This window comes from Rubellimicrobium thermophilum DSM 16684, from assembly GCF_000442315.1.
In the GTDB taxonomy this organism is placed as follows: Bacteria; Pseudomonadota; Alphaproteobacteria; order Rhodobacterales; family Rhodobacteraceae; genus Rubellimicrobium; species Rubellimicrobium thermophilum.
Window position 1 is genome coordinate 1 of the sequence record NZ_KE557324.1, and the last position, 92,500, is coordinate 92,500.

Consider the following 92,500-nt stretch of genomic DNA (forward strand, 5'->3'; position numbering starts at 1 on the left):
CCGGGGCCCCCGGAGCCGCTGCCGCCCGCCGTGGTGGCGGCGCTGCCGCCGGGTGTTCCGGCTTCGGTGGTGCTGCAGAATACCGATGGCTGTTACCTCTATTCGGTCGAGGTGACGGATCCGCCTTCGGGCTATCCGCTTCGCGACGCTTCGGGGGCGCCGATCTGCGAAGGGGATGCAGCGGCCGTTGTGGGGGCTGCGCCGCCGGGCTGAGGGGAACAGGAAGAAGGGGGAAGCTCATGCCGAGCACCGTCATCAGGGGGGGCACCGTCGTCACCCACGACCTCACCTATCGGGCCGATATCCGCATCGAGAACGGGCGCATCGCGGAGATTGGGCCGGATCTGAAGGGCGAGGAGACGCTCGACGCCACGGGCTGCTATGTGATGCCCGGCGGCATCGATCCGCATACCCATCTCGAGATGCCCTTCATGGGCACCTATTCCTCGGACGACTTCGAATCGGGCACGCGCGCTGCGCTGGCCGGCGGCACCACGATGGTGGTGGACTTCGTCCTGCCGGGGCAGGAGCAGGGATTGCTCGATGCCATGAAGGTCTGGCACAACAAGTCGGGCCGGGCGCATTGCGACTACTCCTACCATATGGCGGTGACATGGTGGGGGGAGCGGGTCTGGGACGAGATGCCCCTCGTGATCGGGGAGGGGATCACCACCTTCAAGCATTTCATGGCCTACAAGGGCGCCCTGATGGTGAATGACGACGAGATGTTCGCGTCCTTCACTCGTCTGGGCGAGCTTGGCGCCACAGCCCTTGTCCATGCCGAGAACGGCGACGTGGTGGCAGAGCTGCAGCGCAAGCTGCTTGCCGAAGGCAATACGGGGCCCGAGGCCCATGCCTATTCGCGCCCGCCCCAGGTGGAGGGCGAGGCCACCAACCGCGCCATCATGATTGCCGACATGGCAGGGGTGCCGCTCTATGTGGTCCATGTCAGCTGCGAGGAGGCCCATGAGGCGATCCGGCGCGCCCGCGCACAGGGCAAGCGTGTCTGGGGCGAGCCGCTGATCCAGCATCTGATCCTCGACGAATCCGAATACCGCCACCCCGACTGGGACCATGCCGCCCGCCGCGTCATGTCCCCCCCTTTCCGGGACAAGCGCCATCAGGATTCGCTCTGGGCGGGCTTGCAGTCCGGTTCGCTCTCGGTCGTGGCGACCGATCATTGCGCCTTCACGACCGAGCAGAAGCGCTTTGGCCGCGGCGATTTCACCAAGATCCCGAACGGCACGGGGGGACTGGAGGACCGGATGCCGCTGCTCTGGACGCATGGGGTGAATACCGGCCGCCTCACGCCCAACGAATTCGTCGCCGTCACCTCTGCCAATGTCGCCAAGATCCTCGGCTGCTATCCGCGCAAGGGGGCGATCGCGGTGGGGGCGGATGCCGACCTGGTGGTGTGGGATCCCGAACGCCGCAAGACGATCAGCGCCGCCACTCAGCAGAGCGCCATCGACTACAACGTCTTCGAGGGGCAGGAGGTCACAGGCCTGCCGCGCTTCGTGCTGACGCGGGGGCGCCTCGCCGTCCGGGAGGGCGAGATGCGCCCGCAGGAAGGCTGGGGCGAGTTCGTGCGGCGCGAGGCACGGGGGCCGGTCTCGCGGGCCCTGACCCGGTGGAAGGACCTGACGGCGCCGCGGCCGGTGGAGCGCTCGGGGATCCCGGCGAGCGGGGTGTGAGGATGGGCCCCTCGGCCTCGGCGGAGGAGTCGGGATCATGACAACGCGTGTGGCCCTCCTCACGGCCGCCGGGTCCGGCATCGGGGCCGCTGCCGCGCGGGAGCTGGCCGCGCGGGGATGGCGTGTGGCCCTGCTCTCTCCCTCGGGCCGGGCCGAGAGGCTGGCGGCGGAACTGGGCGGGATCGGCATCACCGGTTCCTACGAATCGGGCGAGGATGTCGTCCGCCTGCGCGATGCCGCCCTCTCCGGCTGGGGGCGGATCGATGCTCTGGTCTGTTCGGCCGGGCATGGGCCGCGTGGCGGGGTGCTGGATCTGCCGGATGCGGACTGGCACCGGGCCCTGGAGGTCTATTTCCTGTCCGCGATGCGGCCCATCCGCCTTGTGGCGCCGCAGATGGGCGAAGGCGGCAGCATCGTCGCGGTGACCAGCTATGCCGCGCAGCAGCCCGCTGCCCTTTATCCGACATCCTCGGCCATGCGGGCGGGGCTCCATGCGGCGCTGAAGCTGGTGGCAGACGAACTCGGCCCCCGGGGCATCCGCGTCAATGCGGTGCTGCCCGGTTTCATCGATTCGATCCCTCAGCCGCCCGAGCGCTATGCCGGGGCGGCACTGGGGCGCCAGGGGCGGGTGGAGGAGGCGGCAAGGGCGATCGCCTTCCTCTGTTCGGAGGATGCGTCCTATGTCACCGGGACCACGCTGCGCGTGGACGGCGGTCTGGCGAGGATGCCATGAGACCGCGTTCAGCCCCGCCCCGCCGTGACCCGGAGCGCGAAGGTCAGATGGCCCGTCGCCGGATCCCAGTCATGGGCGACGCGGCCCCGGCCCCCAGGGCGGGGATCTCCTGCCACAGCCGTTCGGCAGGCGCGCGGGGCGCCAGAAGCCGTTCGGCGAGATGGCGGGCGGTTTCGCCCGAGAGACGGACCAGGACAGGCCCATCGCGATGGGTGTTCGGCATGGTTTCCCCCCGGATCGGCGCCGCCCTCCGGATCGGGTGCGGCCGGATCGGACACGGATGGCCGTCCGCGCCGAATCGATCATGGCAGGAAAGGATGACGATTCGGTTAATGCCGGATCAGGATATCAGCGATTCGAGATCGGGCAGGAGGACGACGCTTTCCTGTTCGTGAGGGTCGATCCGGGCGATGACCGCGATGCAGGGTTCGGGGCCGGGATTCCAGGGCAGATGCGGCATGTCGGCGGGGAGGTGGAGCATCTCGCCCGCCGTGACCTCCATGCGATGTTCCAGCCGTTCGCCCCAGGCCATCACGGCGCTGCCCGACAGGACATCAATCGCTGTCCCATGGGCGAGATGCTTGTGCGCGCGGGCGCGCCCGCCGGGCGGAATCGTCAGCAGATGCATGCAGATCGCGCGGGCACCCACGCTCTCGCGAGAGAGGCCTTCGAGACAGGACAGGCCCTGCCGGCGGGGATATCCGGTCGCGCCGGGGGCGGATCTTCTGGCAGGACGGGGTTGAAGTCATGGACATGTCTCCCGGAGGGGGCGCGATGAGGGCCACAGCTACCACCCTGCCAGAGAGGGACAGCCCCGTCATCGCGGCGAAGGATGTCAGCCTTGTGTTCGGGACGGCGGACGGGCCGGTGCAGGCGCTGCGGGATGTCACGCTGTCGGTGGGGGCCGGAGAATTCGTGAGTTTCATCGGCCCTTCGGGCTGCGGCAAGACGACCTTCCTGCGCTGCGTAGCGGCCCTCGAGACGCCGACATCCGGCACCCTGACGGTCAACGGCATGGACCCGGATGCCGCCCGCCGGGCCCGCGCCTATGGCTATGTCTTCCAGGCGGCAGGCCTCTATCCCTGGCGCACCATCGAAGGCAATGTGCGATTGCCGCTCGAGATCATGAACTATCCCAAGGCCGAGCAGGCCGAGCGCGTGGCGCGTGTGCTCGAGATGGTGGAGCTGTCCGGCTTTGCGCGCAAATATCCCTGGCAGCTCTCGGGGGGGATGCAGCAGCGTGCCTCCATCGCCCGGGCACTGGCCTTCGATGCGCCCATCCTCCTGATGGACGAGCCTTTCGGCGCCCTCGATGAGATCGTGCGCGACAGGCTCAACGAGGAGCTGCTGCGGCTCTGGGCGCGGACGGGAAAGACGACGCTGTTCGTGACGCATTCCATCCCCGAGGCGGTCTATCTCTCCACCCGGATCGTCGTGATGTCGCCGCGGCCGGGGCGCATCACCGACATCATCGAAAGCCCCCTGCCGCGCGAACGCCCGCTGGAGATCCGCGACACGCCCGAGTTCCTCGCCATTGCCCATCGCGTGCGCGAAGGGCTTCGCGCCGGCCATGTGGAGGTCTGACGCGATGACCCTGACCTCGCTTCTGTGGCTGACGGGGGCGATGGCGGTCTTCGTTCTCGCCAATGCCGGCCTGCGCGTCTATGTGGCCAGCCCGCATCTGCCGGTGCTGGTGGGGGCGCTGCTGCTCTTCACCTGCGGCAACCTGATGATGGTGAGGATCATGCGAGAGCAGGGGCTGGCCCTTGCCATTGCGGTCTCCTCGGTGCTCCAGCTCCTGCTGATCACGGCCGTCGCCGTGCTGTGGTTCGGCGAGAGACCAGGGGGAACGCAGCTTCTCGGCCTGATCTTCGGGCTCGTCGCGGTGATCCTGATCGCCTGGCCGCAGGGGGGACGCGCATGAGGGAGAAGGTCCTGCCGGTTCTGACGGTGGTGCTGGGGATCCTGGCCTTGTGGTATCTGGCTGCGATCCCGATGAATGTGCGCGAGGCGCTGACAGCGGCCGAACGGGCCGGCGCCGTGGTGGAGGGCGGCAGCGCGACCGAGCGGCAGCAGCTTCCGGCGCTGCGGCTCGTGCTCCTGAACCCGGCCCTTGCCCTGGAGGGCGCCTGGACGCAGGACCGTCCGCGCCTGCCTGCGCCCCATCAGGTCGCGGCCGAGCTGTGGTCCTCGGTCGCGGGCCAGCCTCCCGGATCGAACCGCTCGCTCCTGCGTCATGCGGGGATCACCCTGGGGGCGACGCTGGCCGGTTTTGCCATCGGTTCGCTGGCCGGGATCCTGCTGGCGGTGGGGATCGTCCACAACCGGGCCATGGACCTGTCGGTGATGCCCTGGGCGATCATCAGCCAGACCATCCCCATCGTCGCACTGGCCCCGATGATCGTGGTGGTCCTGAACTCGGTGGGGGTGCAGGGGCTGCTGCCCAAGGCGGTGATCTCGGCCTATCTGTCCTTCTTTCCGGTGGCCGTCGGCATGGTGAAAGGGCTGCGCACGCCGGATCCGATGCAGATCGACCTCATGCGGACCTGGAATGCCAGCCGGGCGCAGATCTTCTGGCTGCTGCGGCTGCCTGCCTCGGTGCCCTATCTCTTTGCCTCGCTCAAGGTGGCGGTGGCAGCCGCGCTGGTGGGCACCATCGTGGGCGAGCTGCCGATCCAGCGCGGCGGCCTGGGGGCGCGGATGCTGGCGGGAAGCTATTACGGCCAGACCACGCAGATCTGGGCCGCGCTGGTGATGGCGGCGGTGCTGGCGGCGGCCCTCGTGTGGTTTATGGGATTTCTCGAACGGCGGACCTTGCGGGCGATGGGGGTGCCGGCATGACCCTCGTCATCCTGGCGCTCGTTCTGTGGCTGGCGGCCTGGGGCCTCAATGGCTGGCTCACGCGGGGGGGGAGGGACCGGTCCTCCCTGGTGCGCGCTCTCGTGCCGCTGATCTTCGGCACAACCGTTCTCGCCGTCTGGGAACTGCTGGTGCGCGGCCTTGCCGTGCCGCCCGCGATCCTGCCCGCCCCGTCCCGCATCGCCCAGACCTTTGTCGCCTCGACAGGGCTGCTCTGGGGGGATTTCGTGCAGACGATCCTCAAGGGGGCGCTGTCGGGCCTGGCCATCGGCGTGGCTGCAGCGCTCATCGCGGCGATCCTCGTGGACCGTTTCGACTTCCTGCGCCGCGGGCTCCTGCCGGTGGGACACTTCATGGCGGCATTGCCCATCGTCGGCATCGCGCCGATCATGGTCATGTGGTTCGGCTTCGGCTGGCAGTCCAAGGCAGCGGTGGTCGTCCTGATGGTCTTCTTCCCGATGCTGGTGAACGCGGTCGCGGGGCTTCAGGACACGACGGCCCAGCAGCGCGACCTGATGCGCACCTATGGGGCGAGCTACTGGCAGACGCTGCGGATGCTGCGGGTTCCGGCCGCCCTGCCCTTTCTCTTCAACGGGCTCAAGATCGCATCCACGCTTGCCATGATCGGCGCCATCGTTGCCGAATTCTTCGGCAGCCCGACACAGGGCGTCGGCTTTCGCATCGCATCGGCCAATGGCGCGCTCCGGCTCGACATGGTCTGGTCGGCGATCCTTGTCGGCGCTCTTGCAGGCAGCACGGTTTACGGGATCATCACGCTGGCGGAGCGCGCGGTGACCTTCTGGCATCCGTCGCAGCGAACCTGAAGGACCAACAAGGGAGACCAAGCATGAAACGCTATCTGTTCGCTTCCGTCCTTGCGGTGGCCGCGCCCGCAGCCTGGGCGCAGGATGCGGTGACGCTCCAGCTCAAATGGGTCACGCAGGCCCAGTTCGCGGGCTACTATGTCGCGCTCGACCAGGGCTTCTACGCGGAAGAGGGCCTCGATGTCACGATCCTGCCCGGCGGGCCGGACATCGCGCCGACGCAGGTCATCGCGGGGGGCGGGGCCGATGTCATCGTCGAGTGGATGCCGGCCGCCCTGGCCGCGCGCGAACAGGGGGTGCCTCTCGTCAACATCGCCCAGCCCTTCGAGAATTCGGGCATGCAGCTGACCTGCTGGGCGGATACCGGTATCCAGACGCCCCAGGACCTGGCCAACCGCACGCTGGGCGTCTGGTTCTCGGGCAATGAATATCCGTTCCTGAGCTGGATGAGCCAGCTTGGCCTCTCGACCGACGGCAAGTCGGAAACGGGGGTGGAGGTGCTGAAGCAGGGCTTCAATGTCGATCCCCTTCTGCAGCGGCAGGCCGACTGCATCTCGACGATGACCTACAACGAATACTGGCAGGTCATCGATGCCGGCGTGACCCCCGAGGAACTGGTCAATTTCCGCTATGAGGATCAGGGCGTTGCCACGCTCGAGGACGGGCTCTATGTCCTTGAGCAGAACCTGCAGGATCCGGCCTTCGTGGACAGGATGGCCCGCTTCGTGCGCGCCTCGATGCGCGGCTGGGACTGGGCGCAGGAGAACCCGGAACAGGCGGCCGAGATCGTCCTCGAATATGATGAGACGGGGGCGCAGACCCTCGAGCATCAGGTGCGGATGATGGGCGAGATCGCCAAGCTGATCGGCGATTCGACCGGGGTGCTCGACGAGGCGGCGGCCCAGCGCACGGTGGATACGCTGCTGGCCGGCGGTTCGGATCCGGTCATCACGAAGGCGCCCGAAGGGTATTTCACCCATGTCGTGACCGACGCGGCCTTCGCCCAGCAGTGATACGCTGACAACCGGGAACGGGCGCCGGGGTCGGCGCCCGTTCGCATGCAGGGAGCCCTCCCATGGCCATCCTCCTCGGCGTCGATACCGGGGGCACCTACACCGATGCCGTGCTTCTTGACGAGGCGGCTGGCTGCGTCCTGGCCAAGGCCAAGGCGCTCACGACGCGGCCGGATCCGGCAGGCGGGGTGAGCGCCGCCATCGATGCGGTGCTGGCGGCGGGGCGGATCGATCCGGCGGCCGTCGCCATGGTCTCGCTCTCCACGACGCTTGCGACCAATGCCCTGGTCGAGGGGCAGGGGGGACGCGCGGGGCTGATCGCGATCGGCTTCGAAGAGACGGACCTGTCCCGCGACGGGCTGCCGGCCGCTCTGGGACGCGATCCGCTGATCCGCATCGCAGGCGGGCATGATCATGCCGGGCAGGCGGTCGCGCCCCTCGACGAGGAGGGCCTGGGCAAGGCCCTGTCGGACCTGCCCGAGGGGCTGACCGGCTTGGCCGTTGCCGCCCGCTTTGCCACGCGCAACCCGGCCCATGAGATCCGCGCCCGCGAGATCGCCCGCGCCGTCACCGGCTTGCCTGTCACCTGTTCGCATGAGCTGTCCGCCTCGCTCGGGGGGCCGCGTCGCGCCCTCACCGCCTTGCTCAATGCCCGGCTGATCGGGCTGATCGAGCGGCTGCTGCGCGCCTGCGAGGCGCATATGATCCGGGCCGGCATCCGGGCCCCTCTCATGGTCGTGCGGGGGGATGGCGCGCTGATGGCCGCCGCCATGGCTCATGAGAAGCCGATCGAGACGATCCTGTCGGGGCCAGCGGCCTCGGCGGCGGGGGCGGCCTGGCTTGCCCGCAAGCGTTTCGCCCTGGTCTCCGATATCGGGGGGACGACGACCGATATCTGTCTGCTGCGCGATGGCCGGCCGGCCCTTGATCCCGATGGCGCGCGGGTGGGCCCCTGGCGGACGATGGTGGAGGCCGTGGCCATGCGCACCCATGGTCTGGGGGGCGATTCGGAAATCCATGTGCGACCGGATCTGCGGGAGGGGCTGCGGCTCGGGCCGCGGCGCGTCATGCCCGTTGCGCTGCTGGCGCAGGCCCATCCGGGCCTGGTCCATCGCGCGCTCGATGCCGCGCTGTCGCAGCCCGCAGCAGGGGAGGGCAGCGGCCGCTTCGTCCTGCCGCTCTGGAGCGGGGCGTTGCCGGCGGGGCTCGATCCGCGGGAGGCCGCGGTGGCGGAGCGGCTCACCGGCGGGCCGGTGACCCTTGCCGAGGCCGTGCGCGCCCGGACCGAGGCGCCAGCCCTGGCCCGGCTCGTGGCGCGGGGCCTGGCCCTCGAGGCGGGGGCAACCCCGACCGATGCGGCCCATGTCCTCGGCCTTCAGGCCGATTTCGACAGGGAGGCCGCGCACAAGGCCCTTGCCCTGCTGGCCCGGCGACGCGACGGGGCTGGCGAGCCCCTGGCCGACGGAGCCGAAGGCATGGCCCGGCGGATCCTGGACCGGCTTACGGCGCAGAGCGTCGAGGCGCTGCTGGAGGCTGCCTTTGCCGAAGACGGATGGGAAGACCCCGCGATGTTGGCCCGCCATCCCCTGGTGGCGGCAGGGCTGCGCCGGGACGTCTCCGGCCGCGCCCTGGTGCGGACTGCGCTGTCGCTCGATGTGCCGGTCGTGGCGCTCGGGGCTTCGGCCGCGACGCATTACCCCGCGATCGGGGCCCGTCTCGGCACCTGCGCGATCGTGCCTGAGCACGCAGAGGTGGCCAATGCGGTGGGCGCGGTGGTGGGGCGGGTGGCCGCCCATGCCGAAGGCACGGTGACCAGCCCGGCGCCGGGCCTCTTCCTCGCCCATCTGCCAGGCGGCCCGGCCCGCTTCGGCGAGGTTGCAGAGGCGATCGGAGCCCTCCGCAGGGCCTTGGGAGAGGAAGCGGAGGCCCGCGCAAGGGCCGCGGGGGCAGAGACCGTGGAGCTGCGCGAGGAGATGGAGAGGCGTGAGGCGGTCGTCGAGGGGCAGGCCATGCTGGTGGAGGCGCGCCTGCGCGTCACGGCGCAGGGCCGGCCGCGTCTGGCCGCGGGCTGAAGGGCGAGGGATGCGCAGCGGGGACCGCGATGTCCCGGCGAGGGGGGGAGGACGGGCATGCGGGTCGTGGTCACGGGTGGGGCAGGCTATATCGGCAGCCATACCCTGGTGGAGCTTCTGGAGCAGGGCCATGACGCCCTGGTCGTTGACGATTTCCGCAATGCCAGCCCCCGCGCGCTCGACCGGGTTCGGGAACTGACCGGCCGTCCCTTCGCTGTCGAGACTCTCGATGTCCGCGACACGGCCCGTCTGGCCACAGCCCTGTGCCGGTGGCGGCCGGAGGCCGCGATCCATTTCGCCGGGCTCAAGTCGGTCGGTCAGGGAGAGCGCCAGCCCCTCGATTACTGGGATGTGAATGTGGGCGGCACGGTGGCGCTGCTGCATGCGCTCGATGCGGCGGGGGGCATGCGCGTCGTCTTCTCGTCCTCGGCCACCGTCTATGGAGAGCCGCGCTATCTGCCCTTCGACGAGGCGCATCCCCTTGCGCCTGCGAATGTCTACGGGCGCACCAAGGCCGCGGCCGAGCGGGTGCTCGCGGACTGGGGTCGGGGCGGGGGCGGGGCGTGCGGCGATCGCGCTGCGCTATTTCAACCCCGTGGGCGCCCATGCCTCGGCCCGGTTGGGCGAGGATCCGCGTGGCGTGCCGGAGAACCTGATGCCCTTCATGGCGCAGGTGGCAACGGGTCGGCGACCCGTCCTGCGGATCTTCGGCGACGACTGGCCGACACCCGACGGAACCGGAATCCGCGACTACATTCATGTTGCCGATCTGGCCCGGGCCCATGTGGCGGCTCTTGACCGTCTCGGGGTCATGACGGGGTTCGAGGTCTACAATATCGGCACCGGCCGGGGCGTCTCGGTGCGTCAGATGCTGGCCGCCTTCGAACGCGCCGCGGGGCGCCCGATCCCGCACGAGATCGCGCCGCGCCGCCCCGGCGACATTGCCGAATCGCGGGCCGACTGCACCCTGGCGGAACGCGTCCTCGGCTGGCGCGCGCGGCATGGGCTCGAGGAGATGGTGCAGAGCCTCTGGGCCTGGCAGAGCGCGAACCCGCAGGGCTATGACGGGGACTAGTCCGCGATGTCCTCTGCCGGCGGGGGGCGACGGGCGGCCTTGACCGCCCCGCGCCGGGCCTTCTCGGCCAGACGTCGCTTCACGCTGCCGGCCGTGGGCCGGGTGGGCAGGCGGGGCCTTGGCGCGACAAGGGCACGACGGATCAGATCAGCCAGTCTCTCCCGGGCGATCTCGCGGTTGCGGGCCTGACTGCGCGTATCCTCGACACGGATCAGCACCGCACCCGATCCTGCCTCGCCGACCCAGCGGCTCCCGGCAAGACGGCGCAGCCGGGCCTTGGCCTGGACAGGCAGCGAGGGGGAACGCTCCGCTTCGAAGCGCAGCTCGACGGCGCTGCTGACCTTGTTGACATTCTGCCCCGCCCGGCCCCTGGGAGCGGGTGAACTGCTCGGTCAGCTCCCAGTCGCGGATCGTGACCGTCTCGCTGATCCTGAGCATGCCGTCCTCGCCTTGACTCCGTCCTCTGCCCCGCCCCATCTGGCCGCAGGATGATCGCCCCGTCCAGACGATATGGCATGCTGTGCGCCGCCGTCCTGTCCGGCCTCGGCTGGCTGGCGGGGCAGGCGCCGGGCTTCGGTCTCCTGCCGGCGCTGATCCTCCTGCCGCTGGTCGCCTGGCCCTGCTGGCTTGGCCTCGCCTATCGCGCGGCGGTGCGCAGGGTGCTGGCGCGGGCCGTGCTGAGGGAGGACCGCTCGCCCTGGTGGGCGCCGCTCCTCGGCGGGGCGCTCTGGCGGCAGATCCTGGCCGTGCCGGTGGCGCTGCTGGCGGCCTGGACTGTCGCCTGGACGCTGATCGTCGGAGGCTGGCAGGGCTGGGCAGGGATCGCCGTCACGGCGATGCTCCTCTGGCCCGTGGCCTGGCTGATCCGGTCCCAGATGGGGGCGCTGCGGCCGCATGCCCGGCTGCGGGCCGTCCTGGCCGTTGCCCCTGTGGCGGTGGCCGGGGTCATGACGATGGCGGGCCTGGCCATGACAGCGCTGCCGGCACCGGGGCGCCTGGCCGATCAGGTGGCTACCCAGGGCCGCTATGAAGGGCCATCCGCGCTGCTGGCCTGGGCAACGGATGCGACAGCCCTGCTCCAGGGGGCGCGGCTCTGGGGCCTCGGCCTTGTCGCAGAGCAGGCCTGGCCGGTTGCGATGCTGTGGCAGGGGGCATGACCTTCGGACAGGCCTGGCTGGTTGCCACGGTCTTTGCGGGGTTGCTTCTGCCGGCGGGCGAGGCCCGGCGCATCCTGCGCCCCAGCGATGCCCCTGTCGTGCCGCCCGTTGCGTCGGGCCGTGCGGCGCTGGCGGCAGCCGTGCTCACGGTGATGGGCCTGGCCTTCGTCTCCGCCCTGGCGCAGGCCGAGTCCTGGGCCGCGGCCCGGTCCGGGCCGCCCCCGGCACAGGCTCCCGAGGGGCCCGCAGCCCCCGGAATCGGGGGGGTGGGGCCGTATCCGGCCATGCTGCAGGCTCCTCCGACCCCGTCCCGCCAGGCCCCCGGCCTGCCCGACCCCAGCAGCCTGCGGCGAAGCGTCGAGGCCGAGCAGATCGGCGCGCTGCTCTGTCCCGAGGGCACGATGCACGCACTGGCGAGCCTCGACCGCGAGGCCGCCGCCCTGCAGCAGGCCCGCCGGCATGCGGCCGAAAGGGCCGTGCGGGAAGCCTTTGCCGCCATGCGGGCGCGGGTTCCTGCCTTTCTCGATGCCTATTACAGCCTGTCGGCCGAATATCTGCGCACCTTGAACTGGCTTGCCGGAGATGCGCAGCGCTATCTCGAACGGCAGATGTCCGAGGCTCTGGCCATGGAGGACAGCGCGGCCTCGATCGCTCCGGCGCTGACGAGGCTGGCCGAAGGCGTGCCGCGCGATCTGCTCCGGCAGAGGGAGCGTCTGCTGGACCGCTGCCGGATCCTGCCTTCGGATGGCGAGGCCGCGCAGGTGGTGGCCATGGCGCCTGCCGCCCTTCTCGATGTCCCCGAAGCCCTTGCCGGCATCCCGCTCGAGACGCGTCTGGGCGCGGCGGGTCTGGGGACGATGGCGGGAGGCATCGCAGGGGCCCTGGCCGGCAAGCTGGTGGCCAAGATCGCCGCCAAGGAGGTCTTCGCGCTGGCCACGGAGGCGCTGGCCAAGCTCGCCCTCGGCAAGGCGGCGGGGGGGCTGGGCGGTGCGGCGGCCGGCGCGGCGGCCGGGGCGGCTGTCGGCAGCATCGTGCCGGGCTTTGGCACCACGATCGGGGCCATCGCCGGTGGCATTGCAGGGGGGCTTGCGATCGGCGTGGCGACGGACTGGGCCCTTCTTCGCCTTGACGAGATGATCTCGCGCGAGGCCTTCGAGGCCGAGATCCTGAGCGCCATCGACGAGGCCGAGCGCGAGCTGCTGGCCGCCATCGGCGTGCTGCCTGACGCGGCCCCGCGGCCGCAGAACCCCTGATGCAAAAGGGCCGACCCGTTTCCGGATCGGCCCTCCGAAAGTTCAGGAGGTGGGGCCGGTTAGACCGGTAAAGTCCACTCGGCGGCCCGTTCGGCCAAGGGCTGCCTCAGCCGCGGGTCCCCCGCGCTGTCCCGACACCTCTCTCCAGCACCTTTCTCGACACTGGATCACCTCCTTTCCGAATGGCTGCGCCTGTCCGTCAGGATGGTCCGTCGGGCGCACAAGTCAAACGAAATGTGGTTCGGCTTTTCATGACCGGGCCGAGCGGGGCGTCAGGGCCATGACGAGCGCCCGGTAGGGCAGCAGGGCCAGCAGCGCGAGCGTCACCTTCACCCCCCAGTCGGCCACAGCGAGCGAGGCCCAGAGCGGCAGCGCGGGCCCGAGGCCGAGGAAGGGGACAGCCTCCTGCGCCCAGGCGACGACGGCATTCGCCCCGCCGGGGAAGAGCAGCCCGGCCGAGGCCGAGAAGGCGATTCCGAAGAACAGCAGGGTATCGAGCACCGAGGCCGTCAGCGAGGACAGGAGCGGCGCATGCCACCAGCGGCCGGTTCCGCGCAACCGCTGGAAGATCGCGACATCGAGGAGCTGCGCCGCCAGGAAGGCCGCGCCGGAGGCGACCGCCACCCGCAGCGGCACCGCCGGCCCCGTCTCGAGCATCACCTGGCTGCCGATGAGCGAGCACAGGACCCCTGTCGCAAAACCCCACAGAACGACCCTTCGCGCGGCAGCCGCACCGAGCAGGCGATTGGCCAGATCGGTGACGAGGAAGGCAAAGGGATAGGTGAAGGCACCCCAGGTCAGGAACCCTCCTGCGATGACGAACTGCACGAGGATGTTGGAGGCCAGCACGACGCCGGCCATGGCAAGGATGAAGGGAAGCAGGGGCATCGGTCTTGATCCGTTTTGGCAAGGTGCGGCACTTGGCCCCCGCGCGAATCGCGGCGGCGCGCCCGCCTACGCCTGCGCGCCTGTGGCGTCAATCCGGAAGGCGGTAGTCCACGAATTCGGTGCGCTGGAAGAAGCGCTGATTGTCGTCGGAGATCAGCGTGGCGCGCAGCCCCCCGCCCCAGCGGCCGGCCGTGTCCTGCCAGACCGCGATCCCTTCGAGATTGTCATGCGTCCCGGTCGCGGTGGTCAGCAGCACCTCCTCGCCCGAGCCATCCAGATCCACCCGGCGGATGCGTGAACGGAAGCCGTAGAGACGGAAGCTCCGCTCGAGGATGTAGAGCCGTCCGTCGGGGCCGATATCCGCACCGGCGGCATCGAAGCCGTCGCGCACGGAAAGATGGAAGGCGATGTCCCAGGCCTTGCCATCGAAGCGATAGACGGGAAGGCGATCCGATCCGTCGAAAGGTGTCTCGGGCAGGGTCCAGAGATGCCCCCCGGCATCCACGGCCAGCGCCTCGAGCGCGGCATTGGGCCCCATCTTCGCAAAGTCCGGATGGGCAGGGAGGAGTTCGGGCGGGGCGCCGTCGCGTCCTTCGCGGCGGACGCGGGCCCGGCCCTCGAAGCTGATCCACATGGTCCCGTCCGGGGCGATGGCCAGTCCCTCGCTGTCGGCGCGCAGGCCGCGCAGGGGCTGGCCATGGATGTCGAGCAGCGGCTCGGGCGAAGCGGCCTCCACCCCCGCGACCGCGCCGGCCGCATCGCGCCAAAGCCTGCCGCGCACGAGCATGATCCGGTCGCTCAGCGCCGTGAAGCCCAGGCCGTCCGGGTCGATCTCGAGCGCCGAGAAGCCGCCGAAGCCGGGCCAGTCCTCCTGCCAGAGGAAGCGGCCGAGATAGTCGGCCGCGCCTGTGGAGCCCTGTGCCCCGAAGGGCCGGCCGAGGCCGAGCCCGAGCGTGGCAGCGCCGAGCGCTGCAAGGACCGTGCGGCGGCGCATCTTCTCAGGGGGCCTGCAGCACGTGGGCGCACTGTCCGGGCAGATCGGCCATGGTCAGATCGCGGCGCGGTTCGGGGGGCGGGGCCGTCGGGTCGGCAGGCGGCGGGTTGAGGATGTTGCGCTGCCATTCCAGGGCCTCGGCACAGCCGTCGCCGGGCGGGACGGGGGCCTGTGCCTCGCAGCCGGAGGCACCCGGCGGGCAGCGCAGACGGATGTGGAAATGGGTGTTGTGCCCCCAGTAGGGGCGCACCTTGGCCAGCCAGGACCGGTCGCCCGTCGCGTTCTCGCACATAGCCACCTTGGCCCCGGCGAAGATGAAGATGCGTTCCACCCGCGGATCCATCGCCGCGGCGCGGATCAGAGCTTCATGCGCGGGGGTCCAGCGGTCGTTGACATAGGCCCCGCCGGCGCGCTGCATGTCGATGGAGGAGATCGTCTCGCGCTCCTGCACCGAGAGATCCAGCCGGTCGGCGGGGCGCAGCCAGACATCGATGTCCAGACCCGTCTGATGGCTGGCATGGCCCGATGTCATGGGGCCTCCGCGCGGCTGGCTCATGTCGCCGACATAGAGGCCGCGCCAGCCCGGCAGCGTGGCCGCGAAGCGCGACAGGTCCTGGATGAAGGCCACGGTGTCGGGCTGGGCCCAGTTGCGGTTCCGCGACAGGCGCATGGCCTGCCATGTCGGGCCCGTCTCGGGGAGCTGGACAGCCCCTGCCTGGCAGCCGCGCGAATAGAAGCCGATCGGTTGGGCCGCACCGGCCGAGGCGGTGGCCGCTGCACCGAACAGATGCTTGGCCACGCGTCTGTCGGCGGGATCGCCCGGTTCCTGCTGCGCCGAGAGACGGGTCAGCGGGGTGGCCGCGCAGGCCGCAAGCAGCAGGGTCAGGGCCAGGGCCAGGCGTCTCATGGGGCGCGGTCTCCCTCCGGTCGGGTGAAGCCTAGCAGCCACAGGGCGGCGAGGAAAAGGAGGATGACCGGAAAGAACCCCCATTGTACCGAACCCGTGAACGCGGTCGCTGCGGCGATCAGCGCCGGGGCCAGGAAGGCCGTGGCCCGGCCTGTCAGGGCGAACAGGCCGAAGGCCTCGCCTGCCCGCTCGGGCTCCGAATGCCGGGCCATCAGCGTGCGCGAGGCGGCATACATCGCCCCGCCCGCCCCGCCGATCAGCCCGCCGCAGACGAAGAAAGCGATGTCGGGCAGGCGCGAGCCCGGCGGCAGAGGCCATCCGTAGAAGGACTCGCGCGAGACGCCAATGACCACGGTGCAGACGAGGATGAGCGCCCAGCAGGCTGCCACGATCACGGGCTTGGGGCCCCAGCGCTGATCGGCCAGCCCCCCGGCCCAGGTGATGACCGCCGCGGCGATGGCCGCCGTGACGCCGAAGGCGCCAACGAGCGTGATCCCCCATCCCAGGACCAGCGTCGCATAGATCGCCCCGAAGCTGTAGAGAGCGCCCAGCCCATCGCGGTAGAGCATCGACGACAGCAGGAAGCTTGCCAGCGACGGCCGGCGCAGCACATCGCGCAGTGTTCCGCCCAGGGAGCGCAACACGGCGCCCGGGCGGGGGGCGCGGCCAGGCGGGGGGGACGGATCGCGGACCCACAGGAAGAACGGAATCGCGGCGAGCACGAACCACAGGGCGATGAAGGGGCCGGTGGCGCGCGTCCCCTCGCGCGCGGTGGCATCCAGAAGGCCGAAGCCCGGCGGAAGGCCTGCAAGGGTCAGCCCGTCGGGTCGCTCCACGAGGAAGACGAGGGCCAGTGCCAGCGCGATGACGCCCCCCCAGTAGCCCATGGCCGCCCCGCCCCCCGAGATCCGTCCGAGCCGCCCTGGCGGGGCGAGTGCGGGAAGCTGGGCATTGTTGAGGTTGAGAGCCGATTCGCCGGCGACAAAGCCGATCCAGAACAGCGTCAGCACCGCGAGCAGATGCGTTCCGTCCGGCCGCAGGAACCACAGCCCCCAGGCACAGAGCACGAAGGGCACCGAGAAGGCCGCGATCCAGCGCTGCCGGCGGCCCGAGGCATCGGCAAAGGCGCCCAGAAACGGGGCTGACAGCGCGATGACGATCCCCGCAAGGGTGTTGGCGGTGCCCCACAGCGTCTGGGCCCTGGCCCCTGCCTCGGCCGCCGTGGCGCCCTGCGCGGCGAAGACGCCCCGGGCGGTTTCGATGAAATAGGGGTTGAAGACGAAGGTCAGGCCCAGCGTCGCATAGGGCTGCTGGGCCAGGTCGAAGGCCATCCAGCCCCAGATCCGCCGCCGTTCGGAGGCGGTGGCGGTGGGGGGGGGATGATGCGGACAGGGCGGGGGGGGTGGCCGGGCGGCTGCGGATCATGCGGGCGCCCTCAGTCCGGGGCCAGCCGATAGCCCGCCCCCCGCACCGTCTGGAGATAGCGCGGCTGGCGGGGGTCGGGTTCGATCTTGCGCCGCAGGCGGGTGATCTGGACGTCGATGGCGCGCTCCTGGGCGGGAGAGGGGGAGACATCCTCGATCAGGCGGGCGCGGCTGACCGTGGCGCCGGGCACGGCGGCGAGGCGGCGCAGAAGCTGGGCCTCGGTCTGGGTCAGGCGCGGCGCCTCTCCGCCTTCGCGCAGGAGCATGCCACGCGCCATGTCGAAGGTGATGTCGCCCAGGCGCAGCAGGCGCGGCGCCGCGGTCGGGGGGCGGGCCGGCTCGCCGGTCGGCGAGCGGCGCAGGATGGCCCCGACCCGCAGCAGCAGCTCGCGCGGTTCGAAGGGTTTGGGCAGATAGTCGTCCGCTCCGGCCTCCAGCCCGAGGATGCGGTCCCCCGTCTCTCCCCGTGCGGTGAGCAGGAGCACCGGCATACCCGATCCCGCGCGGATGGCGCGGCAGAGCGAAAAGCCGTCCTCGCCCGGCATCATCACGTCGAGGATGACGAGATCGAAGGCGAGGCCGGCCATCAGGCGCCGCGCCTGGGCGGCGTCACGCGCCGCGGTGACAAGATACCCCGCCTTGCGCAGGAAACGGGCAAGCAGCAGGCGGATGCGTTCGTCATCATCCACCACGAGCAGATGGGCAGGGCTGTCTGCGGGCATCTCAGCGTCTCTTGCGGCCATCGGACTCATCCCCGCCCTCGAACAACTGGCGCAGTTCGGGATCCATCATCGCCTCGAGCACCTGGCGGAAGCCCTGGACGGCCTGGGGACCGGCGGCGCGATAGGCGGCGCGCATCCGTTCGCGCTGGGCATCCGACAGGGCCCGTTCGAGCGCCCGGCCCGACTCGGTCAGGTGCAGATGGCGTTCGCGCCGGTCCTCTCGCCCGACCCGCACCTCCACGAGGCCGTCCTCCGTCAGGCGGCGCAGCACGCGGTTGAGCGACTGCTTGGTGACGCCGAGCAGCGTCAGGAGCCGGCCCACGGTTGTCCCCGGGGCGCGACCGATGAAATGCAGCGCGCGATGATGTGCCCGCCCCATGCCCCGTTCCGCCAGGATCCGATCCGGATCGGCGGTGAAACCGCGATAGGCGAAGAACATCGCCTCGATCCCGCGGCGGAGCTGTTCGTCGGTGAGATGGAGCAGGGCCTGCCCGCCCTGCGCGGCCGCCATCCTGCCCTCTCCGCGATGCGCCCGTTCGGCCATGGACCCTCCACCCGGTTGTCCCGCGGCAGGATATGTCAGTGACGTTGACATTCCAAGGGACGGCTGATAGCCGGGGCCAGGGCGTGCAAGATCATGGCGCGCAGGCCGCGCCGGGCGCAATGCCGGCGGGATGCACGGGACGCAGGAGGGCAGGACATGGCCGGCAGCTACGAGGACCGGGACGGCTGGATCTGGATGGACGGCCGGCTGGTGCCCTGGCGTGAGGCGACCGTGCATCTTCTCACCCATGCGATGCATTATGCCTCTTCCGTCTTCGAGGGAGAGCGCTGCTATGGCGGCCGCATCTTCAAGGGGCATGAACACAGTCTGCGCCTGATCCGCTCGGCCCAGCTTCTCGACATGGAGATCCCCTACAGCGCCGAGGAGATCGACGCGGCCAAGGACGCCATGCTCAAGGCCAATGGCTGGAGCGATGCCTATGTGCGGGCCATCGCCTGGCGCGGGGCCGGGCCGGACATGGGCGTGAGCGCGCGGCGCAACCCCGTGCGTCTGGCCGTCGCCGGCTGGGAATGGGGCAACTACTACGGCGATGCCAAGATGAAGGGGGCCAGGCTCGACATCGCGAAATGGAAGCGCCCCAGCCCCGAGACCATCCCGAGCGAGGCCAAGGCCGCCGGCCTCTACATGATCTGCACCATGAGCAAGCATGCCGCGGAGGCGAAGGGCTGCTCGGACGCGATGATGCTCGACTATCGCGGCTATGTCGCCGAGGCGACCGGGGCCAACATCTTCTTCGTCAAGGACGGAGAGGTGCATACCCCCAAGCCCGACTGCTTCCTGAACGGCATCACGCGCCAGACCGTCATCGGCCTGCTGCAGGAACGCCAGATCCGCGTCCATGAACGCCATATCGAGCCGGCCGAGCTCGAGGGCTTCGAGCAGTGCTGGCTGACGGGCACCGCGGCGGAGGTCACCCCGGTGGGGCAGATCGGCGACTGGCGGTTCGAGGTCGGCCCCCTCGTGCGCGGGATCGCCGAGGCCTACGAAAGGCTGGTGCGGAGCTGAGGGGCACGGGGCAAAGGGCATGAGCGGGTCCTGGGGCGGGGGTCTGATCGGCCCCAACCTGCCAGCAAAAGGTTAACGATTTCCTGCCGCAACGCGCGTTCCGGGGGCGATTCGCGCAACACCCCGAAAGGGGAAGGGCAGTTCGCGGCAAGGGGCGAATCAGCCCTCTCCCGCCTTGGCGGCGCGTTCCCGCGCACGTTCGAGGCCCAGCCGGCGCTCGCGCCAGATGATCAGGATGCCCGCCGCGATCACCAGCGCCGCCCCCAGAAGCGTCTGTCGCGTAGGCAGTTCGGCGAAGGCGAACCAGCCGATCGCCACCGCAAGCAGCATCGAGGCATAGTCGAAGGGGGCGACCAGACCCGCCTCGGCATGGCGATAGGCGGAGGTGAGGAAGATCTGCCCCAGCCCGCCGAGAAGACCCGCCGCCACGAGAAAGGCCGCATCGCGCGGACCGGGCAGAACCCAGCCGAAGGGCAGCGTCAGCAGCGCGAAGAGCGAGGCGATCACCGAGAACCACCAGACGATCGCGGCCGTCTCCTCGGTCAGGGTCAGGCGGCGCACGAAGACCTGGGCCAGCGCGGCGAAGACCGCCCCGCCCAGGGTGACCACGGCGCCCAGCGTCTCACCCGGGGTGGTGGCGCCGCTCCCGACCGTCAGGCGCGGCGCCAGCACGATCAGCACGCCCGCCAGGCCGAGGGCCACAGCCATCAGACGGAAGACGCGAATCCGCTCGCCCAGGAACATCGCCCCGAAGATCACGACAAGGATGGGCGCAGCATAGTTGAGCGCTGTCACCTCGGGAAAGGGCAGGAGGCCCAGCCCCCAGAAGCCCAGCGTCATCGACAGGACGCCCGCAAAGCCCCGCCAGACATGGCCGAGCGGATCCCGAGTGGCCAGCGCGGCGGGAAAATCCCCCCGCCAGAGGAGCCAGACCAGGATCACGGGAATGGCAAAGAAGGAGCGGAAGAACACGGCCTCGCCCGGGGGGACCTGCGGGGCTGTTGCCTTGATGAGGGAGGCCATGGCCGTGAAGAGCGCGACCGAGCCGAGCTTGAACGCGATCCCCCGGAGGGGGCGGCCTTCGGGCGGTCAGGCAAAGGGGGATGGGCGGGGGACGTCATGACGCCCCCTGCATCGCCTGCCGCGCGGGGCGACGCAAGAAGCCCCCGGTTGCAGGGGCCGGAGGAGGGCAGGGCGGCGGGGGCGGCGCCGGGGGAGAAGGCCCGATCGGCCCCCGATCAGGGGCCGATCAGGGATCAGGCCCCGATCAGGCCTCGTGGCCGCGGAGGATGCGCAGCACCGGCTTCAGGCGCGTCTCGGCCGGAGGCGAGGGCCGGCGCGCATGCAGCGCCCGCGCGATGGGATGCGGCAACCGTTCGCGTTCGAGGCGCAGGAAATGCCGCAGGCGGAGGGAGGCATCTTCGGGGCTTGGATGATCAGCGAGGTGACGCATGGCACTCTCTCCCTTCTGCTGGACCCTTCGAACCGATCCTATCCTGATCGGACGTTGGGATCACTCCTTTTTCCTGTTGTCTTTCCTGTTGTCCCGTGATGGGGCGCCCTCCGCCCCGGCCTCCGGCCCCTGGATGTCCGCAAGGGACATCCGCCGGAGAGCGAGGGGAGCGCTCTCCGGCGGGGAAAGGCCGCGTCAGGGAAACCGCGGCCGGGGAGGAACGGCCCCGCCGTCCGGGACAGGAATGGCGTCTGGCGCCGTTCCGATGCGGGAACGCAGGCACGGCTGACGGGTTCCATCCCGCCGGGGATTTTCCGGATGCCGTCCGGGCCCCGACCCGAACTGCCCGGAACCGGGATTTCCGCGGCATCCTGCCGCGCCTGGCAGGGAGCCGGATCCGCCGGCGGGCGCTGGACAGGCCGATGGGCGCGTCTATGCTTCGCCTGCCGTTCCGGGGGGCGACTGCGCCCGCCCGGCCATCCGCAAGCAAGGATGCCCAGCATGTCTGCCAGGACAAGGATCTCAGGGATGAAGCCCCGCCTCTTTGCCACGGCCATCGTCGCGTCGCTGCTGCCGGGGGCTCTGATGTCCCAGGATGCATCGGCGCCCGAGGCCGGCGGCGCCCCCGTGGACCTTGCCGCCTTCAGCGGCGATGCCGCCGCCGGCGAGCAGCAGTTCGCCCGCCAGTGCGTCTCCTGCCATGTCGTGCAGAACGAGGCGGGCGAGGTTCTGGCCGGGCGCAATGCGCGGACGGGCCCCAATCTGTGGCAGGCGGTCGGCAACCGTCCCGCGCATGTCGAAGGCTTCGCCTATTCGCCTGCGATGAAGGCTTATGGCGAAAGCGGGGTGCTCTGGGCGGAGGACAATCTTGTCCATTATCTGCTCGATCCGACCACCCATCTGCGCGAGGCGCTGGGCGACTCCTCGGCCCGCAGCAAGATGGCCTACAAGGTCCGCGACGAAGGGCAGGCGCGGGACATCGCGGCCTATCTGGCCACCTTCGGTCTGCCGGCCGGCGAACAGCCCGGCACGGGCGGCTGAGCCCCGGCCATCAGATCACCGTCAGATCAGGGGCGGGGGGGCAGGCCGGCCTCCTCCTGTGCCGCAGGTCCCGGACCGTCAGGCATCGGCTTGGCTTCGCCGGCCTCGAGCGCGGCGTTGAGACAGCCGCCCAGAAGCACCACGAAGGCCGAGAGGTAGAACCACATCAGCAGGGCCACGGCCGCCCCCAGCGAGCCGTAGACCTCGTTGTAATGGGCGAAGTTGGCCACATAGATCGAGAAGGCGATCGAGACCAGCATCCACAGCACGGTCGCCATGATCGAACCGGGGGTGATCCAGCCGGGCCGGTTGCCGCGGCGATTGGGGCCGTAGCGGTAGACGACCCCCAGCGTCAGCATGATCGCCGCCACGGCCACGATCCAGCGCCCCAGCTCGGCGATCAGGGTGGCCGCCGGGCCGAGCGGCAGCAGGCGGATCAGCACCGGCGCCACCACCGCGGCGGCGATGGTGACGAAGGCCAGCCCGCACAGCGCAAGCGTCACCCCGATATCGGCCATGTAGCGACGCAGAATGCTGGGGCGGTGGCCGATGTCGTAGGCGGCATTGAGCCCGCGCACCAGCGCCGAGACCCCGGCCCGGGCCGACCACAGTGCCACCAGCAGCGAAAGCAGCGTCGCCCAGCCCAGAGAGGGCCGCGAGCCTGCATTCATGACGCCGGTGAGCTGGGTGCCGATGGTGTCGTGCACTTCCGGCGGGACGATTTCTTCGGCCAGCTCGAGCAATGTGCCGATCTGACCGGGATCGGCGAACCAGCTCCACAGCAGCACGATGACGGCCAGCGCGGGGAACAGCGACAGCATCGCGAAGAAGCCCACCCCGGCCGCGATCAGGCTGAGATTGAGCCGGTCCATCACGTCCCAGATGTACCAGAAGGCCGAGAGCGCCCGTTTCATGACGCCCTCCGTCCGGTCCGGCTTGGCCCTCCGGCGGTCAGGGGGCGTGACGGATGCTGCGCGGACCCGCGGCCAGCCAGGCCAGGAAGCCGAGGATCGGCAGGATCACGATGGCCAGCACCCAGCCGACCTTGGCGCCGGTCGAGGCGTTCGAGCCCACCACCGAGATGATGGCCCAGAGATCGAGAATCAGGATGACGAGCCCGAACAGCCCGCCGTAACCGGTGAAGTTCATGATGCCTCCGCAGATGGGGGGGGCGGATGGCGCCGCCCCTTGCCCCGCCAACGCGGGCAGGCCGGAGGGGTTCCGCCGTCATGGTCTCTCCTCCCCCCCGGGCAGGGGAAGGGAAGCCCCGTCCATGCCTCGGCGCGGGGGCACGAAGACCGTCCGCGTGGTGGCCGCGATCTCGATGCCGCGGGCGTCCATCTCTGTCTTCAGCAATTCCGAATAGCGCCGCCCGATCTCCCAGTGGCGGCCTGCCCGCGTGCGGATGCGCGCGCGCAGGACCATGCCGGTCTCGCGCAGTTCCACCACGCCCTGCAGGTCGAGCGGGCCGTCGATGTCCCGGTCCATGACGGGATCGGCGCGCAGGCGGGCAAAGGCTTCGGTCATCGCCTCCTTCACCGCTTCGACCGATTCGTCATAGCCCACGGTGATTTCGGCGACGTGATAGCCGAAGTCGCGCGTCAGGTTCGTCACCGTGTCCACGGCCGAGAAGGGGATGACATGCGTCGCCCCGTCGAGGGTGCGCAGACGCACCGAACGGATGGTGAGACGCTCCACCGCGCCGGTGATGCCGGCCACCCCCACCACATCGCCCACATCCATCGCATTCTCGAGCTGGATGAAGATGCCGTTGATGATGTCCTGCACGAGCTTCTGCGAGCCGAAGCCCACGGCGAGGCCCACGACCCCCGCCCCGGCCAGGAGCGGTGCGATGTCGATCCCCATCTGCGACAGCGAGACCATCACCGCGATCACCGCGACGGCGATCCCGAAGGCGTTGCGGAACAGGGCCAGAAGCGTGCGCGTGCGCGCCGGGCGCCCCTCCGGATCCGCCGAGAGGCGGGCATCGATCCAGGAGGCGACGATGGCCCAGACAATCGCAGAAAGCAGCAGCACCAGCAGCGCCGAGACCAGCCGCCACAGGGCGGTCTGGAGCCATCCCGGGCCAGCAGCGCTCCGGTGTCGAGCCAGCCCCAGCCCGGCCGCAAGCAGCAGCGCCCCGATCAGCGCGCCGACCGCGCCCACGGCGACGATGGCGCGCAGGATGCGGGTCATCCGTCCGGGCAGCGTCGGCATCTGGCGGGCGATGTGGTCGGGCAGCGGCGCCTGCAGGGTGGGAACCCGGCGCAACAGGCTCAGCGCCCCGAGCAGCACCGCCAGAGCCACCGCCGTCAGGGCCGTGCCGCCCAGGACAATCTCCTCCATCATGGCCGGGCGCGTCACCGCCACCCACCAGGCATAGAGCACATAGAGGACCGCGAGCGGCGGCCAGATCCGGCGCCAGGCCGTTCCCAGCCCGCGGGCCAGCATCGGGGCGGAGGATTCGGCAGGCAGGGGAGACGCCGGATCGGCCCCATCCGCGGCCAGGGCACGGGGAGGCATGGACGGCAGGACGGATCCCGTCGCCGTTCCGGGCGCGGCGTCCGATGCGCCGGTCGGCGAGGCCGCGCGGTCGAGGGCGCGGAGCATGGCGCGGATCGCCCAGAGCGCCGTCAGGGCGGCGAGCGTGGCCACGAGCGTGCGTGCCGGCCGGGCCAGCGCGAAGCCCCCCCAGAGCTGCACCAGCGGCACGACGAAGAGAAAGCCCTGCACCACCACACCGGCCACGGCGCGCAGGGGCCGGAACAGGGCAGCCTGGGTGTGGGGATCGAGCAGGGAGAAGGCCGGTTCGCGGCCGGCCTCCGGGTTGGCGAAGGCACGCAGCAGCAGACGCAGGAGTCCGAAGACGGCAAAGGCATTGAGGTAGAGCGCCTGCGCCTGCGAAGGCCAGCCGTCCGGCGCAAAGGCGGCGGCCAGCAGCCAGCCGCCCCCCCAGGCGAGGGCCAGTCCCCCCAGCCGGACAAGGAGGGCGAGCCCGGCCCGCCAGATCCGCAGGAGGGTTCCCGCATCGCCGGGGGGCAGCAGATGGCGATTGAGGCGTCCCGCCGCGGCCTTCATCAGCAGCGCGACGGCAATCGTGCACAGGATCGTGGCCAGAAGCGGAAGGATCTCTGCCCGATGGCTGTCCAGGGCTTCGCCGGTCAGCGCTGTCAGGCGGCCGATGCGCTGGAGCTCGGCCCCGGCCTGCCTCAGGGCGGCCAGCGCCTCGCCCGCTGCCGCCAGCGTGGCATCGGCAAGATCGCGGGCCAGATTCGGCGGCTCGGCGGTCTGCCCGGCCGGGGCTTCGTCCGCAGCGCCGCCGGATGCGGCCTGGGACGCGGCGGCGGGCGCGGGCCTCGAGCGCCTCCAGAAGGGCGTTGCGCGCGGTCTCATCGCGCAGCACCTCGATCAGGCGTGCGAGGGCCGCTTCGCCCGTCAACGCGGTGGTCAGAGCAGCCGTCTCCTCCGGGGATCCGGCCGGAGCGGCCTGCTGCGCCGTGGCGCTGCCGGTCCACAGAAGAAGAAGCGTCAGCAGGGCCGCCACGGCCTGCTGCATGCGGCAGAGGATTGCCATCATCCCTGTCGATCATTCCCTTCTGTCAGCATCAGGCCGACCCTGCCAGCAGAGAAGGCCTGCGTCCAGCCGCCGGGCCTCTGACAGGGCGACAGGGGCGCGGGCGGCGACAGGGGGGCGTCACGGATGTCGCAAGGGGCATCCCGGGGGATGGTCCCGTCATGACAGGGGGGCCGCGATGCGACCCCCCTTCCATCCGGCGGGATGGTGCCTACTGGACGGCTTCGTAGCGTTCCATGGCGTCGAGTTCCTCGCGCGTCTGGGGCAGATAGACGCGCAGCTCGTCTCCGCCATCGGCGCGCAGGATGGCGACCTGCGACAGGTCGAGCGCAACGGGCTTGGCCCCGATCCCCAGGAAACCGCCCACATCCACGACGACATGAGTGACCTGGCCGCTGTCATCGAGGATGAGATCGGCGACGGTCCCCACCCGTTCGTCATTGATGTCATAGGCCGTCACCCCCGTCAGCCGTTCGGAGGTCAGATCCTCGGACATGGCGGGCACGAAGCCGTCGCGTTCGAAGGCCATGGGAGCGGGCGCCCCGGCGGGATCGGTCGTCATGCTGTCCGCGCCGGCGGCCTCGGCGGATTCCTCGGCGGCATCCATGGCCTGATCCTGCGCCTCGGCCATGTTCTCCTGATGATCGGTCATGCCGAGCTGGTTGACCTCCTCGGCCACTTCCTCGCCGGCATCCTGCAGCGTGTCGGCCATCTCGGCGCCGGCCGCGGCAACGCTGGTCGCGGCGGTTTCGGCGCCCTGCGCGATCGCCTCGCCCGTGGCGGCGGCCGCGGCTTCGGCGCTCATGCCGGCATCATAATCCGGCGCCCCTTCCAGCGCCTCGCGCGTGGTGTTCACGACCAGGAAGAAGTCGTCGAGATCCTCGGCCGTCGCGCTGTCGGCGACAAAGCGGAGCTGATCCATGTTGATGGCGACCCGGCGCTCTCCGATGCCGAGGAAGCCGCCGATGTCCACCAGAACGGCCTGCACGGTTCCATCGCGCGACAGGATCACATCGGCGACCTCGCCGATGTCATCCCAGCCCTCCTGGATGCCGGGGAATTCGTCCGCATCGAGAGCCGCCTCGCTGGCATAGACCCGCATGCCCATGAATTCGGAGGCCCGGATCTCCATCGGGTCCATCTGGGTGCGGAACAGGGTCTGGGCGAGGGCCGGCATCGCCAGCGCGCCGAACAGGGCAGTCGAGAGCAGAAGCCTCTTCACGGGTGATCTCCTTATCCGGATTGTGCGGAACGGGGGACGGTGGGTCCGCGGCCCGTTTCCGCATTCGGAGCTTCAACGCCGTTCTGCCGGGCCGGTTCCCGAAGATGGTTCGCGCAAGAGGCTGCCCCCCGTGGATCGGCGGTCGGCCGCCGACGGGTCAGCCGCCGATGGGAATCCCGCCATTCACATGGCCATTCCCATTCACATGGCCATTCACATGGATTGTCTGGCCGGTGACATAGGCTCCGTCCTCGGAGGCGAGGAAGAGATAGGCAGGTGCCACCGCGTTCACGCGGGTGCCCCTTTCGGCGAGCTGGGCGGCAAGGCTGCGCAGCAGCGCCAGTTCCGCCCCCTTGCCCATCGCATAGTCCACGAGCGTCGGGTTGCCGCGATAGGCCACGACCGAGGAGGTGCCGATGATCGCGCCCCCCTCGCCCATCGCGGGCAGCGCGGCCTGGATCGTCCAGAGATAGCCCAGCGCATTGACGAACAGGGTCTTGCTCGCCTTCTCCTCGGGGATCGCCAGCACATCGGACTGCTCGAGCTGCATCGAGGCGTTGCAGACCAGCACGTCGAGCCGCCCGCCGAGCCACTCGATCGCCTTGCGCGTGGCGGCCTTGTTGGAGGCGGCGTCGCCTGCGTCCATCTGCACCCTGAAGCCGTCCTGCCCGGAGAGATCGCGCATCCGGGCCAGCGTCTCCTCGGCATCGTCGGGATCGGAATGACAGGCGATGGCGACCCTTGCCCCTTCGCGCGCGAAGAGCAGCGCCACCGCCCGCCCGATTCCCGAGGAGGCCCCCGTGATGAAGGCGGTCCGTCCCTTCAGCTTGTCCGAGCCGCGGCCGCGGGGGGCCTCGTCGAAGGGTTTCGAGAGCTCCGGCATGGCATCCTCCTGCATGCTGCATCGCTGCATCGGCATCCGGTCTGTCCAACGCACCGGCAGGGGATTTGTTCGCAAGGTTCGCATCCGCGGCGGAACCGCGCCCGCTTCCCACCGTTCGCTGGGTGACACCCGAGAGGATCAGATGCGATGCCCGAGATCAGCCGATCCGACGCCCGTTCTCCGGCCCCCCTGGCCCGGCGCCCGCGCCGATGGGGCGCCGATCCGGCCGGCGGGGGATGCTGGCGCTTTGCCCTCTGGGCGCCCGGAGCGGAGTCGGTCGCGCTCGATCTGGGGGGCCTCCGCCATGGCCTCGAACGGGACGAGGACGGCTTCTGGTGGGGCGAGGCGGCCGCGCAGGCGGGCGACCCTTACGCCTTTGTCGTGGACGGTCGGCGCCTGCCGGACCCGATGGCCCGCGCGCAGGCGGGCCCGGACCCGATGGGCCCCTCGCGTCTCGTGGATCCGGCGGCCTACGCCTGGCGCCGCTCCTGGCCGGGCCGCCCCTGGGAGGACGCCGTCCTCTACGAGCTGCATATCGGCACCTTCACGCCCGAAGGCACCTTCGCCGCTGCCCGGCGGCGGCTGCCGAGGCTGGCCGATCTGGGCATCACCGCTCTCGAACTCATGCCGGTGGCGCATTTCCCTGGCCGGCGCGGCTGGGGCTATGACGGCACGCTCCTCTTCGCCCCCCATCCCGCCTATGGCCGCCCCGACGACCTGCGTGCCTTCGTCGAGGCCGCGCAGGAGCAGGGGATCATGGTGATCCTCGATGTCGTGCTCAATCATTTCGGGCCCGAAGGATCGGCCATGCAGCACATCGCCCCCGCCTTCTTCGACCCCGAGGAGCATTCCCCCTGGGGCGCGGCCATCGCCTTCGGAGAGCCGGCGGTGCGCGCCTTTGCGCTCGATCTCTGCCTCGGGCTCATCGGCGAATACCGCCTCGACGGGCTGCGCCTCGATGCCGTGCACGAGATCCGCGACCCCCGTTCGCAGACCCCTGTCCTGGCCGAACTGGGTCGCGCCGTCGCCGCCGAGGACTGGGGCCGGCCCATCCACCTGATCTACGAGGACGCGCGCAACAACCCCGTGGAAATCCGCGACGGCCAGGCCCGCGCGCAATGGGCCGACGACTTCCACCACGCCCTGCATCCGATCCTGACGGGCGAGAACCGGGGCTGGCTTGCCCCCTTCGCCGAGAACCCCCATGAGAAGCTGCGCCGCGTCCTGGGCGAAGGCTTTGCCGAACCCGGCAAGGGGGCGCCCGAGCCGCAGGAGGGTCTGCCCCCCTACGGGCTGCCCTGGACGGCCTTCGTCTGCCACAACCAGAACCATGACCAGGTCGGCAACCGGCCCGACGGGGCGCGGCTGATCACGCTTGCAGGCGACGACCGGGCCGTCGAGGTGGTCCATGCGCTCCTGCTGTGCTCGCCCTTCGTGCCGATGCTCTGGATGGGCGAGGAGGTGGGCGAGCGCGGGCCCTTCCACTACTTCTGCGATGTCTCCGAGGCGCTGGCCGAAGCCATCCGCAAGGGGCGCCGTGAGGCCTTCGGCGCGATGTTCCCCGAGGCGGGCGACTTTCCGGACCCCAACGACCCCGCGACCTTCGAAGCGTCGCGCCCCTTCGGGGCCGAGGACGGGGAGGAGGCGCGCCACTGGCGCGCGCTGACGCAGCGGCTGCTGGCGTTGCGGCATCGGCGGATCGTGCCGCTGCTGAAGTCGGGACGCACAGGGCCGGCACGGGTGGAACGGCAGGGGCCGGGGGGAATCGATGCCCTCTGGCCCTTCCGGAAGGGCAGGCTGCGCCTGTGGGTCAATCTCGGCGGCGGGCGCGAGACCCTGCCGCCGGAGGGGCCGAAAGACCTTGTCCTGGGCGATCTTGCCCATGACCGCTTTGCGATCGCCGTTTCCGTGGAGGCCGCATGAGTGCCTGGCGCGCGACCTATCGTCTGCAACTGCGCGAGGGGATGACCTTCGACCGGGCCGCCGCCCTGCTGCCACGGCTGAAGGCGCTCGGTATCAGCCATCTCTATCTCTCGCCCATCTTCACTGCCGTGACCGGGTCCACGCATGGCTATGACGTGACCGACCCCACCGCGATCGACCCGGCCCTGGGCGGGCGCGAGGGGCTGGAGCGGCTGGCCGCGGCGGCGCGCGCGCAGGGCATCGGTCTGCTGCTCGACATCGTGCCGAACCACATGGCCTTTCATCTCGACAATCCGTGGCTGCGCGACGTGCTGCGCCATGGCGAGCGATCCCGCTGGGCCCGGCATTTCGACATCGACTGGACGAAGGGCCGCCTTGTCCTGCCCTTCCTGCCCGATCCCTTCGAGACGATGCTCGAGGCCGGCGCGATCCGGGCGGCGGACGGGGAAGACGGGCCGGAGCTGCGGGCCGGCGATCTCGCCGTGCCGCTGACGCCCCATCCCCTGACCGAGGCGGAGCGCGCGGGCGATCCGGAGGCGATCCGCGCCCTGCATGCCCGTCAGCCCTGGCGCCTCGCGCATTGGGAGCTGGAGCGCGACGGCATCACCCATCGGCGCTTCTTCAACATCACCGGCCTGATCGGGATGCGCGTGGAGGAGGAGCAGGTCTTCGAGGATACCCATGCGCTGATCCTCGATCTCGTGGAGAAGGGGATCGTGCAGGGGCTGCGCGTGGACCATGTGGACGGGCTGGCCGATCCCGGTGCCTATCTGGCCCGGCTTGCCCGGCGCGCGCCGGGCTGTCCGGTCTGGGTCGAGAAGATCCTCGTGGGCGATGAGGCCCTGCCGCCCTGGCCCGTGGAGGGGACCACCGGCTACGAGGCGGGGGCGGCCATCGTCCGCGCGCTGACCGACGGCCCCGGCCTCGCGCGGCTCGACGCGCTCTGGCGCGACGCCACGGGCGAGGACCGCCCCTGGGAGGCGGTTCTGGCCGAGGCCAAGGGGCAGGTCATCCGGCAGGTCCTGTCGGCCGAGCTGGCGCAGCTCAAGGATCTCGCGCTCGCCGCCGCCGCCGCCTCGGGCGAGGTCGAGGCGGGCGAGGAAGCCCTGCGCGAGGCGGTTCTGGCCCTCCTGATCGAGATTCCGCGCTACCGGACCTATCTGGAGGCGCCCGAGGGGCCCCGCCGGGCGGAGGACCGGGCGTTGCTGGAGGCCGCCGCCGAGCGTGCGGCCGAAGGGCTCGTCTCCGACCGCGCGCTGCGCTGGCTGGTGCGGGCGATGATCGAGGTCGGGACGGAGGCGGCGCGCGCGCTGGCGATCCGGTTCCAGCAGGTCTCGGGTGCGCTGATGGCCAAGTCGCAGGAGGACACGGCCTTCTACCGCTTCACCCGCTGTCTTGCCCATTGCGAGGTGGGCGCCGAACCGTCCGACTGTGCCTGGACGCCGGCACGGCTGGCGGAATGGGCCGCCTCGCGCACGGGCCGCGACCTCCTGCTGACCTCCTCGCATGATACCAAGCGCGCCGAGGATGCGCGGATGCGCCTGGTGGCGATGACCCATCTGCCGGAGGTCTTTGCCGCCCTCTGGGAGGCGGCCTCGGATCTGCCGGGGGCCGGGGAGGTGGACCCTGCCCAGCGATGGTATGTCCTGCAATCCTGGCTGGCCATCCACGAGGACGGGCGCGGGGACATCGGCGATCGCCTTGCCGCCCATATGGAGAAGGCCCTGCGCGAGGCCAGGGAGGTGACGAGCTGGACCCACCCGCGCGAGGCGGCCGAACAGCCCGCGCAGGCCTTTGCCCGCACCCTTGCCGCGGCCTGGCACGAGCCGCCCGACACGGCCCGCACCCTGATCGAACGGGGCGATCAGCTTTCGCTGGCGCAGCTTGCGCTCAAGATCCTGCTGCCCGGCATCCCCGATTTCTATCAGGGTGCCGAAGGGCCCCTGCACCATCTGACGGATCCCGACAACCGCCTGCCCGTGGACTTCGAGGCCCTCGACGCCCCCCCTGAAGGAGGGCTCGCGGCGGCCAAGCTCAGGCTCACCCGCGCGCTGCTGCGCCTGCGGTCCGAGGCGCCGGGCCTGTTCGGGGCGCCGCTGCGCATCGAGGCGATGCCGGGCGGCTGGCGCGCCCTGCGCGAGGGGCCGGAGGGGCGTCTGATGCTCACCCTCTCCTGGGAGGGCGGCGGCACGGCGGGATCGCTCTGGCCGCCCGAGGGCAAGGGGCCGGTCGCGATCGACTGGCAGGCGGCCTGAGGCGCGGGTCGGAACCGGGGGGCCTTGCGCGCGTTGGGGGCGCCGAGGGGAACATCCTGTCGCCGGGGGGCGCCCCGGCCATCCGCAGGGAACCGCGTCATGCCCGAGTCGATCTCGTCTCCCGCCCCGGCGGCCGTCCTGCTTGCGCAGGGGGGCAGCGAAGGTTTGCAGGACCTGGCCGGAGGCGAACCCCCCGCCGCGCTCCCCTTCGCCGGGCGCCGCCTGTGCGACCTGGCCATCGCCTGCGCGCAGCGCGCGGGGATCCGGCGTCTCGTCGTCGTGACGGACGGCCATGACCGGATATTGCGGCGCCACATCCCCGAACGCTGGGGCGGGGCGATGGAGATCGCCTTTGCCTCGGCCCTGCCCAGCGGCCCGCTCCTGCTGCTCTCGGGCCGGCATGCCCTGTCGCTCGACCTCTCCTCGCTCCTCGCCGCACCCCGCCGCGGGGGTGCGGCGGTGGCCGTGGGCGCGGACGGAGAGCCCGCCGGTGCGGTCCTGCTCGAGGCCGGGGCGGCAGCGACCCCGGATCCGTCTGGACCCGCGCCCTGGCCGAGGGAACGGCCTGCCCGTTCCCGGCTGGTCGCGCTGCCTGGACACCCTCGACGCCTTCCGCATGGCCTGGCTCGAGGCCGAACGCGGGGCGGTGGACGCCCTGCCCCCGACCGATCCGGTGCTGCGGCCAGCGGGGGATACCCGCCTGCTGACCTTCGAGGCCGGGGGGCTTCACCTCTCGGCTCCGCGCTTTGCCGCCCACCGTCCCGAACGCTGGACCGTGATCGAGGACAGCGTGCTGATGCCCGGTGCCCGCGTGGCCCCCGGTGCGCGTCTGTCGCGGGCCATCATCGGCCCTGGTGCCGTGGTCCCGGCGGGGCTCTGCCTGGGTCGTGATCCCGAAGAGGATGCCCGCTGGTTTCGCGTGACGCCCGGCGGCACCACCCTTGTGACGGCTGCCATGCTGGCCCGCCGCGCCGTCGCGCGGATGCCCCCTCACCTGTCCCCTCATCCCATGGGAAGCCGCTGACATGTCCAGACGCCCCGGCGATGCCGGTTCCGGCCGCCTTGCCTTCGACCCGGCTTCGGCCCGATCCGACAATCTTGGCGCCGAATTCGACGGGGAAGGAACGAATTTCGCCCTCTTCTCCGAAAACGCCACGCGCGTGGAACTCTGCCTCTTCGACGAGGAGGGCCGTGCGGAGATCCATCGCCTCGAGCTGCCCGAGATGGAGGGCGGCATCTGGCACGGTTATCTGCCCGGCATCGGGCCGGGACAGGTCTATGGCTACCGCGTCCACGGCCCCTATGCGCCGGCCGAGGGGCACCGCTTCAATCCGAACAAGCTCCTGCTCGATCCCTATGCGCGCGAGCTGCGGGGGCAGATCGCATGGGACAATGCCCTGCACGGCTATGTCCTGGAGGAGGGCGATGACGATACGCCCGATCCGCGCGACAGCGCCCCCTTCATGCCCAAGGCCGTCGTCGCCGATCCCGACTTCGACTGGGAAGCCGACCGCGCGATCCGTCGCCGCTGGCAGGAGACGGTGATCTACGAAGCCCATGTGAAGGGCCTGACCATCCGCCATCCCGGCGTGCCCGAGGAGGACCGCGGCACGTTCCGGGGCCTCGCCGCGCCGGCCGTCATCGACCATCTGAAGACCCTCGGCATCACCGCCGTGGAGCTGCTGCCCATCCACGCCTTTGCCAATGACCGCTTCCTGGTCGAGAAGGGGTTGTCGAACTACTGGGGCTACAACACGCTGTCCTTCTTCGCCCCCCACGCCCCCTACCTGCGCACGGGCCGCATCCGCGAGGTCAAGGAGGCGATCCGGCGGCTGCACAAGGCGGGGATCGAGGTGATCCTTGATGTCGTCTACAACCATACCTGCGAAGGCAACGAGAAGGGCCCGACGCTGAGCTTCCGCGGCATCGACAATGCCGCCTACTACCTGCTCTCGCCCGACAATCCGCGCCACAGTTTCGATACCACGGGCACGGGCAACACGCTCAACATCGCCCATCCCATGGTGCTGCGCATGGTGCTCGATTCCCTGCGCTACTGGGTCCAGACGATGCATGTGGACGGGTTCCGCTTCGATCTGGCCTCCACGCTCGGCCGCGAGAGCACGGGCTTCGAGCGCGAAGGCGCCTTCTTCGCGGCGATCCGGCAGGATCCGGTCCTGTCCACCGTCAAGCTGATCGCCGAGCCCTGGGATGTGGGCGAGGGCGGCTATCAGGTCGGCGGCTTTCCTTGGCCCTTCCGCGAATGGAACGACAAGTTCCGCGACGATACCCGCGCCTTCTGGCGCAAGGACGGGGGCCTTCGTGGGGCCGATGAGCGAGCGGCTCCTGGGCAGTCCCGTGCAGTTCAACCACTCGCGCCGCCCCGCGACATCGAGCGTCAACTTCCTGGCTGCCCATGACGGCTTCACGCTGTGGGACACGCTGTCCTACAACGACAAGCACAACGAGGCCAATGGCGAGGACAACCGCGACGGCCACAGCCACAACCTTTCGGACAACATGGGGGTGGAGGGGCCGACCGACGATCCCGCCGTGAACGCCGCGCGCGAAAGGCGGGCACGGGCGATGCTGGCCACGCTGTTCCTCAGTCAGGGGGTGCCGATGCTGCTGGCCGGCGACGAGATGGGCCAGACGCAGGGCGGCAACAACAACGCCTACTGCCAGGACAACGAGATCGCCTGGATCGACTGGTCTGCCCCGCGCGAATCGCTCCTGGCCTGCGTCCGCGCGCTCACGGCTTTGCGGGCGGAGACAGGGCTTGCCCAGCTGCGTTTCGCCCGGGGGGAGGAGGGCGATCCCCGCGCGCCCGTCGCGCGCTGGCTCCATCCCGCGGGGCGGGCGATGGAGGAGGGCGACTGGGCCGACGAGGGGCTGCGCCTGTTCGCGCTCGACCTCGCCCTGCCCGACGGGCCACGCCTCCTGATCCTGCTCAATGCCGGGGACGAGGCGGGCTTCACCCTGCCCGAGGGGGCCTGGCGCCTCCGCCTCGATACCGCGCGCGAGCAGCCGGCCTGCGACGAGGAGGCCTCAGGCGAGATCGCGATCGGCTGGCAGAGTGTGCAGCTCTATCATCTGAGCTGAGGCTCAGCCCCCCGGAACGGGCGGGGGCGGATGGGCCAGGGGACCGGCAGAGGCTCCCTGCCTGGCCGCCGATGCGGATGCGGCAGGCAGGGTCACCTCCTCGCAGGTGACCGCGAAATGCGACAGGGTGGAGGCCCCGAAGGTCGTCAGGAAGGGCACATCCGCCGCATCCCGTCCCCGCGCCATGACGATGCGGCCGATGCGCGGCGCGTTGTAGCGCGCATCGAAGGGATACCAGCGCCCGCCCAGATAGAGTTCCGTCCAGGCGCAGAAATCGCCGGGCCCCTGATCGGGCCAGTCGATGTCGCCAAGCCAGCCGGTGACATAGCGCGCGGGAATCGTCAGGGCGCGCGCATAGGCCAGCACGAGATGGGCATAGTCCCGGCAGACTCCGGCCCCCTTCCGCGGGAGCTGGCCGCGCTGCGCCCCGGCGAGGCGGCCTTGTAGTCGAAGCGGATGGCCTGGTGGACATGGTCGCAGATCGCCTGCGCCCGGGCCCAGCCGCCCCGGACGGCCCCGAACCGCTCCCAGGCTTCCGCAGCCAGAAGATCGCTTTCGCAGTAGCGCGAGGGCATCAGATAGGGCAGCACCTCGTCCGGGAGATCCTCGACAGGGTGCTGGACCGCATCGGGGACGACCGGGTCGGGCTGGCGGTCGTCCGTGGCAAGGCCTTCCCAGCGCAGGCGCGTCTCGCCCTCCGGAAAGACCAGACGGCCCCGGATATTGCCATGCAGATCGCGGTGCAGCGCGATCGGCACGGCCGGATCGGCACGGAGGGCGGGGCCGGCGATGCGGTGTGCCTCGTCCGGATGGGGCCAGAGGGCGAGCAGGCCGGGCACGGGGCCCTGCACCGTGACGGCGATGTCGAAACCGATGCGGATCTGCATGGGGGTGTCCTGTGACGGCGGATCGAGGGCAGGATGATCTGGGGAGCAACTGGGACGGATGAGGCGGGAGGGACGGGGCCGGGGGGACGAGGATCCGGACGGCGGTCCGTCCTTCTGCGGTCCTCCTGCGGGCGGCGGTCCCGTGGCAGGCAACGCTGACCGGGGGAAAGGGTTCCCCGGCAACCGGCGGAACCGGGCGTGGAACGGGGAGAAGCGCGGGGACGCCGCGTGTGGAACCGGGCAGGTCCAGATGCGTTAGGCCCCCGTCACGACCCCGCCGATGCCTCTGAGGGCAGGTCTGCTGCCGCCGGCGCAGGCGGGGGCGTCGCCGCCCCCCCGCGGCCCCCTTCAGGAGACCGATGCATGACCCAGGACGACATGACCGCCGGCGGCTCTGCCGCCGGAAGCTCCTCCTTGGCCGAAACCGGCCGGGAGACCTATGAGGAGGTGAAGACGAAGGCCAGCCACATGGCTGCGCGCACCCTCGAGGCCGCCAGGGACGAGGCCCTGTCGCGCAGCGAGGCGGCCAAGGACAGCCTCGCGGAGGTTGCGACGCGGCTGGCCGATGCGCTGCGCGGGGCCGCCGAGGACGGCCCCCATGCGGGCGTGCAGGCACGGCTGATGACGGCTGCGGCCGATGCGATCGAGGATCTTTCGGAATCCGTTCGCGGCCGGCCGCTGGGCGAGCTTCTGGGCGAGGCCGATGCCTTTGCCCGCCGCAATCCGGGGGCCTTTGTCGCCGCCGCCGCCTTGGCCGGATTCGCCATCGCCCGCTTCGCCCGCGCCTCGGCCCCGGACGAGGGCGCCGCCGTCCGGTCTGCCGGATCCTTCGCCGGCCGAAAGTCCGGACAGACAGGTCATCAGGCCATGTCCGAAGGCGCTTCGTCCCGCGGCGGCCCGTCGCGCGGTGGGGCCCGCACGACTGGACTGAACACCCATGACGACGAGGATGGGGCCCGGCCATGAGCCAGGACGACGATCCCCGCCCGATGGGCGCCCTGCTTGGCGATGCCATCAATCAGGTCACCCGCCTTGTCAGGGGAGAGATCGCCCTCGCCCGGGCCGAGCTGGCCCAGAATGTCCGGCAGGCCGGCATGGGGGTGGCGATGCTCGCCATCGCGGGTCTTCTCGCCCTGGTGGCCCTGCATGTCCTGGCGGCCGCCCTGGTGGCGGCCCTGGCCCCCGCCATGGGGCCGGGCTGGGCTGCGCTCCTTGTGGGGGGCGCAACCCTCGTTCTGGCCGGCCTGCTGCTGCTGCGCGGGCTGGCCATCCTCAGACCCGAGAACCTGACGCCGACCCGCACGATCCGCAACGTGCAGGCCGATGCCCAGACGATCAAGGAGACCGTCGCCCATGACCATCACCAGCACTGACCCCCGCAAGATCGAGGCCGATCTGGAGCGCGAACGCGCGCGCCTGGCCTCGACCCTGGACGCCCTTTCGGAGCGTGTCTCGGTGGACCATCTGGCACGCGAGGCACTCGGCTATATCCGCGAAGGCGCCGGCACGGCGACCCAGGCCGTGGATCGCGCGATCCGCGCCAATCCGCTGGGCATCGCCCTCATCGGCGCGGGCGTGGCCTGGATGCTGATCGGGCCCCGTCTGCGCGGCCCTGCCGCATCCCGCGACAACGGGCGGTCCGACTGGTCGCGCTCGCCCGCACCGGTTCATGTTCATGGGGTTCATGGGGCCAGCGGCGCGACCTCCCGCAACCCCGCCGGCCCCGCCCCGGACAGCGCCCCGGACAGCGCCCCGGACAGCGCTCCGGACAGCGCTCCGGGCGGTGCCCGCGGCGCCTTTGGAACCTATCCCGCACCGACAGCCGCCCTGGCATCCACGGCGACGGCCGATACCGGATCCTGGGGTGAGGATCACGCCTGGGCGAAAGAGGCCCACGGCCTGCGCGAACGGGCGGCCGCGGCGCTGCACCGGCTGGAGGAGGAGGCCCGGTCCCATCTCGGCGAGGCCCGCGACTTTGCCGCCGAACGCGCTGCCGTCATCGCTCAGTTTGCCTCCGATCTGAAGGAGCGGCTGGCCTCCGGGCTCGAGGATCTGTCGGAGGAGGCACGCGAACGGATCATCGCCGCGCGGGAACGCGCCTATGGCGCCATGCTGAAGGCCGAACGGATGGGCGCGCAGGCCATCCGCCATCCCGGCCGGGTTCTGGAAGATCATCCCTTTGTCGTCGGCGCGGCGGCCTTTGCGGCCGGGGCGGCGCTCGGGGCGCTGCTGCCGCGCACGGAAGCGGAGAACCGGGCCTTCGGTGCCGAGCGGGACCGACTTCTCGATGAGGCGTCGCAGCTGTTCCGGGCCGAGAAAGCCCGTGTGACCCGGGTTGCCGGTTCTCTGGCCGGAGAGATCCGGGAGACCGCCGCCGAAGCGGTCGGTGACATCAGGACCAGGGCCGGCGAGGCGGTCAGCGACGCCGTCCATGACGTCGCCGATACGGCCGCCCGGAAGGCCGAGGAGGCGGTGCGGCGGATTGCCGGGCGTGCCGAAGAGGCCGCGGAGCGCAGCGCGAATGCCAGGGCCGGGGAGACCGATACCGATTCGGCTTCTGCGGGCTCGGGCGGCGGCGGTCCGGTCGTCGGCTGATCGCCCCCGCCCGGATCCCGCCCCCCCGGATCCCTGCCGCGGTGGACAGCCTGCGGGCTGTCCACCGCCTGTTGCAGGGCGTGCGTGTTTCCCCGCCCCCCGGCAGCGGCCTTCGGCGAAGACTCAGGCCGCCCGATCAGGGGCGCTGCGCGCATCCCGTCGCTGGCGCTCCCGTACGGGCAGCAGCGCGAAACGCACTCTCAGGGTATGCCGATCCGGCCCGGCCTCCTCGGCGACCGTGCCGCCGAGTTGCGCCGCGAAGGCCGCGATCAGCTGCCGCCCGAGACCGGGAACCTCGGCATCCGGGGCGGTTTCTTCGGTTCCGGCCGCGGCGCTGTTGGCGATTTCCAGCTCGGCCTCGCCGCTGCCGCCGCCCTCCCGAAAGACGAGCCGGAGCCAGGGGGTGCCCCCGGCATCCGGCGCAGCATGCTTGATGGCATTCGTCATCGCCTCTGTATGCAGCAGGGCGAGCGGCACCGCCTGTTCCGGCACCAGATGGACAGGCGCGAACTCCGTCTCCACGCGGAAACTGCGTCCCGGTCCCGCGGCCATGGCCAGGATCTGGCGCGTGATGTCGCCCAGAAGCTCGTCGGCGCGCACATCGGTCTGTCCGGAGGTCTGGTAGAGCTCCTTGTGCACCGTGGCGAGGCTCATCACCCGTTCCTGCAGGCCCTGCATCAGGATCCGGGTCTCGGGGCTGCGGGCGCGGCGCATCTGCATGTTCATGATCGAGGCGATGAGCTGCAGGTTGTTCTTCACCCGATGATGGACCTCGCGCAGCAGGACTTCCTTCTGATGCAGCGTGTTCTCGAGCTCGGCCTCGTCGTGCAGGATCGTGTCGGTCATCCGCCGGAAGGCGCGGGCCACCTCCACGATCTCGCGCGGGGCGCCCTCCATCTCGAGGGGGGCGACCGAGCGATGGCCCGAGGCGAATTCCCCGATCGCGCGGACGAGCGTCCGCATGTGGCGTGTCACCAGCCGTTCGGCGGCCCACCAGGCCACCACCAGGCTGCCGGCCCACATCAGCGCCGCCAGGACCCAGGGGGGCACTGACCGTCAGCAACCCCCCGAAGGAGAGGGCCGCCTGCGTCGGGACCGAGCCCAGCGCATAGAGCTCTCCCGGCAGGAGGGGGGCCACGGCATAGAGCCGCTCCTCGCCCGAAGCGGTGCGCCCCGAAAAGGTCGTTCCCGGGCCGCGATCCACGATGGCGCCCAGATCGATCCCCACGGGCAGCAGATCGGCCGCCCGCGCCTCCCCTGTCAGCACCTCTCCGGCGCGGTTGAAGGTCAGCAGATCCGGGCGCAGCGCCTGGGGCGCCGTGGCAGGGGGAATGCTGACCACGGCATCATGCGGCAATGCGAGCGCGACATAGCCGCGATAGATCGCCTCCGAGCCGGGACCGGGAAGGAAGACGGGATGGACCACAAGCAGGATCGAGGTGCCGGAGAGCGGGGCATCGGCCACGACATGGATGGCCGGGCAGCGGATCGGCAGCAATCTTCTCCACGAGAGGGCTGCCGCTGTAATCGTAGCTGGCCCCGCCGGCGGCGCAGGTCATCCGGCCATCGGCCGCGACGAAGCCCACGACAGAATACTGGGGCGACTGGGCCGCGATCCGCGACAGGGCCGCATCGCAGGCGGCCTCATTCGCGGTCAGGGGCGCAACGGCAAGCGCGAGCGCCTGGGCCGCGCCCTGGGCCTCGCGCAGGAGGCCGACCTCGGTCGCGGCGGCGCGCAGCGTCGCCCCCTCGAGCAGGGCGGCGCGGCTCGCGCGGGCGGCCTCGAGCCAGGCATCGGCCTGCAGCAGGGAGACGACGCCAAGCGGCAGCAGCGCCACGGCGATCAGCGAAGCCAGCCGCAGCCCGAGAGGCCCGGCCCGTTTCCGCCCCGATCCCCCGGCCGGAGAGCCCGGCCCGATCCCCGGCGGTGTGCCGGAAGCGCCCGGAGCGGGCGCGCCCCTCATGCTGCGCGCACCCCCGAGCGACCCAGCACGGCCAGGGTTGCGGCATCCGCACTGCTGAGCAGTTCCTCGCCCTCCTCGAGGCCGAGCATCTCGGCCAGGCGGGCCCGGGCACGGTTGGCCCGGCTCTTCACGGTTCCCACGGCGACCCCCATCATCTCGGCCGCCTCTTCATAGGCAAAGCCCGACGCGCCGACCAGAATGAGCACCTCGCGGTGTTCGGGGGACAGCTGGTCGAAGGCACGGCGGAAATCGGCAAGGGCGAGACGCCCGTCATGGGAGGGTTTCTCGCACAGCGTGGCGGCATGGACACCTTCGGGATCGGCCACCTCGCGGCGCATCTTGCGCCTGTCGGAATAGAAGGTGTTGCGCAGGATCGTGAAGAGCCAGGCCCGCAGGTTGGAGCCGGGCTGGAACTTGTCGATATGGGTCCAGGCCTTGACGATGGTGTCCTGCACCAGGTCATCGGCTGCCGAGACATTGCGCGTGAGCGAGATGGCAAAGGCGCGCAGGGCCCCCAGATGATCGGCGATCTCCTCGCGCGGGTCCCGGGGCGTCGTCGGGATTTCGGCCCCCGTGGCCGGGGCCATGGTCACGAACGCTTCTCCCTTTCGGTTTCACGGGCCTTGAGCTGGGCGATGAGATCCCTGAAGCGATCGGGGACCTCCTCGTTCAGCAGATCCTCGTAGACCCGTCGGAGATTCTCGTCGATCTGCTGGTGAAGCCGACTCTTTCCCTTTGCGTCGCTCATGTCCATATACATGCCCAGACCTGTCCCCCAGGTATTTCCCTTCGGAACCGAACGCGCAACGGCGGCGTTCGGTTCCGCTGAACGGCTCATGTCATGCAACAACACGGGAAGGGGACATCCACCATGCCGCAGACCTTTGCCGACGCGGTCGCCGCGAGCCTGCCGCATCTGCGCCGTTATGCAAGGGCACTCACCGGCGAGCAAAGGACCGGCGATGCCATCGCGGCACGGACCCTTGAGGGGCTCATCGCCGATCCGTCCGTGCTGGAAAGGGATCTCGAGCCGCGGCTGATGCTGTTTCGTGCCTTTCACCGCACCTGGCGGCGCGAGGGGGCCCCGGTGGGCGAGGCCGACAGCCACCTCGCGCAGCGGGCGCAATCCCATCTGGCCCGCCTGACACCCAACACGCGCGAGGCCCTGCTGCTCCATGCCATCGAGGGCTTCACGGCGCAGGAGATCGGTGCGGTGATGGAGGTCCCGCCCGAGACGGCCGCCGACTTCATCGACACCGCCCTGCGCGAGATGGCGGAATCCGTCGCCGGCCGCGTCATGATCATCGAGGACGAAGCCATCATCGCCATGGACATCGCCGCCATCGTCCGCGAGATGGGACACCGCGTCACCGGCATCGCCCGTACCCGGTTCGAGGCCGTCAGGCTTGCCCGCGAGGAACGGCCGGATCTCATCCTCGCCGATATCCAGCTGGCGGACAATTCGTCCGGCATCGATGCCGTCAACGAGATCCTGGCCGAGTTCGCCGACCTGCCGGTGATCTTCATCACGGCTTTCCCCGAACGGCTGCTGACCGGGGAGAGGCCCGAGCCGGCCTTCCTGATCACCAAGCCCTACCGGGAGGAGCAGGTGCGCTCGGCCGTCAGCCAGGCGATGTTCTTCGCCTCGACCGAGACCCTTGCCGCCTGAGGCCGGAAAGAGGGAAGGCCTAGGTGCGGCGCAGACGGGCCAGCAGCGCATGCACGTCTCGGGTGCGGAAGGGACGGGCCAGAACGGGAAAACCTTCGGGCGCCTGTTCGGCCTGCTCTCCCATCAGCACCGCCCGACCGTCGCGCGCCGCGATCATCGCCTCGAGGGCCGAGCCGCGGAAGGCCGCCGGTGCGGCGGCGACAAAGGCCACCGCAAGGCGCGAAACCCCCCCCGATCCGGGCCAGGGCCTCCTGCGCATCGCGGGCCAGAAGGATCCGTCCGCCCAGCGCCGCGGCCGGATCCCATTCGGCGATGGCCTGCGCGATGTCCTGTGCCACAAGAACATGATGCAGCACGACAAGATAGGCAGGCTGCGGCGGAGGGCTCATGGCAGGGGTCTCCCGGTCGGTCGGCCGCCCCCCTATGGAACCGGATCGCCTCTTCCGCATTAAACTGCGACATAGGCAAGCCCTCATGCTGACCATTCCCTGCCGTCTCTGTCCGCTGCGACGCCATGCCCTCTTCGTCCCCTTCACCGACGAGGAACTGGCCTTCATGGAACGCTTCAAGCAGGGCGAGCTGGTCGCCGCTGCCGGCAGCACGATCCTTCTCGAGGGGTCCTCCTCTCCCCAGCTCTTCACCGTCCTGAGCGGGCAGGGCGTGCGTTCCAAGACATTGCCGGACGGGCGGCGGCAGGTGCTCAACTTCCTCTTTCCGGGGGATTTCGTCGGCCTTCAGGCTGGGCTTCTGGGAGAGATGAAGCATTCGGTCGAGGCGCGCACGCCGATGATGCTCTGCGTCTTCGACCGCTCTTCGCTGTGGCGCCTCTTCCGGGCCTCGCCGGCGCGGGCCTATGATCTCACCTGGATTGCTGCGGTCGAAGAGCATTTCCTGGGAGAGACCGTGGCCAGCCTCGGCCAGCGCGATGCGACCGAACGCGTGGCCTGGGCGCTGCTGCGGATCTGGACAAGGCTGCGGGCCATCGGCCTGTCCGAGGATGGCGGTGCGGTGCCCTTTCCCTTCCGGCAGCAGGACCTGGCGGATGCGCTCGGCCTGTCGCTGGTGCATACCAACAAGACGCTGGCGCGTCTGCGCGCGCTCGGACTTGTCCGGTGGTCCGAGGGGCGTCTGCATGTCTCTGATCCCCGGCGCCTGGCCGAGATGGGCCACACCGATCTCGAAAGACCCGAGCGGCGCCCCCTGATGTAGCCCCCCGCCGCAAGGGGAGGAAGAAGGGGGCGTCCGGCTGGCCCGGTCCTGCCCCGGTCTGTCCGGTTTCTCAGCCGGGAGTCACCCGCAGGATGCCGCCCCGGGGGTCGTCGATCAGCAGAAGCAGCGCGCCATCCTCCAGCACCTCCACATCGCGCAGGCGGCCGATCTCGCCCAGAAGCCGTTCCTCGCCCGTGATCCGTCCGTCCTCGCCCTGACGCAGACGCACAAGGCCGCCGGGGTTGAGCGAGCCGATGAGGAGATCGCCCGACCATCCGTCGAACATGCTGCCCTCGTAGAAGGCCAGACCCGAAGGTGCGATCACGGGATCCCAGTAATAGACCGGCTCCTCGAACCCTTCGCCGCGCGGCTCTCCCGATCCGATGGGGGCGCCGGAATACTCCACGCCATAGCTGACCACGGGCCAGCCGTAATTGGCCCCCCGCCGGATGAGGTTCAGCTCGTCGCCGCCGCGCGCCCCATGTTCGACGATCCAGAGCTGTCCCCGGGCATCGAGCGCCGCCCCCTGTGGATTGCGATGGCCGAGGGTCCAGACCGCGGGATGACCGGCCCTGTCCTCTGCATGGGGGTTGTCCGGGGGGATCGAGCCATCGGGATTGATGCGGATCACCTTGCCCCAGGTGGCCTGCGGATCCTGAGCCCGCTCCCGCTCGGGGGCCCGGGAATGCTCTCCCGTGGTGATGGCGAGGGTGCCATCGGGCAAGAAGAGGATGCGGGAGCCGTAATGCATCGGACTGTCCGAGGGCGGCTCCTGCACGAAGATGTCCTGCACCTCGGACAGGCTGCGGCCATCCTCTGCCAGCACCCCCGGGCTGCGGCGGTGGCGGTCAGGCCCCCGCCCAAGGGCTTGCTGTAGGTCCAGAAGATCGTGCGGTCCGTGGCGAAATCCGGGGAGATCGTGACATCCAGCAGCCCGCCCTGCCGCCGGGCATCGACCTCGGGCAGGCCCTCGACGGGCTCCGACAGGGTGCCGTCCGCCGCCACGATCCGCAGCCGCCCCGGCCGCTCGGTGACGAGGAAGCGGCCGTCCGGCAGCGGCGCGATGCCCCAGGGATGCTCGAGCGGGCCGGCAAAGGGTTCGGCCCGGACAGGCGTGGGATCGAGCGCCGGGGCGCGGGTCTGGCCGTCCCAGGCCGGTTCGAAGGCGGCGTTGGGGGGGGCCTGTTCGACCTGGGCCCGGGCGGGTGCAGCGGCAAGGGCAAGGCAGGCCGTCAGGCCAAGACAGGCGCCGGACGACATCATGGGGCGGTCCTCCTTCTGTGGCATGCGCCTCAGCTAGCGCGCGTCCTGCCGGCGTCTTCTCACATGGCCTTGTGCAGGCGGGAGAGTGCCCAGGCCGCTGCATCCGCCACGACCGGATCGGCCGCATCCCGATGCGCGGCGGCCGCCGGGATCAGGGCGGGATCGCCGGAATTGCCGATGGCATAAAGGACATTGCGCAAGAAGCGGGCATGGCCGATCCGCTTCACCGGCGTGCCGGCAAAGCGGGCGCGGAAGCCGGCCTCGTCCAGGGCCGCCAGCTCGGCAAGCGGGGGCGCGGGTGCATCGGGCCGATAGCGCAGTTCGCGCGCGGCCACGGCGAACTTGTTCCACGGGCAGACGGCCAGACAGTCATCGCAACCGAAGATGCGGTTGCCGGTCGCCAGGCGGAATTCCTCGGGCCAGGCGCCGCGATGTTCGATGGTCAGATAGCTGAGGCAGCGCCGGGCATCGAGCCGGAAGGGCGCCGGGAAGGCCCGGGTCGGGCAGGAGTCGAGGCAGCGCGTGCAGGAGCCGCAATGGTCCCGCTCCGGCCTGTCGGGGGGGAGCTCCAGCGTGGTCATGATGGCGCCGAGGAAGACCCAGTTGCCGAAGCCCCGGCCCAGAAGATTCGTGTGCTTGCCCTGCCAGCCAAGGCCCGCCGCCTGCGCCAGCGGCTTTTCCATTACCGGGGCGGTGTCCACGAAGACCTTCCCCTCGGCCCCCGGCGCCTGCGCCAGCAGCCAGCGCAGGAGGCGCTTGAGCCGCGGCTTGACGCTGTCGTGATAATCGCGCCCCTTGGCATAGACGCTGATGGCCGCATGGTCCCGGCGGGCCAGCACGGCCAGCGGATCGGTGCGGGGGGCATAGCTGTCGGCCAGCATCACCACCGAGCGCGCCGCCGGCCAGAGCGCGGCGGGGCTGGCGCGCCAGGACGCCCGATCGGCCATCCACCCCATCGTCCCGTGCATCCCGGCCTCGAGAAAGACCCGGAGCCTTTCGCCCGCCTGGGGGATCGCATCGGGCCGACAGACCCCCATCGCGGCAAAGCCGGCGGCTTCGGCCTCGGCCCGCAGTCCGGCCTTCAGGGCCTCGGCCTCAGAAGTCGAGATCCGCATAATGCCGCGCCGGCCGGAAGCCCGGCACCTGATCGGCCAGGATGGAGCGGAAGGCGGGGCGCGACTTGACCTTGGCATACCAGTCCTTGACCGTCTCGAACTGGTGCCAGGGCACGTCCGAGACATAGTCGAGCACCGAAAGCTGAGCGGCGGCCGCGAAATCGGCCAGCGTCAGATCGTTCCCCGCGAGCCAGCGCCGGATCTCCAGAAGCTGGGTCATGTAGGCGAGATGGGTCTTGATGTCGCGCGCGCCGGCCTTGACGGCGGCCGAATCCGGCGGGGCCCCGCCGCCCATCAGCTTCTTGAAGACCCGCTCGCCCATCAGCTTGCGGGTGACCTCGGCATGGAACTTGCCGTCGAACCAGGCACAGAGGCGCCGCACCTCGTAGCGGGCATCCGGATCCCGCGGCATCAGGGGAGGCTGGGGAAACACCTCGTCCAGATACTCGCAGATCGCCTGGCTGTCGGCGAGCATCCGCCCGCCGATGCGCAGGACCGGCACCTGTCCCGCCGGATTGCGGCGCAGGAATTCCGGATCCTTCTCCCAGTAGCGTTCCTCGACCAGTTCCACCTCGATGCGCTTCTCGCCCAGCGTGAGGCGCACCTTCCGGCAGAAGGGCGACAGGGGATAATGATAGAGGCGCGTTGCAGCCGAAGCGGGGGGAACGGACGGCGTCATCAGGCAGGCGGCTCCCTCTCGGTGGGTTCAGGGCCATGCCGCAACAGCCTTGCGGCTGCAAGGGGGGAACCGGTCTGTCCATCGCTGCACGGTCCCCTGATCCCGGCAGGATGCCCCCTGCGAGGGCGCCCTTCCGGACAGGCGAAGGCCGATGCGTCATTTGCTTGTGTCGGGGTGGCCGACCAGCTGCTGATCCGTGACGGCACGTGATGACAATGTCGTGACGGCCGTCTTCGGCGGTCGGGCACGGATCAGAGGGCCGCAGGGTCACGGGCGAGCGGCGGACGTGCCGAGGGGGCGGCCCCGTGATCGGCGCCGGCAAAGGTCGCCCAGTCATGTCCGGTGCCGCTGGGCGGCGGATCCCCGGTCCGGGGGGGAGGCGGGGATCGGGATCCCGGGCGGCACGTCTGCGGTGCAGATAGGCCTTGGCAATCAGATTCGCCGAGATGGGCGCGGTCAGGAACAGGAACAGCGTGATGAGCAGTTCGTGCCCCGACCAGTCCCCGCGCGAGGTCGGCGCCTGGATCATCGAGGCGATCAGCATGCCTCCCACGCCCAGTGTCGTGGCCTTGGTCGGGCCATGCAGCCGCGTCATCAGCGAGGGCAGCCGCACCAGCCCCCAGGAGCCGATCAGGGCGAAGAGCCCGCCGGCCACGATGAAGAGGCTCATGAGGATTTCGAGGGCGAGGGGCATGGTGCTCATGGACGTCACTCCACGATGTCGCCGCGCAGCAGGAACTTGCAGTAGGCCACCGTGCCCACGAAACCCACCATGGCAAGAAGCAGCGCGGCCTCGAAGTAGAGGGCGGTATCACGGGCGATGCAGAACAGCACGATCAGCGCGATGGCGTTGATCGTCAGCGTGTCGAGCGCAAGGATGCGGTCTGCCGCCGTCGGCCCGCGCAGCAGCCGCCAGAGAGTGAGGAGCACGGCCAGCCCCATGCAGACAAAGCCGAAGGCAAGGGCGATCGGGAGAATCATCCGAGGATCTCCTTGAGCGGGGCCTCGTAGCGGGCCTTGATGCGGGCGACGGCCGCTGCGGGATCGGACACGTCGAGGGCATGGACAAGCAGGGCACGGCCGCAGGCGGACAGGTCGGTGGAGACAGTGCCGGGGGTCAGGCTGATCGTACCGGCCAGTGCGGTGATCGCTTCGGGCGTGCGGACCTCGAGCGGGACGACGAGCCAGGCCGGGCGCAGGCGGTCCGAGGGGCGGGTGAGGATGATCCAGGCGACCTCGATATTGGCCACGAGGATGTCCCACAGAAAGACCGCTCCATAGCGCAGCATCGCCAGGCCGAGGCGCAGGCGGGGCCGGTTCGGCCAGTAGGGCGCGGTCAGCAGCGGCACCGCAAGGCCGATGACAAGCCCGAGGACCACGACCCCCGCCGTCACATCGTTGACAAGCAGGATCCAGACCAGCATCACGGTCAGCGACAGGATGGGGTGGGGCAGGATGCGTCGGAGCATGGCGTCACCTCCGGGATCCGAGCACGGCCTCGACATAGGCCGTGGGTTGGGCCATCTGCTCGGCGGCGGCTTGCGCGTAGCCCGTTGCGGGGCCGGCAAGCAGCGCAAGCAGCGTGAGAGCCGTCACCATCAGGGCCGCAGGGGCAGCCACACGGGCGAGCGGTTCCAGCCTGCGCACCGCTGCCCCCTCGCGGATGTTCCAGAACAGGACGCTGCCCGAGCGGGCGAGGGCAAGCACCCCGATCAGCGTCGTGGCGAGGATGATCCCCCAGATCCAGGGCCAGGCGGGATGCAGGCGCACCGCATCGAGGATCAGCAGCTTGCCCACGAAACCTGCCAGTGGCGGCAGGCCTGCGGCGGCGATGGCGGCGATCAGGAACAGCAGGCCGGCCGCCCCCATGCCGGGAAAAGCCGGCCCCGGCGCCAGCGCATCCCCCCAGCCGCGGCGGCGGCGCGCGATCACGTCGGCCAGCAGGAACAGCGCTGCGGTCGAGAGTGTGGAATGCGGCAGGTAATAGAGCGTTGCCGCAAGCGGGAGCGGAGAGAAGAGCGAGCCGGCAGCCAGCAGCGTGCCGGTGGATCCCAGCACGGCATAGGCGGCCTGTTCGCGCAGCCGGTGCGAGGCCAGCATCCCGACGAAACCCACGATGGCCGTCAGAAGCGCTGCCGGCAGCATCCAGGCAGTCGGGGACCAGGGAAGGCCGATTCCCTCGGCGGGGAAGATCAGCGTGCCCGTGCGCAGGATCGCATAGACACCGACCTTGCTGAGGATGGCGAAGAGGGCGGCCGCGGCGGCCGAGGTGCTCGAATAGGTGACCGGCAGCCACAGATGCAGCGGAAGCATCGCTGCCTTGAGCGCGAAGACCGCGAACAGCAGGGCCGCTCCGGCGGCGATCAGCCTGTGCTGCTCGGGCGCGGCGGCTGCCACCCGGCCGGCCATGTCGGCCATGTTGAGCGTCCCCGTGGCCCCATAGAGCAGACCCAGGGCGATGAGGAACAGCGTCGATCCCACGAGATTGACGATGACATAATGCACCCCTGCCTTGAGCCGTGCCGGGCCCTGTCCATGCAGCATCAGCCCGTAGGAGGCGATCAGCAACACCTCGAAGAAGACGAAGAGGTTGAAGAGGTCGCCCGTCAGGAAGGCGCCGTTCAGACCGAGGAGCTGGAACTGGAACAGCGGATGGAAATGCCAGCCGCGCCGGTCCAGACCCGTGGCGATGACATGCCACAGCACGAGAAGCGCGAGCAGGGCCGTCAGAACAAGCATCAGCGCGCTCAGCCGGTCCAGCACGAGCACGATGCCGAAGGGCGGTGGCCAGTTGCCGAGGCGGTAGGCCTGCACCTCGCCGGTGGCTGCTTCGGCGCCCAGCATCAGGGCGGCGACAAGCAGCACCCCGCAGCTCAGCAGCGCCGCAAGACGCGATGCGCGCAGATGAAAGCGCAGCCACAGCAGCAGCACCGGTGCCATCACGGCCGGCAGCAGGAGGGGCACGATCAGCAGGTGATTCATGCCTGCCTCCCCTGTTCGTCCTCTGCGGTCATGTCCGCGGGGCTGCGGCGACCGTCCACCTGATCGGTGCCGGTTTCCAGATAGCTGCGCAGCGCAAGCACCACCACGAAGGCTGTCATCCCGAAGGAGATGACGATGGCGGTGAGGACCAGCGCCTGCGGCAGGGCATCGGTGTAGCCGGTGGCGGCCTTGTCATAGATCGGCGGCAGATCGACCACGAGCCGGCCCGTGGCGAACAGGAACAGGTTGACCGCATAAGAGAGCATCGCCAGGCCGAGCACCACCGGGAAGGTCCGCGCCCGCAGCGCGAGATAGAGCCCGGCGGCGGTCAGGACGGCCACCGCACTCGCAACAAGGAATTCGAGGCTCATCGGGCGCCCTCCGGGTCGCGGCTCGGATCGATGTCCATGGGCGATCTGTCGGCTGGCAGGGTCTCGGCGCGCTGGGCGACACGAGCGAGCTGGGACAGCGCCATCATTACGGCGCCGACGACGGTCAGCGACACGCCGATGTCGAAGAGCATGGCAGTGGCCAGTTCGAATTCTCCCACCACGGGCAGGGTGAAGTAGTCGTAGCCGGAGGTCAGGAAGGGCAGGCCGAGCAGGATTGCCCCCAGACCCGTGAAGGCGGCGGCGAGCACGCCCGCGGCGACCAGGGCGTGCTCGGGGATGCGCTGGCGCTGCTGCGCCCAGTCCCAGCCGGAGGCCATGTATTGCACGAGCAGCGCGATCGAGAAGACGAGGCCGGCGATGAATCCCCCGCCGGGCATGTTGTGACCGCGCAGGAAGATGAAGAGGCCCGTCACCACCGCAAGGGGCAGGATCACCCGCGAGGCGACCACCAGCATCAGCGGGTGACGCTCGGGCGAGCGGGGTGTTCCCTCGCCTCCCGCGGCGGCCCGGCGTGCGAGCCGCCGTCCTGCGGCGCCGCGCGCGGTGGTGTCGAGCAGCGCATAGATGCCGAGCGCGGCAATGCCGAGCACGATGATCTCGCCGAAGGTATCGAAGCCGCGGAAGTCCACGAGGATGACGTTGACGACATTGGTCCCGCCGCCGCCCGGATAGGCATTGGCCCAGAACCAGTCGGGCAGTGTCCGGTCGGGGATGCGCGTCATCACCGCCCAGGCGCCGAGGCCCACGGCCAGGCCCCCCGCACAGGCCAGCAGCCCGTCGCGCAGCCGCCGCATGGGGGCATCGAGGGGGGGCGAGTCCTTGGGCAGCAGGTTGAGGGCCAGCAGCATCAGCAGGATCGTGACGATCTCCACCGAGATCTGCGTGAGCGCGAGGTCGGGGGCCGAGAGATGGACGAAGGCCAGCGACACGCCCAGTCCGATCACGCTGATGAGGACGAGGGCGAGGAAACGTCGGCGATGCAGGACCACCACGGCTCCTGTTGCCGCCAGGATGCCGAACCAGACGATGATGGCCACGGGCGAGGCCGGCAGGCGCGGCCGGTCGCCTGTCAGAGGCAGTCCCCATCCGGCGAGACCGGCAAGGGCGAGAGAGGTCGCGAACAGCACCGCGAGCGTGCGCTGGAGCGAGGGTTCGTGCAGCGCATGGGTGAAGACCCGGCTGCCGCGCACGGCTGCCGCGACGAGGGCATCGAAGATCCGCGGCGCCTGCGGCATCGGCGGGCGGGTGCGCTCGAGAGGGCCATGGGCGCCGAGCAGCATCAGCCCCACCCCCACCGCGAGGATGCTGAGCAGCAGCGCCGGGGTGACGCCGTGCCAAAGCTTGAGCGACAGGGGATCGGCCAGCCCCCCCGTGACGGCATCCGCGACCGGCGTCACGATCCAGCCCAGCGTCGTCTGGGGCGCGATCCCTGCCAGCACGGCGATGACGACAAGGATCGCGGAGGGGAGCCAGAGGCCTGCGGGCGGGTCATGCGGGGCCTTGGGGGTGGGCATGCGCGGGCCGAGATAGACATGGCCCACATAGCGCAGCGAATAGGCGACCGAGAAGGCGGCGGCGACCGTTGCCAGCGCCGGCACGATCCAGTCATTGGCCCCCCAGGCGGTGTGGAGCGCCTCCTCGAGCATCAGTTCCTTGGAGATGAAGCCGCCGAAGGGCGGCAGCCCCGCCATCGAGGCCGCGGCAAGCAGCGCAAGCGTGCCGGCAATCGGCATGACCGCGTAGAGGCCGCCCAGGGCCCTGATATCGCGCGAGCCGGTCTCGTGGTCCACGATGCCCGCATTCATGAAGAGCGCGGCCTTGAAGGCGGCGTGGTTGACGATGTGCAGCACCGCCACGGCCGCTGCGGCCGGCGTGCCGAAGCCCAGGAGCATCACCAGAAGGCCCAGATGGCTCACGGTGGAATAGGCCAGGAGCCCCTTCAGGTCGTTCTGGAACAGCGCTACCGCCGCGCCGACCAGCATGGTCGCCAGACCGATCGGGGCAACGATGGTCGACCAGGCCTCGGTCCCCGCGAGCACGGGCCAGAGCCGGGCCAGCAGGAACACGCCCGCCTTCACCATCGTGGCCGAATGCAGATAGGCCGAAACGGGCGTCGGCGCGGCCATCGCCTGCGGCAGCCAGAAATGGAAGGGGAACTGGGCCGACTTGGTGAAGCAGCCGCCGAGGATCAGCAGGAGGGCGGGCAGGTAGAGGGGCGAGGCCTGGATCGCCTCGCGTCGGGTGAGGATGACGGAGAGCTCGAAGGAGCCGGCGATGCCGCCGAGCAGCAAGAGCCCCGCGAGAAGCAGCAGGCCCCCGCTTCCCGTGACGACGAGAGCCATGCGCGCGCCGCGCCGGCTTTCGGGGCGGTCGTTCCAGTAGCCGATGAGCAGGAAGGAGGTGAGGCTGGTCAGCTCCCAGAACACCACGAGCAGCAGGACATTGTCCGCCAGCACGATGCCGAGCATCGCGCCCTGGAACAGCAGCAGCACCACGAAGAACCGGCCCCAGGCCTCCTCCGCATGGAGATAGGCGCGGGCATAGAGCAGCACGAGCAGACCGATGCCGAGAATGAGCCCGGCGAAGAGCAGGCCCAGCGGGTCGAGGAAGAGGCTCGCGTTCAGACCCAGCGCGGGCAGCCAGGGCACGGAGACGCGCGGCACCTGGCCGGCGAGGACGCCGGGGGCCAGCCCGAGGAGCAGGACGAGCGCCGCCGCGGTGCCGGCAAGGGCGGTGGCAACGCCTGCGGGGCGGCCGAGGCGGAAGGCAGGGCCGGCCAGCAAGGCAGCCAGAAACGGAAGTGCAGCAAGGACGGTCAGGGGCAGGGGGATGCTCCCGCGGTTATGTGAAGTTGGTCTGTGATGGCGCGGACCCTAGTGCCCGTTCCGCTGCGCGACAAGGGAAACCGGATGCGGGGCGTGCATCAATGGCAGGTCGTTGTGGCGGTGACCGGCGTCAGGGTCCAGACGGTGGCCACCAGGGCCGACACGGCCAGCATTGTCGTGATCCGTCGGATCAGCGGGGAGGGGGCTGCCAGGCGGGACCGGCGCAGGGCAAGCAGCAGTGCGATCTGAAGCCCGATCGCCAGACCGGCCGCCAGGAGCAGCACGGGGCGGCCGGTCTCCGGCCCCAGGCCTGCCTGGGCCCAGCGGGGCGAGCAGACAAGACCGTGCAGGCCGTAGACGGCGCTGAAAGCCGCGAGCCATGTCGTGAGCGGCAGTGCCAGGCGGAGGATGTCCGTCATGCGATCCCCCCTGCCGAAATGCCGGGAAGCCAGGCCGCCCCGAGGGCGAGCAGCGCGGTGACGGCCGCGTAATCGGTCCAGAGCCGCAGGATGCGTGCCTCGCCGATCCGCTCGGCCGTGACGAAGCCCGCTGCCATCCGGGCGGCGACATGGAGCGTCATCAGCCCGGCCACGCCCGCGTGCAGGATCACATAGCCCGCGAGCGCCCAGAGAGTCGCGTCATAGGCATGCGCGGTGGGGTTGCTCGCGCGCATCACCGTGACGGCGGCGAGGAGAAGGGCGACCATGCCGGCGGCCGTCAGCAGGAGCCCGATCCAGGGCCCGCCTTTCCGGCGCAGGCCGCGCTCGGCGAGGCGGATCCCGGCGGGGGCCAGCAGTGCTCCGGCTGCGAGGAGGAGCGGCCCCCACAGGCCGGGCGCGACCCAGGCGGGGGGCGGCCAGTTGGGCGCCACCGTCCACAGGAAGGCATAGCCGAACAGGAGCGAGCCGAACAGCACCGCATCGGCAAGCAGCAGGAACAGCGAGCCCCACCAGCCCGGCGGTTCTGCCACCTCGGAGGCGAGCGGCAGCCGCAGCCCTTGGCCCACCTCCACCGGGCCTTCGCTGCGGGTGGAGCCGAGGCTCCAGGCCCATCGCATCGCCCCTGCGGCGACGCCTGCCGCGGCGAGCGGCACCAGCCAGTAGACCTTGAGAAGCATGCCGAGGACGATGCCGCTCGTGACAAGGGCCAGCAGGGGCGGAAGCGCGCTGTTGCCGGGGAACACCACCACCTGTGAGGGCCGGCCCGAGCCGGTCTCGACGATCAGCGTTTCGCGCCGGTTGCGCGCGGGATCGCCCAGATAGCCTTCGCCGCGAGCGATGCGAAGGGGCAGCGCGGGGTCGTCATGGACGGGGTCGCGGCTGCCGATCTCCGGCAGGGAGGCGAAGTTATAGGCGCGGGGGGCATCGGCATCGCCCATTCGAGCGTGCCCGCCCCCCAGGGGTTGCGCGGCCCGCGCACGGCCACGGCAGCATTGACCGCCACATCCAGCAGGATGAGCGCAAAGCCGATGGCCGAGACGAAGCCGCCGATCGAGGCGATGAGGTTGATGACCTCCCATCCGTCCCCCCCGTCATAGGTATGGATGCGGCGGCGCTGGCCCAGCAGCCCCACCCAGTGGACGGCCAGGAAGGTCAGGTGGAAGCCCAGCGTGACGAGCCAGAAGGCCGTCTCGCCCAGGCGGAAGAAGCGCCGCCGCCCGGTGAGGTGAGGCATCCAGTAGTAAAGGGCGGCGAGCATCGGGAAGACGAAGCCGCCGATCAGCACGTAGTGGAGATGGGCAACGATGAAATGGGTATCGTGCACCTGCCAGTCGAAGGGCACGACCGCGACCATGACCCCGGTCAGTCCGCCGATGACGAAGGTCACGAAGAAGGCGAGGATCCACAGCATCGGCAGGCGCAGCTGCGGCTCTCCCTTCCACAGCGTACCGATCCAGGCGAAGATCTGCACCCCCGTGGGCACGGCCACCAGCGTCGAGGCGGCCGAGAAGAAGGCGAGCCCCATATGCGGGATGCCCGTGGTGAACATGTGGTGCACCCAGAGGCCGAAGCTCAGCACCCCGAGGGCGATCGCCGCAGCGACGACCCAAGCGTAGCCGAGCAGCGTCGTGCGCGAGAGCACCGGCAGGATCGTGGAGATGATGCCCGCCGCAGGCAGGAAGATGATGTAGACCTCCGGATGGCCGAAGAGCCAGAACAGATGCTGCCACAGCAGCGCATCGCCGCCCGCCTCGGGCCGGAAGAAGGGAAGGCCGAAGGCGCGTTCGAGCTCGAGCAGCACCGAGCCGAGGATCAGCGGCGGGAATCCCGTCAGGATCATCACCGCGACGACGAGCATGTACCAGGCGAAGACCGGCATCCGCGCAAGCGACATGCCCGGTGCGCGGTAGCGCAGGATGGTGACCGTGATCTCCACCGCCGCGGCCATGGCCGAGATCTCGACGAAGGTGATGCCGAGCAGCCAGAAGTCCGAATTGGGGCCGGGACTGAAGGCCGAGGAGGACAGCGGCGGATACATGAACCATCCGCTGTCGGGCGCGATCCCGAGCAGCAGCGAGACGATCAGCATCGAGCCGCCCAGGGCATAGCACCAGAAGCCGTAGGCGGTGAGCCGCGGAAAGGCGAGATCGCGCGATCCCAGCATCTTGGGCAGCAGGTAGATCGCGATCCCTTCGATCAGGGGGATCGCGAACAGGAACATCATGATCGTCCCGTGCATGGTGAAGACCTGGGCATAGGTCTCCGGCCCCATGAAGGCCGAACGGGGCGAGGCGAGCTGGGCGCGGATCAGCATCGCCAGGAGGCCGCCCGCGGCGAAGAAGACCATCGAGGCGACGATGAACATCCGTCCCAGATCGGTGTGGTTCACGGTGGTGAACCACCCCTTCCAGCCGGGATCCGAGGCCCAGATTCGGGTCAGCGCGCGATGGCGGCGCAGAGCTGTGAGCGGGCCGGGGGAGGGCGTCATGGCGTCTCCTCCGCGAGGAAGGCTTCCCATCCGGCCGCGTCATGGGCGCGGACGGTGAAACGGTGGCCGGCATAGCCCGGCCCGTTGAACTCGGCGCCGAGGCCGGCATAGTCGCCGGGTTCCCAGGCCTCGATGCGCAGGATGTTGACATGGCCGGGGACGGCGTCGAGCTTGCCCGCCAGCCGCGGCACCCAGAAGCTTTGGATCACGTCGGCGCTGGTGATCGCCACGTCCACGGGCCGGCCCGCCGGGGATGTGGCAGGATGCCCTCCGGTCGCCCGTCCGGGGGCATCGGCATAGGTGAAGGTCCAGGCCCATTGCCGCCCCTCGGCGCCCACCGTGACGACATCGGGCCCCGGCCGCGGCAGCAGCCGTTCGCCCACCACCAGGCCATAGGCGGTCAGTGCGGCCAGCGTGGCGAGCGGGAAGGCCAGGCCCAGCCCCTTGATCCAGATGCGTTCGTCGCGCTCCTCGGCTGCGGGGCCGCCTTTCCTGACTGCGGGGCCGCGGCGGAAGGCCAGCCACAGAAGAACCATGACAAGGACAAGGATCGCACTGGCCCCGGCGAACATCACCCACCACAATGTGGCAATGGTCCGGGCCGCAGGACCTGCGGGATGGACGGCGGAGAGGCGATCCGCGCAACCGGCAAGCGCGAAGGACGTTAGGATGGCAGGACCCCAGCGAAGGGAGTGCAGCGCATGACGCAGAAGATGGTGCAGGAGAGCGACCGGTTCCAGGACCCGATCGAGCAGCATCCGGGTTATGCCGAGACCGAGTCGAAGATCGCCATCTGGGGCCATCCGCTCCATGCGATGAGCGTCGCCTTTCCCGTCGCGCTGACCTTCTGCGCCTTCGGCGCGGATGCCCTCTACTGGCTCTCGGGCGAACCGTTCTGGGCACAGGCCGCGCTCTGGGCGGCGGGCACGGCCTTCCTCTTCGGCCTTGCTGCCGGGGCGACGGGGACGATGGAGCTGCTGATGGTTCCGGGCATCCGCATCCGCGCGCCTGCCTGGACGCATTTCGTCATCGCGGTGCTGCTCCTGTCTCTGCTCGGGGCCAATTGGGGCTATCGGCTGACAGGCTACGAAGCGGCGGTGCTGCCCTACGGCATCCTGTTGTCGGGCTTCAACGTGATCGTGGTGATCGCGACAGGCTGGCATGGCGGCAAGCTGGTTTTCGATTATCGCCTGGGAACCTCGAAGGGGAGCTGAACTCCGCGCGGTTCCTGCATCCACCCGGGCAGGGGGATGGCCCCGAGATCCGGCTTGGCCAGCACCAGCGCGAGGATCGCCACCACCGGCACGGTCAGCACGGCCAGCGGCCAGTGCGGCTCGGGCGGCTCGTGCGTGCCTTCGGTTTCGGCCACGCGGACGATGGTGTGACCGACCCAGGCATGAAAGGCCACGAGAAGGGCGACAAAGAACAGCTTCGCGAACATCCACAGGACGAAGACCTCGCGCAGGAAGATCAGGAGAGTGCCCGAGGCGATGGCCAGCACGGCCGCGGGCGTGATGACGAAGGTATAGCCGTAATGCGTGGCCTGGCGGATGCGCGCATAATCCGCTCGGCTCACGGCCGGGTCATGGCGGGCCAGCATCACGGGCAGGGCGAACAGCCCGGCGCACCACAGCGCGAGCATCGCGACATGCAGGGCTTTCAGATGCGGGATCGCCGCAGCCAGCCCTGCCGTCATGCCGCATGCCCCCGCAGATCTGCCCAGTCGCGCCGCGCTGCCCAGGCCGCCAACAGCAGATAGGGCAGACCGGCCGGAACCCACATCAGCAGACCGCCGAGCTGCTGGTCGGTCAGGGGCGACAGACCCCAGGCCAGCGGGGCGGCGGCATGGGCGGCATAGAGGGGCTCGGGCGCGAAGGTGAGCAGCGCGCCGAGTAGCGCCATCTGCATCCACCCCCCGAGGATTGCGAGCAGGGCCGGGCCTGTCCCTTGCGCCGGATGCAGGGTGGCGCGCCAGAACAGCACCGCCGAGCCGAGCAGCGTTGCCTGCATGAGCCAGTAGGCCGGCACGAAGGACAGCGCGAGGTCATAGGCCGCCGGCCAGTGCCAGACCCACAGGACCAGTGCGGCGACAAGGAGGGGCAGGGTGGGCGAGGCCGCTGTGCGCGCCGGCCGCGCCAGCGCGAGAAGAGGGGCCGCCACCGCAACAAGAAGGACATGATGGACGACCCGTGCCGAGAACAGCGCCGCCGACAGCGCGCAGAGCGGCGAGACGAAGGCCACCGCCATCACGGCCACGCCGGCCAGCCCGGCACGCGAATGCCGCAGAAGCAGCGCCATCGCGGCCAGGGCGATCAGCAGCAGGGGGTCGAGATTCCAGCGCCATCCGATGTCCGCCGGCAGGGGTGCCGGCCCGCAATAGAGGCGAAACCATGTCTCCGGAACCATCGCTGTCATCCCCCCTCTGCGCTGGCGCCTGCCTTTCGTGGCCTGCCTTCACGCCCCCTGCCGCTCGCATGGGGGCTGCGAGGCCGCGTCTGGCTGCTCCGTCGGATCCTGAACAGACCTCTCTACCGGTCCGAACGTCCCCGGGGTGGCATCGGTTCCCCGGTGAAACGGCCTTCCCCGGCTCTTTCGAAGGGGGAGATTGCCGGGCCCGTCCGTCGGGCCCAGGATGGGATGGACCGACCCGACGCGAACTGCGCTGTGTGGAGAGGAGCCGGCGATGGAGGACGAAGCATTCCTGGCCACGGTGCCCCCATGGTCCGGGCGGCCGGATTCCGAACGCGCCCTGATCGCCCCCCTGTTCGAGAGGCGTGCGATGCGCGCAGGCGACACGCTCTTTGCCCCCGGTGACAGACTGGACGGGCTCTATGTGGTCCGATCGGGCCTCGTGCGGGTCAGCGATCCGGACGGCACGCCGCTGGCGCTTGTGGGACCGGGGGGCAGCTTCGGGGAACGCGGCCTGCTGGCCGATGGCTATGCGCCGACGCGGGCCACCGCGGTCGAGGATGGCGCCGTGCTCGTCCTGCCTGCGGGCCGCTTCCTCGCTCTGGTGGAATCCGATGCGGATCTGCGCGCGCATTTCGAAGGGGCGGCCGCCGGCTGGCGCCGCCGCGCGGCACGGCCCCGCAGCCTGGCCGAGACGCCCGTGTCCGAGCTGATGAGCCGCGATCCCCTCGCCATCGGCCCCGCTGCCCCGATCGCCGAGGCGGCACGCCTCATGGGGGAACGGGGATCGGTTCGCTGCTCGTGGCCGAAGAGGGGCGGCTGCTGGGCATCGTGACGCTGCGGGATCTGGCCCGGCGCGTGCTGGCCGGCGGTCTGGACCCGCAGGGTCCGGTGGCGCTGGCGATGACGCCCGATCCGGTGACCCTGCCCCCCGATGCCATCGGGTCGGATGTCCTGCATCTCATGGTCGAACGCGGCATCGGGCATCTGCCGATCCTCGGCCCGAAGGGCCTCGAGGGAATCGTGACCCGGACCGATCTCACGCGGTTCCACGCCGAAAGTTCTGCCGATCTGGAGGGGGATGCCGCGCGGGCGCCGGATGCGGAGGCGCTGGCCGCCGTGACGGCGCGGCTGCCGGCCATGCTGGCGCGGCTCGCCGGGGCAGGCGACCGGCATGACGTGGTGACGCGCCTTCTCACCGATGTGGCCGATGCGGTGACACGCCGTCTTCTGGTCCTGGCCCGGGCCGAGCTGGGGCCGCCCCCCGTCCCCTTCCTGTGGCTTGCCTGCGGCAGCCAGGGCCGGCGCGAGCAGACCGGCATTTCAGACCAGGACAACTGTCTGATCATCGATGATGCGGCGCAGCCGGACCATGAGGCCTATTTCGCGGCGCTGGCCCGCTTCGTCTGCACGGGGTTGGATCGCTGCGGCTATGTCTTCTGCCCCGGCGGGATGATGGCCACCAATCCGCGCTGGCGTCAGCCGCTGCGGGTCTGGCGGCGCTACTTCCGGACCTGGATCGAACGCCCCGACCCCGAGGCGCAGATGCTTGCCTCGGTGATGTTCGACCTGCGCCCCATCGGCGGAGAGCTGTCGCTTCATGAAGGGCTTCAGGCCGAGACCCTCGAGGCGGCATCGCGCAACTCGATCTTCGTGGCGCATATGGTCGCCAATGCGCTCAAGCACAGCCCGCCCCTGGGGCTGCTGCGCGGGCTGGTTACCCTGCGGACGGGCGAGCATCGCAACACCATCGACATGAAGCTGAGCGGGGTGATCCCTGTCGTGGATCTGGGCCGCGTCTATGCCTTGCAGGGGCGGATTGCGACGGTCAACACACGCGCGCGCCTTGCCGCGGCGATGGCGGCGGGCGTGATCAGCGAAGCAGGCGGGCGCGACCTGATCGATGCCTACGACACCATCGCCGATGCACGGCTGGCCCATCAGGCGCGGCAGCTCCGCGAAGGGACGCGCCCTGACAATTTCCTCGATCCCGCGACGCTTTCCGAGTTCGAGCGCAATCATCTGCGGGAAGCCTTCCTCATCGTCCGCCGGATGCAGGGCGCCGTGGCGCAGGGAAGGCGCCTGCCGTGAAAAGCCGGGGAAGAAGGCCATGACCGCTCCATCCCCCGATCCGGCGCCGGGCCGGCCCCCGTCCCGCCACGCCCTGCGCCTGCGCCTGCTCGGGCCGCTCCTGCTGCTCGCCGCGGGCGGAGCCGCGAGCGCCGTGGCAGGTCTGTGGATCGCTGCCGCCCGGCGGCCCGAGGGGATGCCTCTCGAGCCGCTCGTCATCGTCGCGGCCGTGGCCGGTTTCGGCACCCTGGCCCTGGGTGCGATCCTGGCCCTGCGGTTCGAGGATCGCGTGGTGCGCCCGCTGGTTCTGCTTGCGGCCGAGATGCGCGCGCGGGCGCATGGGACGGTGGACACACCGCTCGATCCGGGGCAGGGCGAAGGGCTGGGCGAGATCGGCCCCGCGGCGGCGGCGCTCTGCGCGCGCCTTGCGGCGGCGCGGGACGAGGCCGGACGGATCGCGGAGGAGGCTACGGCACGCCTGACCGAGGAACGTGCGCAGCTCTCGGCGATCCTGTCGGCGATTCCGGTGGGGATCATGGCCCTGGGCCCGGACGGGCGCGTGCTGCTCTATGACCGCCAGAGCGTGGACCTCCTCGGCGACGTCGCGCCGCTGGGCCTCGGTCGGCCCGTGACCGACTACTTCGCCGGCCCCGCCATCGAGGCGGCGCGGCGGGTGCTGGCGGCGGGGTCGCGCTTCACCGATGCCGAGCTGCCCACGGCGGACGGGCGGCGGCGCCTGCGGACGCGGCTGCGGCCCATCGGCCGCGAGGGGGGGCTTCTGCTCGCGATGGAGACCGACGGGGAGACCGTGTCAGAGCGCCCGCTGGTCTTCGACTTCGATCTGCTGCGCGAGGAAGAGATGGCGCAGGACATCGCGGCCATGCCGCTGGCCCGTCTTCCTTGCGTCGTCTTCGACACCGAGACGACGGGCCTGTCCCCCGAGAGCGACGAGATCGTGCAGATCGGCGCCGTGCGCATCATCAACGGGCGGCGCGTCGAGGGCGAACGGTTCGAGACGCTGGTCGATCCGGGCCGCCCGATCCCGCCCGCCTCGACCCGCATCCACGGGATCGACGATGCGGCGGTCGCGGGCGCGCCCGACCCGCAGGAGGCGGTGCGGGACTTCTGCCGCTTTGCCGAAGGGGCCGTCCTGGTGGCGCATAACGCGCCCTTCGACCTCGCCTTCCTGCGCCGCCACGCGCGGGCGGCCGGTCTGGAACTCGGCCATGGCGTGCTCGACACGGTGCTGCTGTCGGCAGCGGTCTATGGCCCCGGTGTCCCGCATACGCTCGACGCGATCGCCGAAAGGCTGGGCGTGCCGATCGATCCGGCGCTGCGGCACAGGGCCCTGGGCGATGCCATGGTGACGGCCGAGGTGCTGCTGCGGCTGCTGCCGATCCTCGAGGCCGCAGGCATCACCACCTTCGGCCAGGCGGTGGAGGCGATGCGGCGCCACCAGGGCCTGCTGCCCGACATGAACCGCTGAGCCGGCCTTCAGTCGAGCGCGACACAGGCCGCGCGCAGCACGTCGTCGTCGGGGGGGACCGCCTCCCAGGGGATCGGCTCGGCGAAGGGATCGGGGCCGAGCAGCGGGGCCTGTCGGGCGCTGTCGCAGTCGAACAAAACGGGCACCGCGCTGCGGGGTTGCCAGCGGGCGATCAGGAGCACCGTCGCCAGCACCTGCCCTGGCGCCTCGGGATTGGTGCGCGCCGTGCGCAGGTCCACGGCCGAGAAGCGCGTCACGATGGGATGCCAATAGGTCCAAGGGCGCCAGAGGGCGCTCTCCTCCACCGTGCGGGCGACGGTGACACCGGGGGGCAGCGCGGCCGCCGTGCGCGGAAACCACGTGTATTCGTTCCAGATGGCGAAGGCGAGCATGCCGGCCCCTGCCGCTGCCGGGACAAGCCAGCCGGGCAGGCGCCCGCGCAGCAGCCATCGGGCGATCATCACGAGCCCGGCAAGCCCCAGCCCGGCCGAGACGGTGGCGACAAAGTCCAGGAGCATGGCCTGTTCCCTCTCGCAACAGGGAAGCGGCGCGCCGCGCGGGCGCGCCGCCGAAGGGGATCGCCGGGGCGATCAGTGCATCGGCGCGGCGGCCTGTGCCCCGCGGGGGATGCGGATGCTCTCCACCATGTCCTGCACATCCGCAGGGGGCGCCTTGGTGACGGCCGAGACCCCATAGGCCACGGCGAAGTTCAGCAAGGCCCCGACCGAGCCGATCGCTGTCGGCGCAATGCCGAAGATGTGGTTCTCGGGGGTGTTTTCCAGCCAGTTGGTGCCGGGGATGAAGAACCAGCCCAGATAGGTGAAGATATAGAGGCAGGTGAAGACGAGGCCCGCCAGCATCCCGGCGATCGCCCCCTCGCTGGTGATCCGCTTGGAGAAGATCCCCATCATCAGCGCCGGGAACAGCGTGGCCGCTGCCAGTCCGAAGGCCAGCGCGACCACCTGCGCGGCAAAGCCGGGCGGATTGATGCCGAGCCATGTCGCCACGATGATCGCCAATGCCATCGCGATCCGGGCGGCGAGCAGTTCGCCCTTCTCGGAAATGCCGGGGTTGATCGTGCGCTTGATCAGGTCATGGCTGATCGCCGAGGAGATGGCGAGCAGCAGGCCCGCGGCGGTGGACAGCGCCGCGGCGAGGCCGCCGGCGGCGATCAGGGCGACCACCCAGCCCGGCAGATTGGCGATCTCCGGATTGGCGAGCACGATGATGTCGTTGTTCACCGTGAGTTCGTTGCCGTTCCAGCCGCGTTCGGCGGCCGTTTCGGCGAAGGCGGCGTTGCGGTCGTTGTAGAGCTGGATGCGTCCGTCGCCGTTCTTGTCTTCCCAACTCAGCAGACCGGTGGCTTCCCATGTCCGCATCCAGTTGGGCCGCTCCTCATGGAGCAGCGCTGCCGCCTGCGGTCCTTCGGGATAGATGGTCGAGAGCAGGTTGAGCCGCGCCATGGCGCCCACGGCCGGGGCCGTGAGGTAGAGCAGGGCGATGAAGACCAGCGCCCAGCCCGCCGAAAGGCGCGCGTCCGACACCTTGGGCACGGTGAAGAAGCGGATGATGACATGCGGCAGGCCCGCCGTACCGATCATCAGCGAGAGCGTGAAGAGCACCATGTTGAGCGTGGAACCCGACATGCCCGTATAGGCGCCGAAGCCGAGATCCGTCACCACCTGGTCGAGCCGGTCGAGCAGCGGCTGCCCCGAGGCCGTGTGTTCGGAGAACAGGCCGAGCGGGGGGACCGGATTGCCGGTGAGCTGGAGCGAGATGAAGATCGCCGGGATCGTATAGGCGACGATCAGCGCGATGTACTGCGCCACCTGCGTGTAGGTGATCCCCTTCATGCCGCCGAGCACGGCATAGACGAACACCACCGCCGCGCCGATCAGCAGGCCTGTGGTGACATCCACCTCGAGGAAGCGCGAGAAGGCGACGCCTGCACCGGTCATCTGTCCGATCACATAGGTGACCGAGATGATGATGAGGCACAGCACTGCCACGAGCCGCGCGCCCGAGGAGTAGAACCGGTCGCCGATGAAATCGGGGACCGTGTATTTGCCAAACTTGCGCAGATAGGGCGCAAGCAGCAGCGCGAGCAGCACATAGCCGCCTGTCCACCCCATCAGGTAGGAGGAGTTGACGTAGCCTACCGTGGCGATCAGGCCCGCCATGGAGATGAAGGAGGCCGCCGACATCCAGTCCGCCGCGGTGGCCATGCCGTTCATGACCGGGCTCACGCCGCGATTGGCGGCATAGAACTCCGATGTGGAGCCGGCGCGTGCCCAGAGGGCGATACCGATATAGAGGGCAAAGCTTGCGCCGACGACAAGAAGGTTCAGGGCATATTGGGACATCGGATCAGCTCTGCTCCTCGTCCACGCCGAATTCACGGTCCAGACGGTTCATCCGCCAGGCATAGAAGAAGATCAGCGCCACGAAGGTGATGATCGATCCCTGCTGGGCGAACCAGAAGCCCAGATCGGTGCCGCCCACGGCAATGCCCGCCAGCAACGGCCGCAGCAGGATGCCGAAGCCGAAGGACACCAGCGCCCAGATGGCCAGGCAGATGCCGATGATGCGCAGATTCGCGCTCCAGTATTCTTGTGCCGGTCGGGCCGTGATCGGGCGCGCCGGCGATGTGCTGCTTGGATGTGACATGTCCTCCTCCCACTGTCGCCACTCGGTCGGGGCGGATCCCGTGGTCGGACGGGCCCGCCCTGCCGGAAAGGGACGCCCGGAACCGTTCCTGGGCCTCTCCTTTCCTTGCGCCGCACCCCGGGGCGGTCCTCCTTCTGCCCGGGATGTGCGGGGCCGACCCGCATCCGGCCCCGGCCCCCATCGCCCTGCGGCCTGCCGACCCTCAGCCGCCGGTCCTGCGGTTGGCGATGAGATCCTCGACCACCGACGGATCGGCGAGCGTCGAGGTATCCCCCAGGCTGCCGAAATCGTTCTCGGCAATCTTGCGCAGGATGCGGCGCATGATCTTGCCCGACCGGGTCTTGGGCAGGCCCGGTGCGAACTGGATCATGTCGGGACGGGCGATCGGCCCGATCTGCTGGCGGACCCATTCGCTCAGCTCGGCCGAGAGCGCCTCGCTGGGTTCCACCCCTTTCATCAGCGTGACATAGGCATAGATGCCCTGTCCCTTGATCGGATGGGGGTAGCCCACGACCGCGGCTTCGGCCACGCTTTCATGGGCCACCAGCGCGCTCTCGATCTCGGCCGTGCCGAGGCGATGGCCCGAGACATTGAGCACATCGTCCACGCGCCCGGTGATCCAGTAATAGCCGTCTTCGTCACGCCGGCAGCCGTCGCCGGTGAAATACAGACCCGGATACTGCGAGAAATAGGTGTCCTCGAAGCGCTTGTGATTGCCCCAGACGGTGCGCATCTGGCCCGGCCAGCTGTCAGCGATGCACAGGACCCCCTCGCCCGGGCCCTCGACCGGCTGGCCGGTCGTGGCGTCGAGCATCACCGGGCGCACACCCCAGAAGGGCAGCGTGGCCGAACCGGGCTTGAGCGGCTGGGCTCCGGGCAGCGGGCAGATCAGATGGCCGCCTGTTTCGGTCTGCCAATAGGCATCGATCACCGGCAGCCGTCCCTTGCCGACGGTCTGGCTGTACCAGTTCCAGGCCTCGGGATTGATCGGCTCGCCCACGGTGCCGAGGCATCGGAGGCTGGACAGGTCATGCTTCTCCACCCATTCCCTGCCCTGGGCCATCAGGGCGCGGATCGCGGTCGGCGCGGTATGGAAATGCGTGACCCTGTGCTTCTCGACCACGGCCCAGAAGCGGCCCGGATCGGGCCATGTCGGGATGCCCTCGAACATCAGGACGGTGGAGCCGTTGGCCAGCGGCCCATAGACGATGTAGCTGTGCCCGGTGATCCAGCCCACATCGGCCGTGCACCACCAGATGTCTCCGGGCCGGCAGTCGAAGCAGACCTCATGCGTGAGCGAGGCATAGACGAGATAGCCCCCGGAGGTATGGACCACCCCCTTGGGCTTGCCGGTGGATCCCGAGGTGTAGAGGATGAAGAGCGGATCCTCGGCCCCCATCTCGGCATAGAGGCAATAGGGGGGGCTGCTGTTCCATCTCGGCCAGAAGGTCGATGTCGCGCCCCTGCGTCCAGGGAACCGGGTCGCCTGTGCGGCGCACCACCATGACCTTCATGTCCTGCGTGATCTGCGCCAGCGCCGCATCCACATTCTGCTTGAGCGGGGTCTTCCGGCCTCCGCGCGGCCCGGTATCGGCGGTGATGACGACCCGGGCGTCGCAGTCCGTGATGCGGTTGGCCAGCGCATCGGGCGAGAAGCCGCCGAAGACGACGGAATGGATGGCGCCGATCCGGGCGCAGGCCAGCATGGCATAGGCCGCTTCCGGGATCATCGGCATGTAGATGACGACGCGGTCTCCCTTTCCGACTCCGTGCTGCCGAAGCACCCCGGCCATGCGGCAGACCTGCTCGAGCAGCTCGGCATAGCTGATGCGGCGGACCGGCTCGGCCGGATCGTCCGGCTCCCAGATGATGGCGGTGCGTTCGCCATGGCGGGCGGCATGGCGGTCGATGCAGTTGGCCGCGACATTCAGCGTACCGTCCTCGAACCAGCGGATCGAGATGTGGCCTGGCGCGAAGGACGTGTTCTTGATGCGCGTCGGGCGGCGCACCCAGTCGATGCGGTGGCTCTGCTCGCGCCAGAAGGCATCGGGATCGGCGAGTGATGCCTCATAGGCGCGCCGATGCGCTGCAGCGTCGATGCGCGGCATCCGCTCCGCTACCCCCTGCCCGTTCTTGGCGCGGTCCTGCTCCCGGTCGAGCATGATTTCTCCTCCTCCCAACCAGCGCCTCTTGCGGGCGCAGGTCTTCCTGCGGATGTCGGGGCCGGTTTGTCCAGCCATCCCCGCGCAGGGACCGTCGTTCCGGTCAGCATAGAGGGATGGGCCGGCGGACGAAGGGCGGCCGGGAGGCGGGGGCGGATTTGAGTCAAGGAATTGACAGACGATTCAGAGAATCGGTCAATTTCTTGTCATCGCCCCCTGTCCGTCTCAGCGGAGCGCGGCCTCGATGTTGCCGCCGTCCACGGTCATGACATGCCCCGTCGTCCGTTCGGACAGGGCCAGCGCGACAAAAGCCTCGGCGACATGATGGGCCTCCACCTCCCGTTCCAGGAGATTGCCGGCCATGTAGCGATCGGGTGTCGTGCCGCGCGCCCGGGCGCGGTCGGCGATGAGCGCCTCATCAAGCAGGCCCGAACGGATCCGGTCGGCATTGACACCGTTGACGCGGATCCCTTCCTGCCCCAGCTCGAGTGCGAGCTGCCGCAGAAGGAAGAAGCTTGCTGCCTTGGGCAGGCCATAGGGGCCAAAGCCGCGGCCGGGATTGACCGCCTGCTTGGAGAGGTTGAAGAGGATCTGAGGGGCGCTGCGCGCGCCGCGTCCGGCTGCCTCGGCGCGGAACAGCGCGATGGCCGCCTGTGCCAGGGCCTGATGGGCAAAGAAATTGAGTTCGAAACTTTCGCGCAGCGTGGCCTCGGGCAAGGTCGCCATGTCGCCCTGCCAGGCCGCCCCGGCATTCGAAAGCAGGATGTCGAGCCCTCCGAAGCGGCATGCGCAAGCCTGCAGGATGCGGGCTGCGGACCCCGGTGCGGTCAGATCGCAGGCAAGGGCTCCATGATCGTGGCCGATCTCGGCAAGGGCCGCCTCAAGGGCGCCGGCATCGCGATCGGTCAGGAACAGGGCGGCGCCCCGCGCCGCGAAGGCCCGCGCGCAGGCCCGTCCGATGGCGCCTCCCGCCCCGGTGATCAGGACGATGCGCCCCTGCAGGGGCGGCCTTGTCCCCTTGCCCAGCTTGGCCTGCTCGAGCGACCAGTATTCCATGTCGAACAGGTCGGCCTCGCCGATGGGACGGAAGCCGCCGGCCGCCTCGCCATCGGCCATGACGCGCAGCGTCTGTTCGCCCAGATCGGCGGCGATGCGGGCGGCCGCGGCGGTGGCCCCCACCCCGACGAGCCCCAGCCCCTCGGCCCAGACGAGACCGGGCATCGGGCTCAGCATGGTTCGCGGCCCGGCGGCGCGCGGGGCCTGACGGGCGAAATAGGCCCGGTAGTCGGCGGCGAAGGCCTCCACGGCCGCACGCAGACGCTCTGGTCCGGCCGACAGCGTGGCCCGATCGAGATGCAGCGGATGCGCCTTGGTGCGGATCACGTGATCGGGGGTTGCCACGCCGCGCCGGTCCAGATCAGCCGCATCCGCCCGTTCGAGCGCGGCGCGCGTGCCTTCGCTGTCGCGCAGGGCGAGGACGGGGCCGGCAGCCCCCTCCGGCAGGACAGAGGCGAGCGCACCGCGCAGCCCTGCCAGCAGCGGCGCAGCCTCCGGCGACGCCATGCGGGGGGGCGGCGGGGGGGCGCGGTGCAGGACGCCGCCGCGCAAGCCAGGCCTCGACGGCATTCGTCTGCGCGATCAGACGATCATAGGACTCCTTCGGCGTCGCGCCCCAGGTGAAATGGCCATGGTTGAGCAGCAACAGCCCCTCGGCCTCGGGATGGGCGTCGCGGACCGAAGCAGCCGCCTTGGCCAGCGCGAAGCCCGGCATGATGTAGGGCACCACGGCAAGGCGCGGGCCGAAGATCTCGTGGCAGATCTCCGCGGCATCGGGAAGGTTGGCCAGCACCAGGAAGGGTGTCGCATGGGTATGGTCCACCACGGCATCGGGCAGCCAGGCATGAAGGAGCGTCTCGACCGACGGGTTCGGCGCGGCGCTGTCGAGCAGGCTGGAGCGCTGGACATTCACCATGTCTTCGTCCGACAGCGCGGGCAGGGCCCGAAGCCGGCGCAGGGGGTCGAGACGGACGGCAGGCAGGCCCGCCGGCGTGATGGTCGCCAGATCGGCCCCCGACCCCTTGACATGAAGCACCTCGACCATCTCGCCGAAGACGTCGCGGGCGCGCAGCTTGATCGAGCTGTTGCCTCCCCCGTGCATCACGAGGTCGGGGATCCGCCCGATCAGGCGCGCCGAGTAGACCCGCAGGGCCAGGGCCCGGGCGTCCGGATCGGGGCCGGCAGCCTCGGCCAAGGCGCGGGCCTCGTCCTCTTGCCACAGATTTGCGAACATGGAAGGGCCTTTCGTCGCGTGAGCCATTTGACCTGATGGTGATCTTCGACAAAAGTCAATAACGTCTGACAAATGACAGGACGGGTGTCATGGCGATGGGGCGGCGGGCCGGCGGACGGGGAGCGGGCGATCTCACCCTGGAGGTGGCCTGGCTCTATTATCATGACGGCCTGAACCAGCAGGCCATCGCCGACCGGCTGGGGCTGTCGCGGGCCACCGTGGTGAATCATCTGCAGGAAGCGCGCGCCCGTGGCCTGATCCGCGTGAGCCTGGACGAGGCTGCCTTCCGGGATCATGCGCTGGCCATCGCCCTTTGCGAGCGATTCGGGCTCGAGGCCGCCTGGGTCGTCCCCGACGAGGGCCTGGAAGAGGAGGAACGCTTCCGCCGCGTGGTCCGGGGGGTGCGGACTGGTTGCCTTCGCTGCTCGGGCCGGGCGACCGGCTGGGTGTGGCCTGGGGGCGCACGGTCCATGATCTGGCCGAGGCACTCGAGCCCCATCGCATCGAGGATCTCACGGTGCTCCAGCTCATGGGGTCCATGGCTACGCCCTACGGCTTCACGGCCGAGGCCTGTTCGACACTGCTGGCCCAGCAGCTGGGGGCCCGATGCATCAACCTTCATGCGCCGGCGATCCTGAGCCGGGCCGATCTGGCTGCGGCGCTGCGGGAGGAGCCCATCCTGCGCGCCCAGCTCGATCAGCTGGGGTCGGTCAACAAGCTGCTGTTCTCGGTGGGCACGGTGCGTCCGGACAGCCATGTGGTGCTTTCGGGCCTGGCCACGCGGGAGGATCTGGCCCGGATGACGGCGCGGGGGGCGGTCGGGGTGATCTGCGGGCGCTTCGTGGATGCGGCCGGCCAGCCGATCCACGACCCCGTGGAGAACCGGATGATCGGCATTCCGCTGGAACGGCTGGTGGGGTTGGAGATGGGCATCCTCGTGACGCCCGGGCATGACAAGGTCGCGGCCACGCATGCGGCGATCCGCGGCGGCTATGTCACCCATCTGGTGACCGGCGCCAGCATCGCCGCGGCGCTCCTGTCCTCCTGACAGGCGGATCAGGGCAGAGCCGGCAGATCGCGCCGCCGATACCCCTCGACCAGCCGCCGCAGGGGTTCGGGCTCCAGCACCTCGACCGCGTCGCCCCATTGGTAGAGGTGCCAGGCCATTTCCAGCCAGCCGCCGGCGGTGAAACGGACGGTCAGCGACCCGTCCGCTTCGTCGGTCGTCTGCTGATGGGGATGGAAGAGGAACTCGCGCGCTGTCTCCGCCGCCTCCGGGGCGAAGCGCCAGACCACGGGGCCGTATTCGGCCGGGTCGTGCCAGGAGCCGAAGGCGCGGGCGGCGTGCTCCTCGATCCGGAAGGCGGGGTCGCGGACAAAGCGCTCGGCCTCGATCCGGGCCTCCTCGATCCGGTCCAGCCGGAAATGCCGCAGCCGCCCGTCTCGGGCCGCCGTATCGCGGGCCACGAGATAGCGGCGGACGCCGAAGAGCACGCCATGGGGCTCGATGCGCCTGATGCGGGGCTGGGCATCATCGGGGGTGCGGTAGCGGATGGTCATGACATGGGGGGCCTTCAGCGCCTCGGCGATCAGGGGCAGAAGGCCGGGGTCATGACGGGCCACCGGACCGGGGCGGCAGGCCCAGCCTTGCGCCTCGAGCAGGGCTTCGGCATCGGCCTCGGCCCGGCGGGCAGCGGGGGCGGGCATCGTCCCCAGCAGACGGTCCCGCAGGCTGGAGAGGGCCGCAACATCATGAGTCGCCCCGTCGCGCCCGGCGCGCTGGATGGCCATCTCCAGCGCCGCCAGCTCGCTGTCGCGCAGGACATGCCGGTGCAGAAGCCGCGAATCGGTGCGCAACCGCCAGCGGCGGCGGCGGTCCTCGTCCGTCAGGATCTCGATGTCCGGAAAGACGGTTTCGAGCGCCCTTGTCATCCGCTGGGCCGTGCGCCGGTTCACGCCGAATTCGGCTTCGATCTCGGGCAGGGACACGCCCATGTGCCGTGCGGCCGCCATGTTGGCGAGACGCAACAGATCAAGCGCCTTGGCAAAGGGCATCGGCAATCCCTGACAGGATCTGACGTCCCGAAGGGTTAGAACGAAGGATGCGGCCTGTCGATTCCCCCGCCCGTCCGGGTGATCGGGATCCCGTTTGACGAGTGTGCGGTTTCCGCGGGGGCCGACAGGCCGCGCCGGTGGCGGGTCAGCGCTGGCTGGCGCCGGCCCGCTCCGGGAACATCGCGGCCAGGGCTTCGGCACTGGCCGCGCAGATGCCGCGTTCGGTGATGAGGCCGGTCACGAGATGGGCCGGCGTGACATCGAAGGCCGGGTTGCGTGCCCCCGTGCCGTCCGGGGAGATCTGGACGGTCACGATCCGTCCTTCGGCATCGCGGCCCTGCACATGCGTGACCTCTGCGGCCGGGCGTTCCTCGATGGGGATCTCCTTCAACCCGTCCCGAACCGTCCAGTCGATCGTGGGAGAGGGAAGGGCGACGTAGAAGGGCACATTGTTGGCGCGGGCGGCCAGCGCCTTGAGATAGGTGCCGATCTTGTTGCAGACATCGCCGTTGGCGGTGGTGCGGTCCGTGCCGACGATCACGATGTCCACTAGCCCATGCTGCATCAGATGCCCGCCGGCATTGTCCACGATGAGATCATGGGGGATCCCGTGGCTGTTCAGCTCCCATGCGGTGAGCTGGGCCCCCTGATTGCGGGGGCGCGTCTCATCCACGAAGACATGGACGGGGATGCCGGCCTCGACGGCCTGGTAGATGGGGGCGGTGGCCGTGCCCCAGTCCACGGTTGCCGGCCAGCCGGCATTGCAATGGGTCAGGATCCGCACCGGCTCGCCCGGGGGCTTGCGCGCGGCGATCTCGCGGATCAGGCGCAGGCCGTGCTCGCCGATGCGGCGGTTGATCTCCACATCCTCCTCGCAGATGGCGTCGGCGCGCGCATAGGCCGCGGCGGCGCGTTCCGCCTCCGGCAGGGGGCGCAGGCGGTCGCGCAGATCATCCAGGGCCCAGCGCAGGTTGATCGCCGTGGGACGGGTGGCGTGCAGCAGCTCCCAAGTCTCGTCGAGCGAGGCATCGGAGGGATCCTCGGCCATCTGCACGGCCATCCCGTAGGCGGCCGTCGCGCCGATCAGGGGGGCGCCGCGCACCCACATGTCGCGGATCGCCGTGGCGAAGGTCGCGCGGTCGCGCAGGGCCTCGATGCGCAGCTCATGCGGCAGCCAGCGCTGGTCGATGACCTTGACGAGGCCCCAGCGCGAGCCGTCCGCCTCGCGCCAGATGGAGCGGTAGGGCTTGCCCCCGATCTTCATAGCCAGTCCCTTTCGGCAATGTCCCTGGCGAGGTCGATGAGCGCATCGATCCCCGCGATGTCGTCCTGTCCCAGCAGCAGCGTCCGCCCGAGCACGAGGGCCTTCGCTTCGCAGGCGGCGCGCAGCCCCTCGTCCGCGATGCTCTCGAAGTCGGCGTTGTGGGCCAGGCCCAGGATCCGGCGATGGCATTCCAGACCGGCAAAGCCCAGCGTATCCCGCCAGACCTGCCCGAGCCATCCTGAACAGGCCGCATCCGCCGCCCAGCTCTGGCCCTGATCCTCGAACAGCGTGCGGGGGAAGAGCATCCCCGTCCGCTCCGTGCGCCAGAGGCGGGCGAATTCAGCGGCAAAGCTCGTCCAGATGGCGCGGATGACAGAGAGGATCCACGCCTGGTAATCGGCGCGGTCCCGGCCATGGCCGGGTTGGGCGCAATGGGCCATCAGGAAATTGGCAATCAGCATGCCGATGTCGAAGCCCATCGGACCGTAGACCGCGAATTCGGGGTCGATGATGCGGACTTGATCCCCGCGCACCATGACGGATCCGGTATGCAGATCGCCATGCAGCAGCGTCTCGGCCCGGGCGGCAAAGGCGGTCTTGAGCCGCTGCGCCGCAAGCTTGAGGGCGGCATCGGCGCGCAGCTCGGCCGCGATCGGATCCAGCCCCGGCGTGTGACGGTTCATCGGGGCCGCGAAATAGGGTTCGGTGAAGACCAGCGCCTCGGTGATCGCGCAAAGATCGACATTGCCCGCGAACAGCGCCAGATCCGCCTTGCGTTCGGCCGCCGGCAGATGGAGATCCGAGCCGCGGAACAGCGTGCGCGCGCAGAACAGCCCGAGCCGCTCTCCCAAGCCGGCATGGCGCGTGCCCGCAATCAGGGCGCGGCGCAGGATGATGTGACCGTCGAGATATTCCATGACGACCAGGGCCTGACCTTCGTCGAAATGAAGGACATCCGGCACCGATCCGGGGTCGCGCGCCTGCTGACGCCTGAGGGCGTGATACTCGAAGAAGGAGCGCCGCAGCGGCAGTGGCCAGCTTTCCCCCACGAGGCGGACATAGGGAAGTGCCTGCTTGACCACCAGTCCGCCCCGATCCCCCTCGACGATGAAGACGAGATTGAGGTTGCCATCGCCCACCTCGCGCACGCGCCAGCCCGCCGGGTCGCCGATCCGGTCGCGCAGCGCCGGCAGATCCCCGAGCCGCCGCGCCAGCGTCTCCACCGTCAGGGCCTCATAGGGCCTCTCTTCCATCCCTCCCCTCCCTTTTCCGGCGCGGCCCGAAGAGGAACCGCGGCGGGATCATCCGGTCAAACTCGACTTTTGTCAAAGTGCATTGACTTTTGGCGAGCAATCGGGTGCCCTGCCGCTGGAGAGGGAGGATCCGGTGGACGGAGCGGCGATCCGCATCAGCGGGCTCAGGAAGGCCTTCGGCCCCAATCAGGTCCTGCGCGGCATCGATCTCGATCTGCCGGCCGGGGCCGTCACCGTGCTGATGGGGGCGAACGGGGCGGGCAAGTCCACGCTCGTCAAGGTGCTCTGCGGGGTCCATGAGGCGGATGCGGGGACGGTGACGCTGGGGGGGCGGATCTTCGCCCCCGCGTCCCCGCGTGAAGCGCTGCGCGCCGGTGTGGTGACCGTCCATCAGACCATCGACGACGGCGTCGTGCCCGATCTCGACGTGGCGGCCAATCTGCTTCTTGACCGCATTGCCGATGGCACGGTCAGCGTCGTCTCGCGGCGGCGCATGCGCGCCGAGGCAGCTGGGATCGCACAGGCCGTCGGGCTCGATGTGGATCTTGCGCGCCCTGTGGCGGATCTGTCGCTTGCCGACCGTCAGCTGGTTGCCATCGCCCGCGCCATGGCCCATGCGCCGCGCCTGCTGATCCTCGACGAGCCGACGTCCTCCCTTTCGGCGGCCGAGGCCGAGCGGCTCTTCGCCCTGATCGACAGGCTGCGCGAGCGGGGGGTGGCCCTGCTCTACATCTCGCACCGCATGTCCGACATCCGCCGCATCGCCGACCGCATCGCGGCGATGCGCGACGGGGGTCATCACCGGCCTGTTCGAGGATCGTCCACTCGACACGACGGGGGCCGTGCGCGCGATGCTGGGGCACGACCTCGCCGAAGCGGCCCTGAGGATCCCCGCACCGGGCGCACCCATCCTGTCCCTGCGCGGCATCGCGCTGCGGCCGGGTGCGCGGCCCTTCGATCTCGATCTGCGTGCGGGCGAGGTGGTGGCGGTGACGGGTCTCGTGGGGGCGGGCAAGGGCGCGCTGGCGGCCGTGCTGTTCGGGCTTGCGCGTCCTGCCTCCGGCCGCATGACGCTCGACGGGCGGCCCTATGCGCCCTTCTCCCCGCGCGAGGCCATGGGGCAGGGGGTGTTCCTGGTCCCCCGCGACCGGCGGGCGAATGTGATCGTTCCGGCCTTCGACATTGCACGCAATCTCTCGCTGCCCTTCCTGCGGCGCCATTCCCGCGGCCCCTTCGTCAGCCGCCGCTCCGAGGCCGGCATGGCCGCGCGCATGGTGCGCGAGATGGGGATCGTCTGCCGGGGGGTCCGCGACTCCGTCCTGACCCTCTCGGGCGGCAATCAGCAGAAGGTGGCCGTGGGCCGCTGGATGGCCGAGGCCGCGCGCGTGCTCGTCCTCGACGAACCGTTCCAGGGCGTGGACATCCAGGCCCGCCGCGATATCGGCGCGCGCATCCGGGCGACAACCCGTGACCGCGCCACCCTCGTCCTCGTGGCCGAAATCGACGAGGCCGTGGAGGTTGCCGACCGCATCCTGGTGCTGAGCGATCATGCCCTGACGGGCGAACATCGGAACGAGAATCTCGATCTCGGCCTGGTGATGCGCCAGGTGACCGGGATCCAGCAGGGGCATCCCGCATGACCGTTCGTGAGCTTGCCATCCGTTACGGCTTTCTGGTCCTGATGGCCGGTCTGGTGGTGGTCTTCGGCCTCATGGCGCCGAATTTCCTTTCGACCGCGAGCGCCGTGTTCATCCTCCAGTCGGTGGCGATCACCGGCATCCTGGCGCTCGGCGTGACCTGCACGCTGGTCGTGGGCGGTTTCGACCTGTCGATCGGGGCGGTCGCCACCTCGGCCCTGATGCTGTCGGCCTATGTCATGGTGGTCTGGGAGATGGGGGCGGTCGCGGCCGTGCTGCTCTGCCTGCTGATGGGGCCGGGGTCGGTCTGCTGAACGGCTTCCTGATCGTGCGGATGCGCGTGCCGGACCTGCTCGCCACGCTGGGGATGATGTTCGTTCTCGTCGGCCTCCAGCGCATCCCGACCGAGGGCAACTCCATCGCCACCGGAATGGCGCTGCCGGGCGGCGGCACGGCGCAGGGCACCTTCTCGGCCGCCTTCCTCGCCCTCGGGCGGCACCGGCTGTGGGACCTCGTGCCCCTCTCGGTGGTGTTCCTCGTGGCCATCGCGGTCCTCGTCTGGGTCTTCCTCGAGCTGACACGCCACGGGCGGTTGATGTATGCGACCGGATCCAACGCGCAGGCGGCCGCCCTGGCGGGGGTCGATGTCGACCGCTACCGGGTGCTGGCCTATGTCCTGTCGGGTGTCCTGGCCTCGGTCGGGGGGATCCTGCTCGCCGCCAGACTGGGGCGTGGCGATGTGGCCTCCGGTAACAACCTGCTGCTGGATTCGGTTGCCGCGGCTCTGATTGGCTATGCGGTGCTTGGCGCCTCGCGGCCCAATGCCTTCGGGACTGCCATCGGCGCCCTCTTCGTCGGCATCCTCCTCCAGGGGCTGACGATGCTGAACGCCCCCTATTACACGCAGGACTTCGTCAAGGGCGCGGTGCTGGTCGTGGCCCTTGTCTTCACCTTCGCGCTCACCGGCCGCAGGGCCGGGGCGCGCGCCTGACGGATGCCGATCATCACAAGGGAGGACACGCGATGATCACCAGACGAAGCCTTGCCGCGCTGCTGGCCGGCGCGGCGCTGTGGCCGGGCCTTGCCGCCGCGCAGGACCGCCCCGCGCCCTTCGACAATCCCGCCGATGTCGAGATTGCCCTGGTGCGCTACCTGTCCACCGGCGATTTCTTCCAGGCCTATCTGGCAGGGGTGGAGCGGCAGGCGGCAGCACTCGGCATCGGGCTGCGCGTCTTCGACAGCCGGCAGGATGCCGCGCTCCAGGCGGACATGGTGGACCAGGCCATCGCGCTGGGCGTGGACGGGATCATCATCCAGCACGGCCTGACCGAATCGATGCAGGAGGCCGCCCAGCGCGCGGTGGACGCCGGCATCCCGGTCGTCGCCTTCGACGTCGATGTGCAGAACGAGGCGATCCCGCAGATCGAACAGTCCGACCGCGACCTCGCCCGTCTCGCGCTCGAGCAGGCGATCGCCGACAACGGCGAGTCCTGGACCGCCGCCTATGTCTATGTGCCCGGCATCGCCCCGCTCGATCGCCGCAACGAGACCTGGGAAGAGTTCAAGGCCCGCTATCCGGGCATCGAGGAGGTCGCCGTCTTCGGCACGCTCGACAACCCCATCGCCAACTCGGTCGCCAACCAGGCCCGCTCGGTCCTTTCGGCCAATCCCGGCATCCAGGTCGTCTTCGCCCCCTATGACGAATTCGCCAAGGGCGTGAAGATCGCCGTGGACGAAGCGGGGCTGTCCGGTCAGGTCTCGATCTATTCGGCCGACATCTCCACCGCCGACATCGCCGCGATGCGTGAGCCCGGTTCGGCCTGGAAGGCCACCGCCGCGACCAATCCGGCCGTGGTGGGCGAGGTTTCGGTGCGGGCGCTTGCCATGCTGATGGCGGGCGAGGATCCGGGCCATCAGGTGATCGTGCCCCCGACGCTGATCACCCAGGCGATGCTGAACGAGCAGGACATCACCAACATGGAGGAGCTGGCCGAACGCGTGCCCGCCTTCGCCCATGCCGATGTCGCCGCGCCGGACTGGATGCCGCTGCCTTCGGCGCCCCAGTGACGAAGATCGGGGCGGGGGCGGCGGGCGGTGCCTCCCCCGTCCTTTCCCCGACGGAGGGACCATGCGAAACGAGAAATCGACCGAGGAGATCGCGCGCGGCATCCGCCGACGGGTGTTCGAACATTCCATCCGCAACAATGGCGGCTATCTGAGCCAGGCCTGTTCGGCGGCCGAGCAGTTCGCCTTCCTCTACAACGAGGCGCTGACGCTCGGCCCCTCCACGCGGCCGATGGTGCCGCCGCCCTTTGCGGGGGTGCCCTCGGCGGCGAATCCGGACTATGTGACGGGGGCCGGCTACAACGGTCCCGCCGCGCCCGAATATGACCGGCTCTTCATCGCGCCGGCCCATTATGCCCTCGTGGCCTATGCCTGCCTGATCGAGACGGGCCGCATGGCGCCCGAGGGACTGGAACAGTTCAACAAGGACGGCTCCTCGGTCGAGATGATCGGCGCGGAACATTCGCCAGGCATGGAGGTTCACAACGGCACGCTGGGCATCGGCCTGTCCACGGCCGCCGGGCTGGCCTGGGGACGCAAGCGCAAGGGCGAGACGGGCCGCGTCTGCGTCTTCATGTCGGACGGCGAGGTGCAAGAAGGCCAGATCTGGGAGGCCGTGCAGGCCGCGGTCCATCACCGCATCGACAATCTCTGGGCGCTGATGGACGTCAACCGCCAGCAATGCGACGGGGCCATGGACGATGTCATGGCCGTGGGCGATATCGCGGCCAAGCTGCGCGCCTTCGGGGCTGTCGTGGCCGAATGCGATGCCCATGACATCCCGGCCCTGCGCGAGGCCGCCGCCACCCCGCATGAGGGACGCCCCCTGATCGTGCTGGCCCATTCCTCGCCCACGCAGGGCATGGAGTTCCTGCGTCGCCGCTTTCCGCGCCTCCACTATGTCCGCTTCAGATCGCCCGAGGAGCGGCAGGAGATGAACGAGGCCATCGCCGCCGAACTGGGCATTCCGCCCGTCGATCTGGGGGAACACTGACATGGAGATGGTCGATCGTCCCTATGCCGCGGCCTTCGAGGCCCATGCGCTCCGCCATCCCGAGGTGCTGTGCCTGTCCGCCGACCTGACCTCGAGCTGCGAGATCGACGGCTTCCGCGACCGCCACCCCGACCGCTTCCTGTCGCTGGGGATGGCAGAGCAGAACATGATGAGCTTTGCCGGCGGGCTCGGGCTTGCGGGGTTCAGGCCCTTCCTGCACTCCTTCGGGGTTTTCCTCTACCGTCGGCCCTATGACCAGCTTGTGGCCTCGGTCGCCTATCCGCGCCGGCGGGTGCGGCTGATGGGCTTTCTGCCGGGCATCACGACCCCCGGCGGCATGACCCATCAGGCGATCGAGGATGTCGCCGTGATGCGCACCCTGCCCAACATGACCGTGCTGGAGGCCGGCGACGCCACCGAGGTGGAAAGCATCGTCGCTGCGGCCGATTCCGTGGACGGACCCGTCTATTGCCGCATCCTGCGCGGTTCGGTCCCGCGTCTCTTCGAGACCCCCCTCCGGGTCGGCGAGATGCGCGAACTGGCGCTGGGGACGGATGTGCTGGTCGTCACGGCCGGCATCGCCACCGAGGAGGCCCTGCGAGCCCGCGCCGCGCTCGACCGGGCCGGGGTCTCGGTCCGCCACCTGCACCTGACAACCCACAAGCCCTTCGACGCGGCCCGCATCGTCGATCACGCTGCCAGCGTGCGCCACGGGGTCGTGACGCTCGAGAACCACCTGATTGCCGGGGGGCTGGGCAGCCAGGTGGCCGAGGCGCTGGCCGAAGCGGGACTGGCACGGCGCCTTGTCCGGCTCGGATTGCAGGACACCTATGCCCATGGCGGATCCCGCCCCTATCTGATGCGGTATTACGGGCTCGATGCCCTTGCTCTGGTGCGCGCGGTGGAGCGGCTGACGGGGCAGGAGACGGGAATCGGAGAGGAGGATCTGAGCGCCGTGCGCCTCGAGGCCGTCCACTCCGCAGTGAAGGCAGAGGCCCTGTGACCCGATTTCATGTGACCTATCGCCTGGTTGCGGCCGACCGGGCCGAGGCGCGCGCCCGCGCCGAAGGCATTGCCTACGAACAGACGGTCGAGGTGCCCCCGGATGTCGTGCCTCCCGGGCGCATCGCCCAGGAGATCGTCGGGCGCATCGAGACGCTGGAGCCCGCGGGCGAGGGGGTCTTCCGCACGACGATCTCCTACAGCCCGGACAGCGCCGGCCGCGATGTCGTCCAGTTCCTCAATGTCGTCTTCGGCAATTCCTCGATCCAGACCGGCATCCGGGTCGAGGCGGTCGATCCGGGGCCCGAGATGACCCGCCGCCTGACGGGGGCGCGCTTCGGGGTCGAGGGGATCCGCCGCCTTTGCGGTCGTCCACGGGGTGGGCTGATCGCGCCCGTGCTCAAGCCGCAGGGCCTCGATGCCGCCTCGCTGGCCGCCATCGCACGGCGCTGCGCGCTGGGCGGGGCCGACATCGTGAAGGAGGATCACGGCCTCGGCGATCTGCCGTCCGCCCCGTTTCGCGCCCGGGTCGAGGCGGTGACGGCGGCCCTGGCCGCGGTGCAGGCCGAAACCGGGCGGCGCCCGCTCTATTTCGCCGTCCTTCCCGGCCAGCGGACGGAGGAGGCCATCGCCTTCGCGAAGGCGGCGGGTGTGGACGGGCTTCTGGTCATGCCAGGCCTGCATGGCTGGGGCCTCATGGCCCGGATCGCAGGCGACGATACGCTGGAGATGCCGGTGATGGCGCATCCGGCCTTCACCGGCGCCTTCGTCCAGTCGCCCGCGGCGGGGATCGCCCATGGCGTGCTCTATGGCACGCTCCAGCGCCTGGCGGGGGCCGACATCTCGGTCTTTCCGAATGTCGGGGGACGTTTCGGCTTCTCGGAGGAAGACTGCCGGGCCATTGCCCGGTCCTGCCTCGATCCCACAGGCCCCGGCCGGCCCATCCTGCCCAGTCCCGGCGGCGGCATGAGCGTGGACCGCGCAGCAGGGATGCGCGCCATGTTCGGCGAGGATGTCTGCTACCTGATCGGGGGCAGCCTGCTGCGCCATGGCGAACGCATCGGTGAAGAAATCGCACGCATGCGCCGTGCACTCGATGAGGAGATCGCCTGACGGCCCATCCCGCCGATGGTCCGGAACGGGCGGCCGATCCTGTCCCTTCCTCGGGGAGGGCGAGAGCCGCCCGAACGGTGCCGGGACGGCCGCAGGATCACCCGAGGGGGTGCGTCCAGCCTTCAGAGCACGACGATGCCGGCATGCTTGGCCTTGTCTTCGGGCTCGACATGGATGGCGATATGGGCGGGCTCGACGGTCTCGCGGATCTTGCGCTCCAGGCGGTCGCAGATGTCATGCGCCTCCGAGACGCTCATGCCGCCGGGCACGACGAGATGGAACTCGACGAAGGTCATCGGGCCGGCATGGCGCGTGCGCAGGTCATGCGCCTCGATCGCGCCCTCGGCATTGGCGGCGATGACCTCGCGGATGCGTGCGAGGAGGGGATCCGGCACGGCGACATCCATCAGCCCCCCCACCGAGTCGCGGATGAGCTGCCAGCCGGACCAGAGGATGACAAGGGCCACCAGGGCCGCAAGGGCCGGATCGAGCAGCGTCCATCCCGTTGCGGCGGCCAGCAGGACGCCTGCCAGCACGCCGGCCGAGGACAGGATGTCGGTCAGCAGATGCCTTCCGTCGGCGATCAGGGCCGGAGAGCGCAACCGCCGTCCCTGCCGGATCAGGATCGTGCACCAGATTCCGTTCAGGACCGCAGCCAGCGCATTGGCCAGAAGCCCCAGCGGGTCGGCCTCGAAGGGACGGGGGGCGCGGAAGGCGGCCCAGGCCTCGCCCAGGATCAGCAGTGCGGCGACGACGATCAGCACGCCCACCGCCACCGCCGAGAAATATTCCACCTTGCCGTGGCCCCAGGGATGGCCGGCATCGGCAGGCTTGGCCGAACCGCGCACCGCCAGCAGCGCCACCGCCGCCGTCACCACATTGACCACGCTCTCGAGGGCGTCGGAATACAGGGCGACCGACCCCGTCAGCCACCAGGCCAGGAATTTCAGACCGAGGACGATCAGGCCCAGGAGGATGCTCAGGGCGGCGATCGACTGCACGCGGTCGATGGGCATGGGCGGGTCCTCCGCGGGCTTTGCAGACGCGGCATAGCGGCCGCGCCGCGCCAAGGCGAGGGTGCGGTTCAGACGTCGTCGGGACGGGCGATCGACTGCCGCAGGCCTGCCACGCCCGGCGCGCGCCAGAGTGTCGCCGGCGGTCCGGCGCGGCCCTCCTGCCCGAGTGCAGCCAGCATCTCCCCGGCGCGCATGCCCGGCAGCCCGAGCAGCGCATCGAACAGCGCCTCGGCCCCGGCGGCGGTGACCGGCACGGCCAGCTCGCGCCCCTCCCGGTCCAGCAGGCACCAGACGGCCCGTCCCTCCCGGCTTTCGAGATCGACCCGGGCGAGATCGCCCAGATCCAGGAAGCCGCCGCCGAAAGGCCCCCAGAATTCGACCCGCCCTTCGTCCACCCGCACCACGCCCGGCCCCGCGCCAGCCGCCGCCCGGCGCGCCCGCAGCCGCCAGCGCTGCGCCCCCGTCCAGACCAGCACCGCCCCAAGCGCAACCCCCGGCCCGGCAAACCAGCGCAGGACCCCGGAACTGCCGTGCCAGAGCCGGAGCGACAGACCCATCAGCGCCAGACCCGCCAGAGTCTCCCGACCCTGCATCAGTGTGGCGCGCACCGCAGGGCGCAGGAATGGCGAAGGCTCAGACATGGCTGGCCGCACCGCATATTCGCCGCGTCGGGGGACGGCCGTCCGGGCGTGCGGTCATCCTCATCTCCAGTCCCCCTCGATCATCTGCCACAGCGTGAGTGCGGCGACCGCGGCCGTGTCGGCCCGCAGGATGCGGGGGCCAAGCCGGATAGCCCGCGCAAAGGGCAGGGCGCGCAGCCGCGTCCGTTCGGCCTCGGAAAACCCCCCCTCCGGCCCGATCAGGACTGCACCGGGTTGCCCGGTCCGCGCCGGGGGGACAGAAGCCTGCTCTGCAAGAGTCTCGTCGCAGAACCACAGAAGGCGCCCCTCCTCCCATTCCGCCAGCAGCGTGGCCAGCGGGCTCATCTCCGCCACCTCGGGGACGAAGACGCCACCGCATTGTTCGGCCGCCTCGACGGCATGCAGGCGTAACCGGTCGGCCCGGACACGCTCGCTGTTGGTGAAGTCGGTCCGCACGGGCAGGATGCGGCGGCAGCCCATCTCGGTGGCCTTCTCGACGATGAAGTCCGTCCGCGCCTTCTTGATGGGGGCGAACAGAAGCCACAGATCGGGCGGCCATGCCATCGGTTGCGTCTGCGCCCGCACCCGCAGGCTGCCGCGCCGGCCCGTCTGCAGGACTTCCGCCTCCCATTCCCCCGTCTGCCCGTCGAACAGCCTCAGGGACTCCCCCTCTCCGAGCCGCATGACCGCAAAGAGGTAATGGGCCTGTTCCGGGGCAAGCGGCACGGTCTGCCCTTCGGCGAGAGGGTGATCTATGTAGAGTCGGATACGGGGCATGGAGTGACAGGCTATGGCGGGGGCTGGCCGGATTCCAGAGGCAGGCATGACCGGGACGGCCGACCGGCCGGTCGCCGACACCGCCGGCAACTGGGTCGATCGCCATGCGCCCGCAGCCTGGCGGCCCTATCTGCGCCTGTCGCGGCTCGACCGCCCGATCGGCACCTGGCTTCTGCTGCTGCCCTGCTGGTGGGGACTGGCGCTCGCGCTTGTGGCGACAGGCCGCGCACCGGTCTGGCATGATCTGTGGATCGCGCTGGTCTGTGCGGGGGGGGCGGGTTCTTGCCCGCGGGGCAGGCTGCACCTGGAACGACCTGGCGGATCGGGACTTCGATGCCCGGGTCGAGCGCACGCGAAACCGCCCCCTGCCAGCAGGCCAGGTCACGCCCCGGCAGGCTCTGACCTGGATGGGGATGCAGGGCCTTCTCGCCCTTGCCCTGTTGCTGACGCTGCCGGCGCCGGCGATCCTGCTCGGCCTGCTGGCGCTGGTGCCGGCGGGGCTCTATCCCTTCGCCAAGCGCGTCACCTGGTGGCCGCAGGCCGTGCTGGGCATCGCCTTCAACTGGGGTGTTCTGCTGGCCTATGCGGCCCATGCGGGCCGCGTCGAGGCTCCGGCGGTGCTCCTGTGGCTTGCCGGGATCGCCTGGACGCTCTTCTACGACACGATCTATGCCCATCAGGACGCCGAGGACGATGCGCTGATCGGGGTGCGCTCGACCGCGCGCCTGTTCGGCGCGTCCTCGCGGCTCTGGCTGCGGGGATTCCTCGTGGCGGCCGTGCTGACGATGGGGGCGGCGGTGATTCTGGCCGGCCTTGACGGCTCGCCGCTTGCCCTGGCCCTCGCGCTTGGCGCCCCCTGGGTGCTGGGCTGGCATCTGGCCTGGCAGCTGGGCCGTTCGATCCGGAGGACGGGCCGGGTCTGCTGCGCCTGTTCCGCTCCAACCGCGATGCGGGGCTGGCCGTGGCCGTCCTTCTGGCCCTCGCCGCGCTGGTCTGAGCGGCCTGAGCGGCCTGAGCGGCCTGCGGCGCGCGGCCTTCCGCCGCATCGGGCAGGGCAGAACCCCGTGATGTTGCGTTGGCCGGCCGCAGATCCTAGGACAGCGCGGCTGTCCGGAAGGCCCGATCCACCTCCATGTCTTTGTCCCCCCGCCTTCTTGTCGCTGCTGCCTTCGTCCTGGCCGGGGGCGGCGCGAGTCTTGCAGCACGCGCACTGGTGAGCGAGCTCGAGACCCGTTCAGCCGCCGCCGTCGCGGCCGAACTGGAGGCCGAGGGGTATTCCTGGGCCGAGGTCATCCCCGATGGTCTCCAGGTCGTCCTCGAGGGGGAGGCCCCTGACGAGGCGGCCCGCTTCCGGGCTATCTCTGTGGCGGGGCGTGCGGTGGACGGGGCGCGCGTGATCGACAATCTCCGCGTTGCCCCGCGCGAGGCGCTGGCTGCGCCCGATTTCGCCGTGGAGATCCTGCGCAACGATTCGGGCGTCTCGCTGATCGGCCTGATCCCCGAGGCCACCGACCGCAGCCATCTGCGCGAGGAACTGGCCGAAGCCGCCTCCGGGGCCCCCCTCAGCGATCTCCTCCAGACCGCCGCCTACCCGGCTCCCGAAGGCTGGGAGGCGACACTGGCCTTTGCGGCCGAGACGCTGGCCTTGCTGCCGCGCGCCAAGCTGTCGGTCCGGCCGGGCCATGTCGTGGTGGAGGCCGTGGCCGATTCGCCCGGCGGGCAGCGTCGGCTCGAATCGCTCCTCCTCTCCCGGGCGCGGCCCGAGGGCGTCTCCATCGAGGTGACGATCCATGCCCCCCCGCCGGTCATCGCGCCCTTTGCCCTGCGCTTCCGGATCGACGCGGAGGGAGCACGACTGGAGGCCTGCGCTGCCGAAGGCGAAGCGGCGCGCGAGGCGATCCTGGCCGCGGCCGCTGCCGCCGGCGCGAAGGACGCCGATTGCCGGCTCGGCCTCGGGGCCCCCTCGCCCGATTGGCCGCAGGCCGCCGCGCAGGGGATCGCGGCCGTCGCCGCCCTGGGCGGCGGCACGCTGGCCATGACCGATGCCGACATCCTGCTGCTCGCCCCTCCGGGCACAGCGGCGGATCTCTTCGAGCGGACCACCGAGGATCTGCGCGCCGGCCTGCCCCCCGGCTTCGCCTTCCGTGCCGAACGGCCGGAGGCGGAAAGCACCACCGCCACGCCGATCGAGTTCCGGGCCACCCTGTCGGCCGACGGGCGGGTGCGTCTTTCGGGACCCCTGGCCGATGCCCGGATGACAGCTCTCGCCCGGAGCCTGGCCCAGGCCCGTTTCGGGGCAGCCCAGGTCACACTGGCCACGCGCACGGATCCCGAGGGCCTCCCCGAGGGCTGGTCGCTGCGCGTCCTGACCGGCATCGATGCACTGGCGCAGCTTGCGCGGGGTTCGGTCCTCGTCACCCCGGACCGGATCACGGTGCAGGGGGCCACCGGCAACCCCACCGCGCGCGAGACGATCGCCGCCGCCCTGGCCGAGGCTCTCGGGGCCGGCGCACAGGTCACGCTCGATGTCACCTATGACGAATCGCTGGATCCGCTAGCCGCGCTGCCCTCGCCCGAGGAATGCCTCGCCGAGATCGTCAAGGTCACGGCCGACATCAAGATTACCTTCGATCCCGGTTCGGCGACCCTTTCGCCCGCCGCCCGTCCGGCGATCGACCGGATCGCCGACATCCTGCGCAATTGCGGTGATCTGAGGCTGCGCATCGCCGGCTACACTGACAGCCAGGGGCGCGAGGAGACCAATCTGCGCCTGTCCCAGGCCCGTGCCGAGGCGGTTCTCGATGCGCTGCGTGCGGCCCGCGTTCCGGTCATGGGTTTCGAGGCCGTCGGCTATGGCGAGGCAGATCCCATCGCGCCCAACGACACCGAGGAAGGGCGCGAGGCCAATCGGCGCATCGAATTCAGCCTGATCGGGGCGCCGGCCCCCGAGGGCGCAGCCGCCCCGGCCGTTTATGGCCCGCCGCCCCCGCCCCCCGCCCAAGCGCCGCCCCGGATCATCGAAGGCCCCCCGCCGACGGTGCCGCCCACCCGGGCGGCTGTGCCCGACGGCCCTGCCGAGGACGCCGCCCCGTGAACCGCACCGAGCTGATCGTCGCCACTGCCCTGATCCTGTTCGGAACCTTTGCCCTCGGCTGGTTCGCGGGCTGGCTGATCCACCGCTTCACCCGGGTCACCCGTGCCGAGGTGGGCGAGCTCGACCGCATGGCCCAGGCGCTGCACGAGGCCGAGGAGACGCGCGATCAGGCCCTGGCCTATCTCGCCGTGCGCGAGGCCGAGCTGCAGAACCGGATCACCCAGCTCGAGGCCGAGCTGGGGGCTGCGATGGACGGCCTGCGCGACGCCCGGGCCGAGCTCGAATCGCTGCGTGGCTGGATCGAGCGCAGCGAGCGCGCCTAGGGGCGCGGCGCCGCCGCCCGCCGCAACCGGTCGTTGATCGCCCGGCCCAGTCCATGATCCGGCACCGGCGCCACGGCGATGCGCTCGGCCCCTTCGGCATCGAGCCGGTGAAGGGCGGCAAAGAGATTCGCCGCCGCTTCACGCAGATCACCCGATGGCGACAGGGACAGATCCCCGGCCACCGCTCCGAAGCCGAGCAGGATCTCGCCCGGCTCGGCTGCCATCGCTCCGAGCCGCAGACGGCCCCGCGGCGCGTAATGCGATTCCATCTGCCCCGGAGCGACGATGCGCGCCGGATCCGTGTCGGCGATCAGCGGGCGCCCCAGAACCGCCTCGATCGTCTCTGCCGGAAGCCCCCCCGCACGCAGCAGCCGCATCCCATCTGCCCCGTCGGGGGCCACGATGGTGCTCTCGACCCCTACGGGACAGGGGCCGCCATCGAGCACCGCTTCGATCCGCCCCCCGAGTCCGGCCAGCACATGGGACGGCGCGGTGGGCGAGACCCGGCCCGAGGGGTTGGCCGAAGGGGCCGCAAGCGGCCCGGCCGCCGCGATCAGGGCCTGCGCCAGCGGATGGGCCGGCGCGCGCAGGGCGACCGTGGGAAGCCCCGCCGTCACGAGATCAGCCACCGGCGCCCCGGCCCGCAGCGGCAGCACGAGCGCGAGCGGCCCCGGCCAGAAGGCCTCCATCAGCGCCCGCGCCTCCGGGCCCGTTTCGGCCAGCGCCTCGGCCTCCCCGGGATCTGCGACATGGACGATCAGCGGGTTGAAGCTGGGCCGGCCCTTGGCCTCGAAGATGCGAGCAACCGCATGCCCATCCGCCGCCCGGGCACCCAGACCATAGACCGTTTCGGTCGGGAAGGCGACGAGCCCCCCCCCACGCAGGAGGCGCGCGGCCTCGGCCACGCCTTCGGATGTGGCGGGCAGGAGACGGGTCCGGGGCGAATCGATGCGGTCCATGGTGACGCGGCGTTCCGGTTTGAGGCACGCGAGGCTGCCGCTAGCCTGTCGGCAGCGCGTTCACCCCTAGACCCGTGCGCGCGCCCTGCCAAGCGCCGGAGGCCTGCCTGATGCCCTATCGTTCGCCCCTTGCCGAACTGCGCTTCCATCTCGATCACGTCGCCGGCTATGCGCAGGTCACGGCCACCGATCGCTTCGCCGAGGCGGCGGGCGAGATCTCCGGGGCCGTGCTGGCCGAGGCGGCGCGCCTCTGTGACGATCTCGCCCCGCTCAACCGTGTCGGGGATCTCCATCCTGCCCGTCTCGAGAACGGGGCCGTCATCACGCCCCCCGGTTACGGCGACGCCTACCGCCGGATCGCCGAGGGCGGCTGGATCGGGCTTGCCGCCCCGCCCGAATGGGGCGGACAGGGGCTGCCCCAGACGCTTGCGGTGGCCTTCCACGACATGCTGGCGGGGGCCTGCCTGGCGCTCGAGCTCAACCCGCTCATGACGCAGGGCGCCATCGAGGCGATCGACCGCCATGCCCCGCCCGATCTCCGGGCTCTCGTCCTGCCGCGCCTTGTCTCGGGCGAATGGTGCGGAACGATGAACCTGACCGAGGCTCAGGCCGGATCGGATGTGGGGGCCCTGCGCAGCCGGGCCGAGCCGCTGGGCGATGGCCGCTATGCCATCACCGGCGAGAAGATCTTCATCACCTGGGCCGACAACGACTTTGCAGGAAATGTCTGCCATCTCGTGCTGGCGCGCCTGCCGGACGGGGGGCCGGGAAGCAAGGGGGTCTCGCTGTTCCTGGTGCCGAAATTCCTGCCCAACCCCGATGGCAGCCTCGGTGCCCGCAATGCCCTGCGCCCGCTCAAGCTCGAGCACAAGCTGGGGCTGCATGGCTCGCCCACGGCGGTGATGGCCTATGAGGGGGCGACGGGCTGGCTGGTCGGGCCCCCGCATGGGGGCATGGCGGCGGTGTTCACGATGATGAACAATGCCCGTCTCGGGGTGGGCATCCAGGCCATCGGCGCGGGCGAGGCGGCTCTCCAGCAGGCGGTGGAATGGGCGATGACGCGCAGGCAGGGCCGCACATCCGGCCCCACCGGCACCATCATCGAACATGCCGATGTGCGCCGGATGCTGGCCGAGGCCCGCGCCACCCTGTTCGCGGCCCGTGCCATCGCGCTCGACTGTGCGGTGGCCATCGATATGGCCGCCGCTACCGGCGAGCCGGCATGGGGCGCGCGCGCGGCCTTCCTGACCCCGATTGCCAAGGCCTTCGGCACCGATGCCGGTCATGCCGTCGCCGATCTCGCGCTCCAGGTCCAGGGGGGCATGGGCTATATCGAGGAGACGGGTGCCGCCCAGTTCGTCCGCGACCTGCGCGTCACCCGCATCTACGAAGGCACCAACGGCATCCAGGCTCTCGACCTCGTGGGGCGCAAGCTTGCCGATGGCGGCGAGGCGGCCATGCGGCTCATCGATGAAGCCGCCGAGACGGCACGCACCGCACGCACTGTCCTGCCCGATCTGGCCGGGCCCCTCTGGCAGGCGGCGGAAGCCCTGCGCGAGGGGACCGACTGGATGCTGTCCCATCCCGGCGACCGCGGAGCGGGGGCGGTCCCCTTCCTGCGGGCCTTCGCCCTGGTGCTGGGGGCGCGGGCGCATCTTGTCGCGGCGCTGGCCGATCCGGCCCGCATCCCGCTGGCCGCCGTCCATATCCGCCGTCTTTTGCCGGCCCATACCGGGTTGCTGGCGGCCGCGCGCGAGGGCGGAGACGGCCTCATGGCCGTGACGCCCGAGAGCCTCGCCCCCTGACCGCCGGCGACCAGGGGGCGTGACAGGCTCCATCCGATCCGCTATCCCGCCTCCGACGCATCACCCGGAAGGACCGCCGCGCATGGCCCAGACCACGCAGAGCGAAGGCGCCCACGCGACCGAGGCCCTCGCCCACGCCACGAAGATCCAGGACACCCACCCGCGAAAGGCCGGCACGATGGACATCACCGCCCAGGAACGCACCTTTGCCGCCTTCCTGCGCGCCGTCACGCGCATGTCGATCGTGATCCTCGTCCTGCTGATCCTTCTGGCGCTGGTCAACGCGTAAGGGGCGGCGCGTGAGGGCGACCCGTCGCACCGTCCTTCTGGGGCTGGCTTCCCTGCCCCTGTCCGGTTGCGGCACCAATGCCGAGGCTGTCTGGGCCTCCGACGAGGCGGTGGAGCTTGCCCGCTATCGTGCGCCGGAGGCGCCGCTTCTCGCCCTGGTCACCGTGCGCAACGAGGGGACGGGCAAGGGCGCCCATAGCGCGCTCCTCATCAATGCGAGCGAGCGGGTGCTGTTCGATCCCTTCGGGCGCTGGACCGACCCGGCCGTGCCCGAGCGCAACGATGTCCTCTACGGTTTTTCGCCGGAGGTCGAGGCGCGTTACCTCGCCTATCAGGCGGGGGGCGGCTACTATTATACTCGCCAGGAGAAACCCGTCCTGCCCGAGGTGGCCGAACAGGCGCTGACGCTTGCCAAGGCGCGCGGCCCCGTGGGAATGGCCATGTGCACGGTCGCCTGTGCCGATGTGCTCCGCCCGCTGCCCGGGTTTTCCTCGATCGGCCGTCCCTGGTTCCCCGAGCAGCTCTCTGCCCGCTTCGCGAAGCTTCCCGGCGTGACGACCGTCGAACGCCGCGCCGGAGCGATCTGAGAATCGCCCCCCTTTCCCCCGACCTTGAAGTGGGGACTGCGGCACCCCATCCTTCCGCCCATGAGCGAGCCGCGCCTGAAGATCGTGAACCCCGACGACCCCCCCGAGCCTCTGGACGAGACCGGGCGGGCCACCATTGCCGCCCTGGCGGCGCGGCAGGCCCGGGGCGGGGGGGCTGCTGATGCGCGCCGTGAACCTTGTCGGCGGTTCGGTCGAGGACGGGCTGAAGCGCCTGCCCGGACCTCTGCGCGCCCGGCTCGACCATGCCGCGCAGACGGCGCTCCTGCACTGCTATCACGCTGCCGAACGCTCGCGCGAGGATGGATGGGACAGACGCTTCGGGCAGCTCGGCCCTCTGGCCGCCCGCCTGAAGGGGGATCGCGCGCACAAGATGCTGGCTGCCGCCTCGGGTGCCGTGGGGGGCTTGGGCGGCCTGCCCACTGCGGTGATCGAGCTGCCCCTTGCTGTGACCATCATCTTCCGGGCCGTCCAGGAGGTGGCTGCCGCCCATGGCGAAGATCCCTCGAGTGCCGAGACGCGCGCCGAATGCCTGCGTGTCTTCGGGGCGGGGGGGCAGGGGGCCGGGGATGACGGGGTGAACACCTCCTTTCTCGGCGCGCGGCTGTCGCTGACCGGCCCGGCCATCAACCGCCTCGTGGCGCGCATCGCCCCCCGTTTCGCCGCCGTCTTCGGCCAGAAGCTGGCCTCCGGTGCGGTGCCGCTCATCGGGGCGGCGGCCGGGGCGGGGACCAACTGGGCCTTCATCGACTATTACGTGGAAATGGCCCATGTCCATTTCGGGCTACGCCGCCTTGCACGCCGCCATGGCGAGGACGCGGTGCGCGACGAGTTTCTCCGCGCGACGCTCGCCCTCATGCCGCCGCCGGTCGGTCGGGCGGGCGCCTGAAGCAGGTCTGCGGCACCCGTCATCGGTCGGGCCGGATCGATCCTTCAGACATGCCGGGCCAGCCAGGCGTCGAACGCAGGCCGCAGTGTCTCGTCCCCGCGCGCCAACCCCTCCTCGATCAGGGCTCGTCCCTCATCGAGGCGCACCCGCCGGATCAGCGACTTGACGGGTCCGATCGAGGCCGGCCGCATCGACAGCGACCGGAAGCCCAGCGCCGCGAGCGCGACCGCCTCGACCGGCCGTCCCGCATCCTCGCCGCAGAAGGTCAGCGGCGTGCCGGCCGCTTCGCAGCGGGCCACAAGATTGCGCAGGAAGGTCAGGAAACTGCTCTCGAAGAGGTCGTAGCGACGGCGCACCCGTTCGTTCTCGCGGTCGGCAGCGAAGAAGAACTGCTTGAGATCATTGCCGCCCACCGACAGGAAATCCACCTCGCGGAAGAAGGAATCCGGGGCGAAGGCCAGAGAGGGCGTCTCGATCATCGCCCCGACCTCGAGCCGCTCGGGCAGCGGATGGCCGAGGATGCGCTCGCGCTCCACGGCCTTGTCGAGCTCGGCACGCGCGGCGCGGTATTCGGCCGGGGTGGCCACGAAGGGGAACATCACCGTCAGCGGACGCCCGGCCGCCGCGCGCAGCAGCGCCTGGAGCTGCATGCGCAGCACGCCCGGCTTGTCCAGCCCCAGACGGATCGCCCGCCAGCCCATCGCTGGGTTCGGCTCGTCCTGGGGCTTCATGTAGGCCAGCACCTTGTCCGAGCCGATGTCGAGGGTGCGGAAGGCGACCCGCTTGCCCCGGGCGGCGTCCATGACCCGGGCATAGAGCGCCGACAGCTCGGCCCGTTTGGGCATCTGGTTGCGCACGAGGAATTGCAGTTCCGTGCGGAACAGCCCCACACCTTCGGCGCCGGATGAGATCAGCGAGGGCAGATCCGCCATGAGACCGGCATTCATGTGCAGGCTTACGGTCGTGCCGCAGAGGGCGGTTGCCGGCAGATCGCGCAGACCGGCATAGCGCTCTTGCGCGCGCGCCAGCATCGCCACCTTGTCGGCGAAGGCGCGCCGCACGGTCTCGTCAGGGCGCAGATGCACGAGGCCCTGATCCCCGTCCACGAGGATCGTGTCGCCATTGAGGGCCTCGCCCGTGATTCCCTCGGCGCGGATGACAAGGGGAATCGCCCAGGCCCGAGCCACGATCGCCGCATGGCTGCCCACCGATCCTTCCTCGAGCACGACCGCCTTCAGCGTTCCCTTGCCATAGTCCAGCAGCTCGCCGGGTCCGATGTTGCGCGCCACGAGCACCGGATCCTCGGGCATGGCTGCGCCCGTATCGGTGCCCTGCCCGGTCAGGATGCGCAGCAGGCGATTCGAGATGTCGTCGAGATCATGGAGCCGGTCGCGCAGATAGGGATCGGTGGCCTGCCCCATCCGCGTGCGGGCGAGCGATTGTTCCTTCTCGACCGCGGCCTCGGCCGACAGGCCGGAACGGATGTCGTCCTCCATGCGCCGGATCCAGCTCTTGGAGTTGGCGATCATCCGATAGGCCTCGAGCACCGCGACCTCCTCGGCATCGACCGTGGTCGCGGTGGCGAGCATGGCATCCACCTGCTCGCGCAAGCTGTCGATGGCGGCGCAGAAGCGCGCCAGCTCGCGCTCGGGATCGTCGCTGATGGGGTTGGTGACGACGACGCGCGGTTCGTGCAGCCAGACGCGCCCCATCGCGGCCCCCTCCTGGCCCTGGAGGCCGCGAAAGGTCACGGGGCGCTGGTGACGGGGGGGACAAGGCCCCGCCATCCCCCCCGGTGAAGGCGCCGAGCTCGGTCATTTCGGCCAGCACCATGGCCACGATCTCGAGCGCATAGACTTCGTCGGGGGTGAATTCGCGCGCGGCGCGGCTCTGGACGACCAGCACGCCCAGGACCTCGCCCAGACGCTGGATCGGAACCCCGCAGAAACTGGAATACCGCTCCTCCCCGGTCTCGGGCATGTAGCGGAAGCCCTTTTCGGCGGGGGCATTGGCGGTGTTGACCACCTGGCGCGTGCGTGCCGTGCGACCCACCAGCCCTTCGCCCAGTCGCAACCGCGTCTTGTGGACGGCTTCGGGGCGCAGCCCCTCGGTCGCGCAGAGTTCGAGCGTCTCGGTATCGCGGAACAGATAGATCGAGCAGACCTCGGTCCCCATCGAATCGGCGATCAGCCGCACGATGCGGTCGAGACGCGCCTGCCCCTGGGCGGCATCGGCCATGACCGTGCGCAGACGCCCGAGCAGCTTGCGGCTCTCGCTCTCGATCCGTTCCACCATCCCCGGACCCACCGGGCCGCCGCCCCGGCGCCCCGTGCAAGGGGTTAGCGCATGGGCGCGCGGAATGCCACGGCCTTCGTGGGCATCCGGGGTTCGCCGGCAGGGGACGGCGGATGGCAGAGGCGGCGATTCTGGCGCCACCTGCGCATCGGCGCCGGCTCCGCCTGGCGACACGCGGGGGGGCGGCAGGCGCGGA

83 protein-coding genes and 12 pseudogenes are annotated in these 92,500 nt (G+C 70.3%); 44 read left to right on the plus strand and 51 right to left on the minus strand.

The window, feature by feature from the left end; translation table 11 throughout:
• The 3 genes from RUTHE_RS12355 to RUTHE_RS12365 form a co-directional block, all read left to right on the plus strand.
• Positions 1–213 (plus strand): hypothetical protein (locus RUTHE_RS12355; protein ID WP_021098772.1); only part of this gene is annotated, 213 nt, incomplete at its 5' end.
• Between the two features lie 26 nt (positions 214–239).
• Entirely contained in the window at positions 240–1,694 is a 1,455-nt protein-coding gene (gene hydA, locus RUTHE_RS12360) for a dihydropyrimidinase (RefSeq protein ID WP_021098773.1), read from the plus strand.
• 37 nt (positions 1,695–1,731) lie between these two features.
• The gene (locus tag RUTHE_RS12365) at positions 1,732–2,427 is read left to right on the plus strand and encodes an SDR family oxidoreductase (RefSeq protein WP_021098774.1); all 696 of its coding nucleotides are present in this window, start codon (positions 1,732–1,734) and stop codon (positions 2,425–2,427) included.
• Positions 2,428–2,470: 43 nt separating this feature from the next.
• Here the strand turns inward: RUTHE_RS12365 and RUTHE_RS12370 are convergent, their stop codons facing one another.
• A complete protein-coding gene (locus tag RUTHE_RS12370) occupies positions 2,471–2,650 on the minus strand; it encodes a hypothetical protein (protein ID WP_021098775.1) in 180 nt (59 codons plus the stop codon).
• 117 nt (positions 2,651–2,767) lie between these two features.
• Entirely contained in the window at positions 2,768–3,055 is a 288-nt protein-coding gene (locus RUTHE_RS12375; protein WP_021098776.1) for a cupin domain-containing protein, read from the minus strand.
• Between the two features lie 146 nt (positions 3,056–3,201).
• Here RUTHE_RS12375 and RUTHE_RS12380 point away from each other — a divergent pair, with 146 nt between their 5' ends.
• From RUTHE_RS12380 to RUTHE_RS18415, 8 genes and pseudogenes are all read left to right on the plus strand, one after another.
• Positions 3,202–4,011, plus strand: a complete 810-nt coding sequence (locus RUTHE_RS12380) for an ABC transporter ATP-binding protein (RefSeq protein ID WP_021098777.1) — start codon at positions 3,202–3,204, stop codon at positions 4,009–4,011.
• A 4-nt stretch (positions 4,012–4,015) separates the two neighbouring features.
• Positions 4,016–4,351: a hypothetical protein gene (locus tag RUTHE_RS12385; RefSeq protein WP_021098778.1), complete on the plus strand. Its 336-nt coding sequence runs from the start codon at positions 4,016–4,018 to the stop codon at positions 4,349–4,351.
• A complete protein-coding gene (locus RUTHE_RS12390) occupies positions 4,348–5,268 on the plus strand; it encodes an ABC transporter permease (protein WP_021098779.1) in 921 nt (306 codons plus the stop codon). The genes RUTHE_RS12385 and RUTHE_RS12390 overlap by 4 nt, the downstream gene beginning before the upstream one ends.
• A complete protein-coding gene (locus tag RUTHE_RS12395) occupies positions 5,265–6,110 on the plus strand; it encodes an ABC transporter permease (RefSeq protein WP_021098780.1) in 846 nt (281 codons plus the stop codon). The genes RUTHE_RS12390 and RUTHE_RS12395 overlap by 4 nt, the downstream gene beginning before the upstream one ends.
• Before the next feature lie 23 nt (positions 6,111–6,133).
• Positions 6,134–7,123 carry an ABC transporter substrate-binding protein gene (locus RUTHE_RS12400; RefSeq protein WP_021098781.1) on the plus strand — a complete coding sequence of 330 codons (990 nt, stop codon included), beginning with the start codon at positions 6,134–6,136 and terminating at the stop codon, positions 7,121–7,123.
• A 62-nt stretch (positions 7,124–7,185) separates the two neighbouring features.
• On the plus strand, positions 7,186–9,195 hold the full coding sequence (locus tag RUTHE_RS12405; protein ID WP_021098782.1) for a hydantoinase/oxoprolinase N-terminal domain-containing protein: 2,010 nt from the start codon (positions 7,186–7,188) through the stop codon (positions 9,193–9,195).
• 57 nt (positions 9,196–9,252) lie between these two features.
• A pseudogene (locus tag RUTHE_RS18410) lies at positions 9,253–9,687 on the plus strand (NAD-dependent epimerase/dehydratase family protein); the annotation flags it as partial.
• 1 nt (position 9,688) lies between these two features.
• Entirely contained in the window at positions 9,689–10,270 is a 582-nt protein-coding gene (locus tag RUTHE_RS18415; protein ID WP_342662247.1) for a GDP-mannose 4,6-dehydratase, read from the plus strand.
• Here the strand turns inward: RUTHE_RS18415 and arfB are convergent.
• A pseudogene (gene arfB / locus RUTHE_RS12415) lies at positions 10,267–10,708 on the minus strand (alternative ribosome rescue aminoacyl-tRNA hydrolase ArfB). The gene RUTHE_RS18415 and the pseudogene arfB overlap by 4 nt on opposite strands.
• A 77-nt stretch (positions 10,709–10,785) precedes the next feature.
• Here arfB and RUTHE_RS12420 point away from each other — a divergent pair.
• Together RUTHE_RS12420 and RUTHE_RS12425 are read left to right on the plus strand one after the other, a co-directional pair.
• Positions 10,786–11,427, plus strand: coding sequence for a hypothetical protein (locus RUTHE_RS12420; protein WP_021098785.1), 642 nt, complete (start codon positions 10,786–10,788; stop codon positions 11,425–11,427).
• Positions 11,424–12,680, plus strand: a complete 1,257-nt coding sequence (locus tag RUTHE_RS12425; RefSeq protein WP_021098786.1) for a hypothetical protein — start codon at positions 11,424–11,426, stop codon at positions 12,678–12,680. The genes RUTHE_RS12420 and RUTHE_RS12425 overlap by 4 nt, the downstream gene beginning before the upstream one ends.
• Positions 12,681–12,929: 249 nt before the next feature.
• On the opposite strand, the gene RUTHE_RS12430 is transcribed toward RUTHE_RS12425, so the two are convergent.
• From RUTHE_RS12430 to RUTHE_RS12455, 6 genes are all read right to left on the minus strand, one after another.
• Positions 12,930–13,568, minus strand: a complete 639-nt coding sequence (locus RUTHE_RS12430; RefSeq protein ID WP_021098787.1) for a queuosine precursor transporter — start codon at positions 13,566–13,568, stop codon at positions 12,930–12,932.
• 88 nt (positions 13,569–13,656) lie between these two features.
• The gene (locus RUTHE_RS12435) at positions 13,657–14,562 is read right to left on the minus strand and encodes an esterase-like activity of phytase family protein (RefSeq protein ID WP_021098788.1); all 906 of its coding nucleotides are present in this window, start codon (positions 14,560–14,562) and stop codon (positions 13,657–13,659) included.
• A 4-nt stretch (positions 14,563–14,566) separates the two neighbouring features.
• Positions 14,567–15,469, minus strand: coding sequence for a penicillin-insensitive murein endopeptidase (gene mepA / locus RUTHE_RS12440; RefSeq protein WP_021098789.1), 903 nt, complete (start codon positions 15,467–15,469; stop codon positions 14,567–14,569).
• Positions 15,466–16,800: an MFS transporter gene (locus RUTHE_RS12445; RefSeq protein WP_021098790.1), complete on the minus strand. Its 1,335-nt coding sequence runs from the start codon at positions 16,798–16,800 to the stop codon at positions 15,466–15,468. The genes mepA and RUTHE_RS12445 overlap by 4 nt, the downstream gene beginning before the upstream one ends.
• A gap of 104 nt (positions 16,801–16,904) precedes the next feature.
• Entirely contained in the window at positions 16,905–17,615 is a 711-nt protein-coding gene (locus RUTHE_RS12450; RefSeq protein ID WP_040645870.1) for a response regulator, read from the minus strand.
• A 1-nt stretch (position 17,616) separates the two neighbouring features.
• Positions 17,617–18,126, minus strand: a complete 510-nt coding sequence (locus tag RUTHE_RS12455; RefSeq protein WP_040645889.1) for a MarR family winged helix-turn-helix transcriptional regulator — start codon at positions 18,124–18,126, stop codon at positions 17,617–17,619.
• A 189-nt stretch (positions 18,127–18,315) separates the two neighbouring features.
• Here RUTHE_RS12455 and RUTHE_RS12460 point away from each other — a divergent pair, with 189 nt between their 5' ends.
• A complete protein-coding gene (locus tag RUTHE_RS12460) occupies positions 18,316–19,185 on the plus strand; it encodes a branched-chain amino acid aminotransferase (protein WP_021098793.1) in 870 nt (289 codons plus the stop codon).
• A 159-nt stretch (positions 19,186–19,344) separates the two neighbouring features.
• On the opposite strand, the gene RUTHE_RS12465 is transcribed toward RUTHE_RS12460, so the two are convergent.
• Both RUTHE_RS12465 and RUTHE_RS12470 read right to left on the minus strand, forming a co-directional pair.
• Positions 19,345–20,247 carry a DMT family transporter gene (locus RUTHE_RS12465; RefSeq protein WP_040645871.1) on the minus strand — a complete coding sequence of 301 codons (903 nt, stop codon included), beginning with the start codon at positions 20,245–20,247 and terminating at the stop codon, positions 19,345–19,347.
• 205 nt (positions 20,248–20,452) lie between these two features.
• On the minus strand, positions 20,453–20,638 hold the full coding sequence (locus RUTHE_RS12470) for a hypothetical protein (RefSeq protein WP_021098795.1): 186 nt from the start codon (positions 20,636–20,638) through the stop codon (positions 20,453–20,455).
• A 528-nt stretch (positions 20,639–21,166) separates the two neighbouring features.
• Here RUTHE_RS12470 and RUTHE_RS12475 point away from each other — a divergent pair.
• Positions 21,167–21,679 carry a c-type cytochrome gene (locus RUTHE_RS12475; RefSeq protein ID WP_021098796.1) on the plus strand — a complete coding sequence of 171 codons (513 nt, stop codon included), beginning with the start codon at positions 21,167–21,169 and terminating at the stop codon, positions 21,677–21,679.
• 26 nt (positions 21,680–21,705) lie between these two features.
• Here the strand turns inward: RUTHE_RS12475 and RUTHE_RS12480 are convergent, their stop codons facing one another.
• From RUTHE_RS12480 to RUTHE_RS12500, 5 genes are all read right to left on the minus strand, one after another.
• A complete protein-coding gene (locus RUTHE_RS12480) occupies positions 21,706–22,593 on the minus strand; it encodes a YihY/virulence factor BrkB family protein (protein ID WP_021098797.1) in 888 nt (295 codons plus the stop codon).
• Positions 22,594–22,630: 37 nt separating this feature from the next.
• A complete protein-coding gene (locus RUTHE_RS12485) occupies positions 22,631–22,828 on the minus strand; it encodes a PLD nuclease N-terminal domain-containing protein (protein WP_021098798.1) in 198 nt (65 codons plus the stop codon).
• 78 nt (positions 22,829–22,906) lie between these two features.
• On the minus strand, positions 22,907–25,072 hold the full coding sequence (locus RUTHE_RS12490) for a mechanosensitive ion channel family protein (protein ID WP_021098799.1): 2,166 nt from the start codon (positions 25,070–25,072) through the stop codon (positions 22,907–22,909).
• Between the two features lie 392 nt (positions 25,073–25,464).
• Positions 25,465–26,475 (minus strand): PRC-barrel domain-containing protein, encoded by a 1,011-nt coding sequence (locus RUTHE_RS12495; protein WP_021098800.1) that lies wholly within the window; start codon positions 26,473–26,475, stop codon positions 25,465–25,467.
• Positions 26,476–26,632: 157 nt separating this feature from the next.
• Positions 26,633–27,358: an SDR family oxidoreductase gene (locus RUTHE_RS12500; RefSeq protein WP_021098801.1), complete on the minus strand. Its 726-nt coding sequence runs from the start codon at positions 27,356–27,358 to the stop codon at positions 26,633–26,635.
• 147 nt (positions 27,359–27,505) lie between these two features.
• Between RUTHE_RS12500 and treZ the strand changes: the two genes are divergently transcribed.
• The 4 genes and pseudogenes from treZ to glgX all read left to right on the plus strand — a co-directional run bounded on the left by treZ (position 27,506) and on the right by glgX (position 34,638).
• Positions 27,506–29,281 (plus strand): malto-oligosyltrehalose trehalohydrolase, encoded by a 1,776-nt coding sequence (treZ, locus tag RUTHE_RS12505; RefSeq protein ID WP_021098802.1) that lies wholly within the window; start codon positions 27,506–27,508, stop codon positions 29,279–29,281.
• Complete coding sequence (gene treY, locus RUTHE_RS12510) at positions 29,278–31,536, plus strand: malto-oligosyltrehalose synthase (RefSeq protein WP_021098803.1); 2,259 nt, start codon at positions 29,278–29,280, stop codon at positions 31,534–31,536. The genes treZ and treY overlap by 4 nt, the downstream gene beginning before the upstream one ends.
• A 616-nt stretch (positions 31,537–32,152) precedes the next feature.
• The gene (locus RUTHE_RS12515; RefSeq protein ID WP_144079670.1) at positions 32,153–32,560 is read left to right on the plus strand and encodes a GlgC family sugar phosphate nucleotidyltransferase; all 408 of its coding nucleotides are present in this window, start codon (positions 32,153–32,155) and stop codon (positions 32,558–32,560) included.
• A gap of 1 nt (position 32,561) precedes the next feature.
• A pseudogene (glgX, locus tag RUTHE_RS12520) lies at positions 32,562–34,638 on the plus strand (glycogen debranching protein GlgX).
• Positions 34,639–34,641: 3 nt separating this feature from the next.
• On the opposite strand, the gene RUTHE_RS17675 reads toward glgX, so the two are convergent.
• Positions 34,642–35,004, minus strand: coding sequence for a transglutaminase-like domain-containing protein (locus tag RUTHE_RS17675; RefSeq protein ID WP_021098807.1), 363 nt, complete (start codon positions 35,002–35,004; stop codon positions 34,642–34,644).
• Entirely contained in the window at positions 34,980–35,525 is a 546-nt protein-coding gene (locus RUTHE_RS17680; protein ID WP_021098808.1) for a transglutaminase-like domain-containing protein, read from the minus strand. The genes RUTHE_RS17675 and RUTHE_RS17680 overlap by 25 nt, the downstream gene beginning before the upstream one ends.
• A gap of 363 nt (positions 35,526–35,888) precedes the next feature.
• Between RUTHE_RS17680 and RUTHE_RS15585 the strand changes: the two genes are divergently transcribed.
• From RUTHE_RS15585 to RUTHE_RS12540, 3 genes are read left to right on the plus strand one after another with little or no spacing between them, the layout of a single operon-like run.
• Positions 35,889–36,491 (plus strand): hypothetical protein, encoded by a 603-nt coding sequence (locus RUTHE_RS15585; RefSeq protein WP_021098809.1) that lies wholly within the window; start codon positions 35,889–35,891, stop codon positions 36,489–36,491.
• Complete coding sequence (locus RUTHE_RS12535) at positions 36,488–36,898, plus strand: phage holin family protein (RefSeq protein WP_021098810.1); 411 nt, start codon at positions 36,488–36,490, stop codon at positions 36,896–36,898. The genes RUTHE_RS15585 and RUTHE_RS12535 overlap by 4 nt, the downstream gene beginning before the upstream one ends.
• A complete protein-coding gene (locus RUTHE_RS12540; protein ID WP_021098811.1) occupies positions 36,879–38,120 on the plus strand; it encodes a DUF3618 domain-containing protein in 1,242 nt (413 codons plus the stop codon). Before RUTHE_RS12535 ends, RUTHE_RS12540 begins: the two co-directional genes overlap by 20 nt.
• Positions 38,121–38,243: 123 nt before the next feature.
• On the opposite strand, the gene RUTHE_RS17685 is transcribed toward RUTHE_RS12540, so the two are convergent.
• From RUTHE_RS17685 to RUTHE_RS18420, 4 genes are all read right to left on the minus strand, one after another.
• A complete protein-coding gene (locus RUTHE_RS17685) occupies positions 38,244–39,170 on the minus strand; it encodes a sensor histidine kinase (protein ID WP_051150468.1) in 927 nt (308 codons plus the stop codon).
• Between the two features lie 296 nt (positions 39,171–39,466).
• Positions 39,467–40,084 carry a hypothetical protein gene (locus RUTHE_RS17690; protein WP_021098813.1) on the minus strand — a complete coding sequence of 206 codons (618 nt, stop codon included), beginning with the start codon at positions 40,082–40,084 and terminating at the stop codon, positions 39,467–39,469.
• Positions 40,081–40,671 carry an RNA polymerase sigma factor gene (locus RUTHE_RS12550; protein WP_051150470.1) on the minus strand — a complete coding sequence of 197 codons (591 nt, stop codon included), beginning with the start codon at positions 40,669–40,671 and terminating at the stop codon, positions 40,081–40,083. Before RUTHE_RS12550 ends, RUTHE_RS17690 begins: the two co-directional genes overlap by 4 nt.
• A 2-nt stretch (positions 40,672–40,673) precedes the next feature.
• Positions 40,674–40,922 (minus strand): NepR family anti-sigma factor, encoded by a 249-nt coding sequence (locus tag RUTHE_RS18420; protein ID WP_342662248.1) that lies wholly within the window; start codon positions 40,920–40,922, stop codon positions 40,674–40,676.
• A gap of 33 nt (positions 40,923–40,955) precedes the next feature.
• Here RUTHE_RS18420 and RUTHE_RS12555 point away from each other — a divergent pair, with 33 nt between their 5' ends.
• Entirely contained in the window at positions 40,956–41,753 is a 798-nt protein-coding gene (locus tag RUTHE_RS12555; RefSeq protein ID WP_021098816.1) for a response regulator, read from the plus strand.
• A 19-nt stretch (positions 41,754–41,772) separates the two neighbouring features.
• On the opposite strand, the gene RUTHE_RS12560 is transcribed toward RUTHE_RS12555, so the two are convergent.
• Positions 41,773–42,012, minus strand: a complete 240-nt coding sequence (locus RUTHE_RS12560) for a hypothetical protein (RefSeq protein ID WP_021098817.1) — start codon at positions 42,010–42,012, stop codon at positions 41,773–41,775.
• 215 nt (positions 42,013–42,227) lie between these two features.
• Between RUTHE_RS12560 and RUTHE_RS12565 the strand changes: the two genes are divergently transcribed.
• A complete protein-coding gene (locus RUTHE_RS12565) occupies positions 42,228–42,962 on the plus strand; it encodes a Crp/Fnr family transcriptional regulator (RefSeq protein ID WP_040645872.1) in 735 nt (244 codons plus the stop codon).
• Positions 42,963–43,032: 70 nt separating this feature from the next.
• Here RUTHE_RS12565 and RUTHE_RS12570 read toward each other — a convergent pair.
• From RUTHE_RS12570 to RUTHE_RS12620, 12 genes and pseudogenes are all read right to left on the minus strand, one after another.
• A pseudogene (locus RUTHE_RS12570) lies at positions 43,033–44,222 on the minus strand (PQQ-dependent sugar dehydrogenase).
• 62 nt (positions 44,223–44,284) lie between these two features.
• Positions 44,285–45,340, minus strand: a complete 1,056-nt coding sequence (queG, locus tag RUTHE_RS12575) for a tRNA epoxyqueuosine(34) reductase QueG (RefSeq protein WP_021098820.1) — start codon at positions 45,338–45,340, stop codon at positions 44,285–44,287.
• On the minus strand, positions 45,321–46,019 hold the full coding sequence (gene fzlA / locus RUTHE_RS12580) for an FtsZ-binding protein FzlA (RefSeq protein WP_021098821.1): 699 nt from the start codon (positions 46,017–46,019) through the stop codon (positions 45,321–45,323). The genes queG and fzlA overlap by 20 nt, the downstream gene beginning before the upstream one ends.
• Positions 46,020–46,470: 451 nt before the next feature.
• Positions 46,471–46,722, minus strand: a pseudogene (locus RUTHE_RS16200) (cation:proton antiporter); the annotation flags it as partial.
• A gap of 5 nt (positions 46,723–46,727) precedes the next feature.
• A complete protein-coding gene (locus RUTHE_RS12585) occupies positions 46,728–46,997 on the minus strand; it encodes a K+/H+ antiporter subunit F (RefSeq protein WP_040645897.1) in 270 nt (89 codons plus the stop codon).
• A complete protein-coding gene (locus RUTHE_RS12590; protein ID WP_021098823.1) occupies positions 46,997–47,488 on the minus strand; it encodes a Na+/H+ antiporter subunit E in 492 nt (163 codons plus the stop codon). The genes RUTHE_RS12585 and RUTHE_RS12590 overlap by 1 nt, the downstream gene beginning before the upstream one ends.
• Before the next feature lie 4 nt (positions 47,489–47,492).
• Positions 47,493–49,001: a monovalent cation/H+ antiporter subunit D gene (locus RUTHE_RS12595; protein WP_021098824.1), complete on the minus strand. Its 1,509-nt coding sequence runs from the start codon at positions 48,999–49,001 to the stop codon at positions 47,493–47,495.
• Positions 48,998–49,372 carry a Na+/H+ antiporter subunit C gene (locus RUTHE_RS12600; RefSeq protein ID WP_021098825.1) on the minus strand — a complete coding sequence of 125 codons (375 nt, stop codon included), beginning with the start codon at positions 49,370–49,372 and terminating at the stop codon, positions 48,998–49,000. The genes RUTHE_RS12595 and RUTHE_RS12600 overlap by 4 nt, the downstream gene beginning before the upstream one ends.
• Positions 49,369–52,218 carry a monovalent cation/H+ antiporter subunit A gene (locus RUTHE_RS12605; protein ID WP_040645873.1) on the minus strand — a complete coding sequence of 950 codons (2,850 nt, stop codon included), beginning with the start codon at positions 52,216–52,218 and terminating at the stop codon, positions 49,369–49,371. Before RUTHE_RS12605 ends, RUTHE_RS12600 begins: the two co-directional genes overlap by 4 nt.
• Before the next feature lie 98 nt (positions 52,219–52,316).
• Entirely contained in the window at positions 52,317–52,637 is a 321-nt protein-coding gene (locus tag RUTHE_RS12610; protein WP_021098827.1) for a hypothetical protein, read from the minus strand.
• A pseudogene (ctaD, locus tag RUTHE_RS12615) lies at positions 52,634–55,146 on the minus strand (cytochrome c oxidase subunit I). The gene RUTHE_RS12610 and the pseudogene ctaD overlap by 4 nt, the downstream one beginning before the upstream one ends.
• Positions 55,143–55,718: a cytochrome c oxidase subunit II gene (locus RUTHE_RS12620; protein ID WP_021098830.1), complete on the minus strand. Its 576-nt coding sequence runs from the start codon at positions 55,716–55,718 to the stop codon at positions 55,143–55,145. Before RUTHE_RS12620 ends, ctaD begins: the two are co-directional and overlap by 4 nt.
• Positions 55,719–55,847: 129 nt before the next feature.
• Here RUTHE_RS12620 and RUTHE_RS12625 point away from each other — a divergent pair, with 129 nt between their 5' ends.
• Positions 55,848–56,360: a DUF2231 domain-containing protein gene (locus tag RUTHE_RS12625; RefSeq protein ID WP_021098831.1), complete on the plus strand. Its 513-nt coding sequence runs from the start codon at positions 55,848–55,850 to the stop codon at positions 56,358–56,360.
• Here the strand turns inward: RUTHE_RS12625 and RUTHE_RS12630 are convergent.
• Both RUTHE_RS12630 and RUTHE_RS12635 read right to left on the minus strand, forming a co-directional pair.
• Complete coding sequence (locus RUTHE_RS12630) at positions 56,330–56,842, minus strand: CopD family protein (RefSeq protein WP_021098832.1); 513 nt, start codon at positions 56,840–56,842, stop codon at positions 56,330–56,332. The genes RUTHE_RS12625 and RUTHE_RS12630 overlap by 31 nt on opposite strands.
• Complete coding sequence (locus RUTHE_RS12635) at positions 56,839–57,552, minus strand: cytochrome c oxidase assembly protein (RefSeq protein ID WP_021098833.1); 714 nt, start codon at positions 57,550–57,552, stop codon at positions 56,839–56,841. Before RUTHE_RS12635 ends, RUTHE_RS12630 begins: the two co-directional genes overlap by 4 nt.
• A 277-nt stretch (positions 57,553–57,829) precedes the next feature.
• Between RUTHE_RS12635 and RUTHE_RS12640 the strand changes: the two are divergent.
• Both RUTHE_RS12640 and RUTHE_RS12645 read left to right on the plus strand, forming a co-directional pair.
• Positions 57,830–59,646: pseudogene (locus tag RUTHE_RS12640) on the plus strand (DUF294 nucleotidyltransferase-like domain-containing protein).
• A gap of 19 nt (positions 59,647–59,665) precedes the next feature.
• Positions 59,666–61,111 carry a 3'-5' exonuclease gene (locus RUTHE_RS12645; protein ID WP_021098836.1) on the plus strand — a complete coding sequence of 482 codons (1,446 nt, stop codon included), beginning with the start codon at positions 59,666–59,668 and terminating at the stop codon, positions 61,109–61,111.
• A gap of 8 nt (positions 61,112–61,119) precedes the next feature.
• Here the strand turns inward: RUTHE_RS12645 and RUTHE_RS12650 are convergent, their stop codons facing one another.
• From RUTHE_RS12650 to RUTHE_RS17700, 6 genes and pseudogenes are all read right to left on the minus strand, one after another.
• Complete coding sequence (locus tag RUTHE_RS12650; protein WP_021098837.1) at positions 61,120–61,629, minus strand: hypothetical protein; 510 nt, start codon at positions 61,627–61,629, stop codon at positions 61,120–61,122.
• 72 nt (positions 61,630–61,701) lie between these two features.
• Positions 61,702–63,474, minus strand: coding sequence for a sodium:solute symporter family protein (locus RUTHE_RS12655; protein ID WP_021098838.1), 1,773 nt, complete (start codon positions 63,472–63,474; stop codon positions 61,702–61,704).
• Positions 63,475–63,478: 4 nt separating this feature from the next.
• Positions 63,479–63,778, minus strand: a complete 300-nt coding sequence (locus RUTHE_RS12660) for a DUF4212 domain-containing protein (RefSeq protein ID WP_021098839.1) — start codon at positions 63,776–63,778, stop codon at positions 63,479–63,481.
• Positions 63,779–63,980: 202 nt separating this feature from the next.
• A pseudogene (gene acs, locus RUTHE_RS12665) lies at positions 63,981–65,886 on the minus strand (acetate--CoA ligase).
• 279 nt (positions 65,887–66,165) lie between these two features.
• Entirely contained in the window at positions 66,166–67,173 is a 1,008-nt protein-coding gene (locus RUTHE_RS17695) for an SDR family oxidoreductase (protein WP_342662253.1), read from the minus strand.
• A gap of 184 nt (positions 67,174–67,357) precedes the next feature.
• Entirely contained in the window at positions 67,358–68,230 is an 873-nt protein-coding gene (locus RUTHE_RS17700; protein WP_021098843.1) for a class II aldolase/adducin family protein, read from the minus strand.
• A 95-nt stretch (positions 68,231–68,325) separates the two neighbouring features.
• Between RUTHE_RS17700 and RUTHE_RS17705 the strand changes: the two are divergent.
• Positions 68,326–68,445 (plus strand): annotated as a pseudogene (locus tag RUTHE_RS17705) (sugar-binding transcriptional regulator); the annotation flags it as partial.
• A gap of 197 nt (positions 68,446–68,642) precedes the next feature.
• The gene (locus tag RUTHE_RS12675; RefSeq protein ID WP_021098844.1) at positions 68,643–69,278 is read left to right on the plus strand and encodes a sugar-binding transcriptional regulator; all 636 of its coding nucleotides are present in this window, start codon (positions 68,643–68,645) and stop codon (positions 69,276–69,278) included.
• 8 nt (positions 69,279–69,286) lie between these two features.
• Here the strand turns inward: RUTHE_RS12675 and RUTHE_RS12680 are convergent, their stop codons facing one another.
• From RUTHE_RS12680 to mtnK, 3 genes are all read right to left on the minus strand, one after another.
• Positions 69,287–70,285: a helix-turn-helix transcriptional regulator gene (locus RUTHE_RS12680; RefSeq protein ID WP_021098845.1), complete on the minus strand. Its 999-nt coding sequence runs from the start codon at positions 70,283–70,285 to the stop codon at positions 69,287–69,289.
• A 145-nt stretch (positions 70,286–70,430) separates the two neighbouring features.
• On the minus strand, positions 70,431–71,549 hold the full coding sequence (mtnA, locus tag RUTHE_RS12685; protein WP_021098846.1) for an S-methyl-5-thioribose-1-phosphate isomerase: 1,119 nt from the start codon (positions 71,547–71,549) through the stop codon (positions 70,431–70,433).
• Positions 71,546–72,802, minus strand: coding sequence for an S-methyl-5-thioribose kinase (mtnK, locus tag RUTHE_RS12690; RefSeq protein ID WP_021098847.1), 1,257 nt, complete (start codon positions 72,800–72,802; stop codon positions 71,546–71,548). Before mtnK ends, mtnA begins: the two co-directional genes overlap by 4 nt.
• A 241-nt stretch (positions 72,803–73,043) precedes the next feature.
• Here mtnK and RUTHE_RS17710 point away from each other — a divergent pair.
• From RUTHE_RS17710 to RUTHE_RS12720, 8 genes and pseudogenes are all read left to right on the plus strand, one after another.
• Positions 73,044–73,394: pseudogene (locus RUTHE_RS17710) on the plus strand (ATP-binding cassette domain-containing protein); the annotation flags it as partial.
• Between the two features lie 259 nt (positions 73,395–73,653).
• The gene (locus RUTHE_RS17715; RefSeq protein WP_021098849.1) at positions 73,654–74,442 is read left to right on the plus strand and encodes an ATP-binding cassette domain-containing protein; all 789 of its coding nucleotides are present in this window, start codon (positions 73,654–73,656) and stop codon (positions 74,440–74,442) included.
• Entirely contained in the window at positions 74,439–74,753 is a 315-nt protein-coding gene (locus tag RUTHE_RS17720; protein ID WP_021098850.1) for a hypothetical protein, read from the plus strand. The genes RUTHE_RS17715 and RUTHE_RS17720 overlap by 4 nt, the downstream gene beginning before the upstream one ends.
• A 26-nt stretch (positions 74,754–74,779) precedes the next feature.
• Positions 74,780–75,430 (plus strand): ABC transporter permease, encoded by a 651-nt coding sequence (locus RUTHE_RS12700; RefSeq protein WP_245542239.1) that lies wholly within the window; start codon positions 74,780–74,782, stop codon positions 75,428–75,430.
• A 32-nt stretch (positions 75,431–75,462) separates the two neighbouring features.
• Positions 75,463–76,506 carry a substrate-binding domain-containing protein gene (locus RUTHE_RS12705; protein ID WP_021098852.1) on the plus strand — a complete coding sequence of 348 codons (1,044 nt, stop codon included), beginning with the start codon at positions 75,463–75,465 and terminating at the stop codon, positions 76,504–76,506.
• A 61-nt stretch (positions 76,507–76,567) separates the two neighbouring features.
• Entirely contained in the window at positions 76,568–77,497 is a 930-nt protein-coding gene (locus RUTHE_RS12710) for a transketolase (RefSeq protein ID WP_021098853.1), read from the plus strand.
• 1 nt (position 77,498) lies between these two features.
• Positions 77,499–78,500, plus strand: a complete 1,002-nt coding sequence (locus RUTHE_RS12715; RefSeq protein WP_021098854.1) for a transketolase family protein — start codon at positions 77,499–77,501, stop codon at positions 78,498–78,500.
• The gene (locus RUTHE_RS12720; RefSeq protein ID WP_021098855.1) at positions 78,497–79,612 is read left to right on the plus strand and encodes a RuBisCO large subunit C-terminal-like domain-containing protein; all 1,116 of its coding nucleotides are present in this window, start codon (positions 78,497–78,499) and stop codon (positions 79,610–79,612) included. The genes RUTHE_RS12715 and RUTHE_RS12720 overlap by 4 nt, the downstream gene beginning before the upstream one ends.
• Before the next feature lie 122 nt (positions 79,613–79,734).
• Here the strand turns inward: RUTHE_RS12720 and RUTHE_RS12725 are convergent, their stop codons facing one another.
• From RUTHE_RS12725 to RUTHE_RS12735, 3 genes are all read right to left on the minus strand, one after another.
• Entirely contained in the window at positions 79,735–80,622 is an 888-nt protein-coding gene (locus tag RUTHE_RS12725) for a cation diffusion facilitator family transporter (RefSeq protein WP_144079679.1), read from the minus strand.
• 74 nt (positions 80,623–80,696) lie between these two features.
• A complete protein-coding gene (locus RUTHE_RS12730) occupies positions 80,697–81,269 on the minus strand; it encodes a hypothetical protein (RefSeq protein ID WP_021098857.1) in 573 nt (190 codons plus the stop codon).
• Positions 81,270–81,329: 60 nt separating this feature from the next.
• The gene (locus tag RUTHE_RS12735) at positions 81,330–82,046 is read right to left on the minus strand and encodes a 16S rRNA (uracil(1498)-N(3))-methyltransferase (RefSeq protein WP_021098858.1); all 717 of its coding nucleotides are present in this window, start codon (positions 82,044–82,046) and stop codon (positions 81,330–81,332) included.
• Between the two features lie 13 nt (positions 82,047–82,059).
• On the opposite strand from RUTHE_RS12735, the pseudogene ubiA reads away from it, so the two are divergent.
• The 3 genes and pseudogenes from ubiA (at position 82,060) to RUTHE_RS12750 (ending at position 85,463) form a co-directional block, all read left to right on the plus strand.
• A pseudogene (ubiA, locus tag RUTHE_RS12740) lies at positions 82,060–83,043 on the plus strand (4-hydroxybenzoate octaprenyltransferase).
• 135 nt (positions 83,044–83,178) lie between these two features.
• Positions 83,179–85,140: an OmpA family protein gene (locus tag RUTHE_RS12745; RefSeq protein WP_084465093.1), complete on the plus strand. Its 1,962-nt coding sequence runs from the start codon at positions 83,179–83,181 to the stop codon at positions 85,138–85,140.
• Positions 85,137–85,463: a CREC-EF hand family protein gene (locus tag RUTHE_RS12750; RefSeq protein ID WP_021098861.1), complete on the plus strand. Its 327-nt coding sequence runs from the start codon at positions 85,137–85,139 to the stop codon at positions 85,461–85,463. Before RUTHE_RS12745 ends, RUTHE_RS12750 begins: the two co-directional genes overlap by 4 nt.
• Here RUTHE_RS12750 and RUTHE_RS12755 read toward each other — a convergent pair.
• Complete coding sequence (locus tag RUTHE_RS12755) at positions 85,460–86,422, minus strand: L-threonylcarbamoyladenylate synthase (protein ID WP_021098862.1); 963 nt, start codon at positions 86,420–86,422, stop codon at positions 85,460–85,462. The two genes, RUTHE_RS12750 and RUTHE_RS12755, sit on opposite strands and share 4 nt — an antisense overlap.
• Before the next feature lie 110 nt (positions 86,423–86,532).
• Here RUTHE_RS12755 and RUTHE_RS12760 point away from each other — a divergent pair, with 110 nt between their 5' ends.
• The 4 genes from RUTHE_RS12760 to RUTHE_RS12775 all read left to right on the plus strand — a co-directional run bounded on the left by RUTHE_RS12760 (position 86,533) and on the right by RUTHE_RS12775 (position 90,009).
• Positions 86,533–88,227 (plus strand): acyl-CoA dehydrogenase, encoded by a 1,695-nt coding sequence (locus RUTHE_RS12760; protein WP_021098863.1) that lies wholly within the window; start codon positions 86,533–86,535, stop codon positions 88,225–88,227.
• An 82-nt stretch (positions 88,228–88,309) separates the two neighbouring features.
• Positions 88,310–88,516 carry an aa3-type cytochrome c oxidase subunit IV gene (locus RUTHE_RS12765; protein ID WP_021098864.1) on the plus strand — a complete coding sequence of 69 codons (207 nt, stop codon included), beginning with the start codon at positions 88,310–88,312 and terminating at the stop codon, positions 88,514–88,516.
• A gap of 10 nt (positions 88,517–88,526) precedes the next feature.
• Complete coding sequence (locus tag RUTHE_RS12770; protein WP_021098865.1) at positions 88,527–89,102, plus strand: hypothetical protein; 576 nt, start codon at positions 88,527–88,529, stop codon at positions 89,100–89,102.
• Positions 89,103–89,283: 181 nt separating this feature from the next.
• Positions 89,284–90,009, plus strand: coding sequence for an EcsC family protein (locus RUTHE_RS12775; protein WP_021098866.1), 726 nt, complete (start codon positions 89,284–89,286; stop codon positions 90,007–90,009).
• Between the two features lie 44 nt (positions 90,010–90,053).
• On the opposite strand, the pseudogene ptsP reads toward RUTHE_RS12775, so the two are convergent.
• Positions 90,054–92,304: pseudogene (gene ptsP, locus RUTHE_RS12780) on the minus strand (phosphoenolpyruvate--protein phosphotransferase).
• Positions 92,305–92,500 lie beyond the last annotated feature (196 nt).

What these genes read in the sequence shown, in the direction of transcription:
- mepA (WP_021098789.1), bottom strand. Translation starts at nt 15,469, where the DNA reads ATGAGACGCCTGGCCCTGGCCCTGACCCTGCTGCTTGCGGCCTGCGCG.
- RUTHE_RS12635 (WP_021098833.1), bottom strand. Translation starts at nt 57,552, where the DNA reads ATGGTTCCGGAGACATGGTTTCGCCTCTATTGCGGGCCGGCACCCCTG.
- RUTHE_RS12400 (WP_021098781.1), top strand. Translation starts at nt 6,134, where the DNA reads ATGAAACGCTATCTGTTCGCTTCCGTCCTTGCGGTGGCCGCGCCCGCA.
- RUTHE_RS12650 (WP_021098837.1), bottom strand. Translation starts at nt 61,629, where the DNA reads ATGCTCCTGGACTTTGTCGCCACCGTCTCGGCCGGGCTGGGGCTTGCC.
- fzlA (WP_021098821.1), bottom strand. Translation starts at nt 46,019, where the DNA reads ATGACGCCGTCCGTTCCCCCCGCTTCGGCTGCAACGCGCCTCTATCAT.
- RUTHE_RS12610 (WP_021098827.1), bottom strand. Translation starts at nt 52,637, where the DNA reads ATGACGGACATCCTCCGCCTGGCACTGCCGCTCACGACATGGCTCGCG.
- RUTHE_RS12470 (WP_021098795.1), bottom strand. Translation starts at nt 20,638, where the DNA reads ATGCGTCACCTCGCTGATCATCCAAGCCCCGAAGATGCCTCCCTCCGC.
- mtnA (WP_021098846.1), bottom strand. Translation starts at nt 71,549, where the DNA reads ATGAAGATCGGGGGCAAGCCCTACCGCTCCATCTGGCGCGAGGCGGAC.
- RUTHE_RS12600 (WP_021098825.1), bottom strand. Translation starts at nt 49,372, where the DNA reads ATGAGCCTCGAATTCCTTGTTGCGAGTGCGGTGGCCGTCCTGACCGCC.
- RUTHE_RS12730 (WP_021098857.1), bottom strand. Translation starts at nt 81,269, where the DNA reads ATGTCTGAGCCTTCGCCATTCCTGCGCCCTGCGGTGCGCGCCACACTG.
- RUTHE_RS12390 (WP_021098779.1), top strand. Translation starts at nt 4,348, where the DNA reads ATGAGGGAGAAGGTCCTGCCGGTTCTGACGGTGGTGCTGGGGATCCTG.
- RUTHE_RS12375 (WP_021098776.1), bottom strand. Translation starts at nt 3,055, where the DNA reads ATGCATCTGCTGACGATTCCGCCCGGCGGGCGCGCCCGCGCGCACAAG.
- hydA (WP_021098773.1), top strand. Translation starts at nt 240, where the DNA reads ATGCCGAGCACCGTCATCAGGGGGGGCACCGTCGTCACCCACGACCTC.
- RUTHE_RS12775 (WP_021098866.1), top strand. Translation starts at nt 89,284, where the DNA reads ATGCGCGCCGTGAACCTTGTCGGCGGTTCGGTCGAGGACGGGCTGAAG.
- RUTHE_RS17700 (WP_021098843.1), bottom strand. Translation starts at nt 68,230, where the DNA reads ATGTTCGCAAATCTGTGGCAAGAGGACGAGGCCCGCGCCTTGGCCGAG.
- RUTHE_RS12485 (WP_021098798.1), bottom strand. Translation starts at nt 22,828, where the DNA reads ATGAACTTCACCGGTTACGGCGGGCTGTTCGGGCTCGTCATCCTGATT.
- treY (WP_021098803.1), top strand. Translation starts at nt 29,278, where the DNA reads ATGAGTGCCTGGCGCGCGACCTATCGTCTGCAACTGCGCGAGGGGATG.
- RUTHE_RS12645 (WP_021098836.1), top strand. Translation starts at nt 59,666, where the DNA reads ATGACCGCTCCATCCCCCGATCCGGCGCCGGGCCGGCCCCCGTCCCGC.
- RUTHE_RS12655 (WP_021098838.1), bottom strand. Translation starts at nt 63,474, where the DNA reads ATGTCCCAATATGCCCTGAACCTTCTTGTCGTCGGCGCAAGCTTTGCC.
- RUTHE_RS12710 (WP_021098853.1), top strand. Translation starts at nt 76,568, where the DNA reads ATGCGAAACGAGAAATCGACCGAGGAGATCGCGCGCGGCATCCGCCGA.
- RUTHE_RS17720 (WP_021098850.1), top strand. Translation starts at nt 74,439, where the DNA reads ATGACCGTTCGTGAGCTTGCCATCCGTTACGGCTTTCTGGTCCTGATG.
- RUTHE_RS18415 (WP_342662247.1), top strand. Translation starts at nt 9,689, where the DNA reads ATGTCTACGGGCGCACCAAGGCCGCGGCCGAGCGGGTGCTCGCGGACT.
- RUTHE_RS12385 (WP_021098778.1), top strand. Translation starts at nt 4,016, where the DNA reads ATGACCCTGACCTCGCTTCTGTGGCTGACGGGGGCGATGGCGGTCTTC.
- treZ (WP_021098802.1), top strand. Translation starts at nt 27,506, where the DNA reads ATGCCCGAGATCAGCCGATCCGACGCCCGTTCTCCGGCCCCCCTGGCC.
- RUTHE_RS12500 (WP_021098801.1), bottom strand. Translation starts at nt 27,358, where the DNA reads ATGCCGGAGCTCTCGAAACCCTTCGACGAGGCCCCCCGCGGCCGCGGC.
- RUTHE_RS12625 (WP_021098831.1), top strand. Translation starts at nt 55,848, where the DNA reads ATGACGCAGAAGATGGTGCAGGAGAGCGACCGGTTCCAGGACCCGATC.
- RUTHE_RS17680 (WP_021098808.1), bottom strand. Translation starts at nt 35,525, where the DNA reads ATGCAGATCCGCATCGGTTTCGACATCGCCGTCACGGTGCAGGGCCCC.
- RUTHE_RS12445 (WP_021098790.1), bottom strand. Translation starts at nt 16,800, where the DNA reads ATGGCCTTCGACCTGGCCCAGCAGCCCTATGCGACGCTGGGCCTGACC.
- RUTHE_RS12480 (WP_021098797.1), bottom strand. Translation starts at nt 22,593, where the DNA reads ATGAAACGGGCGCTCTCGGCCTTCTGGTACATCTGGGACGTGATGGAC.
- RUTHE_RS12765 (WP_021098864.1), top strand. Translation starts at nt 88,310, where the DNA reads ATGGCCCAGACCACGCAGAGCGAAGGCGCCCACGCGACCGAGGCCCTC.
- RUTHE_RS15585 (WP_021098809.1), top strand. Translation starts at nt 35,889, where the DNA reads ATGACCCAGGACGACATGACCGCCGGCGGCTCTGCCGCCGGAAGCTCC.
- RUTHE_RS12380 (WP_021098777.1), top strand. Translation starts at nt 3,202, where the DNA reads ATGAGGGCCACAGCTACCACCCTGCCAGAGAGGGACAGCCCCGTCATC.
- RUTHE_RS12430 (WP_021098787.1), bottom strand. Translation starts at nt 13,568, where the DNA reads ATGCCCCTGCTTCCCTTCATCCTTGCCATGGCCGGCGTCGTGCTGGCC.
- RUTHE_RS12565 (WP_040645872.1), top strand. Translation starts at nt 42,228, where the DNA reads ATGCTGACCATTCCCTGCCGTCTCTGTCCGCTGCGACGCCATGCCCTC.
- RUTHE_RS12590 (WP_021098823.1), bottom strand. Translation starts at nt 47,488, where the DNA reads ATGCTCCGACGCATCCTGCCCCACCCCATCCTGTCGCTGACCGTGATG.
- RUTHE_RS12475 (WP_021098796.1), top strand. Translation starts at nt 21,167, where the DNA reads ATGAAGCCCCGCCTCTTTGCCACGGCCATCGTCGCGTCGCTGCTGCCG.
- RUTHE_RS12420 (WP_021098785.1), top strand. Translation starts at nt 10,786, where the DNA reads ATGCTGTGCGCCGCCGTCCTGTCCGGCCTCGGCTGGCTGGCGGGGCAG.
- RUTHE_RS12595 (WP_021098824.1), bottom strand. Translation starts at nt 49,001, where the DNA reads ATGAATCACCTGCTGATCGTGCCCCTCCTGCTGCCGGCCGTGATGGCA.
- RUTHE_RS12550 (WP_051150470.1), bottom strand. Translation starts at nt 40,671, where the DNA reads ATGGCCCCGGCCACGGGGGCCGAAATCCCGACGACGCCCCGGGACCCG.
- RUTHE_RS17695 (WP_342662253.1), bottom strand. Translation starts at nt 67,173, where the DNA reads ATGCTGAGCCCGATGCCCGGTCTCGTCTGGGCCGAGGGGCTGGGGCTC.
- RUTHE_RS12705 (WP_021098852.1), top strand. Translation starts at nt 75,463, where the DNA reads ATGATCACCAGACGAAGCCTTGCCGCGCTGCTGGCCGGCGCGGCGCTG.
- RUTHE_RS12405 (WP_021098782.1), top strand. Translation starts at nt 7,186, where the DNA reads ATGGCCATCCTCCTCGGCGTCGATACCGGGGGCACCTACACCGATGCC.
- RUTHE_RS12425 (WP_021098786.1), top strand. Translation starts at nt 11,424, where the DNA reads ATGACCTTCGGACAGGCCTGGCTGGTTGCCACGGTCTTTGCGGGGTTG.
- RUTHE_RS12620 (WP_021098830.1), bottom strand. Translation starts at nt 55,718, where the DNA reads ATGTTCGCCGGGGCCAGTGCGATCCTTGTCCTTGTCATGGTTCTTCTG.
- RUTHE_RS12755 (WP_021098862.1), bottom strand. Translation starts at nt 86,422, where the DNA reads ATGGACCGCATCGATTCGCCCCGGACCCGTCTCCTGCCCGCCACATCC.
- RUTHE_RS12630 (WP_021098832.1), bottom strand. Translation starts at nt 56,842, where the DNA reads ATGACGGCAGGGCTGGCTGCGGCGATCCCGCATCTGAAAGCCCTGCAT.
- RUTHE_RS12395 (WP_021098780.1), top strand. Translation starts at nt 5,265, where the DNA reads ATGACCCTCGTCATCCTGGCGCTCGTTCTGTGGCTGGCGGCCTGGGGC.
- RUTHE_RS12490 (WP_021098799.1), bottom strand. Translation starts at nt 25,072, where the DNA reads ATGAGACCGCGCGCAACGCCCTTCTGGAGGCGCTCGAGGCCCGCGCCC.
- mtnK (WP_021098847.1), bottom strand. Translation starts at nt 72,802, where the DNA reads ATGGAAGAGAGGCCCTATGAGGCCCTGACGGTGGAGACGCTGGCGCGG.
- RUTHE_RS12745 (WP_084465093.1), top strand. Translation starts at nt 83,179, where the DNA reads ATGTCTTTGTCCCCCCGCCTTCTTGTCGCTGCTGCCTTCGTCCTGGCC.
- RUTHE_RS12435 (WP_021098788.1), bottom strand. Translation starts at nt 14,562, where the DNA reads ATGCGCCGCCGCACGGTCCTTGCAGCGCTCGGCGCTGCCACGCTCGGG.
- queG (WP_021098820.1), bottom strand. Translation starts at nt 45,340, where the DNA reads ATGCGGATCTCGACTTCTGAGGCCGAGGCCCTGAAGGCCGGACTGCGG.
- RUTHE_RS12460 (WP_021098793.1), top strand. Translation starts at nt 18,316, where the DNA reads ATGGCCGGCAGCTACGAGGACCGGGACGGCTGGATCTGGATGGACGGC.
- RUTHE_RS12455 (WP_040645889.1), bottom strand. Translation starts at nt 18,126, where the DNA reads ATGGCGGCCGCGCAGGGCGGGCAGGCCCTGCTCCATCTCACCGACGAA.
- RUTHE_RS12555 (WP_021098816.1), top strand. Translation starts at nt 40,956, where the DNA reads ATGCCGCAGACCTTTGCCGACGCGGTCGCCGCGAGCCTGCCGCATCTG.
- RUTHE_RS12450 (WP_040645870.1), bottom strand. Translation starts at nt 17,615, where the DNA reads ATGCCCGCAGACAGCCCTGCCCATCTGCTCGTGGTGGATGATGACGAA.
- RUTHE_RS12715 (WP_021098854.1), top strand. Translation starts at nt 77,499, where the DNA reads ATGGAGATGGTCGATCGTCCCTATGCCGCGGCCTTCGAGGCCCATGCG.
- RUTHE_RS12535 (WP_021098810.1), top strand. Translation starts at nt 36,488, where the DNA reads ATGAGCCAGGACGACGATCCCCGCCCGATGGGCGCCCTGCTTGGCGAT.
- RUTHE_RS12365 (WP_021098774.1), top strand. Translation starts at nt 1,732, where the DNA reads ATGACAACGCGTGTGGCCCTCCTCACGGCCGCCGGGTCCGGCATCGGG.
- RUTHE_RS18420 (WP_342662248.1), bottom strand. Translation starts at nt 40,922, where the DNA reads ATGAGCCGTTCAGCGGAACCGAACGCCGCCGTTGCGCGTTCGGTTCCG.
- RUTHE_RS12680 (WP_021098845.1), bottom strand. Translation starts at nt 70,285, where the DNA reads ATGCCCTTTGCCAAGGCGCTTGATCTGTTGCGTCTCGCCAACATGGCG.
- RUTHE_RS12560 (WP_021098817.1), bottom strand. Translation starts at nt 42,012, where the DNA reads ATGCGCAGGAGGCCCTGGCCCGGATCGGGGGGGGTTTCGCGCCTTGCG.
- RUTHE_RS17715 (WP_021098849.1), top strand. Translation starts at nt 73,654, where the DNA reads ATGCTGGGGCACGACCTCGCCGAAGCGGCCCTGAGGATCCCCGCACCG.
- RUTHE_RS12660 (WP_021098839.1), bottom strand. Translation starts at nt 63,778, where the DNA reads ATGTCACATCCAAGCAGCACATCGCCGGCGCGCCCGATCACGGCCCGA.
- RUTHE_RS12540 (WP_021098811.1), top strand. Translation starts at nt 36,879, where the DNA reads ATGACCATCACCAGCACTGACCCCCGCAAGATCGAGGCCGATCTGGAG.
- RUTHE_RS17690 (WP_021098813.1), bottom strand. Translation starts at nt 40,084, where the DNA reads ATGAGGGGCGCGCCCGCTCCGGGCGCTTCCGGCACACCGCCGGGGATC.
- RUTHE_RS12735 (WP_021098858.1), bottom strand. Translation starts at nt 82,046, where the DNA reads ATGCCCCGTATCCGACTCTACATAGATCACCCTCTCGCCGAAGGGCAG.
- RUTHE_RS12515 (WP_144079670.1), top strand. Translation starts at nt 32,153, where the DNA reads ATGGCCTGGCTCGAGGCCGAACGCGGGGCGGTGGACGCCCTGCCCCCG.
- RUTHE_RS12760 (WP_021098863.1), top strand. Translation starts at nt 86,533, where the DNA reads ATGCCCTATCGTTCGCCCCTTGCCGAACTGCGCTTCCATCTCGATCAC.
- RUTHE_RS12370 (WP_021098775.1), bottom strand. Translation starts at nt 2,650, where the DNA reads ATGCCGAACACCCATCGCGATGGGCCTGTCCTGGTCCGTCTCTCGGGC.